The 115,343-nt window shown below is 53.0% G+C and carries 103 protein-coding genes and 1 pseudogene (2 of these 104 only partly in view); 41 read left to right on the forward strand and 63 right to left on the reverse strand.

Annotated elements, in window-relative coordinates; genetic code table 11:
• The 4 genes from EYB48_RS07085 to EYB48_RS07100 form a co-directional block, all read right to left on the reverse strand.
• A protein-coding gene (locus EYB48_RS07085; protein ID WP_162019613.1) for a M3 family metallopeptidase crosses the window boundary here: on the reverse strand, nt 1-1,268 show its 5' portion. Its footprint begins 886 nt before the window's first position; the window shows 1,268 of its 2,154 coding nt (coding positions 1-1,268); the start codon lies at nt 1,266-1,268; the stop codon falls past the left edge of the window.
• Nucleotides 1,269-1,459: 191 nt separating this feature from the next.
• Entirely contained in the window at nt 1,460-1,708 is a 249-nt protein-coding gene (locus EYB48_RS07090; RefSeq protein WP_162019614.1) for a hypothetical protein, read from the reverse strand.
• 167 nt (nt 1,709-1,875) lie between these two features.
• The gene (locus EYB48_RS07095; protein ID WP_162019615.1) at nt 1,876-3,090 is read right to left on the reverse strand and encodes an MFS transporter; all 1,215 of its coding nucleotides are present in this window, start codon (nt 3,088-3,090) and stop codon (nt 1,876-1,878) included.
• Between the two features lie 74 nt (nt 3,091-3,164).
• Nucleotides 3,165-5,021, reverse strand: a complete 1,857-nt coding sequence (locus tag EYB48_RS07100; RefSeq protein WP_162019616.1) for a GAF domain-containing sensor histidine kinase — start codon at nt 5,019-5,021, stop codon at nt 3,165-3,167.
• 329 nt (nt 5,022-5,350) lie between these two features.
• Between EYB48_RS07100 and EYB48_RS07105 the strand changes: the two genes are divergently transcribed.
• The 4 genes from EYB48_RS07105 (at nt 5,351) to EYB48_RS07120 (ending at nt 9,838) form a co-directional block, all read left to right on the forward strand.
• Entirely contained in the window at nt 5,351-6,847 is a 1,497-nt protein-coding gene (locus EYB48_RS07105; protein WP_162019617.1) for a DNA-3-methyladenine glycosylase 2, read from the forward strand.
• A 317-nt stretch (nt 6,848-7,164) separates the two neighbouring features.
• Complete coding sequence (locus EYB48_RS07110; protein ID WP_162019618.1) at nt 7,165-7,680, forward strand: methylated-DNA--[protein]-cysteine S-methyltransferase; 516 nt, start codon at nt 7,165-7,167, stop codon at nt 7,678-7,680.
• Nucleotides 7,681-7,876: 196 nt separating this feature from the next.
• Nucleotides 7,877-8,437 (forward strand): phasin family protein, encoded by a 561-nt coding sequence (locus tag EYB48_RS07115; protein WP_162019619.1) that lies wholly within the window; start codon nt 7,877-7,879, stop codon nt 8,435-8,437.
• Between the two features lie 222 nt (nt 8,438-8,659).
• Nucleotides 8,660-9,838, forward strand: coding sequence for an acetyl-CoA C-acetyltransferase (locus EYB48_RS07120; RefSeq protein WP_162019620.1), 1,179 nt, complete (start codon nt 8,660-8,662; stop codon nt 9,836-9,838).
• Nucleotides 9,839-9,937: 99 nt separating this feature from the next.
• Here EYB48_RS07120 and EYB48_RS07125 read toward each other — a convergent pair whose 3' ends face one another.
• The gene (locus EYB48_RS07125) at nt 9,938-11,470 is read right to left on the reverse strand and encodes a peptide MFS transporter (protein ID WP_202927710.1); all 1,533 of its coding nucleotides are present in this window, start codon (nt 11,468-11,470) and stop codon (nt 9,938-9,940) included.
• Between the two features lie 348 nt (nt 11,471-11,818).
• Nucleotides 11,819-13,828: a methyl-accepting chemotaxis protein gene (locus EYB48_RS07130; RefSeq protein WP_162019621.1), complete on the reverse strand. Its 2,010-nt coding sequence runs from the start codon at nt 13,826-13,828 to the stop codon at nt 11,819-11,821.
• A gap of 351 nt (nt 13,829-14,179) precedes the next feature.
• Here EYB48_RS07130 and EYB48_RS07135 point away from each other — a divergent pair, with 351 nt between their 5' ends.
• The 7 genes from EYB48_RS07135 (at nt 14,180) to EYB48_RS07165 (ending at nt 23,575) form a co-directional block, all read left to right on the forward strand.
• A complete protein-coding gene (locus tag EYB48_RS07135) occupies nt 14,180-15,502 on the forward strand; it encodes a M16 family metallopeptidase (RefSeq protein WP_235934952.1) in 1,323 nt (440 codons plus the stop codon).
• 3 nt (nt 15,503-15,505) lie between these two features.
• Complete coding sequence (locus tag EYB48_RS07140; protein WP_162019622.1) at nt 15,506-16,933, forward strand: M16 family metallopeptidase; 1,428 nt, start codon at nt 15,506-15,508, stop codon at nt 16,931-16,933.
• Nucleotides 16,934-17,096: 163 nt separating this feature from the next.
• Nucleotides 17,097-19,565 carry an alpha/beta hydrolase family protein gene (locus tag EYB48_RS07145; RefSeq protein WP_162019623.1) on the forward strand — a complete coding sequence of 823 codons (2,469 nt, stop codon included), beginning with the start codon at nt 17,097-17,099 and terminating at the stop codon, nt 19,563-19,565.
• Between the two features lie 179 nt (nt 19,566-19,744).
• Nucleotides 19,745-20,197: an ANTAR domain-containing response regulator gene (locus EYB48_RS07150; protein ID WP_162019624.1), complete on the forward strand. Its 453-nt coding sequence runs from the start codon at nt 19,745-19,747 to the stop codon at nt 20,195-20,197.
• Between the two features lie 114 nt (nt 20,198-20,311).
• A complete protein-coding gene (locus tag EYB48_RS07155; protein ID WP_162019625.1) occupies nt 20,312-21,643 on the forward strand; it encodes a sensor histidine kinase in 1,332 nt (443 codons plus the stop codon).
• A gap of 78 nt (nt 21,644-21,721) precedes the next feature.
• Nucleotides 21,722-22,477, forward strand: a complete 756-nt coding sequence (locus tag EYB48_RS07160) for a LytR/AlgR family response regulator transcription factor (RefSeq protein WP_162019626.1) — start codon at nt 21,722-21,724, stop codon at nt 22,475-22,477.
• 234 nt (nt 22,478-22,711) lie between these two features.
• Nucleotides 22,712-23,575 (forward strand): DMT family transporter, encoded by an 864-nt coding sequence (locus EYB48_RS07165; protein ID WP_162019627.1) that lies wholly within the window; start codon nt 22,712-22,714, stop codon nt 23,573-23,575.
• Here EYB48_RS07165 and EYB48_RS07170 read toward each other — a convergent pair.
• Nucleotides 23,558-24,052: an arsinothricin resistance N-acetyltransferase ArsN1 family B gene (locus EYB48_RS07170; RefSeq protein ID WP_162019628.1), complete on the reverse strand. Its 495-nt coding sequence runs from the start codon at nt 24,050-24,052 to the stop codon at nt 23,558-23,560. The genes EYB48_RS07165 and EYB48_RS07170 overlap by 18 nt on opposite strands.
• A 137-nt stretch (nt 24,053-24,189) precedes the next feature.
• On the opposite strand from EYB48_RS07170, the gene EYB48_RS07175 reads away from it, so the two are divergent.
• Nucleotides 24,190-25,830 carry a M28 family peptidase gene (locus tag EYB48_RS07175; RefSeq protein ID WP_162019629.1) on the forward strand — a complete coding sequence of 547 codons (1,641 nt, stop codon included), beginning with the start codon at nt 24,190-24,192 and terminating at the stop codon, nt 25,828-25,830.
• A gap of 157 nt (nt 25,831-25,987) precedes the next feature.
• On the opposite strand, the gene EYB48_RS07180 is transcribed toward EYB48_RS07175, so the two are convergent.
• The 5 genes from EYB48_RS07180 to EYB48_RS07200 all read right to left on the reverse strand — a co-directional run bounded on the left by EYB48_RS07180 (nt 25,988) and on the right by EYB48_RS07200 (nt 32,591).
• Entirely contained in the window at nt 25,988-29,197 is a 3,210-nt protein-coding gene (locus tag EYB48_RS07180) for an efflux RND transporter permease subunit (protein ID WP_162019630.1), read from the reverse strand.
• 2 nt (nt 29,198-29,199) lie between these two features.
• On the reverse strand, nt 29,200-30,411 hold the full coding sequence (locus tag EYB48_RS07185; RefSeq protein ID WP_162019631.1) for an efflux RND transporter periplasmic adaptor subunit: 1,212 nt from the start codon (nt 30,409-30,411) through the stop codon (nt 29,200-29,202).
• 226 nt (nt 30,412-30,637) lie between these two features.
• Entirely contained in the window at nt 30,638-31,132 is a 495-nt protein-coding gene (locus tag EYB48_RS07190) for a low molecular weight protein-tyrosine-phosphatase (RefSeq protein ID WP_162019632.1), read from the reverse strand.
• A 426-nt stretch (nt 31,133-31,558) separates the two neighbouring features.
• A complete protein-coding gene (locus tag EYB48_RS07195) occupies nt 31,559-31,951 on the reverse strand; it encodes an MAPEG family protein (RefSeq protein WP_162019633.1) in 393 nt (130 codons plus the stop codon).
• 259 nt (nt 31,952-32,210) lie between these two features.
• Nucleotides 32,211-32,591 (reverse strand): hypothetical protein, encoded by a 381-nt coding sequence (locus tag EYB48_RS07200; protein WP_162019634.1) that lies wholly within the window; start codon nt 32,589-32,591, stop codon nt 32,211-32,213.
• Between the two features lie 90 nt (nt 32,592-32,681).
• On the opposite strand from EYB48_RS07200, the gene EYB48_RS07205 reads away from it, so the two are divergent.
• The 3 genes from EYB48_RS07205 to EYB48_RS07215 all read left to right on the forward strand — a co-directional run bounded on the left by EYB48_RS07205 (nt 32,682) and on the right by EYB48_RS07215 (nt 34,615).
• The gene (locus EYB48_RS07205; protein ID WP_162019635.1) at nt 32,682-33,047 is read left to right on the forward strand and encodes a hypothetical protein; all 366 of its coding nucleotides are present in this window, start codon (nt 32,682-32,684) and stop codon (nt 33,045-33,047) included.
• Nucleotides 33,048-33,352: 305 nt separating this feature from the next.
• The gene (locus EYB48_RS07210) at nt 33,353-33,736 is read left to right on the forward strand and encodes a hypothetical protein (RefSeq protein WP_162019636.1); all 384 of its coding nucleotides are present in this window, start codon (nt 33,353-33,355) and stop codon (nt 33,734-33,736) included.
• 126 nt (nt 33,737-33,862) lie between these two features.
• Nucleotides 33,863-34,615: a substrate-binding periplasmic protein gene (locus EYB48_RS07215; RefSeq protein ID WP_162019637.1), complete on the forward strand. Its 753-nt coding sequence runs from the start codon at nt 33,863-33,865 to the stop codon at nt 34,613-34,615.
• Nucleotides 34,616-34,634: 19 nt separating this feature from the next.
• Here the strand turns inward: EYB48_RS07215 and EYB48_RS07220 are convergent, their stop codons facing one another.
• From EYB48_RS07220 to EYB48_RS07240, 5 genes are all read right to left on the reverse strand, one after another.
• Nucleotides 34,635-34,868: a hypothetical protein gene (locus EYB48_RS07220; protein ID WP_162019638.1), complete on the reverse strand. Its 234-nt coding sequence runs from the start codon at nt 34,866-34,868 to the stop codon at nt 34,635-34,637.
• Between the two features lie 10 nt (nt 34,869-34,878).
• Nucleotides 34,879-35,544 (reverse strand): hypothetical protein, encoded by a 666-nt coding sequence (locus tag EYB48_RS07225; RefSeq protein ID WP_162019639.1) that lies wholly within the window; start codon nt 35,542-35,544, stop codon nt 34,879-34,881.
• Between the two features lie 6 nt (nt 35,545-35,550).
• Nucleotides 35,551-36,612: a DUF481 domain-containing protein gene (locus EYB48_RS07230; RefSeq protein WP_162019640.1), complete on the reverse strand. Its 1,062-nt coding sequence runs from the start codon at nt 36,610-36,612 to the stop codon at nt 35,551-35,553.
• 152 nt (nt 36,613-36,764) lie between these two features.
• On the reverse strand, nt 36,765-37,013 hold the full coding sequence (locus EYB48_RS07235) for a DUF3297 family protein (RefSeq protein WP_162019641.1): 249 nt from the start codon (nt 37,011-37,013) through the stop codon (nt 36,765-36,767).
• A gap of 44 nt (nt 37,014-37,057) precedes the next feature.
• Nucleotides 37,058-37,864: a tRNA-uridine aminocarboxypropyltransferase gene (locus tag EYB48_RS07240; RefSeq protein WP_162019642.1), complete on the reverse strand. Its 807-nt coding sequence runs from the start codon at nt 37,862-37,864 to the stop codon at nt 37,058-37,060.
• A gap of 295 nt (nt 37,865-38,159) precedes the next feature.
• Here EYB48_RS07240 and EYB48_RS07245 point away from each other — a divergent pair, with 295 nt between their 5' ends.
• A complete protein-coding gene (locus tag EYB48_RS07245) occupies nt 38,160-38,360 on the forward strand; it encodes a hypothetical protein (RefSeq protein WP_162019643.1) in 201 nt (66 codons plus the stop codon).
• 245 nt (nt 38,361-38,605) lie between these two features.
• Here EYB48_RS07245 and EYB48_RS07250 read toward each other — a convergent pair whose 3' ends face one another.
• Nucleotides 38,606-39,226, reverse strand: a complete 621-nt coding sequence (locus EYB48_RS07250; RefSeq protein ID WP_162019644.1) for a glutathione S-transferase — start codon at nt 39,224-39,226, stop codon at nt 38,606-38,608.
• A 434-nt stretch (nt 39,227-39,660) separates the two neighbouring features.
• Here EYB48_RS07250 and EYB48_RS07255 point away from each other — a divergent pair, with 434 nt between their 5' ends.
• Nucleotides 39,661-41,166, forward strand: a complete 1,506-nt coding sequence (locus EYB48_RS07255) for an FAD-binding oxidoreductase (protein WP_162019645.1) — start codon at nt 39,661-39,663, stop codon at nt 41,164-41,166.
• Nucleotides 41,167-41,358: 192 nt separating this feature from the next.
• Here EYB48_RS07255 and EYB48_RS07260 read toward each other — a convergent pair whose 3' ends face one another.
• From EYB48_RS07260 to dnaA, 12 genes and pseudogenes are all read right to left on the reverse strand, one after another.
• On the reverse strand, nt 41,359-42,846 hold the full coding sequence (locus EYB48_RS07260; RefSeq protein ID WP_162019646.1) for a TolC family protein: 1,488 nt from the start codon (nt 42,844-42,846) through the stop codon (nt 41,359-41,361).
• A complete protein-coding gene (locus tag EYB48_RS07265; RefSeq protein WP_162019647.1) occupies nt 42,821-44,776 on the reverse strand; it encodes an FUSC family protein in 1,956 nt (651 codons plus the stop codon). Before EYB48_RS07265 ends, EYB48_RS07260 begins: the two co-directional genes overlap by 26 nt.
• Nucleotides 44,773-45,819 carry a multidrug transporter subunit MdtN gene (gene mdtN / locus EYB48_RS07270; RefSeq protein WP_162019648.1) on the reverse strand — a complete coding sequence of 349 codons (1,047 nt, stop codon included), beginning with the start codon at nt 45,817-45,819 and terminating at the stop codon, nt 44,773-44,775. The genes EYB48_RS07265 and mdtN overlap by 4 nt, the downstream gene beginning before the upstream one ends.
• The gene (locus EYB48_RS07275) at nt 45,816-46,007 is read right to left on the reverse strand and encodes a YtcA family lipoprotein (RefSeq protein ID WP_162019649.1); all 192 of its coding nucleotides are present in this window, start codon (nt 46,005-46,007) and stop codon (nt 45,816-45,818) included. The genes mdtN and EYB48_RS07275 overlap by 4 nt, the downstream gene beginning before the upstream one ends.
• 632 nt (nt 46,008-46,639) lie before the next feature.
• On the reverse strand, nt 46,640-47,923 hold the full coding sequence (locus EYB48_RS07280) for a hypothetical protein (RefSeq protein ID WP_162019650.1): 1,284 nt from the start codon (nt 47,921-47,923) through the stop codon (nt 46,640-46,642).
• A gap of 531 nt (nt 47,924-48,454) precedes the next feature.
• A complete protein-coding gene (locus EYB48_RS07285) occupies nt 48,455-48,988 on the reverse strand; it encodes a hypothetical protein (RefSeq protein WP_235934953.1) in 534 nt (177 codons plus the stop codon).
• 78 nt (nt 48,989-49,066) lie between these two features.
• Nucleotides 49,067-49,348: pseudogene (locus EYB48_RS19525) on the reverse strand (HNH endonuclease); the annotation flags it as partial.
• A 142-nt stretch (nt 49,349-49,490) separates the two neighbouring features.
• On the reverse strand, nt 49,491-49,988 hold the full coding sequence (locus EYB48_RS07290; RefSeq protein ID WP_162019652.1) for an ASCH domain-containing protein: 498 nt from the start codon (nt 49,986-49,988) through the stop codon (nt 49,491-49,493).
• Entirely contained in the window at nt 49,985-52,219 is a 2,235-nt protein-coding gene (locus EYB48_RS07295; RefSeq protein WP_162019653.1) for a GNAT family N-acetyltransferase, read from the reverse strand. The genes EYB48_RS07290 and EYB48_RS07295 overlap by 4 nt, the downstream gene beginning before the upstream one ends.
• 680 nt (nt 52,220-52,899) lie before the next feature.
• Nucleotides 52,900-55,398 carry a DNA topoisomerase (ATP-hydrolyzing) subunit B gene (gene gyrB, locus EYB48_RS07300; RefSeq protein WP_162019654.1) on the reverse strand — a complete coding sequence of 833 codons (2,499 nt, stop codon included), beginning with the start codon at nt 55,396-55,398 and terminating at the stop codon, nt 52,900-52,902.
• A gap of 308 nt (nt 55,399-55,706) precedes the next feature.
• Entirely contained in the window at nt 55,707-56,813 is a 1,107-nt protein-coding gene (dnaN, locus tag EYB48_RS07305) for a DNA polymerase III subunit beta (RefSeq protein ID WP_162019655.1), read from the reverse strand.
• A gap of 293 nt (nt 56,814-57,106) precedes the next feature.
• Nucleotides 57,107-58,501: a chromosomal replication initiator protein DnaA gene (gene dnaA, locus EYB48_RS07310; protein WP_162019656.1), complete on the reverse strand. Its 1,395-nt coding sequence runs from the start codon at nt 58,499-58,501 to the stop codon at nt 57,107-57,109.
• Nucleotides 58,502-59,144: 643 nt separating this feature from the next.
• Here dnaA and rpmH point away from each other — a divergent pair.
• The 5 genes from rpmH (at nt 59,145) to mnmE (ending at nt 63,901) form a co-directional block, all read left to right on the forward strand.
• Nucleotides 59,145-59,279 (forward strand): 50S ribosomal protein L34, encoded by a 135-nt coding sequence (gene rpmH, locus EYB48_RS07315; protein ID WP_061535510.1) that lies wholly within the window; start codon nt 59,145-59,147, stop codon nt 59,277-59,279.
• Nucleotides 59,280-59,334: 55 nt separating this feature from the next.
• The gene (gene rnpA / locus EYB48_RS07320; protein ID WP_162019657.1) at nt 59,335-59,745 is read left to right on the forward strand and encodes a ribonuclease P protein component; all 411 of its coding nucleotides are present in this window, start codon (nt 59,335-59,337) and stop codon (nt 59,743-59,745) included.
• A 1-nt stretch (nt 59,746) separates the two neighbouring features.
• The gene (gene yidD, locus EYB48_RS07325) at nt 59,747-60,055 is read left to right on the forward strand and encodes a membrane protein insertion efficiency factor YidD (RefSeq protein WP_162019658.1); all 309 of its coding nucleotides are present in this window, start codon (nt 59,747-59,749) and stop codon (nt 60,053-60,055) included.
• A gap of 8 nt (nt 60,056-60,063) precedes the next feature.
• Nucleotides 60,064-61,782 (forward strand): membrane protein insertase YidC, encoded by a 1,719-nt coding sequence (gene yidC / locus EYB48_RS07330; RefSeq protein WP_162019659.1) that lies wholly within the window; start codon nt 60,064-60,066, stop codon nt 61,780-61,782.
• A gap of 712 nt (nt 61,783-62,494) precedes the next feature.
• Nucleotides 62,495-63,901 carry a tRNA uridine-5-carboxymethylaminomethyl(34) synthesis GTPase MnmE gene (gene mnmE / locus EYB48_RS07335; RefSeq protein WP_162019660.1) on the forward strand — a complete coding sequence of 469 codons (1,407 nt, stop codon included), beginning with the start codon at nt 62,495-62,497 and terminating at the stop codon, nt 63,899-63,901.
• A gap of 54 nt (nt 63,902-63,955) precedes the next feature.
• Here mnmE and EYB48_RS07340 read toward each other — a convergent pair whose 3' ends face one another.
• Genes EYB48_RS07340 through EYB48_RS07350 form a run of 3 tightly spaced genes read right to left on the reverse strand, consistent with a single transcriptional unit; the run spans nt 63,956 to nt 66,311 of the window.
• Nucleotides 63,956-64,675, reverse strand: a complete 720-nt coding sequence (locus EYB48_RS07340; protein ID WP_162019661.1) for a DUF6058 family natural product biosynthesis protein — start codon at nt 64,673-64,675, stop codon at nt 63,956-63,958.
• On the reverse strand, nt 64,675-65,079 hold the full coding sequence (locus EYB48_RS07345; RefSeq protein ID WP_162019662.1) for an antibiotic biosynthesis monooxygenase family protein: 405 nt from the start codon (nt 65,077-65,079) through the stop codon (nt 64,675-64,677). The genes EYB48_RS07340 and EYB48_RS07345 overlap by 1 nt, the downstream gene beginning before the upstream one ends.
• The gene (locus tag EYB48_RS07350; protein ID WP_162019663.1) at nt 65,076-66,311 is read right to left on the reverse strand and encodes a cytochrome P450; all 1,236 of its coding nucleotides are present in this window, start codon (nt 66,309-66,311) and stop codon (nt 65,076-65,078) included. Before EYB48_RS07350 ends, EYB48_RS07345 begins: the two co-directional genes overlap by 4 nt.
• A gap of 74 nt (nt 66,312-66,385) precedes the next feature.
• On the opposite strand from EYB48_RS07350, the gene EYB48_RS07355 reads away from it, so the two are divergent.
• Nucleotides 66,386-67,099, forward strand: a complete 714-nt coding sequence (locus EYB48_RS07355) for an ArsR/SmtB family transcription factor (RefSeq protein WP_162019664.1) — start codon at nt 66,386-66,388, stop codon at nt 67,097-67,099.
• Here EYB48_RS07355 and EYB48_RS07360 read toward each other — a convergent pair.
• Nucleotides 67,057-67,401, reverse strand: coding sequence for a hypothetical protein (locus tag EYB48_RS07360; RefSeq protein ID WP_162019665.1), 345 nt, complete (start codon nt 67,399-67,401; stop codon nt 67,057-67,059). The two genes, EYB48_RS07355 and EYB48_RS07360, sit on opposite strands and share 43 nt — an antisense overlap.
• Before the next feature lie 150 nt (nt 67,402-67,551).
• Between EYB48_RS07360 and EYB48_RS07365 the strand changes: the two genes are divergently transcribed.
• Entirely contained in the window at nt 67,552-68,334 is a 783-nt protein-coding gene (locus EYB48_RS07365; RefSeq protein ID WP_162019666.1) for a class II glutamine amidotransferase, read from the forward strand.
• Nucleotides 68,331-69,257: a LysR family transcriptional regulator gene (locus tag EYB48_RS07370; protein ID WP_162019667.1), complete on the forward strand. Its 927-nt coding sequence runs from the start codon at nt 68,331-68,333 to the stop codon at nt 69,255-69,257. Before EYB48_RS07365 ends, EYB48_RS07370 begins: the two co-directional genes overlap by 4 nt.
• Nucleotides 69,258-69,343: 86 nt before the next feature.
• Here EYB48_RS07370 and EYB48_RS07375 read toward each other — a convergent pair whose 3' ends face one another.
• The 5 genes from EYB48_RS07375 to EYB48_RS07395 form a co-directional block, all read right to left on the reverse strand.
• A complete protein-coding gene (locus EYB48_RS07375) occupies nt 69,344-70,483 on the reverse strand; it encodes a BMP family ABC transporter substrate-binding protein (RefSeq protein WP_162019902.1) in 1,140 nt (379 codons plus the stop codon).
• Nucleotides 70,484-70,542: 59 nt separating this feature from the next.
• Nucleotides 70,543-71,454, reverse strand: coding sequence for an ABC transporter permease (locus tag EYB48_RS07380; protein ID WP_162019668.1), 912 nt, complete (start codon nt 71,452-71,454; stop codon nt 70,543-70,545).
• 3 nt (nt 71,455-71,457) lie between these two features.
• Nucleotides 71,458-72,483, reverse strand: a complete 1,026-nt coding sequence (locus EYB48_RS07385) for an ABC transporter permease (RefSeq protein ID WP_235934989.1) — start codon at nt 72,481-72,483, stop codon at nt 71,458-71,460.
• A gap of 31 nt (nt 72,484-72,514) precedes the next feature.
• On the reverse strand, nt 72,515-74,095 hold the full coding sequence (locus tag EYB48_RS07390) for an ABC transporter ATP-binding protein (RefSeq protein WP_328823296.1): 1,581 nt from the start codon (nt 74,093-74,095) through the stop codon (nt 72,515-72,517).
• 227 nt (nt 74,096-74,322) lie between these two features.
• Nucleotides 74,323-75,591 carry a glycerate kinase type-2 family protein gene (locus EYB48_RS07395; protein WP_162019671.1) on the reverse strand — a complete coding sequence of 423 codons (1,269 nt, stop codon included), beginning with the start codon at nt 75,589-75,591 and terminating at the stop codon, nt 74,323-74,325.
• Nucleotides 75,592-75,632: 41 nt separating this feature from the next.
• Here EYB48_RS07395 and EYB48_RS07400 point away from each other — a divergent pair, with 41 nt between their 5' ends.
• The 6 genes from EYB48_RS07400 (at nt 75,633) to EYB48_RS07425 (ending at nt 84,007) form a co-directional block, all read left to right on the forward strand.
• Complete coding sequence (locus EYB48_RS07400; protein ID WP_202927713.1) at nt 75,633-76,829, forward strand: serine hydrolase domain-containing protein; 1,197 nt, start codon at nt 75,633-75,635, stop codon at nt 76,827-76,829.
• 9 nt (nt 76,830-76,838) lie between these two features.
• Nucleotides 76,839-78,308: a metallophosphoesterase family protein gene (locus EYB48_RS07405; protein ID WP_235934955.1), complete on the forward strand. Its 1,470-nt coding sequence runs from the start codon at nt 76,839-76,841 to the stop codon at nt 78,306-78,308.
• 442 nt (nt 78,309-78,750) lie between these two features.
• Nucleotides 78,751-79,947: a hypothetical protein gene (locus EYB48_RS07410; protein ID WP_162019672.1), complete on the forward strand. Its 1,197-nt coding sequence runs from the start codon at nt 78,751-78,753 to the stop codon at nt 79,945-79,947.
• Nucleotides 79,948-79,957: 10 nt separating this feature from the next.
• Complete coding sequence (locus EYB48_RS07415) at nt 79,958-80,371, forward strand: type 2 periplasmic-binding domain-containing protein (protein ID WP_235934991.1); 414 nt, start codon at nt 79,958-79,960, stop codon at nt 80,369-80,371.
• A 238-nt stretch (nt 80,372-80,609) separates the two neighbouring features.
• Nucleotides 80,610-82,199, forward strand: coding sequence for a methyl-accepting chemotaxis protein (locus tag EYB48_RS07420; RefSeq protein ID WP_162019673.1), 1,590 nt, complete (start codon nt 80,610-80,612; stop codon nt 82,197-82,199).
• A 62-nt stretch (nt 82,200-82,261) separates the two neighbouring features.
• Nucleotides 82,262-84,007, forward strand: a complete 1,746-nt coding sequence (locus tag EYB48_RS07425) for a methyl-accepting chemotaxis protein (protein ID WP_162019675.1) — start codon at nt 82,262-82,264, stop codon at nt 84,005-84,007.
• A gap of 79 nt (nt 84,008-84,086) precedes the next feature.
• On the opposite strand, the gene EYB48_RS07430 is transcribed toward EYB48_RS07425, so the two are convergent.
• Both EYB48_RS07430 and EYB48_RS07435 read right to left on the reverse strand, forming a co-directional pair.
• Nucleotides 84,087-84,692, reverse strand: a complete 606-nt coding sequence (locus tag EYB48_RS07430; protein ID WP_268895139.1) for an ATP-dependent Clp protease proteolytic subunit — start codon at nt 84,690-84,692, stop codon at nt 84,087-84,089.
• 17 nt (nt 84,693-84,709) lie between these two features.
• A complete protein-coding gene (locus EYB48_RS07435; protein ID WP_162019678.1) occupies nt 84,710-85,906 on the reverse strand; it encodes a M20 aminoacylase family protein in 1,197 nt (398 codons plus the stop codon).
• A gap of 942 nt (nt 85,907-86,848) precedes the next feature.
• Between EYB48_RS07435 and EYB48_RS07440 the strand changes: the two genes are divergently transcribed.
• Entirely contained in the window at nt 86,849-87,430 is a 582-nt protein-coding gene (locus EYB48_RS07440; RefSeq protein ID WP_162019680.1) for a hypothetical protein, read from the forward strand.
• A 63-nt stretch (nt 87,431-87,493) separates the two neighbouring features.
• A complete protein-coding gene (locus EYB48_RS07445) occupies nt 87,494-87,874 on the forward strand; it encodes a hypothetical protein (protein WP_162019682.1) in 381 nt (126 codons plus the stop codon).
• A gap of 627 nt (nt 87,875-88,501) precedes the next feature.
• Here the strand turns inward: EYB48_RS07445 and EYB48_RS07450 are convergent.
• The 5 genes from EYB48_RS07450 to uraH form a co-directional block, all read right to left on the reverse strand.
• Nucleotides 88,502-89,344 (reverse strand): DUF817 domain-containing protein, encoded by an 843-nt coding sequence (locus tag EYB48_RS07450; protein WP_162019683.1) that lies wholly within the window; start codon nt 89,342-89,344, stop codon nt 88,502-88,504.
• Between the two features lie 53 nt (nt 89,345-89,397).
• Nucleotides 89,398-89,892 carry an ureidoglycolate lyase gene (locus tag EYB48_RS07455; protein ID WP_162019685.1) on the reverse strand — a complete coding sequence of 165 codons (495 nt, stop codon included), beginning with the start codon at nt 89,890-89,892 and terminating at the stop codon, nt 89,398-89,400.
• A 72-nt stretch (nt 89,893-89,964) separates the two neighbouring features.
• On the reverse strand, nt 89,965-90,990 hold the full coding sequence (gene alc / locus EYB48_RS07460; RefSeq protein ID WP_162019686.1) for an allantoicase: 1,026 nt from the start codon (nt 90,988-90,990) through the stop codon (nt 89,965-89,967).
• Between the two features lie 10 nt (nt 90,991-91,000).
• The gene (locus EYB48_RS07465; RefSeq protein ID WP_162019688.1) at nt 91,001-92,221 is read right to left on the reverse strand and encodes a urate hydroxylase PuuD; all 1,221 of its coding nucleotides are present in this window, start codon (nt 92,219-92,221) and stop codon (nt 91,001-91,003) included.
• Nucleotides 92,222-92,259: 38 nt separating this feature from the next.
• A complete protein-coding gene (gene uraH / locus EYB48_RS07470; protein WP_162019690.1) occupies nt 92,260-92,625 on the reverse strand; it encodes a hydroxyisourate hydrolase in 366 nt (121 codons plus the stop codon).
• A gap of 251 nt (nt 92,626-92,876) precedes the next feature.
• Here uraH and EYB48_RS07475 point away from each other — a divergent pair, with 251 nt between their 5' ends.
• The 5 genes from EYB48_RS07475 to EYB48_RS07495 all read left to right on the forward strand — a co-directional run bounded on the left by EYB48_RS07475 (nt 92,877) and on the right by EYB48_RS07495 (nt 97,444).
• The gene (locus EYB48_RS07475; protein WP_162019692.1) at nt 92,877-93,602 is read left to right on the forward strand and encodes a GntR family transcriptional regulator; all 726 of its coding nucleotides are present in this window, start codon (nt 92,877-92,879) and stop codon (nt 93,600-93,602) included.
• On the forward strand, nt 93,599-94,558 hold the full coding sequence (gene puuE, locus EYB48_RS07480; protein ID WP_162019693.1) for an allantoinase PuuE: 960 nt from the start codon (nt 93,599-93,601) through the stop codon (nt 94,556-94,558). Before EYB48_RS07475 ends, puuE begins: the two co-directional genes overlap by 4 nt.
• Nucleotides 94,555-95,082, forward strand: a complete 528-nt coding sequence (gene uraD, locus EYB48_RS07485; RefSeq protein ID WP_162019694.1) for a 2-oxo-4-hydroxy-4-carboxy-5-ureidoimidazoline decarboxylase — start codon at nt 94,555-94,557, stop codon at nt 95,080-95,082. Before puuE ends, uraD begins: the two co-directional genes overlap by 4 nt.
• A 271-nt stretch (nt 95,083-95,353) precedes the next feature.
• The gene (locus EYB48_RS07490) at nt 95,354-96,445 is read left to right on the forward strand and encodes a porin (RefSeq protein WP_162019696.1); all 1,092 of its coding nucleotides are present in this window, start codon (nt 95,354-95,356) and stop codon (nt 96,443-96,445) included.
• Between the two features lie 150 nt (nt 96,446-96,595).
• Entirely contained in the window at nt 96,596-97,444 is an 849-nt protein-coding gene (locus EYB48_RS07495) for a hypothetical protein (protein ID WP_162019697.1), read from the forward strand.
• Between the two features lies 1 nt (nt 97,445).
• Here EYB48_RS07495 and EYB48_RS07500 read toward each other — a convergent pair whose 3' ends face one another.
• The 14 genes from EYB48_RS07500 to EYB48_RS07565 form a co-directional block, all read right to left on the reverse strand.
• On the reverse strand, nt 97,446-97,976 hold the full coding sequence (locus tag EYB48_RS07500; RefSeq protein ID WP_162019699.1) for a DUF6985 domain-containing protein: 531 nt from the start codon (nt 97,974-97,976) through the stop codon (nt 97,446-97,448).
• Nucleotides 97,977-98,169: 193 nt separating this feature from the next.
• Nucleotides 98,170-99,207, reverse strand: coding sequence for an adenosine deaminase (locus EYB48_RS07505; protein WP_162019700.1), 1,038 nt, complete (start codon nt 99,205-99,207; stop codon nt 98,170-98,172).
• Nucleotides 99,204-100,082 (reverse strand): xanthine dehydrogenase accessory protein XdhC, encoded by an 879-nt coding sequence (gene xdhC, locus EYB48_RS07510; RefSeq protein ID WP_162019702.1) that lies wholly within the window; start codon nt 100,080-100,082, stop codon nt 99,204-99,206. Before xdhC ends, EYB48_RS07505 begins: the two co-directional genes overlap by 4 nt.
• A gap of 191 nt (nt 100,083-100,273) precedes the next feature.
• Nucleotides 100,274-100,531 carry a BTH_I0359 family protein gene (locus EYB48_RS07515; protein WP_162019704.1) on the reverse strand — a complete coding sequence of 86 codons (258 nt, stop codon included), beginning with the start codon at nt 100,529-100,531 and terminating at the stop codon, nt 100,274-100,276.
• Nucleotides 100,532-100,735: 204 nt separating this feature from the next.
• Entirely contained in the window at nt 100,736-101,128 is a 393-nt protein-coding gene (locus EYB48_RS07520; protein ID WP_162019706.1) for a GTPase, read from the reverse strand.
• Nucleotide 101,129: 1 nt separating this feature from the next.
• Nucleotides 101,130-101,825, reverse strand: coding sequence for a response regulator (locus tag EYB48_RS07525; protein ID WP_162019707.1), 696 nt, complete (start codon nt 101,823-101,825; stop codon nt 101,130-101,132).
• An 89-nt stretch (nt 101,826-101,914) separates the two neighbouring features.
• Nucleotides 101,915-104,260 (reverse strand): sensor histidine kinase, encoded by a 2,346-nt coding sequence (locus tag EYB48_RS07530; protein WP_162019709.1) that lies wholly within the window; start codon nt 104,258-104,260, stop codon nt 101,915-101,917.
• Complete coding sequence (locus EYB48_RS07535; protein ID WP_162019710.1) at nt 104,257-104,844, reverse strand: DUF4390 domain-containing protein; 588 nt, start codon at nt 104,842-104,844, stop codon at nt 104,257-104,259. Before EYB48_RS07535 ends, EYB48_RS07530 begins: the two co-directional genes overlap by 4 nt.
• 54 nt (nt 104,845-104,898) lie before the next feature.
• Nucleotides 104,899-106,296, reverse strand: a complete 1,398-nt coding sequence (gene rsmB, locus EYB48_RS07540; protein ID WP_202927715.1) for a 16S rRNA (cytosine(967)-C(5))-methyltransferase RsmB — start codon at nt 106,294-106,296, stop codon at nt 104,899-104,901.
• 296 nt (nt 106,297-106,592) lie between these two features.
• The gene (locus tag EYB48_RS07545; RefSeq protein ID WP_162019711.1) at nt 106,593-107,453 is read right to left on the reverse strand and encodes an alpha/beta hydrolase; all 861 of its coding nucleotides are present in this window, start codon (nt 107,451-107,453) and stop codon (nt 106,593-106,595) included.
• Between the two features lie 4 nt (nt 107,454-107,457).
• Nucleotides 107,458-107,802, reverse strand: coding sequence for a DUF1840 domain-containing protein (locus EYB48_RS07550; protein ID WP_162019712.1), 345 nt, complete (start codon nt 107,800-107,802; stop codon nt 107,458-107,460).
• A gap of 86 nt (nt 107,803-107,888) precedes the next feature.
• Nucleotides 107,889-108,101, reverse strand: coding sequence for a hypothetical protein (locus EYB48_RS07555; RefSeq protein WP_162019714.1), 213 nt, complete (start codon nt 108,099-108,101; stop codon nt 107,889-107,891).
• Nucleotides 108,102-108,126: 25 nt separating this feature from the next.
• Nucleotides 108,127-108,654 carry a hypothetical protein gene (locus tag EYB48_RS07560; protein ID WP_162019716.1) on the reverse strand — a complete coding sequence of 176 codons (528 nt, stop codon included), beginning with the start codon at nt 108,652-108,654 and terminating at the stop codon, nt 108,127-108,129.
• A gap of 14 nt (nt 108,655-108,668) precedes the next feature.
• Entirely contained in the window at nt 108,669-109,601 is a 933-nt protein-coding gene (locus tag EYB48_RS07565) for a DMT family transporter (protein WP_162019717.1), read from the reverse strand.
• A gap of 222 nt (nt 109,602-109,823) precedes the next feature.
• Between EYB48_RS07565 and EYB48_RS07570 the strand changes: the two genes are divergently transcribed.
• Together EYB48_RS07570 and EYB48_RS07575 are read left to right on the forward strand one after the other, a co-directional pair.
• Nucleotides 109,824-110,198 carry a hypothetical protein gene (locus EYB48_RS07570; protein WP_162019719.1) on the forward strand — a complete coding sequence of 125 codons (375 nt, stop codon included), beginning with the start codon at nt 109,824-109,826 and terminating at the stop codon, nt 110,196-110,198.
• Nucleotides 110,199-110,228: 30 nt separating this feature from the next.
• Entirely contained in the window at nt 110,229-110,711 is a 483-nt protein-coding gene (locus EYB48_RS07575; RefSeq protein ID WP_162019721.1) for a GNAT family N-acetyltransferase, read from the forward strand.
• Here EYB48_RS07575 and EYB48_RS07580 read toward each other — a convergent pair.
• Entirely contained in the window at nt 110,695-110,982 is a 288-nt protein-coding gene (locus EYB48_RS07580) for a DUF1161 domain-containing protein (RefSeq protein WP_162019723.1), read from the reverse strand. The two genes, EYB48_RS07575 and EYB48_RS07580, sit on opposite strands and share 17 nt — an antisense overlap.
• Before the next feature lie 393 nt (nt 110,983-111,375).
• On the opposite strand from EYB48_RS07580, the gene EYB48_RS07585 reads away from it, so the two are divergent.
• On the forward strand, nt 111,376-113,565 hold the full coding sequence (locus tag EYB48_RS07585; RefSeq protein ID WP_162019724.1) for a PAS domain S-box protein: 2,190 nt from the start codon (nt 111,376-111,378) through the stop codon (nt 113,563-113,565).
• Between the two features lie 48 nt (nt 113,566-113,613).
• Here the strand turns inward: EYB48_RS07585 and EYB48_RS07590 are convergent, their stop codons facing one another.
• Together EYB48_RS07590 and EYB48_RS07595 are read right to left on the reverse strand one after the other, a co-directional pair.
• A complete protein-coding gene (locus tag EYB48_RS07590; protein WP_162019725.1) occupies nt 113,614-114,837 on the reverse strand; it encodes a DUF1501 domain-containing protein in 1,224 nt (407 codons plus the stop codon).
• Between the two features lie 16 nt (nt 114,838-114,853).
• On the reverse strand, nt 114,854-115,343 hold the 3' end of the coding sequence (locus EYB48_RS07595; RefSeq protein ID WP_162019726.1) for a DUF1800 domain-containing protein. 1,025 nt of this gene lie beyond the right edge of the window; only the last 490 of its 1,515 coding nucleotides appear in the window; its start codon lies off the right edge, out of view; the stop codon is at nt 114,854-114,856.

Consider the following 115,343-nt stretch of genomic DNA (forward strand, 5'->3'; position numbering starts at 1 on the left):
TTGCGTTCTTTGAAGGTAATGCCATACAGCTTGGTCGCCGCAAAGAACACGCCTTTTTCCAATACCTGGTTCAACTCAAAATAGGGACGTAACTGACCGTCATCAAATGCGTATTTTTCTTTACGCAATTGTTCGGTGTAGTAGGCCCAGTCCCAGGCTGCGAGCTGAAAGCCACCTTGTTTGGCATCGATCAGCTTCTGCAATTCACCGGCCTCTGCCTTGGCATTGGCCACTGCTGCCGGTGCCAGGCCGCTCAGCATCTTGTTGACCGCTGTGCTGGTCTTGGCAGTTTCATCTTCCAGTCCATAATCGGCATAGTGTGCATAGCCCAGCAATTGTGCGCGTTCTGCACGCAGACGTGCCAGTTCGATGGCGATCTTGCGGTTGTCATTTTCACCGCCATGGCTGCCGCGATTGACCGAGGCTTCATGCAGGCGTTGGCGGATTTCGCGCTTTTCCAGACTGGCGATAGCCGGTTGTCCGGTGGTATTCATCAAAGGAATCAGGAATTTACCATCCATGCCCTTGGCCTTGGCGGCGGCAGCAGCGATCTGGATTTCCGCATCCGATAAACCGGCCAGATCTTCTTTATGTTCCAAAACCAGCGCCGAGGAATTGGTTTCCTTTAAGACGTTCTGGCTGAATTGATTACCCAGCGTCGCCAGTTGCGCATTCAGGGCTTTCAGCTTGTCTTTTTGGGTCGCGTCCAGTTTGGCACCGGCACGTACAAAATCGGTGTAGTAACGGTCCAGCAAGCGTGAGGACTCGGCATCCAGTTTCAATTGATCGCGTACTTTGACGATTTGCTCGATACGCGCAAACAGCTTGTCATTCAGCGAAATCAAATCCTGATGCGCAGATAATTTCGGCGCCATCTCGCTGGATAAGGCTTCCAGCACCGGATTGGTATGGGTCGCGGTCAGATTGAAGAAGATCGTGCTGACACGGTTCAGGGTCTGGCCTGAGCGTTCCAATGCCACGATGGTGTTTTCAAAGCTGGGTTTGGCGCGGTTATTCGCAATCGCCGCGATTTCTTTTTCGTGTACACGGATAGCGCTGGCAAAGGCTGGCGCAAAATGTTCGTTGCGGATCTTGTTAAATGCCGGTAATTCATATGCCAGGGTGCTGGCGGCCAACAAAGGATTGTGCGCGGCACGGGCTACGGATGCCGGTTTGCTGCTGGCGGTCTGGGCAGGCGCTGTTTCATCTGCATAGCTGGTCTGGATAGTCAGCGCAGAGCACAACAGCATGAGCAGGGTTTTGTTCATGACTGGATATGAGGAAAAAAAGAATAAGGGAACAGAGCATAGCATCAGACCGCAGATACGGAAAAAAAATCCGCGTTGTTGGATACTGGCTGGTGTGTTTGCGCGGTCAGCGCGGGAAACTGGAGGGCGTAGCTCAGCTCAAGTCCGCTGCCACGTCTATGGGCAGCGGTGAATGGTGACGCAGTGTGTGTTTAGCGGCCCCAGCGCCAGCGCGGTGGCTCACCTTTCAGCCAGCAAACCGCGATCAGAACCAGGCTGGCTGCGCAAATACCAATCAGCGAAACCTGGTTGCCGTAAACCGGTTGTACCAGACCGGTCATGAGCAGTATCGCGAGCAGGTAGACCGCCAGTACCACCCATCCATGCCAGCTGTTGGGGATACCCCAGCTCCAGCCGCAGGTCTTAGCCGGAAACCAGTAGTTGTTGTCTTTTGTTTTCATCGCCTCACCCCGAATGCCTATTTAAAGTGGATAGGATAGCAATTCAGCATAGTACAAAGCGGTTAGCCAGTTCGAAAACAAAGGAGGGTTGCCAGTAGCCAAGCAGGCATAGCCCCAGTACCAGCGCTAGTAGCAGGAGCAACAGCAGGCGGCGGATGGTAGACCACTCAGGCATGGGCCAGGCTTTCGCGCTTAAGTGCAGTTTCATTGATAGGCAGGTTGACCAGCGCAGCAAAGATGCCCAGCATCAGCGCGATCCCCCAGACGATGTTGTAATTGCCGTTCAGTGTGTACAGATAGCCACCCAGCCAGACGCCCAGGAAGCTGCCGACCTGATGCGAAAAAAAGACAAAGCCTGACAACATCGATAAATACCTGACGCCGAAAATACTCGCGACCACGCCATTGGTTAGTGGCACGGTAGATAGCCACAAGAAACCCATGGCGGCGGCAAAAATATACACAGAATAGGCTGACAGCGGTGCCAGTAAAAACAAGGCAATCACGATGCTGCGGCTCAGATAAATCGAGGACAGCAGATAGCGCTTAGGGAATAAGCCACCCAGTTTGCCCGCATAGTAAGAGCCGAAAATATTAAATAAGCCGATCAGCGCCAGTGCCGATACCGCCACATTCGGGTCCATGATGCCACGGTCTTTCAGATAGGCTGGCATATGCACACCGATAAAGACGACCTGAAAACCACACACAAAATAGCCTGCTACCAGCAACTGGAAAGGCCGGTAATACAGCGCTTCGCGTATCGCTTGCCGTATGCTTTGTTGCGGGCCTTCGTTGGCTACCGGCGCCGGATCGCGTAATTGCCAGGCCATAGGAATCATCAGCAACAGCAAGACGGCAGACAGGATAAAGAAGGCACTTTGCCAGCTGGTGTGGTGGATCAGCTGCTGTTCGACTGGCATCATGGCAAACTGACCGAAGGAGCTGGCGGCGGAAGAAATACCAAAGGCCCAGGAACGTTTTTCCAGTGGTGCGGTACGTCCTATGATGCCGCTGACCGCACCAAATGCGGTACAGGCCAGCGCTAAGCCAAGCAAGACGCCGGAGCCTGCAATAAACAGCCATGCCTGATCAATGGTCGCCATCCAGAGCAGTCCGGCCGCATAACAGAGTGCGCCAAATATCACGACCCGGTGTGTGCCAAACTTGTCAATCGCGATGCCTGCCAGTGGCCCAAACGCGCCCCACAGCAGATTTTGTACCGCCAGTGCCATGGAATAGGTCTCACGGGTCCAGCCATGCGCCTGCGAAATCGGTTGCAGCCAAAAGCCAAAGCCATGGCGGATACCCATCGCCAGGGTCAGTACGACGCCGGAAGCGATCAGGATAGTTTTTAGATCGGGAGCTGGTTGCTGCGACATATGCTGCTTTCTGAAAATGCGCTAAGAAAGTCCGGAGTCTAACGTAAAGTCAGTTGGCCTGTGGACTGGCAAAATCACCGTGACGGAGCTGGCGTCGGTGCCTGCAAAGGCAGTAGCAGGCAGAAACGGGTGCCACTGCCGGGTGTACTGCTGACTTCTAAGCTGCCCCCCATGATGGTGGTCATCAGATTGTGAACGATACTGAGCCCCAGCCCGCTGCCACCCTGACCAAGCCTGGTCGTGAAAAAAGGATCAAAGATGCGGCGCAGATCTGCGGCTGGAATACCCGCACCATCGTCGGTGAACAGCAGTTCAACCTGACTGACACTGAGCGTTCTGGCGCGGATAGTCATTTGTCCGGCACTGCGCCCGCTAAAGCCATGCAACATCGCATTATTGATCAGATTGGTCAGTATCTGACCCAAAGGACCGGGATAGCTGTCCAGCACGATGTCTTTGGGTATTTCCAGCGTCAGATGATGTCCCTGTTTGAGTATCGAATTTTGCAGAGTACGGGCGACTTCCTGTGCGGTTTGCGCCAGATGAAATTGCCGCCTTTGCTGACTGGTCTGATCGGCGCTGACTTGTTTGAAGCTGCTGACCAGCTCACTCGCATTGTGCAGATTGCGCATCAATAATTCGCAGGCCTCGGTTAGTCCTTGCGTGAAATGCTGCAGATCTGAACGCTTCAAATGGCTGGACTCCAGCTGCACCTGAAAACGCTGGGTTTCTTCCTGCAAAGTACTGGCTGTCAGCATGCTGTTGCCGATAGGCGTATTGAGTTCATGGGCGACCCCGGCCACCAGTGAGCCCAGAGCCGCCAGCTTATCCTGAGACACCAGGATTTTCTGAGCCTGCGCCAGTTGCTGGTAGGTGTCGGCATTGTCGATAGCAATCGCGGTATAAGCGCTCAGGGTTTTTGCCATATCCAGATGGATGGTCTGAAATGCATTGGTCTCGGTACTCTGTATCGCAATGACACCGCTGATTTTTCCCTTTAAAATCAGCGGCACATAGATATGAGAGGCTGGCACAAACAGAGGCTGGCCCTCAGCGTAAGACTTTTGGTCGGTCAGACGTTTCAAGCCCGCTGCGCCTATGTAGGCTGGATACTCTTTAAAAATATCATTGATGAAAATTTCTTTGCGTTCCCGCACACAGTAAGACGCCAGCAAATCACGGTCATTCACATCGCGGAAGTAAGGCAGCATGGGTTCGCCGCGCAATATATTGCCGGGAAACTCGATGAGTTGTTTGTCAGCATGGTAAATGCCGATCGCAAATACTTCAGCGCCGATCAGAGTATGCAGATGTTGGTAGACCACGCTCATTATGGTGTTGTGATCGAGACTGGAAGTAATCTCTCGTCCGATTTCACTGAGCTTTTGCACCATTTGCTGGGCCTGGCGCAGCTCATCCGTTTGCAAGCGTAATTCATAGGTGCGGTGCATCACATGCTGATTCAATTCCCGCTGCAGTTTTTGATAATCATCTTCGACGATTTTCTGTTGCATCAGACCGCACAGTTGACTTGCCAGCTGCTGTTCAGCACTGTCCCAGGCAGGGTTCGCCGCACGCGCAAACAAGCCGGCACCTATGCGTTTTCCATGCGCAGTCAGTGGCACAACCAGCAGCAGGGGAGAAGCTAAGTCCGCGCAAATCGCGTTCCATTCCGTTGCAAGATGCGCGTTGTCTGCCAGTTCTAACTGCAGCGTGCCGTTTGCTTCTGACAGCAGATGAAAGAGTTCAGGAAAGCCAGCTGCCTCGATAACGGGGCATAGTTCTGCCGCAGCATTTTGCTGAGCGCGGCATATAAAATGGCCACTCGCATTGTCCTTGATCCAGTATGCGCAATATCCGGTCGCAAGTAAGTCTGCTGCTGCGGTCACCAGATGCTGCATGACGACTGGCAGCTCTGCTTCGCTCTGCATGATCTGTTCAAGATTTTGCGTGAGACGCCTCATCCTGTTAACCCATTCGTATTTACTTGTCCGAAAATGGCGAGTACAAAGCTGCCATGACGCGTATAAATGCATAGTAGGAGCTCAGCAGCGTTGCCCGAAGATGATGAACCTTATCGCGGTTACTGAGCAATGTTGAATATTCATATTAGTGCAGAAAGCGCAATTTGTCGCGTTCGACGCAGATATCTGCATAACATCCTTGAACAGGACTGACACTGATCAGCGAGTCAGCGCCGCCAGTATGGTTAGCATTTGCTGCTGCCATTCTGCGTCTTTAATCCACAGACAAGAAAACGATGAGCACTGTACAACATGAATCCACTGGCCTGAGCAGCATTGATACCCGGCAGTGCTACCAGGCGGTATTGGCAAAGGACAGCCGCTTTGATGGCGTGTTTTTTACCGGTGTCACCAGTACCGGGATTTACTGTCGTCCCATCTGCAGTGTGAAACCACCCAAGGCCAGCTCCTGCCAGTTTTATCATAGCGCCGCCGCAGCCGAGGCAGCTGGTTTCCGGCCTTGCCTGCGCTGTCGGCCTGAACTGGCACCGTATGCGATACAGCAGAATCTGGCGTATGCGATCTGGCAAAAAATCGCCGATGGTGCGCTCAATGAGCAGACGCTGGACGCATTTGCGGCAGAGGTGGGTTTGTCCTCGCGTCAGATACGCCGTTTGTTATTACAGCAGTTTGGTGTGACTCCGGTCGAGCTGGCCCAGACCCAGCGTCTGCTGTTCGCCAAAAAACTGCTGCAGGAGACCCTGCTGCCTATGGCAGAAATCGCCTATGCGGCTGGCTTTGGCAGTGTCAGACGTTTCAATGCCTTATTCTCGGAACGCTATCAGCTCGCACCCGGCGCGATCCGGCGCAGCCATTTACCGCCACAGGCTGCCATTACGCTCAGGCTGGCTTACCGTCCACCCTATGCCTGGCCGGCCATGATGAGTTATCTGGCTGGCCGCGCCATGCCCGGGCTGGAAGCGGTGCAGACTGTAGGTGATCAGCAAGTCTATGTGCGCAGCGTCAGGCTGGATGGCCATAGCGGCTGGCTGAAAGTCAGCTGCCAGCCACACAAAGCGCAACTGCAGCTGGAAATTGCACCGGCGCTGAGCCCGGTATTACTGACGCTGATCAGCCGTGTACGCGAGCAATTTGATCTCGATGCGAGTCCACTCAGCATACAGGGCCATCTAGAGTCTGACCTTGCGCTGCAGCCGGCATTGCAGGCCTTTCCCGGCTTAAGGGTGCCGGGTTGTTTTGATACGTTTGAACTGGCCCTAAGGGCCGTATTGGGGCAACAAGTCAGCGTGGCCGGTGCCACCACCATTTCCGGTCGGTTGGTACGCGCTTTGGGAGAACCGGCAGACACGCCATTCAGCGCAGTGACGCATCATTTCCCTACACCGCAGCGCGTGCTGCAAGCCAGTGTCTCTGAGCTGGCCAGCCTCGGCATGCCAGCGAAACGCGCCGCGACTTTGCAGGAAATCGCTGGCTTTGCGCTGGCGCATGGGCTGCATAGAAAACCAGCAGACAGCCTGGCTGGATTCGTCACTGCGATTACGGCTTTACCCGGCATCGGTGCCTGGACCGCGCACTATATCGCGATGCGCGCCATGCGTTTTCCGGATGCGTTTCCGGCTGGGGATCTGGGCTTGCAAAAAGCCGCCGCCCGTCTGGCTGGTCAGCCGGATGGGCGTTATACCGAAGCGCAATTGCAGCAGCAAGCCGCAGCCTGGTCACCCTGGCGTGCTTATGGTGCGCTGTTACTGTGGCATTCCTTGTCGCTGACTTAGGGCCTGTTAACATTTAAATTACGTGTGCGAAAGGGATAAAACTTTGCAGGGCTAGGCGCAGCCCGCGCAGCCCGCGCAGCAGTGTGATCACTGTCAGCGGGATGCAACAACGCCATGCGGCTGTTTTAACCCTTTCCCTCCGGGTTCAGGCCAAAACGCGCGCTGGACTGCGTTGCGTGCCTTGTCAGGGGCACCAGCCCTAACTGCGACACACGCCTTGCCAGCCCACGTTTTGGCTTGAACGCATCTCGCAATTTAAATGTTAACAGGCCCTAGCATTTACCCCTTTTTTTCAATACAAAACGGAGTCACAGCGCATGCACTATTTATACACAGACAGCCCAACCGGCACGCTGTTACTGGCGGCCAGCGCACAAGGCCTGAGTGGCGTGTATTTTCCTGAGCACCGGCATTTCAAAGGCATTGCCGGATGGCAGCCTATGCCTGAGCATCCGCTATTGCTGGCAGCGGCAGAGCAGCTCGCTGCGTATTTTGCAGGCCAGCGTCAGCATTTCGATCTGCCGCTGGATCTGAGCGCAGGTACCGTATTTCAGCAGGCAGTCTGGCGTCAGTTAGCCCGGATTCCGTTTGGTCAGACCCTGAGTTATGGCCAGCTGGCGCAGCATTTGGGCAATCCTGCTGCAGTACGCGCGGTCGGCGCGGCGAATGGCAAAAATCCCTTGTCCATCATCCTGCCCTGCCATCGCGTGATCGCTGCCAATGGCGCGCTTACCGGGTATGCCGGTGGCTTAAAAAATAAGCAGTATTTGCTGAATTTTGAGGCAAATATGCGACAGCTTAAACCCGGTATTTTTAGTGGTTTTCAAGCCTGAAATGGCTGGAAACCCGCATGAACATTAGGTGTTGCTACTATGGAAAATAATATCATTTAACTCATTTTGGTGCGATGCACAAAAAATGCTTGACCTGTGAAATAGCAGGTGTAGAATTCAGGTTGTTGCGGTGCACCATTCAATTTGATTTCATGGACGGCGCTGCCAATTTTGATATCCTTTCCTGGAGAAAACCATGACAACTACACCTGAACAATTTATCGCTGCAACTAAAGCCAACCTCGAAGCGCAATTCGCTTCTTTGACTGCATTGAACAAAAAAGCATTCGAAGGTCTGGAGCAATTAGTCGCATTGAACGTCAATGCAGCTAAAGCCAGCCTGGAAGAAGGCACAGCGACAGCAAAACAACTGATCTCTGCTAAAGACCCACAAGAATTTTTCACACTGAGCAGCGCGCAAGTACAGCCATCCGCAGAAAAAGCACTGGCTTACGGTCGTCATCTGGCCAGCATCACTACAGCAACTCAGCAAGAGTTCACTAAGGCAGTTGAAGCGCACATCGCTGAAACTAACACCAAAGTGATCACACTGATCGATGAAGTGACTAAGAATGCACCAGCTGGCTCCGAGCAAGCTGTGACAGCCCTGAAATCTGTGGTCGGTAACATCAATGCAGGCTACGAGCAGTTGACTAAAACAACGAAGCAAGCTGTACAGACTTTGGAAGAAAATCTGAACAAAGCAACGCAGCAATTCACACAAGCTGCAGAAAAAGCAACTGCTAAGAAGAAGTAATTATTCTTTGCTGGTTTGTTTCAAAAAGCTCCCGTCTCCCCCGGGAGCTTTTTTTACGCCTGTCGCAAAGTCAGCTTGCAGTGACAAATTCGCGCTGATGGGTGTAAGCTAGCAAATAGTTCTTTTTGCAATGCAAAAAATTTGGGAACTCAGCCCGCAATCTGAGCCTGACCAGGTGTGACCCTTATATCGTTTCTTTCTTCCCATTGATAGGAGATCTTTATGCAAGACGTCGTTATTGTGGCTGCTGGCCGTACCGCTGTAGGTAAGTTTGGCGGTACGCTGGCAAAAATTCCTGCTGCCGAACTTGGTGCTATCGTGATCAAAGGCTTGCTGGCGAAAACTGGTCTGAACGGCGCGCTGGTGAATGAAGTCTTGCTGGGCCAGGTACTGACTGCAGGTGTAGGTCAGAATGCAGCACGTCAGGCCGTGATCAAAGCGGGCTTGCCGGATGCTGTGCCTGCCATGACGATCAATAAAGTCTGCGGCAGCGGTCTGAAAGCCACTCACCTGGCGGCGCAGGCAATCAAAGCCGGTGATGCCGACATCATCATCGCTGGCGGCCAGGAAAACATGAGCGCTTCGCCGCATGTGCTGGCTGGTTCGCGCGATGGTTTCCGTATGGGTGATGCCAAACTGGTCGACACCATGATCGTCGATGGTCTGTGGGATGTCTACAACCAGTATCACATGGGTGTGACTGCAGAAAACGTGGCGAAGAAATATGAAATCAGCCGTGAAGAACAGGATCAGTTCGCGCTGGCTTCACAAAACAAGGCTGAAGCCGCACAGAAGGCGGGCAAATTCGTCGACGAAATCATCCCGGTTGAAATCGTGAGCAAAAAAGGCACGGTGGTGTTCGATACCGATGAATTCATCAAACACGGCACCACACTGGAATCTTTATCGGCACTGCGTCCGGCTTTCGATAAAAACGGCAGTGTCACAGCCGGTAATGCTTCTGGCTTAAATGACGGTGCGGCAGCAGTGATCATGATGTCGGCCAGCAAAGCCGCAGAACTGGGCTTGCCGGTACTGGCACGTATCAAAGCCTATTCATCCGCCGGTATTGATCCGACCATCATGGGCATGGGCCCGGTACCAGCCGCCAAACTGTGTCTGCAAAAAGCCGGCTGGACGCATGAAGAAGTCGACCTGATGGAAATCAATGAAGCCTTTGCGGCGCAGGCGATCGGCGTGAACAAGGAAATGGGCTGGGACACCAGCAAGATCAATGTCAACGGCGGCGCAATCGCGATCGGCCATCCTATCGGTGCTTCCGGTTGCCGTATCCTGGTCAGCCTGATCCACGAAATGATACGCCGTGACGCCAAGAAGGGTCTGGCCAGCCTGTGTATCGGTGGTGGTATGGGTGTGGCACTGGCGATCGAGCGTGACTGATACGCTGTCATCTGTCTGTACATAAAAAAACCGCTGTATGTTACAGCGGTTTTTTTTATCACAAGGGCTGATGGCCAGCCTGGCCGGTCAGCCTGTGTATTAATGAATGCCGTGCATTTTCTTCGCCATCCATTTATTCAGCAGCATCAGCACGATACCTGCAGCAATCGGGATGATAGTGAAGATCAGGAAGAAGGTCGACATCGAATAGGTATTCGAAATTTCATCGATGTAGCTACCGGTAGAACCGGCAATCTTATTCGCAATCGCGGTATTGAGGAACCAGATACCGAACATCAGACCCAGCAGGCGCTGTGGTGCCAGCTTACTGATGTAGGACAGGCCGACCGGCGAAATACACAATTCACCCATAGTATGGAAGAAGTAGGCAGCGATCAGGAAAATCATGCTGACCGACGCAGTCTTCGCACCAACCGGAATGCTGGATGCACCATAGGACAAAGCAGCAAAGCCCAGACCCAGCAAAATCAGGCCAGTACCGAATTTGATCGGACCGCTAGGATTCCAGTGTTTTTCCCACATCTTAGTGAACATCGGTGCCAGTATCACCAGGAAGAAAGAGTTCAACACACCGAACCAGGTGGCAGGGATATTTGATTTATCCATAGAGAATTCACGGCCCAGCATCCAGATCACCAGTGCCCAGATCGCGCTGATACAGATTACCAGCAGGATGTTAGACCACAGATAGCGTTTTGCCGTGCCAGCGAATAATTTGATCAGCAACCAGCTCAGGATCGCGGTTGGGATCACCGTCATCAGACTATTGACGATCTTGAAGATCATACCGCTGGTACCAACCAGTTCGCGGTCGGTATAGTCAGCCGCAAAAATGGTCATGGAACCACCAGCCTGCTCAAACGCAAACCAGAAGAAAATCGTGAAGAAAGAAAACACGCAGATCGCTTTGATGCGGTCAACCACCACATGGGTAGGCGGTTCTTCCTGAGCGACGATTTCTTTTTCAGCTTTCTGTGATTTAGACAGACCGATATCGCCAAAGATGCCCTGACCCAGATAGAACTGTATCGCACCCAATATCATGAAGGCGCCAGCCAGACCAAAGCCATACGACCAGGAGATTTTTTCACCGATATAACCGCACAGGGAAATACCAAAGAAAGCACCGGCATTCACACCCATGTAGAACAGGGTATAACCACCGTCACGGCCGCTTTCATTGTCCTTGTTATAGAGCTGACCAACAATCGCGGAAATATTCGGTTTAAACAAACCGGTACCAGCCACCACCAGTGATAAACCCAGGTAGAACATGGTAGGCGTATCAAATAACAGCGAAGCATGACCCGCCGCGATGATAAAACCACCCAGTACTACGGCACGACGGCTGCCGAGGAATTTATCGGCGATATAGCCACCCAGTATCGGTGTCAGGTAGACCAGACCGGTGTACCAGCCATACAGCGCGGTCGCATCTGCGCGGGTCCAGCCCCAGCCGCCTTTTGCGGTTTCCGTGACCAGAAACAGCACCAGCAGCGCACGCATGCCGTAGTAAGAGAAACGTTCCCACATTTCTGTGAAAAACAGGACAAATAAGCTGTCAGGGTGCCCTAAGATGGTGTGCGCCCCAGGGTTTTGAATTGTGTTCAAACTGCTCTCCGGTTTTGGTTTTTTGTTAGACAAGTTCATCAGCAAAATTTTTTTCATTACTGATATCAGAATGATGTGAATTGAGTCAATTCGGCGCGTAGCTTACCACGATGAAAAACTCATAAAGAAAGACATATGCTGCAACGCAGCAAAAACAGTGCCAGCCCGGTCTGAAACAAGCCTTCAAGCAAACTTGCATACTTGCAATGTAAGTGTTTACTATCGATATACTTATTTTGTAGATTGGTGATTAAAAAAACAGCCTGAAATCTCTGGTGAGATTTCAGGCTGTATTCAGGCTGTTGCAAGTGTGCTGCAAAGTTTGTGGCGTGAATGCGAAAGCGGTCTTTAACGCAGGATTTTTTGCGCCGGATGCACAGTTTTTGTGTGGCCTGCATCGGTTTTGAACACCGTCAGCGCTTGCCACAACTTATGCGCCTCGTCCTTGAGCGAATCTGCGGCCGCGGCGGACTCTTCCACCAGTGCCGCATTTTGCTGGGTGGACTGATCCATCAGATTAATTTCGCCGTTAATGCGCGCAATGCCAGCACTTTGTTCAGATGAGGCGGTGGAAATTTCACGCATGATGGACGTCAGTCCTTCCACCGCAGTCAACATGGTGCGCATGGTGGCACCGGCCTGGTCGACTGCCTCCGTGCCGTGATTAACCTTGGTCATGGAGTTTTCAATCAGGGTTTTGATTTCGCGTGAAGCCTGAGCGCTGCGCTGCGCCAGGTTTCTGACCTCGGTGGCGACCACGGCAAAGCCACGGCCTTGTTCACCCGCGCGGGCTGCTTCTACCGCTGCATTCAGGGCCAGAATATTGGTCTGGAATGCAATGGCCTCAATGGCGGTGATGATGTCCGCCATTTTTCTGGATTCAGCGGCGATGTCATTCATGCTGACGACCACTTTGTCGACCTCGGCACTGCCGCGTTGCGCGGTACCCGCTGCTTCCACACTGAGCTGACGTGCGCGTTCCGCGTGGGCGGCATTGTTTTGCACGGTTTCATGCATGTGCTCAACGCTGCTGGCCGTTTCCGCCAGCGATGCCGCCTGGCTTTCTGTGCGTTGTGACAAATCCAGATTGCCTTTGGCGATTTCACCCGAGGCATCCGAGACAAATTCGCTGCTGACCCTGATCTCGGTCACGATGCCACGCAACTGCTCCTGCATCTGATGCAGCGCATACAGCATGCTGTGCTGGTCGCCGCGTTGTAAGCTGACTTGAGTAGTCAGATCGCCTTCGGCCACCCGGCGTGCGATTTCAACTGCAGTGTCAGGCTCGCCACCGAGCGGGCGGATGATGAGCTTATTCACCACATACAGCAACATCGCCGACACCACGGCTACGCTGATCAGACCAATCAGGATGGACAGATTGCGCAGCCTTCTGACTTCGGCCAGGATTTTATCTTCCGGTACGCTGATCGCAAATGACCACGGCGTGCTGCTGGCACCGATACGAACCGGCACGAATATCCTTGTCATGCTGGTATTCAGCGTGCTGTCATACAGCGTGTCTTCCCAGGATTTACCTGCCTGCACGGCAGCGATCAGCCCGGACGGGGCAACTTTGCTGTCCATCGTCTTACCAAGCAGCGCAGGATTGGCATCGCCTATGTACACCGCCTTATTCGACAGCAGGCTGGCTTGCCCGGTTTCATAAGGACGGATTTTACTGATGCTGTCCTGGAAGCCCGCCACCGGCAAATCCACGGTCACAGCACCGGCCAGTTTGCCATTGCTCATTACAGGGACCGTCACGGTCGTCATGAACACATCTTTACCGGCGATCTTATACATATAGGGTTCGAGCAGAACTTCGGTGCCGGATTTTTTGGCCAGCAGATAATAGTCACCCGCGCCTTCTTTCTCGTAATCGGTCAGGGCTTCCACCTGTATGCTGCCGCTGCCACGGTTCCAGTAAGGCAGATAACGCCCAGTCTGGTCATGGCCGGGCTTACCGGCAAATTCAGCATCCTTGCCATCAAATGCATTCGGCTCCCAGATCGTGCCGACACCGGTAAATTCAGGATTGGCCGCCAATACACTCTTGAGCAACTGATCAGCTGCTTCCCGGCTGGGATTGCCTGTCGCTTTCATGCCGCTGAGTCCGGCTGCCAGGTTTCGTGCTGCGTACAGCGCCACATTAATTTTTTCTGCAACCAGATTGGCATTCGAAATCGCGAGCTGGCGCGCATACGCAGCGGAGGCCTGCGATTGCATCTGGCTGGCCTGATAGCTAAGCAGGCTGATGGTGACGGTAAAGCCGATAATGACCATGGCCAGCACGGCCAGCAGCATTTTTGCGCGTAAGCCGAGTGAACTGGCTGAAAATAAGTTTTGTTTCTTCATACTCTGGAAGTCCTTGTTGCCCGATATGGGTGCGTGTAGTGGCACCTGCGTATTTTTTATATTTGAATGTTGGCAGCTTGCCAGAGATATGCAGGTAATGGGGAGCTTAAAGGCAATTTTTGCTGATTGGTAACAATTTATTTAAGGAAATTTAAAACTCAGTGTGGTGTGGCAGGCACAAATTCTTATCCAAACGGAACCCATTTCCCTGTGCGTGCTCTAACAGTCCCTGGGCCACACACTCAGACCGTGCAAAAACAGTGCAAAAGCAAACCTAAAGAATTGTACTACTCCGCGCTTACCGGTCCGGACAATGCACAGGCTGAGTTTTTTTTAAAATTTTGGAGACATATGATGAAGTGGAAAAACCTCGCCCTGGCAGCCAGTCTGCTGTGCGGCCTGGTCAGCCATAGTCAGGCGCTGACAGCAGATCAGGTGAAAAGCTTTACTTTACCAAATGGCATGAAATTCCTGGTATTGGAAAGCCATACGATACCGAATGCGAATATGTACACCTACTGGAAAGTCGGTTCTCGCAATGAGGTGCCAGGCATTACCGGTTTATCCCACTTCTTTGAACACATGATGTTCAATGGCTCGAAAAAATTCGGCCCTAAGCAATTCGACCGCACCATGGAAGCTGCGGGCGGCGCTAACAATGCGTATACCAATAACGATCTGACTGTGTACCAGGACTGGTTCCCGGCGACCGCGTTGCCAGTGATTTTTGATCTGGAAAGCGACCGCATCGCGAATTTGTCCATCGATCCGAAAATGGTCGAAAGCGAGCGCGGCGTGGTGCTGTCGGAACGCAGCACCGGTCTGGAAAACTCGAATCTGCGTTCGCTGTGGGGCGCGGTATATGCGACAGCTTTCCATGCGCATCCCTATGCGATACCGACCATAGGCCATGAATCTGATATCAAGGCCTGGACCCAGGCCGATCTGGAAAACTACTTCAAAACCTATTATTCACCGAATAATGCGGTTGCCGTGATCGTCGGCGCAGTTAAGGCGGATGAAGTCAAACGTCTGGCCGAACAGTATTTTGCCAAAGCACCGCAACGCGCCTTGCCACCGGTGGTACGCACCGTGGAGCCTGAGCAAAAAGGCGAGCGCCGCGTGTTTGTGCGTAAAGAATCCGCGACCACGCCGAATCTGATGGTGTCGTACAAGGTACCGGCTACCAATAATCCTGATTACTACGCCTTGCAAGTGCTGAACAGCATACTGACCGAGGGCAAAACCTCGCGCCTGTATCAGGCGCTGGTCGATAAGCGGCTCGCGACTCAGGTAGGTGCCGATTACGGTAAGGCTTTTGATCCTGGACTGTTTAACTTCTTTGCCGTCGCAGCCAATCAGGTGCCGGCCGCGAAAGTCGAGGAAGCCCTGCTGGCCGAAATCGACAAACTGATACGCGAAGGCGTGAGCGAAGAAGAAGTACAGAAGGTCAAAAACCAGAAGCTGCTGAATTTCTACCGTGCGCAGGAAACCATCAATGGCAAAGCGGCCCAGATCGGTGACTATGAAGTGTATTTCGGTGACTATAAAAAACTGTTCGACGCGCCTGAGGCCTATCGTCGCCTGCGTGCCGCTGATATACAAAGAGTCGCCGCCACCTATTTTAAAAAATCTCAACGCACCGTTGGTGTGCTGGCCGCCAGCGAGGAGTAAGCCATGAATCAAGCCATAAACCAAGCATTCCGTCTGATACAACAAAGCGCCTTAGTCGCGGCCACTGTCACCACCCTGGCAGCATCTGCGCAGGCCGCAGAATTCCAGTTACCGGCATTTGAAACCGCCCGTTTATCGAATGGCTTAACCATCTATATGATGGAAAGGCATGAAGTGCCGCTGGTCGCGGTGCGCGCCGTAGTGCGGGCCGGTGCTACTGTGGACGGTCCAGCCGCTGGTCTGGCTAACCTGACTGGTGATGCCTTGCTGCTGGGTTCGCGTGCTTACAGCAAACAGCAGATCGATCAGAGTTTCGATTTCCGTGGTGCGCGTTTATCCAGCGGTACGTCCGCTGATGGCACGGTGCTGTATGCAGATTTTTCTAAAGACGATATCCAGACCTTGCTGCCCATCATGGCAGACGCCTTGCAAAACCCACTGTTTGACGCCGCTGAATTTGGCAAACTGCGCGCCCGTACCGTGGATGGTCTGAAGCAGGCCAAGGAAAGTCCGCGCAACGTGGTGCAGCCCTATTTCTACAGCATGTTGTTTGGCCAGGGTGCCTATGCCAATCCGGTCTCAGGTACCGTCAGCAGCGTGAGTGCGCTGGAAACCAAAGATGTACAGAGTTTTCATCAGCGTTACTTCCGCCCGGATAATGCCGCACTGGTCGTGGTCGGTGACTTTAAACCCAGCGTCATGCGCGCCCAGCTGGAAAAACTGTTTGGTAACTGGAAATCAGCCGGACCCATGCCAGCCCGTGTGGACACTGGCAAAGTCAGCGCCGATAAGTCACGCGTCTGGCTGGTGAATAAAGCCGATGCAGCCGAAACCACCTTCATGTTTGGCGGTGCCGGTATCGCCAGAAATGATGCGGATTACGTGCCGCTGCAAGTCATCAACACCATCCTGGGCGGGCGTTTCACGTCCTGGCTGAATGATGAATTGCGCGTCAATTCCGGCCTGACCTATGGTGCGAACAGCAGCTTCCAGACCTTGGCGCAGGCCGGCGTATTCGGTGTTTCCAGCTTCACGGCGACGGCCAAAACTGAGGCAGCGCTGGCGCTGGCGCACAAAACTTACCAGCGTTTGTGGGATAAGGGCATCGATGCGGCTACGCTGGAATCAGCCAAAGCCTATGTCAAAGGCCAGTTCCCGCCGCGCTATGAAACCAATCAGCAACTGGCGGGCTTTTTGAGCGATATGTATGTGTCGCAAATTAATCGTAGTCAGATTGATCACTTTATGCGCGATGTCGATGGTCTGACACCGGAAAAAGCGAAACAATTGGTGGACAAACATTTTCCGCGCGATAAACTACAAATGCTGTTAATCGGCAAAGCCGAGGTAATTCGTCCTGTCGCCGCGCAATATGGTGAGGTGACAGAACTGGACATCAAAGCGGATGGATTTAAGCCAGCCGTCAAGTAAAAACTAAGCACTCAGCCCGGTTCAGCCGGGCCCAGGCCTGACAAAACCGCTCTGTTATTGACTTGCAGGGCGGTTTTGTTTCATCTGTCAGACCGGATGTGAACCGTCTTTTTGTGAACTTATGCATTTGAAAAACATAAATCCAGCGCCACTGCGACCCGTGATGAGCGCACTGGCTTTGCTGCTCTGCCTGACACAAGCTGTGCCAACGGTGCAGGCCGCCAATGCCAACGGCGCTGCGCGCACCAGCCAGAACGAGAATGGCTACCACTTACCGGCAGCGGAATTACAGGCGATTGTGGATGCGCCACGGGGGCCGCTGTTCAAGCTGGGACCGCAGCGCAAAACTGCCTTGATGGTGCATTTGCCGGGTCTGCCTGGCATCGCTGATGTGGCGCAGCCTGAACTCAAGCTGGCTGGCCTGCGCATCAATCCGCGTACCCGTGCGGCCAGCCATTTTGATTTTGGCACCAGTTTAAGTCTGCTCGATGTCGCTACCGGTAAAAACCGCGAAGTCAGTGGCCTGCCAGCCAAAGTACGTATCGCAGAAACTCTGTGGTCACCGGATGAACAATGGGTGGCTTTCAGCCGCTGGGTCGATGATGGCGTGGAATTGTGGCTGCTGGATGTGCGCAAGGCGCAGGCACGGCGCCTGATGGCGGATAAGCTCAATGCCGTCACCAGTGCCGGTTTTTCCTGGACCGGCTCAGATGAATTGTTTGTGCGACTGGTGCCGCAATATCAAAAACCGCTACCCCCGCTATCTATCGTGCCTGCAGGCCCAAATATGGTGGAAAGCCGCGCCGGTAAAGGGGCACAGAACCGCACCTATCCCGACATGTTGAAAACGCCAGCGGATTCCGACATGCTGGACTGGCAGTTACAGACCCAGCTCGGCTTTGTCAGCATCAAAGGCGAAGTAAGGCGCATCGGTCCGGTGATGACGCTGACCAAAGCCAATGTCTCGCCCGATGGCAGCCTGATCCTGACCACCCAATTGCGCCGTCCCTATTCCACCATGCTGCCTATGGACAGATTCGGCCAGCTGATCGAATTGTGGGATGACGAGGGACGTAAAGTGCGTAACGTGGCCGAGCGGCCCATGCGTGAGCGCATCCCTTCCGGTAATGATGCAGTGCAGGCCGGACCACGCGATTTTTCCTGGCGCACCGACAAACCGGCCAGCCTGACCTGGCTGGAAGCGCAAGGCGGTGGCGATCCTGAGTCCCATACCAAGGTACATGATGTCTTCATGCAGCAGGCCGCACCATTCGATCACCCGCCGCAAAAGCTGATGGAACTGGGCTGGCGTTTTTCCAGCGTACAGTGGGGCAATGACAATCTGGCGCTGGTCACAGAAAACTGGAGCAAGACGCGCGATACCCGTACCTGGCGCATCCGTCCCGGTGTCCCTGACAGCAAACCTGAGCTGGTGTTCAGCCGCAAGACCGAAGATCAGTATGCCAATCCCGGTAATCCTGTGATGACAACCAATGAGATGGGGCGTCAGGTATTGCGCATCACGGCCGATGGCCGGTCGATATTCCTGACCGGCACCGGCGCCAGTGCGGAAGGCGACCGTCCTTTCCTGGACCGGCTGGATCTGGTCAGCCGCCAGACCACGCGTTTATTCCGTTCGCATCCGCCGTTTTACGAAGAAGTGGTCGGGATACTCAATGACAAAGGCAGTCAGATCATCCTGAGCCGCGAGTCAAATGAAGAACGTCCCAACTATTATGCCGATGATCTGGGTGATCATGCACCGCGCCGCGCGCTGACCAGCTTTGCCCATCCTTATCCACAACTCAAGGGCGTGAAAAAGCAGCAAATTCGTTATGAGCGCGAAGACGGTGTGGAACTGACGGCTAATCTGTATCTGCCTGCCGGTTACGAGCCTAAACGCGACGGCCCGCGTCCTACCCTGATCTGGGCCTATCCGCGTGAATTCAAAACGGCAGAAGCAGCGAGTCAGGTCACCGGTTCGCCGCATCGTTTCAACCGGATTTCCTATAACGGACCGCATGTGATGCTGGCCCGCGGCTATGTGGTGGTTGATGGTCCCGGCATGCCGATTATCGGTGAGGGAAAAAAAGAGCCGAATGACAGTTATCTGGAACAGCTGAAGATGAATGCCGAAGCGGTCATCGACGAGGTAGTTAAGCTGGGGGTGACTGACCGCAACCGCATCGCGATTGGCGGCCACAGTTACGGTGCTTTTATGACTGCCAATCTGCTCGCGCATACCCGCTTGTTCCGCGCCGGGATTGCGCGTTCCGGTGCATACAACCGCACGCTGACACCGTTTGGTTTCCAGTCGGAAGACAGGAATTTCTGGACTGCGAAGAAAACCTATCTGGAGATGTCGCCGTTTAATTTTGCGAATCAGGTCAGGGACCCTATCCTGTTCATTCATGGCGAGCAGGATAATAACAGCGGCACCTTCCCTATGCAGAGTGAACGTATGTTCCAGGCCTTACAGGGCTTAGGTATCGCTTCGCGGCTGGTGATGCTGCCGAATGAAAGTCACAGCTACCGCGCGCGTGAGTCGATATTGCATATGCTGTGGGAGCAGGATCGCTGGCTGGATATGTATGTGAAAAATGCCAAAGGCGAAGCCGGCGGCAAAGACTGAGATACAAAGCGCCGTGCGCGGCTCAGCAAGTAAAAGGGGAGGCACAGGCCTCCCCTTGTTTTTTTGCACCCATGTAAAGTTTTGCATTAAGATGCCTACTGGCTTGCATTACTTTTGCACCACTTAGGTGTGCTGCAGCCGTCTAGTCCTGACACCGATTTCACCAATAAGGCCACGCTATGCTCAAAGCCGTCATTTTAGATGCCAATGCGGTTGCCCGTAATTTACTGACTTCCGTACTCAATAATGGCGGGCATGAAGTGGTGGGCGACGCCAATCTGGCACCTGCCAGTCTGGCACGCGTGATCCGTCTGAAACCGCAAATTGTTTGTATTGATATCGGTGAGACCAATGAAGAAGGGCTGGCGATCATCGATCAGTTACGCCGCGATTTGCCGAAGGCGCTGTTATTTCTGGTCTCGGCCAAAATTGATGCGACTATTCTGCAGGCCGCACAACAGCGTGGTGTCCATGGCTTCATCGTCAAACCATTTAACTCGGTGGCGGTACTGACTTCGATCCGCAATACCATTTTGCGTATCGCCAAACAGCAAAGAGCGGCAGCGCAGCCACCCGCCGATACGCAGGACAGCGCAGCATTGGATAATTCCTCTGCACCGGATGCGGTTTAATCCCTGCAAACCGGAATTTCATCCCCTTAGCCTGTGTTTCGTCGCAGGCTCACGCAGTGGCAGACTCAGCGCATACACTGAACCCTGTTCTGTTAAGCGGTAGCCGGAGTTCCCATGTCAAATGCATCCCAAGTCAAACGTCCTGTAGAGGCAGATTCTCCTTTACCCGCAGAAGTCGCGGTCAGAACCGATACCTGGCTTAACCGGGCGCGTAACTATCCGGTGTTTTCGCGTACCTGGTTTTATTACCGCAGCCTGGCCTGGTCGGTACCGGTCGGGATTATCGCTCTGTTCAGTTGTGTCATTGCGTATTTGTCCGGTGCTACTGTGGCGGATATCGTCGCCAAAGCGATCCCGGCCACGCTGACTTTTACGATGCTGCATTTGCTGGGGCCAGGACTGGCTGTGCTGATACGGCAGCGCCATTTTACTTCGCGCAAAGAGTCGGTCCTGATCGTGCTGGCGCTGCTGACCGGTGCCTTGATCAGCTGGGGTGTTTTGTATGGCAGTAAATACAGCGTCAAACTGGCCGTGTATGGCGACCCCCATCATGTGACAAAAAAAGCCAGCGAAGATAAAGCCAGAAAAAAAACGGCAACGGCTGCGGTGCACAGCGAGCCCAAGGCCAGCACGGCCTCCCAGCCTGACAGCGCAGAAGACAGTGTGGGTCCCGAAATCGATACAATCAGTGAGCAGGTTATAGAAGGTCTGGCCAATGGCTTTGTGGTGATCGGCTTGTTGTATTTGGCCGGTGGCTTTGATCTGTGGCTCTACTTCCGTCAGAAGAAGCGTTTGAAAGAAGTCGAACAGCAGCGTGAGTTGCAGCGCGCGCAGGAAGCCAGGCGTGAAGCCGAATTGCGACTGTCGGTGCTGGTCGCGCAGGTCGAGCCGCATTTTTTGTTCAATACCCTGGCCGGTGTGCGTTCCGCCATCAACACCGAACCGGCGCGCGCAGTCAGTATCGTCGATCATCTGGTCGACTATCTGCGCGCCACGATCCCGCAAATGCGTGATGACGGCGCCTCGGTACAGGGTCGCTTGAAAAAACAGTTCGATGCAGCCCGCGCTTATCTGAGCCTGATGCAGGCCCGCATCCCGCGCCTGAGCTTCAGTGTATATTCCGAAGTGGAGGACGCTGCGCTGCCGCCGCTATTGCTGATTTCTTTGGTCGAAAACGCGATCAAACACGGCGTCGAGCCTAAGATCGGCCCGGCCCATATCGCCATCACCGCCGGTCGTATCGAACAGCATGAGCAATCCTTTTTGCAGATACGGGTGGCAGATGATGGGGTTGGTTTCGGAGGCAGCAGTTCCGGCTCCGGCATTGGTCTGACCAATATCCATCAGCGTCTGCATTCCATGTATGGCGCTGCTGCCAGCCTGGAACTGAAAGCACGTGCAGAGGGCGGCGTACTGGCAGTGATCACGCTGCCTTATGAGCCATAAGCACGACCCGATGGATGTATGTTTTTCTGAATTTTCCTGAATTGATTCTGTATAAAAATACTTAAGACTAGAGACATCATGATCACAGCTATCATCGCCGACGACGAAGACTTACCCCGTAAAGACCTCAGACGCATGCTGCAGGAGCACTGGCCCGAGCTCAATATTGTCGCCGAGTGTGAACATGGTGCCGATGCACTGGAAGCGATTCATACCCATCATCCGGATATCGCGTTTCTCGACATTCGCATGCCTGGCATGACCGGGCTGGATGTCGCCCATGCGACCAAAGGCAAATGCCACGCGGTGTTCACTACTGCCTATGATCAGTATGCGCTCGATGCGTTTGCAGCCGGTGCGATTGATTATCTGCTCAAACCTATCGCCGCACAGCGTCTGAACGAGGCCATCGCCCGGCTTAAGGAACGCATGAAAGCGGCCCAGCCAGCAGCGGATCTGACCCAGCTGATGTCAGAACTGGATAAGCGTATCCGCGGTAACCCGCCTGAACGCATACGCTGGATCAGTGCCAGTGTGGGCGATACCATAAAGATGTTCGCGGTCGATAAAATTCTGTTTTTTACCTCCGATGAAAAATACACCCGGGTTGTGAGTCAGCAGGATGAGGCGCATGTACGCAAGCCGCTTAAAGAACTGATGGAAGGCTTAGATCCTGACGTGTTCTGGCAAATCCATCGCGGCACAGTGGTCCGCGCTGATGCAATTGCCCGTGCCCACCGGGATGAAATGGGGCGCTATTCCGTGGAATTGCATGGCAGTGCGGAGAAGCTGAAGGTGAGTCAGGCATATGCCTGGCGTTTCAAACCCATGTAGCACGGACTGACGAAAAACCGCCCCTGCTGCGTTGTTGGCGTCTTGCCGTACTAAAGTACTGTCTGTGTCGCCACGCCTTGCCGGGACGGCTTTGCGTCAGTCCGGGGAAAACTGCTCTGGCTGCGTTGTGGTGCGTGGTCAATATCCTGTCCGGATTTAGCCAGCATAAACTGGCCAGATTTGTTAAGCTGCTACGCTTTGTCAGGCGCCCTGCCTGAATTCTGAGGAGTTTGCATGCGTAGCAGTGACCTGATTCGTCTTTTAATTCTTGCCGCCATCTGGGGTGCCTCTTTTCTGTTTATGCGTGTGATTGCCCCGGTACTGGGTGCGCTTTGGACCGCCGAATTGCGGGTCGCGATCGCAGGGCTGGCGCTGAGTGGCTGGATGCTGCTGACAGGGAAACCGCAGAACTGGCGTCAGAACTGGAAATCGTTTCTGGTGCTCGGTGCGATCAATTCTGCACTGCCGTTTGCCATGTATGCCTATGCAGCCCAGCATATGCCTGCTGGCTACTCCGCCATTATGAATGCCACCACACCCTTATGGGGCGCAGTGATGGGTGCACTATTCCTGAGCGAAGCCTTCACCGTGCGCAAGCTGGCCGGTTTGCTGGTTGGTGTGCTGGGTGTGGCCTTGCTGGTCAAGCTGGGACCGGTAGTCTGGAGTACAGAGCTGATGCTGGCGCTGCTGGCCTGTTCAGGCGCGACGGTGTGTTATGCACTGGCTGGCGTGTACACCAAAAAATTATCGGTGAATGTGAATCCCTTGCTGATGGCGACCGCTTCCCAGCTGGGTGCGGCTTTCGTGCTGCTGCCTTTTCTGCCACTGGTACCGGTGCAGGGTGAGATCACCACGACTGTGATGGCGCTGGCGGTGGCCTTGGCACTGCTGTGCAGTGCGGTTGCCTATCTGCTCTACTTCCGTCTGATACAGGATATCGGCCCGACTAAGGCACTCACCGTCACCTTCCTGATTCCCTTGTTTGCACTGTTATGGGGTGCGATTTTCCTGGGCGAACACCTGACCTGGAGCATGGCCGCCGGTTGCGCTGGCGTGGTGCTGGCGACCTGGCTGGTGGTATCAGGACCGCGTAAGTAGTTTTTCCCAGTAGCCTACATCATGCCATTGCCCGAATTTCTGACCGACTTCAGAAAAACGGGCAACCTGGTGCATGCCCATTTTTTCATGCAATGCGATGCTGGCCGGATTGGGTAAAGCGATCCCTGCGATCACACTGTGTATGCCCAACTGCTGCAACTGGGCGAATAAGGCCTGATATAAGGCCGAGCCCAGACCCTGACCTGCTGACTCGCGTGCCGCATAGACGGATACTTCGACTGAATGACGGTAAGCCGGTCTGGTGCGCCAGGGCGTGGCATAGGCATAGGCGCTGAGTTTGCCTTGCTGCTCCCACACCAGCCAGGGCAGTCCCGCATCCAGCACGGCCTGTATGCGTTGTGCCATTTGTTCATGACCGACTGCAGTTTCTTCAAAGCTGATGCAGCTTTCCAGTACATACGGGTTATAGATTGCACAGATTGCGGCCGCATCAGCAGCCAGGGCGGGACGTAGCATTGCATACTCCATTCAGGGGTGACCTGCTCAGGCCTTGCAAGGATCAGGCCAGCTAAGCAGTACTGGGCAGAACGGAACCAATTGTCAGTCTGTCCATCCAAGTGGCTCAACCATCAAACAGTCGCTGACTTTCATCCATGTCCAAACTCATCACCACCCTGCAGGCTGCCAGATACGGCAGCCTGTTTTGTCTGTCAATGCTCAGTCTTGCTACGCAGGCGCAGCAGCTGCCGCAAGTACAGGAAGCGCCTTTGCGCGCCCATCTGGCCTTGTTATCTTCTGACCTGTTTGAAGGCCGGGGCACGGGCCAGCGCGGCGGTGATCTGACCGTTGCGTATCTGGAAGCGCAGGCACAGGCGCTGGGCTTGTTACCTGCGAATGGACCATCTTACCGCCAGCCGGTGCGCATCAGCGGCGTCAAAGCGTTGCCCGCAAAAAGCACAGTCCATCTGGAACTGGCTGGAAAAAGCCTGCCTATGCAATTTGCCGATGACTGGGTCTGGTGGACGGGTAATGCCCAGACTCAGCAAAGCTTTGATCATGAATTGCTGTTTGTCGGCTACGGTATCAGCGCACCCGAAGAGCAATGGGATGATTACAAAGGTGTCGACTGCCGTGGCAAAATTCTGGTGATGCTGGTCAATGAGCCGCGCCCTACGGAGGCTGAGCCTAAGCGTTTTGGTGGAGCTGCCCTGACCTATTACGGCCGCTGGAATTACAAGTTTGAGGAGGCCAGACGGCATGGCGCGGCAGGTGTGCTTCTGATCCATACCGATGCCAGTGCCAGTTATGGCTGGTCGGTGGTCAAAAATGGCGGCAGTGCCGAACATTTTCAGTTGCAGGGCGCTGACAGTGGCGTCGGACTGCAAGCCTGGATCACCGATGCGCTGGCGCAGCAGGTATTTGCCGGTGCCGGACTGAAGCTCGATAAATTGCGTGAGGCTGCTGAGAAAAATGATTTCCGGCCTGTGCGTTTGCCATCTGCCAGACTCAAAGGCGAAGCGCGTTCCGCCTTGCGTCAGCTGGAACAATACAATGTCGCCGGTATCGTGCCCGGCACCGATCCGCGCCTGAAGCAGGAAGTGGTGATTTACAGTGCGCACTGGGATCACCTCGGTAAGCAAGAGGGGAATGGAGAGGTGATCTATAACGGCGCAATTGACAATGGCTCAGGCACCGCGGGTTTGCTGGCAATGGCCAAAGCAGCGGTGGCTCAGCCGGCCCGGCGCAGTCAGATGTTCTTATGGGTCGCTGCGGAAGAACAGGGCTTGCTCGGCAGCTCTGCCTATGCGGCACAGCCATTATGGCCTTTGCGTAAAACCGCAGCTGCCTTGAATATCGATGTGATGAATTTTGTCGGTGTCACACGTGACATGGGTCTGGCTGGCAGTGAACGCAGTGAATTGCAACAGCATGCACTCAAGGTCGCGCGCGATATGCAGTTACAGGCCAGCCCGGAAACGCCGGATACCGCCGGTGGCTATTTCCGCAGCGATCATTTCAGCTTCGCGAAAGCCGGTGTGCCTGCGTTTTCAGTCAGCCGTGGCCGTGACTTCATTCATCATCCGCAAGAGTCTTCTGAGAAGGCTCGCGCCTATGGCAAACGCTATCATCAGAGCACGGATAAATATGATCCTGACTGGGATTTGTCGGGCATGGTGCAGCAGGCGCAATTCACCCTGCAACTGGGTTATGAAATCGCGAACAGCGCCAAAATGCCAGCCTGGAAAGCCGGTGATCCATTCGCCCAGCCACGTCAAATTGAGCCTGCTCCCTGAAGCGGAATAAGCAAAAAAAAAGCTGCGGACTTCTGGTCCGCAGCTTATAAAAATGCTGGAGGATACTTAGGAATAGACCCCAGCATGAGGTGAACAGGTACTTACAACAACAGCTTAAACCAGCAGAAGTGATTTACCTTCTGCTGACTATTTCATATCAGGCCGATTTGACCGTCTTGTTTCTAAAAAGTTGCGTCAATTTTAGCAAACCGCGCCAAATCATGCGCACACCAAACAAAGTGAGCACTGCTTCCAGCATGGTCATGCCGATCGCGATCGCAGAATGGAAGCGTTCGCTACGCTGACGGATTTTACGGCTCATGCCATCTTTTGCGATTTCTATACTGTCGTAGAAGGTAGGCACGACTAACAGCGTCAGCAAGGTGGAAGTGATGGTGCCACCGATAATCGCAATCGCCAGTGGACGGTAGAATTCACCCCCCTCACCCAATCCCAATGCGACCGGTAACATACCTGCAATCAGCGCAAAGGTAGTCATCAGGATAGGACGCAGACGTACCCGTCCGGCTTGCATCAGGGCTGCTTCCCGTTCCATGCCTTCGGATTCAAATTTGCGTGCGGCATCCAGCAAGAGAATCGCATTCTTAGCGACCAGACCCATGAGCATAATCACACCGATCAGACTCATCAGATTGATGGTGCTGCCAGTGATCAGTAAGGCCAGTACCACGCCGATCAGTGACAACGGCAGCGATAACATCACACCCAAAGGCGCACTGAAAGAGCCGAACTGCATCACCAGGATCAGGTACATCAGGCCTATGCCGGACAAGACTGCGATACCCATGGCGCCGAACACTTCTTCCTGATCCTGACCGGCACCGCCAACTGACAAGCCATAACCTGTAGGGAAGTTCATGGACTCGGCCAGTTTCTTGGCGTCTGCAATCACTTCTCCATTCGAGCGACCCTGCGCATTGGCGGAAACGGTGATAGTCCGTTTGCCATTCGCATGTTCTATGCTGGAAGGTCCCTTACCCATGGTGATGGTGGCGATCTGATCAAGCGGTACCATCTGGCTGCTGCCCGCTACTGCGATAGGCAGACGTTCGATATTTTCTTTGCTGACGCGGTCATCCGGATGCAAGCGTACCGCAACGTCACGCGTCTCACCGGTAGGATCGACCCAGTCACCGACTTCGATACCGGCAAAGGCGACGCGCAAGGTCTGGGCTGCATCATTGGACGAGATGCCCATAGAATTGGCCAGGCCACGGTTGAGTTCGATTTTCAGCTCTTTCTTTGGGTCCTGCTCAGACAAACCGATATCGACCGCACCCGGTACATCGCGCAGTTTTTCCATATACAGACTGGTGATTTCCAACAGCTTGCGTGAATCCGGGCCGGTAAATTCCATTTGCACCGGCTTTTGCGCGCCATTGTTCAGATCATCCATCACCGTGTATTCAGCACCAACCAGCGTGCGGATTTTCTCGCGCAGTTCAGCGGCGATTTCCTTGGCGCTGCGTTTGCGTTCGGTACTTTTTCCGATGTCCACGTAAATCCGGCCACCTGCCGGTGTGATGTTGCTGTTGGTGTCTTTGGTCTCAGGCAAGCTGCGTGCGATGGCTGCGGCTCTTTCCATTTTCAGCTTCGCGTATTCCAGTGAAGACGAAGCTGGCGTGCGTACCGAGATCATCAGATTGCCGGAATCGGTCGCCGGTAAAAAGCTGGTGCCACCGAATTTAGCCTGCAGTGCCATCGCCGCCACCAGGCTCAATACTGCAATGGCTGCCATAGAACGACGATGATGCAGCGCCCAGGCAATCACATGACCATAGCGGTCGGACTGATGATCAAACCAGTCATTAAAGCGTGCCAGCAGCTTGCTCAAGCCTTTTTTCGGTGCAGTATGATGATCGGCCGGATCACCCCAATAAGCTGACAACATCGGGTCCAGCGTAAAGGAAATCCCCAGACTGACCAGCACCGAGCAAGTTACAGTCAGCGCAAACGGGCGGAACCATTCGCCAGGCATACCCGGCATGAAGGCGACCGGAATAAACACCGCGATGATAGAGAAGGTCGTCGCCGCCACTGCCAGACCGATTTCCGCCGTACCCTGTAAGGCGGCGGTTCTGCGATCGGAACCCATTTGCATATGGCGCACGATGTTTTCCCGCACCACAATCGCATCATCAATTAAGACACCAATCGCCAGCGACAGACCCAACAGCGTCATGAAGTTCAGCGTGAAACCACACAGCCAGACCGCGATAAATGCAGCAATCACGGAGGTTGGCAGACTCAAGGCTGTGATCAGGGTAGAGCGCCAGGAATTCAGGAAGGCATACACCACAAAGATAGTCAGCCCTGCACCCAGAACCAGCGATTCGATCACATTATTCAGGCTGCGTTGTGCATCTTTGCCGCCGTCACGCGTGATGTCGAGCTTGGTTCCCGGATGCGTGGTTTCATATTCCTTATTGGTTTTTTCCAGAAATTCACGCACCGCTTTCGCTACGGAGACAGTACTGGCTTCGCGTGATTTACTGACCTGAATACCGACATTCGGATTACCGCTACGTATGCTCAGGCTGTTCAGATCGGCAAAGTTATCTTCTATGGTGGCGACCTGCGCCAGACGGACTACCTGCTCACCATTGCGTTTAATGACAACTTGCTGAAACTCTTCCGGCGTTTCAATACGACCTACCAGACGTATGCTTTCTTCATCCAGTTTGCCACGGATTTTACCGACTGGCGCATTGGTGTTTTGCATGCGCAAAGCATTCACGACTTCACCAACCGAGACATTGTATTCACGCAGTTTTTCTGCGCGCAGCAAGACTGACAGTTCACGTTTTAAGGAACCATTCACGGTGACGGTCGACACGCCGGGCAAGCCGCGCAGTTTATCTGCCAGACTGTCTTCCGCCAGGCGTGAAATCTCGGCATGGCTGAGCTTGGTGGACGACAGCGCGATATTCACTATCGGTTGCGCAGAAGGGTCCCAGCGCTGGATGATGGGCTCGCGCATTTCGGTCGGCATCTTGAAGCGCACGTTGGAAATCACGTTGCGGACTTCATCGGTGGCTTCGATCATGTTCTTTTTAAATTCAAACATGATGTCAAAACGGGCCATGCCTTCATTTGAGCTGGAATACACTTCCTTGACGCCGGAAATACTCATCATCGACTTTTCCAGACGATTGACGATTTCACGCTCTACCGTGTCCGGTGAGGCGCCCGGATAAGGCATCACCACCGACAGACCCGGCACTTCTACGTCGGGATTCTGATTGACGCGCAGCTTGCTCAAGGCCAGTAAGCCCAGCGCCATCAGCGCGATGATCATCACGATAGTCGCGATGGGGCGTTTAATACTGAAGTCAGATAGAAACATGATTAATGGCTCCCGGCTGCAGTTGTATTCGCAGCGGCTGCAGTATTGCCAGTGTTACCTGCAGGCGTAGCTGCCGCCAGCTCAACTGCCTGTCCGTCTTTGAGCGCTGAGCCAGGGTTACGCATGACGACATCGCCGACAGCTAAGCCATTGCGGATTTCTATGTTACCGGTACGCTGGTCGCGTTTGCCCATAGCCAGATTCACCTTGCTCAGATTTTTACCGGAGACGCGCCAGGCATACGCCGTATCACCCGCTCTGACCACAGCGGATTCCGGCAGCGTCAGCGCATTAATGGTAGTGGCTTCGATATTTCCTTCTGCATACAAGCCAGATACCTTAGGCTGGTTTTTGTCAGCAAATGCGACCAGCACCTCGACCTGACGTGTCACGTCATTGGCGGCGGGATCCAGGCGCGTGACTTTGCCGCGGAATTCCTGCTGATAGCCATTGATACGGAAGCTGACTGCCTGCCCGGTTTGCACCTGAGCGATTTTATCGGTCGAGACTTTACCGGCAAAACGCATACTGGTCGGGTCGATGACTTTGACTAATTCCTTACCTGGTGTCGCGGTATCACCGGCAGAGACTTTACGTTCACTGACCACGCCATCAAACGGTGCGCGTACCACAGTGCGCTGCAATTGCTGACGTGCGCTGGCTGCTCTGGCCTTGGCGGCGGATAATTCGCTGCGCGCCGCATTCACACGTACTTCTGCATCATCTAATGCCTGCAATGAGGTCATGCCGGAAGCGCGTAAAGTCTTCAGCCGCTGCAAAGTACGATCCGACTGATCGAGTGCGAGCGAGGCACTGCGGGCGGAGTCTTCGGCTGAATTCAGATTGTCACGGATAGAGGTTTCATCCAGTTTGACCAGCACATCGCCACGCTTCACGATGTCGCCGTTTTCCTTCAATACCTGCAGCACGATGGCCTGCACCTCGGCGCGCAAATCGGCTTTGCGTTCAGGCTGGATAGAGCCGGTGATGACTGGCCCTGAGGCGAGCGCATTGCTTTCGACTTTCAATATGTCTTCCGGCGCGATGGTCAGTTTGGGTGCCGGTTTTTCATTCTTAGCGCTGGCGGAGGATGCGGCACTTGCTGCTGTAGTTGCTGCCGATGCGGAGGCAGAGCCTTTTTCATTTTCTTTTTTACTGTTACAGGCTGCCAGCGCAGAGGCGATGGCAATAACTAGGAGGGTTTGACGTAACATGATCGCTCGCAGGTAGGGGAATCGGGAAAACCGGGATGCTGAAGTATTCCAAAAGGATGCCGCTAAGACAAGACGAAAAGGTTTAAGTTGCAGTTTCAATAGGATGAAATGCAAGAAACAAGGAATGAGTTGCAGCGAGGGGCGTTTGAGTTGATGCAGGCAGCTTGCAGGGTTTGTTACCTGGCTACGTGGAGAGTGTTAAATCAGAGCGGGAGCTGATGCAGGCTCAGGCCGGCTGTTGGGATTTCATGACATAAGCCAGCAGTCCGGCGCAGGCATCGTCAATATAATCGAGTACGGTTTCAAAACCCTGAGCGCCGCCGTAATAGGGGTCTGGGACTTCCTGGGCTGCAACATGCTCGGCAAATTTCATTAGCAATTCCAGCTTATGCTGGTAACGCGCCGGGCAAGCGGCTTGCAATAAGGACATATTGTGTTGATCCATTGCCAGTAACAGGTCAAATTTTTCAAAATCTTCCGCTTTGACCTGACGCGCACGTTGCCGGGATAGATCAAATCCCCGCTTCATCGCGTAATCGCGTGCACGCGGGTCCGGCGCTTCACCTGAATGATAAGCATGGGTGCCAGCGGAATCAATATGCAACTGATCCGTCATGCCAGCCTGCTCCGCTTTGGCACGGAATACTGCTTCTGCAGTCGGAGAGCGGCAGATATTTCCCATGCAGATAAACAAGATGGCGCGGACAGGTGCTTGATTCATTATTAAATCCAGGCAACTTTCAGAGTGGCAATGTAATGGTGTGGGGTAATTTTACGCTTGAAGCTGGGAAATTCTTTCGATTGAGACGAGATAAATTGTCAACAATATATAAATGTAGGGCTTACGCAAAATTGTCCCGGCAAGGCATGGCGACGCAGGCAGTACGCTGTGTACGACAAGGAGCCATAACGCCGCTGGGGCGGTTTTGCGTAAGTCCTAAAATGTAGGGCTTACGCAAAATGACCTGGGAAGTAAGCCGACCAGGTAAGCGGTCTCGAGAGGGATAGCTGAATAGCGCACTCAGCCTGCGCTGAGCGAAATTGACCGGACGGCCTGCATTTAGGGATCGCCCTCCGTATAGCTGGGGCTGGTTGAAATGGCTGCGTGCTGCGTCAGGATAGTGACGCAGCTAAGCAGCAAAAATGCTTAAGACAGCAGTAAGATCGCCACACTGCATGCGCTGGCTGCGAACCAGATCAGGGAACGCAAAGTCGCCTGATTAGCGAGATATGCCGCGATATACAGTATGCGGCATAAGATGAAACCGCCTGCCAGCATATCGATCTGTGACTGGTCCGCATGTGCCTGTTGAGCCAGTACCACGGCGGCGATAAACAGCGGCAGCGCTTCCCAGCCATTTTGTTGGGCTGCATTGGCACGATGCTGCCAGCCTTGCAGGCGTTCGGTCCAGGCGCGCGGATGGCGGTTGTTGTAACGCAGCTCGCGCTGATCAGCGCGTGCAGACGCTGCTTTCGCTATACCTATTGTGGCTATCGGTAACAGGCAGGCAGCCAGTACGCACCAGTTCGCAAGTGTCATGATTTCTCCTTAATTGAAGCCTCAATCATATAGCGATCACAGCACTTAGCAAACCATGCAGCGTACAGACGCAGCCGATCAAAAAAATTGTTGATGCACACGGCTGTCAACCATACTTCACTAAGCGCCGTTGTATCAGCACGTAGCGAGGGCTACGATACCCAACACTGAATTCTGAACAAGGACGCACTATGAATAAGCTCAATAAGTTGACACTCGCTCTGATCGCTACTGCGTTAACTGCCGGTACAGCGTTTGCTCAGAAACCAGCCGCTGCTGCGGCATCTGCCAAAGCCAGCGCACCGGCAGTGAGCGTCGCAGCCACACCGGCTTCGGTACCAGAAAAATCAGAGAAAGCTGTGAAGACAGTAAAGCCAGTGAGTGCAGAAAAATCCAGTGCCTCTGCTTCAGCAATCAAGACCAATAAAATTGAAACTGATCCGGTCAAAAAAGTTGATCCGGTAAAGCCAAAAAAAGCGGAAGAAGTGAAAGAAGAATTAAAAAAATAAGGAATCATTGATACGAGAAAAACGGCGTCTGTATGACGCCGTTTTTTATTTTTTTTTCGTCGAATAAAAAAATTGAGAGCAGGCAGAAAAATTTTTTTACTTTTTACATTCGTACACAAATTTTGTGTCAACAGACTGCAAACAGGCTGCGTTATTAGCTTACGTAGACAAACTACGCTGACAAACAAATCAACGCTGTATAACACTCATAGGAACAGATCATGAACAAATTTATCGCCGCTATCATCGCTTCCAGTTTCGCAATGGGTACTGCATTTGCACAGACACCTGCAAAACCAGTAGAGGCAGCTAAAGCAGCAGTCGCCACGACTGCGACGAATGCAGCAAGTGCTGCGAGCGCTCAGGCAGCAGCTGCCGCCAGTACAGTGAAGGCGGCAGTCACACCGGCACCTGCGCCGGCACCAAAAGCAGAAATGAAAACTGAAGCGAAGCCAGCAGCGGCCGCTACACCTGCAGCTGAAGCCAAGCCAGCGGTCGAGAAAAAAGCTAAGCATCGCAAGCATGCGAAGAAAGCGAAAACCGAAGCTGCAAGCAGCGATGCAAAACCAGCTGCGACGATGAAATAAACACTTTCCATGCGTAAGGCGACATCTGAGTATCAGATCCGCAGTGAAAAAAAGCACAGACATTTCTCTGTGCTTTTTTCTTTTTTTTAAATCGTTTTTAAAAAAATTTAGTCTTTTTTGTTTTATGAATACTGGAAACTAAGTTTCCTAGTAATGCATTATCAGATTAAATTCAAAGAAAATTAAAAATAAAAAATATTTTCGAAAATTGTGTCAACGCATCATTCACTGACTACGTTTTTAGCTTACGTAGCAACACTACGCAAAACAAATTAACCTGAAAACTTTTTGAACAAGGACTCATCATGACTAAGTTAATCGCCGCTCTGATCGCTACAACTTTCGCAATGGGTACAGCGTTCGCCCAGACACCGGCAGCGCCTGCTTCCGCCTCCGCGAAAGCCAGTGCACCAGCTTCTGCTGCAGCTTCGGTAGCCGCACCTGCGAGTAAAGTAAAAGCACCTGTAGCTGATATCAAAGCCAGTGCTTCCGTTGCGGCAGAAACCAAGCCAGCGACTGAAGCAGCACCTAAAGCTGAACATGCAAAAACCGAGCATGCCAAGACTGAACATATGAAAAAAGAGCACGTTAAAAAAGAACATGCGAAGACGGATGCAAAAGCAGACGTAAAAACTGAAGTCAAACCTGAAGTGAAAGCAGAAGCCGCGAAGGCTGCCTCTGCTAAATAAGCAGGTTTAGTAATCAAGAACGGCGCCCAGTGCGCCGTTTTTTTATGGGCAGACCGAAATTAGCAGAGCAAGTTGTGGTTAAATGTGACACTTCTGGTGTAACCATCCTTGAAGTCAATCTGATCTATGAAAAGAGTCCTGCTCAGCTTAGTTGGCCTGATTTTTTCTATGTCCTCCCATGCCTTAGATCTGCGCGTCGCCGTTTGGGATGGCGCTGCGCCTTTTATGACGAAGACTGAGCAGGGATGGCGCGGGATTTGTGTGGATATCTATAAGGCGATCGAGACACTGGATCCACAATTACGTTTTGTGATCGATGAAGAAACCATGCCTTTGCGCCGGATTGAATATGAATTACACGCTGGCCGCCGCGATCTGATTTGCGGCGCACGCAAGACCCCGGCACGTGAAGCGGCCGGTATGCAGTTTCTGAAAAGCGGTTTTTATACCAGTGGCTATCGGCTGGCCGTGCGCAGCGATGACGATGTACAGGTCAGTAGCTGGGATGATGTGAAAAAGCTAGGTAATCAAGGCGTGGTGTTGATCATGCAGGGACATGGCGAAATCGAACGCCTGCAGCAGTTAGGCATACAGCTCGATAGTGGCACACCGTCTGCCGAACAGAATCTGATTAAGCTGGAGGCCGGGCGGGCGCGTTTTTTCTACCATCGGGATATATTTTTTAAATCCAGCAGTTTTAACCCCAAAGACCATCCAAAAATCCGTTTGCTACCGACAGTGTTTGACCCCAGTCCTGCCTATATAGCCGCAGGTAAAATGCTCAGCAAAGATGTACTCGCCCAAATCGAAACAGCCTTCAACCGCCTGATGCGTTCCGGCGAAATTGCACGCATCGTCAAGCAGAACGGCATGGAATAAACCAGCGCTAACCAGCGCTTTACGCACGCTTAGCAATACTCCACAGTTCGCTGGTACCGATTTTTCTGCGCTGTAGCTGTCCCTCGCTTTCCAGCAAGCTCAGTGCATGCTGGGTTAAGACTAAGCTTTCCGGCAGTCCAGGCCACTTTATCCACCAGTTGTGTATGCCTTCCGCCGTATCACAGGCTTGCGGGTGTGCTTTCAGGTAATCCAGTATGGCTAAGCAAACATCACTGACCAGATTCGTATCCATTCATTTTCCTTCAACGTTCATGCATGTAGATTACACGCGGACAGGGATTATTGGCAGATGGCTTCGGGCACCAGTAAGAGACCGTCACCGACCAGCGCTGGCACGATAGCTCAATCAGCTCCGGCCGGTCGCCCATCCCCATATTGCAGACAGATTGCAGGGCCTTATCCACCGACATACCTTGAAAATACCCATAGCCTGCCACTTTACGCAGCGTATCCACCGCCTTTTGTGGATCAACGCTGCCCGGACGTATCACCACATCGCGTTTGGCCAGGCGCACCACGGTTTCCAGCTCAGCCGGACTGCACTGCCAGCGTTGGCCATCCCGTGCACACTGGGCCACATAATACAGCGGCTGGCCGCCAAGCTGCGTATGCGGACGACAGCGTACTTCCGCGAATTGGACCGGGCTGCGCGCATCAAAGGCGCGTCCATCCGCATCCGCCAATGCCAGACCGTATTGTGCGCCACAAGCGAGCTGTTCTATCTGCAGCCTGTCCTGACGACTTAGCGCCACGCTGATGGTGCTATCCTGCGCTGCAGTGGCCGGTAGCACACAACTCAACAACATCGCAGCGCCGCAGCGTCTGATCTGCTGCGCATATCGTATCAGTCCGGGTAAGGAAAATCCGCAATCACGCATGCTGCTCTCCAGTTGTGAACGGTCGCTCATCGTACTTTACCAATTTGCCCCTATGCTGAGTCTGAGCTGATGGCTCTTCATCCACAAGGATGCAGCACGGTTTGCCTTGATCCCGTACTTCGTCGATAAATACATGCGGCGATTGAGCTGATAACGCAAGCCCAGCTCAGAGTCTGACAGCAAATCAACCGGAAAACCGATAGGTAAAATATTTTCGGTTTTCGCAAAAATCTCTAGATTCCGGATTGGGAGTTTTCGTTTAAATTTGACCGTCCACAACCAGGCATTCACATGAAATTCCGACGCGCTGGTCGAGAAATTCAGACGGTTGAAACTCAGCAGGCTCTCCAGATTGCTGACTTCAGATTCCCAGATATGGCGTCCAAAGCCGACACCGTAATAGTAATAGCTGCTGTTATTCGCGACTTTATCGTTCTGGTAGTAAGCATTGTTACGTACATACCATTTCGGTGTCAGATAATAATCCAGCGCATAACTGCCCTTGCTGTCATTTTCTTTTTCCTGACGATCGGTCCAATAGCGGTTCAGCTCTACATGATATTCATGCCGCCATGGGCGGGTATTCCAGACGCCCTCGGTTTCCAGCTCCAGTCTTTGCGTGCGGCTGGAATTGCGCGCCAGCTCCAGCGAAGTCTCGATATTCCCTTCAAAGCTGGATACCGCTTTTTCCAGTGCTTCCTGATCAAAGGACACCTCGCGTAGCGGCACCAGTTGCTGCGCCACTTCCACCATGCCGCTCTGCGAGCGCGGTGCGATGGTCGTGCGCAGGGTATCGCCATGTGGCAGCGTCAGCGGCAGGCTTTCTTTGCTCGACATCGTCATCACCGCCTCGGCATCGATTTCAATCTCGCCCGCATAATCCGTTTTCAATATCAGCTTATCGACCCCGATTTTCAACAAGCGGCCAGTCAGCTTATCGCCATTTTTGAGCCAGATTTCGGTGCGTGGCTGGCTGGCATCTGCAGCAGTTTGCGCCAGACCAGGCGTGGCATAGCTTAGCAGCATGCTGCACAGACCCAATGGTGCCAGCAGCTTAGGCAAAGGCAGTAATCGAAAAAAACGGGTGGTAGTGTGCATCGGTGCAGCAAAAGAAGTTTGAGCAAGCAGTATTGTGGCTGGAAGTGATGAAAATGACTATGGCTTCTACAGATTTTACGTGGCGCACAAAAAGCACAACGGGCGACCAGCGCCCGTTGTGATGCTAAAAATTCCGTGTTGCGGTGTTGGGATTAGCGGTAAAACGCTTCAACCACACCCTTCACTTTGATCAGCATAGGATTGCCTTTGCGGTCGCGGGTTTTGCCAGCCTGTACGCTGATCCAGCCTTCGCTGATGCAATACTCTTCGACGTCGTTGCGTTCTTTGCCGTTGATTTTGATCCCTATGTCGTGCTGAAACACGTCAGCATTGTAAAAGGGGCTGCGCGGATTGATGGATAAACGATCCGGTAATGGGGGGAGTTGTGTAGTCGTAGTCATAGGGCAGAATTATCTATCAGATGCGCGCTGCGTTCAATGCCTGATTATTCGTTAAGTAAGTTGTTGCTGGCAGCAGCCTCGGCCCTTAAGCTGCGCAGGCGCTGGTGTGGTTCGTCGTCCAGGTCCAGTTTCCACTGCTGTTTGGCGCACAGATAATGTTCGGTAAACACATCCAGATAGGCTTCCAGGGTTTGTGCCGCCAGGGTTTCACCGGCCAGTGCCAGACACAGCGCAGCGACTTCTGAAGTACACAGATGATCTTCGCGGCGCGAGCGGCGCAGCTGGTAGCGCGATACCTGTTCCGGTTCCAGACTCAGCACCGGGAAAGGCAGCAGATACGGACTTTTCTTAAAGATCTTGCGCGCTTCTGACCAGGTCGCATCGAGCAGGATGAACAGCGGGCGTTTGGTGGCAGCGTCAGTCGCACTCACATTGTCAGCCACAGCCTGCTCAGCTGGCAGCAATTGCGTGATGACGCGTTCGGGTGCGACAAATTCGCCCGGAAACACCACATACGGCTGCCATTGCGGATCGGCCAGCAAGGCCAGTAAGGCTGGATCGACTTCGGTGCGCGCCCAGCCAAAGGCCAGGGTATCGGGCACCAGATCAGCGATCAGCCAGCCGGTATTACTGGGCTTTAAAGTCTCGTGCTCTGCCATCAGCAAGCAAAATCCGGCACGGGTAGGCAGCACCGTGCGCCACGCACACAGACAATGGCTGAGGATCAGGCGACAGCCGCCACAGCGCTCGCCATGCGGCCCGCCGCGCGCCAGAAACGGCCGCGTGCTGCGTGCCAGCCGGGCAGTGCGTAAGCGGGAAACAGCATGAGGTGGCAGTGCAGGATTCGTCATTATGGTCGTCACTCAAGGCAGCCAGAGCCGCCGGAAACAGTCTACAGGGCGCGTATCTTGGCATTGTCTGCGCCAGTTTGCAAACCGCTGCGGCGCGCTGCCTGCCACCGCCGGGCGCAGCTAGTGCGCCTTGGTCGCTTTTGGCCTATTCCGGTCAGCCATCACGGTCTGTCGCACGTTAGGCACAGACACTGACCGCAATATCCGGCTGGCATGGAACTAAGTCAGCAAAAGGCAGCCAAAGTCAGTCTACCGCGTGTAATATCAAAACTTTAATCCAACCGAGAGTGAGACCATGAAAAAAATTCTGCACATCCTGAGCCTGGCTGCCATCGCTGCCAGCTTAAGCGCCTGTATCTCCGTCAGCGAACAAAACGTCGAAGCCAGCAAGCAAATCTCCGTCATGGCAGCGCAAGCGACCGCCACCTGCGGTCAGGGCAATGTCGATAAAGTCAGCACCAGCAGCTTCACCTGCAAACAAAACACCGGCCGCTAAGCACAGCGCAGACTCCCAAAAAAACAGCCGGTCATGACACCGGCTGTTTTTTTGCACTGACTTCAAACGCAGAAAGCAAAGTCCGAAACCAAAGTCCGAAAACAAAGTCTGAATCCCTGTGCGGCTGCTGGCAGCATTTCAGCCTGCAGGCCGCATCAACACTCAGTCTGGCTGATTCAACTCATCGATTCAATACGCTGCTTGAACGCGCCAATGTCGGTACTTTTTCGTCCATCACATCCGTTTTATTTCGCAAACTTCGCGTAATACGCCTGCACCGCAGGCAAGGCTGCGATGCGCTGATGATGTGCATTCAGCGCCGGTGCGACTTGCGCCACCAGATCGGTCGGCACATGATCCAGACGACCGGAATTCAAACCACGGATATCCACAAACACCTTCAGATCCGCCACCGTCAGGCGGCCATCGGCAAAGTAGTCGCCGCCTTGCGCCAGCAAACGCTGCTCCAGCCAGCGCAGATAAACCGGGATAGAACCATTCACCAAGGCCAGACGCGCCGCCTTTTGTTCTTCACCCGTCATGCGGAAAGTCGGGCCCATCTTGATGCCAGCTTCTTCCACCACAAAGCTCACCTCGTCGCAGTACAAAGCCTGCAAGGCATCTTGTGGATACAGGCCAGCCAGCTTGCCTGCATAACGTAGCATCGCATCACATTGTGTGAGCTGCACACCATCCACCTCCAGCACTGGCACCTGCCCAAAAGGTGTCGCTTTGCGCACATCGGCAAATTCCGGATAGCTGAAGCGGTGATCTTCAAACGCTACTCCGCCCAGCGCCAATGCCAGTCGCACTGGCTCGCCACGGCCACCATGAAAATCGAAATAGGTCAGTTTAAGTTGAGGCATGTTGTCTCCTGAATGATTGCTAAACATCGATGGTCAGTATCGACCAGTAGGGTCTGAAAAATGTGTCATGCGACTAAACGCGCGGCCATCATAGCACGCGCAAAAAACACGGGTTCAACCCGCCTCCCATGGAAAACACACAGCTCCCGGCCAGCGAAGCGCAATCCAGCGCACCAAGAAAATTCCTGAAGTTAACTTGTAATATTGATTATTTTAAACAACAATATATTGCAAATTATCAATTTTTGACCGAACGCCGACCCTCCTTGCACCGAATGGCGTCCTGGTGTGCCTCCCTTCCCGTCTATATACCGACGGGGCGCTGCGTCACTTTGTAAAAGCAGCTTTGACAAACCGTTGTGCGCTTGTGCTGTCGTATTCCCAAACACGAAGTTTCTGAAATCGATTCTCTTTCCCAGCCTGAGGAGTAGTCAATGAATGCATCATTCCCGCAATCGCGCCGCCGTTTTCTGCAAACATCCACCGCGCTGGCGACCGCCAGTGCGCTGGGGCTGTCCGGCGAAGTCAGCGCCGCGCCTGCCATACACAGCAAGCACAACCTCAAAGCCCTGGCCGCCAGCATGAGCGGGCGTCTGATCCTGCCCGGTGAGCTCGGCTATGCCATGGCCGCTGCGCCCAATAACCAACGCTATGCCGATATTTTGCCTATCGCGGTCGCCATGTGCGCCAACGATAAGGATGTGCAGCTATGCCTGCGCTGGGCGATTGATCATCGTCAGCCCTTTGCAGTGCGCTCCGGCGGCCACAACTATGCGGGCTTCTCCACCACCAAAGGCTTGCTGATCGATGTGAAGGCGATGAATGGCATCAGCTTCAATGCAAAAGAAAATACCTGCACGATCTCTGCCGGGGTCAGCAATCAGGATATGGCCAACTTCTTTAGCGGCGGCTTCCTGGCGGTGCCATCCGGACGCTGCCCGACCGTTGGCGCGGCGGGATTGGTGTTGGGCGGTGGCTGGGGCTTTTCTGCCACCCATGCCGGGCTGACCTGCGACAGCCTGAAATCCTCCAGCATCGTGCTGCCGAATCAGCATCTGGTCGTCGCCGAAGACAAAGGCGAGTATCAGGATTTGTTCTGGGGCCTGCGCGGTGGCGGCGGCGGTAATTTCGGCATCAATACCTCGTTCACCTTCAACCTGGTCGATGTCTCGCACAACGTCACCATCTTCAACATCCTGTGGCCAGCACAACAGCAAATCGAATTATTCAGCGCCCTGCAAGAGCTGCAAAAAAATCACGCCACCCAAATTTCAACCCGCAGCAAAATCGTGCCCAGCCGCGCCGGCACCAACTACACCATGGCCGATTTGCAGGTGACCACCTTAGGCCAGTTCTTCGGCGATAAAGAGGCCGCGCTGAAAGCCTTGGAACCTGTCTTAAAAATGGTCAAACCGATTAAGCAGGACATACGCGAAATGCAGTACTGGCAAGCGCGTGATTATCTGATCACCGACGACCCGAATGGCATGTACGACTTGCGCTCTTCCTACATCGGCGAAGCCATGTCGCCCGCAGGCATAGAAACCATGCTGCGCTGGATGATGAAATGGCCGGGCGGCTCACTGCTGCCAGAAAACATGGGCATCCTGTTTGCGATAGGCGGAAAGGTCCGCGACGTGCCGGTTGAAGCCACCGCCTACCCGCATCGCAACGCCAATTACATCTTCGAAATGGAAGCCGCCTGGGCACCGATAGACAAGCCCGAAGTAGTGCAGAAACAGCAGCGCTGGCTACACGATTATTTCGCCGCCATGAGCCCTTACGTGCTGCAGCAATCCTATATCAACTTCCCCAACCGCGAACAACCCAACTGGCAACACGCCTACTATGGACAAAATCTGGACCGCCTGAAACGCCTCAAGCGCAAATACGATCCGGCCAACCATTTCAAATTCGAGCAAAGCATCCCGCTGGCCTGAGGCATCAGCGGGTAGCGGGTAAACAGCCAGCCGACGGCTCAGCACCGTGGCTTGCTGTGACCTGTTCAACCTGCGTTCTGTTCTGCTGTGTGGACAGCCACGCTGTGTATGATGTTTTCGCTTGCGCAGCCAGGACGATGATTGGTGCGGGCGGCTAAAAGACTGGCGAATGAGGCGCTTCAGTCAGTCGGTTCAGGGTGCAGCGCCCAGGCTGCCGCTGGCAAAGGCGAGCGAGGCTGAGGCTGATAAAGCCGCGCTGTAGCTGTCACTCTGGCTGGTTTTCGCCGCCAGTAACTGGCTCTCGCTTAAACGCAAATCGGTCAGGGTGCCGACCCCGCTGCGATAAGCTTCATAGGCTGCATCGTAAGTGGTTTGTGCCGCATCCACCAGGACTTGTGCCGCCAGACAGGCATGAATACTTTTGATCAGGCTATTCCTGGTCTGGAGAATCTGGCGCACCGCCTCATCACGCAGTTGTTGCGCGCGCAGGCCAGCGTTTTCTGCATCCAGACGTGCTTTGCCCAGTGAGAGCTGGCGCGTGCCACCGTCATACAAAGGCAGGCTGATTCCCAGCATCAAACCAGCGCTGCGGCGCGCGCCTGAGAGTTCCAATGATGGGCTATAGTAACCAGCAGGTGAAATCGCCGTGCTACTGATGCCACCACTGCCTTGTGCCAGCGTGACTGCCGCGACTATCTTAGGTTTGAATTCCGCTTCAGCCAGCCGGATCGCGGCCTGGCTGGCTAACTGAGCCGCGTAACTGCTGGCGATATCGGGGCGCTTCGCCAAGGCTTGTTCTATGTATTGATCCAGTGAGGGGATGAGGTCCAGACTTAATGGGTGTTGCTGCAGCGGTGCCAGCTTGAGCCGCCCGGATGGCGTCACACCGAGTGCGGTGATCAGCGCCTGATAGGCATCTTCCTCAGCAGCCTGCGCCTGCACACAGACCAAATTTGCCTGTGCCTGCCCTTGCCTGGCCTGAGCGACTTCGATCACCGTCCCTATGCCTTTCTTGTAGCGTTGTTCGGCAGCGTCGACGATCAGTTTGGCATTCTCCCGCGAGGTCGCTGCGTTCTGTTGGCGCGCCATAGCCGCAGCATGTGCATAATAGGCCAGCGCGATGCTCAGTATCAGTTGCTGGTGCGCGCTGCTATAGGCCAGTTTGGCCATCGTACTGGCTTGCTGGCTGGCGTCTTGTAAGGCAGCACGGCTGCCAAAATCGTAGAGCAACCAGTCCGCTGTGAGCGCCACGACGCCGCCCTGGCTGGTGTGCTGACTGCCAGCTTGTAATTGGCTGATGCTCAGGTCGCTACGGGTTTGCTGGGCGATGATACCGGCTCTCGCGCTCAGTTTGGGTTGGTAACTGGTTTCAACCAGCGCACTCTGTAGCTCTGCTTTTTTAGCTTCGTTCCAGGCGATGCGTGTCGCCGGATGATGTTCGCGCGCCAGTTCGATTAATTGCGGCAGTGTATAGGCTTGCTGGCTGAGTTCGATGCTGGCTACTGGTTTTAATAAGTCCGGGTTCACTGGCAAACTAAACCCATTGTTGGCCGCTTGGGCATGCGCTGGCCAGGGTAAATCCGGACGTGCCGGGAGTTTTTCATCGGCCAGTATCGCGCAATGTGCTCCTAACAGGCTGATCAATAGCAAAGGCTTAAGCTGGGTACTGAAGAGTTTCATGGCTGAGACAATCTGGGTTGGCGTGCCGCTGAGTAAATTGATGTAATTGCAGATTGACCGTGTTAAGCGTTTCACTGCACAGTGTGGCTGAACTGACTGGCAATAACTCCGCCAGCTGCAACAGCACTTGGCGCAATTGCCGCAAGTGCTGCAATTGATACATAGAGGTGTCGGAGCAGTCCGACGTCATCAGCAGTTGCTGGCACAACAGCTGCAAGCTGTGCAGTAAATGTTGGCGTTGTTGCAGCCATTCCTGTGTGGGACGCACAGTAACCGGCTCCAGTGTGATTAAAGCGTATGCGCGCTGCACCAGATTTAATTGCATGGCGATCTGATTCAGCAAGCCATAACGCTGGTGCTGAGTGAGCTTATTTTGATCAGACTGACATAGCCGGGCGAACAGCGCTTGCGCCTGAAGTATGCCGCTATCGATCTGACGCGCCAGGCTGACCGGCCAGATATGTACAAAGATCAGATACACCACCAATAATCCAAGCACGATACCGATCACCCTGTCGCGTGGAATCACCAGATCAAACGCCGGACCATGCCCTTGCAGCACGCATAAGTAGTAAGCGAAAGCGATTTGTAAACCGGCATAGGCAATCCGTGAACTGCCTGCCGCGACCCAGGCAGCAGCCAGGCTGGACAGAGCGATCAAAACCAGTAAAAACGCCAGCGAATTAATCTGCGGCATGATCAGTAAAATGGTGGCGATGCCGGCCACACTGCCGATCAGGCAACCGATCAGGCGTAAGCGCAGCTTTTGCAGGGTTTCGGCGGTACTCGCCAGCGCCACGATGTAGCAGGTGATCAGGCTGGTGTGTATGCCCGGCCAATCGAGCAAGCTATAAATCAGATAGCAGGACATTGCCGCTGCCGTCGTTTTCAGCGCCAGGCGCGGATAGTCGGGATTACTGAATGCATCGGCCAGCCAAAAGCCTGTCACTGGCTGTGCCGTGACTACGCTAAGCTCTGCTACGTCATCGGCTGACGTGTTTGTGCTGATAAAACGAAATAGCCTGGCCAGTTCACACAGCGTGCGGTTGCGGGCGTCAGCAGCACTGAGTTGAGGAAAATCAGGCAGTGTCTGCCGTGCTTCCAGCGCATTGCCGCAATCGGTGAGAAATTGCGCCAGCTGTGATGTGCTCAAACCGCCGGGTAAGGGTGACCAGGTCCTGCCCAATTGCTCAATCAGAATGAATAGTGGCCCCAGCGTTGCGCAGTAGCATTGCAATTGGGGCAGATCGCTGGCATCGCGCTCTTTGGCACTCAGCTTTAGCCATTGTTGAATTTGGCTTTGATCATCCTGCAAGGCCTCGCGCCAGGCTTCAGACGCATGATCGGCTTGCTGCAGTCGGGCCGCAGCCAGCCGGAAATCATAGGCCAGCGTCTGACGCAGCAACTGACCTGCGCCCGGTGCACAAAGTAAGCTGAGCGACAGGCAAACCCCGGCAGGAATAATCGCCGCCAGCCAGCCGTACAACAAGGCGCGCGTCGCCAGTTCGCCGATAAAAGCCTGACACACCAGATCCAGCGTGTACGCAAAAATTAAGGCCAGGATGCTGGCGACAGGCCGTAATTTACTCGCCAGCGCAGCAAACATAAAAAACAGCGAGAGTGCCGCCATACTGGCCAGACGCAAAACGGGTTCATCGATCACCTGTTGGATAATCAGCAGCAGCAAGCCGACGATGAAGCCCATCAGCAGCACCGCAGCGATACTCTGTACGATGCTGCTGAGGCGATCCGGTTTGACCAGAAAAAATACGATATACACCGATAGTGCAGCCTCGGGAGTTTGATAATACTGCACCAGCAAACAACTCAGTATGCAACAAGCGGTAATGCGCAAGGCATGACTGGCGCGCCCCGGACGACTGCTGACCAGTTCGTGCCACAGGCTGGGTTGCGCGGGTTCAGACTTCATTGGCAAGCCGCACCGCGATTTAATTCAACCAGAGCGCTGGCACCCATTCGTGCCAGATGTTCAGGCGGATGATGCAAATGAATGCGCACCGGAAAACGCTGCGCTACCTTGACCCAGTTCAATGACCGTTCGACGTAGGGTACCGAACGTGGCAAGGCAATGTTTGCGGTATCTTTGACACCCCAGCCTATGCTCTCGACCTGACCTTTAATCGGTATTTTTTTATCGATCATTGAGTACACCGTGACACAATCACCGGCCTTGATATGGCTTAATTCACTCTCTTTGAAATTTGCCATGGCAAACCATTCCTCGGTATTCACCAGCGTGAATAAGCTTTGAAACGGTGCCAGCGTCTCGCCGGGAGCGACCGTTAAACCGACCACCCGGCCAGCAGTCACTGCCTTCACCGTACTGTCTTCCAATGCCCGCAAAGCCATGTTTAAGGCAGCCTGACGCGCACTGACCGCTGCAAGCGAACTATCCACCGTATCTATCGCTTGCCGCGCGGCGGCTTCTTGTTCACGTGCCTGCTGCATACTGATTTCCGCATCGCGTTCCATCGCGATGGCCTGATCCAGCTGCTGTTGCGGCACAAAGCCCTTGGCTGCTAAAGGCCGCAAACGTTCGACTGTGCTGCTGGCTAAGTTCAGATTCGTGCTGCTGCGCTTAATTTGCTTGCTGGCGATGTTGGCATTGCTTTGCTGTACCGCCAATGCACGCTGTTTGGTCGCCAGCGTTGCTTCGGCCAGCGCCAGATCGGCACGTGCCTGTTCCACTGCCAGTTGAAACGGTACCGGGTCGAGCTGAAACAAGATATCACCGGCTTTGACGAGTTGATTTTCGCGCACCGCAATCTTCACGATACGGCCACCAACTGCAGCGGCAACATGCGTGACCTCGGCATCAATACTGGCTTCTTCGCTGACAGGAAAGTGCTCTTTATGGCGCCAGATGTACGCTGCAAAAATGACAGCGCCCAGGATGATGCTCAATGAGATGAGTTTGCCGATCAGGGCTTTTTTTTGAGTAGGTAAATTCATTGTCCAAACCAGATCAGCCAGATCAGCATGGCAGCCAGCACACCAACTGAAAGACAGAGAAAAAGAGGATAGGGGAGTAAATCAGCGAGCTTCAATTTCAGCAGCGCTATTCGAAACACGATGGCGACGATCACGCCCAGCGCCGCACATAACAGCCAGGCCGGAAAATAAGCACCAGCGATGATCAACGATGGCGCCTGCGGCGAAACGCAGGCAGTCAGGGTCAGCAGAAAAAATGTAAGGCTAAAAAACCTGGGCAATCGTGTCATCGTCTTCTGGGCTATCAATAGCGTAAAACCGGGTAAAACCGCTTAAGGCCGCATAAGGCCGCATAAGGCCGCTTAAGTCGGCATAGCGCCCTGGGGTGTCGATTTGAGTGAGTGTGAAGTTTATAATTTTATATGTCTTAGTGTCAAAGTTATGCCAGGTGTTTAGCGGTCGCTTTGGAGAATTCACTAAACATAACAAGTGAATATGACACGGTATTGACCCTCATGACCTGACCCGATCACCAGGAGAAAAAATACTCAATCAGCGGGGCGATTTACCCACACCTACCCGCATGAAATGGACTTCTCCAGCCCATTTTGGCCTGCAGGCCAATATCTATGCGGATGTTGGTTTGGAGATGGGGAGTGTAAAGATAGATATTGAGAAACATTTCCTGTTCATGTTGTTCCTCCGATATGTTAAATCTGCAAATGTGACTCATAGTCGATAGCGGTTGCTCACACTTAGTGCTACTGGCTGCGCAAAGCCGCCTTAGCGCTCTAGGCATAGCAAGCTTTTTGGGCGCCTTGCGTCAAGGCCAACGACGAGTTCAGCCGTTTGGTTCATCCTCTTCGTAAAAGGGCGTGCCCTTCACACCCTGCATGTCAAGGTAGTAGTAGACGAATAGGCACTTGGTCAGATGGTTCAGCCGGTGCGTCTCCCGGAACATGCCAAGGATCTTGCGACTGAAGTCCAGAAACTGAAGCTGGAACGATGTTGCTTGTTCGAGCCCTTCCTTCTTTGGATAGTACGTAATTACCTGAGTTACCTTGTCTGATTCGGCCTTGTAGTGAGCAATCGAGTTGCGCAGGCGATGGTCAATGTCGCTCGCGTCAATGTGATACCAGCAGTTGTCCAACTGGGCCAGCTTCAGGCCCAACGGCCAATCAGCAAACTCCTTAAGGCTCGATGGTGCATTTTTGGCGGGGGAGAACTTGTTATGATCGCCACGCCGATTCAGGTTGTTGAGCCCCGCAACAAGGACGACGGCACGGGACATAATTTCAGCGATGTCCTTGAACAGATCTTTGACTTCGTCGAACTCGTGCGCAGACACGCGGTAGTAAGTGTTGCCGCCGTATGTTTCGTCAAAGTCCAAGAACAACGCCGGACGGAACATCAACTCGAGGTCAATGATCTTTGGATAAATCTCAAGGCAATCAAGCTGAAGATTCCTGAGAAATCCTGTATCGACAATCTCGTCCACAAATGCATTAAGCGCAGCCTTGTCACGCTTAGCAAGTCGCATTTGCAGCTTGGTGATGGTGGTCACAGCGTCAACATTCCTTTTCGGCTCGGCGAAAGGAAAGAACGCCTTCTCGATGGCCATATACAGCGCACGATTGATGTCAAGTTGGGTGTCGCAAGGGATCTTGCCGTCGAGGAACTCCCACACCTTCTCCTTGAACAGTTCGTGCTTTCCCTTCACGTACAGGGTGAACAGCGCCTTGATTTGAGGCGCCATTTCCTGCACATTGTTGAGCCAGTTCAGCCGCATGGCATGAATTTGCATATTCTGATCACCAATGCGCTTCATCGCCATCATGAATGGCGTGTGCCCCATCATGTATTTGCCAAATGAAACGGGGAAGTCGAGATGCAGGTCAACGAAATGATCACCACCCTCGAAGGCGTTGCCGTCCACCATCTCAGCACCACCAACATCGATGTCACTCGTGACTTGCTTATGATCGAGTGTCACTGTGATGTCAATGGGAGCGCCGCACCCTTGGCAGCGAAAGCGTATCGGCTGATGGGTACGATTTGACAATCCAACTCGGCAATGTGTCTTCGCGCTGCAGACGTCACATTTGACGTAGATGTTGTGATTCATATGCCTCCTAATTAACTCTGTAATTTATATGGTGGCGTCACGAGAGAGTCGCCGAGTCGATGTTAAAATTCATAATGGCGACTCGTCCGACGCCTGCTTCCAGCGCAAAGCATAGATTTAGCTTTCAGGACTTCACCATCCTTTAGCCGATTCAAATTCTTGCCATCCATCAGACAAAATGCCCGGTAGAACCGGGCATTTGCATGTTCAGAATCCGTCGGATCCTTTCACTATCTGTTGAAGCAGCTTTCCACTTACTTGGCACAAATTTCACTTCTTGTGGCACGCGACATCTGTACGATCTCAATAAAGATGAAAAGCACGCCCCTTGATTTTTCAGGCTTTTTTCAATTCAGTGAGGCATTCGTAGCCCAATTCTGTCTCACTAAAAACGAAATATTTCTATATTCTCTCAAAGAAACTGAAAATCATCAAAGCTGATTATTTTACTTAGTGGCATTGCATTTTGGTAATTTAATTTTGAGAAATATTTCCCTATGCGCACTGGATTTTTTGGGTCGTGGAATACGATTACTGCTGTGGGTGACCGGGCGAGCGTCCTGCAACTACTTCGTAGACCTGCCATTCGGGAGCAAAGTCACGAAGATTCGTAGCTGCGTCAATCTGTTGCTCAAGTGGAACGAACAAACTCATTTCAAGTAGTTTTAGGTGAAATACATTTCCCTCGCCAACATCCTCAATTGACAGTGATATTCCACTTTCCCATTCCGAGGGCGAGACGCCATTTTTAAAACGTAGAAAAAGACTTACGAAATCACAGGCGATCAGAAACCACCAGCGACTATTCGGATGAGGGCTTCGAGCAAATTTCCGCGCAGCGTCATATCGTGGCAGGTGAGCTTCGTCAGAATTGTAAGCAAGCAGTTCAAGGCCCATCTTCAGTAGAAGCCGACAAACTGCCAGTGGCTCAACGGGCTCGGCAATGATCCGAACTTGAGTAATCTTATTGTTGAAAATGCCCTGCTCGACGCTGTCCGAGAGTGGATCTAACCCCAGGTACCCAGGTAAGTGACTAGACCTTAATGTACCAATAGCCGCCTTCATGAAAGGCGCCTTCTTGTGCTTAGTTGGGATTCCAAGCAGCAGTCGAAACGGAAGAAAGGGGTAACTGCTTAAAGCTTTGGATTCCACTTTGGAGCCAAAATATTGATTGCATGTGGCACAGACTAGACCATTGGACATGCAAGCCCAATCGCTGCCACCCAACGATTCAGGGAGGATATGCTCAATACGAGACTCTTCAACAAGCTGCTTGCAAAAAACACACGTCATTTGGAATACCCCGTCTCTCAATTTTTCTACGGATTTTGAGTTTATGGCGAAATCAATGTGATTGGTATGTGTTGGATTCCTCGCTGAACACCTAGCCGTCCAGCGGAAGCTGGAGACCAGCCTCATTAACATTGAGAGCTTCACGAACAAGTGTTTAAATATTTCTTAGAACAAATTCCTATGGCTAAAGCTATGTTGTCAAAGTCACGATGTGACGAGTTGTATTGCCTATGTTTAGTTTTCCAATTCTCGAGATTAGTTTCCGGTTGTTACGCTAATACGCACCGTGTACATGCTCAAAAAGCCGAGTAGTAAGATCGTACTTTTTGCGAAAGCGCTGGGTCGAATCAGTAAATGTATCGAATAAAGGATGTTCTTCTTTTAGGCGAATAAAGAATTGGGGTGGGTTGAACCCTTCTGCAATGTCGCGAAGTGAATCTAGAGAAAACGGGCGGCTTAAAATTTTCGCATCGTCAAGTTCCAGTACTACCCCCTCTTCTAAGCCGTCAAGGTATTTCAGAAATTCGCCCCGAACTAAGCCAGAGACTGAACCAAATTGTCGCCAGAGTGCATTCGGCGAGGCTTTGTGAATAGCTTTGATTTTCGCACGGCCAATGATTGATCCTACAGGTAATGTTACGTATATCCATACGATAGTTCCTGGCGCAACATTCATAGATCGCCGTCGAAGTTCGATTTTTTTTCGTCCTGCAAAAATATTTTCTGCATGCCGTGGTGCCAGTGATATCAAAATGTGTTCTTGGTTATTCACGTATCAAAACCTTCTGCCAAAATTTTTTGTAATTGCTCGTCTGTAAGCGGGCGTGTCGTGATTAATTGATTGGGTTCTCCACAGCCCATACGCCGTAGAGCCTCTAAAGGAACAGGATTCTTTAGATAAAAAATATTATCAAATACGGTTACAGTTTTCATTTTTGACTTACCAATACTAACTAAATTCTCTGGCGTGAACACGGAATGTTCGAGATCGCTCGCATCGGCATCAATAGGTCTAAGGTATGCTTCTCTGACTCGTGCAATCGCAATTACTGCAGCACGTCCATGATTTCTTGTTGACTCGTAAAAAAGTATCAATGTCCCTTTTTTAAAGTGACGCAATGTCTTTGGGTCACTCAGGTAGTGTCGATCATGGTACAGCGATGCAGTCGAGCGTGGAAGCAAAGAGCCTTGTGGAGAATTTCCCAGTAATTCAGCAGCGAAATTGCTTAAAATTGGTGTTAAGACTGATGGTCTTCCAGGCAAACAAAAAAGCGCAGGTGACAGGAGTGTTTCAAGATCATCCAGCGTTACATGCCTTTGATTTCCATTGGACGTAAATATCTGTATTTGTTGATCAGCACTTCTAAATGTCGGTATCGATACCGGCAATTTTACGCTTCCTATTGCCTCTAAATTAGTTTGGCCTGCCTTCCAGTTTTTTTCTGTTAAAACATCTCCAAGGGCGAGTTTCATTAAACAATGCTGATCTGATGTTCCGGAAAATCCAAAGGCAGCGGATAATTCTCTTACATGCGATTGGTTTGGTGGAAGCTCGAGTTTGATATTCTGTGATCCTTGGTCGGCATTATTTTCTAAAAAATACATTAGAAGAATTCTCGTGGCGCTGAGTGCTTGAGAGTTCGTCTCGTCAATCGCAATTCTGACTGTCATTGCACCAACTCCACCCTTTGCTGCCCAAGTAGCATATCCAATGAGGGTTGTACTATTCCAAACAGCACAGCATTTCGCTATACGGCCATGGGGGTCAATTGGCAGCCAGCCACCTGCAATAGATGAGCCAGAAAGTCCTATTTTTCTAAGAAATGCTCGAATGGTCGATTCATCCTCATTCGTCACTTCAAGTAAATTTAACGTACCATTCTCCCTTGCATCAAACGTAGTATTTACAGCAGTATCTGAATCTTCAAGTTTGAAAGCTGAGGGGGAAACAATCTCTATTCCATATTTGATCTTGATAACCGACGCTGCTGCAAGAATCGCTTTATCGTTGGTAATGAGGCCTGCAAGGTTGTGCTGAATTGCGGTAGCCACGTGACGCAGATCGGAAAAGTCGTTTGCACTCAATAGTCCGCTTACCTTTCTAGTTGGGAAAATGAGTGTGGCTAAATGTTCGAGAATATGTTGAGTTTCATTTCCTTCGTGCAATGGAAATGACGGGTAGATACTGATGTACGCTTCCATCGGATCAGTACGTCCAGGTTGTGCGTTTCTCTGAAGCTCTTCACGAATCTCTGTGCTTATAGCCAGCCGGCAAAAATTGGAACGCTCGGCCTGAAATAAGCTGGCAGCATCTGCATGTCTCAATCTTCGAGGACCAATATCGAATAACACATTTAAATCTAATAGAAATAGTGGCGAAATATTTGACGGGGAATTTACAAGATCAAGAGGGTTTTGAGCATCGAATCCACTTGTTGGGAAAAGCTGTGGGGATGCCAACTCGTGGCAGCGAACGAGAATTTTTCTGTTTCGTGTCGCTCCTCCTTGAGCAACACGCTGAACGTAAAATTCTTGCTTATGCCAAAATTCGTTTGATGTGCTTAAGTCCTCAGCTACACGTGCATAGATTGAAATAAATCCGTGATGAGTTAATAGTGTTTTGAAATGTTCGACTAATTTAGCAGCTAGTCCTTGACGTCGAAATTCCGGAAGTATCAGCATTTGCATTACATGTGCGCGAGGGAATTGTGGGCGAAAAAGTAGATGCCCCACATAATGCATGCCAGAATCAGATTTTGTAATAATGATAAAAAGACGATCGCGTTGCGCAAAATCTTCAAATACACTCGCCGGGAAAAAACCGAGGGCATTTCGATGCTTATCTGCAGCCTGGACGACTTGCGACAAAAAAGGCGATACGTCGCGGTATCTTTCCAGTATTTCAAATGGTGGATCCGACACGTTTCCCAAGCTGGACGCAGAGTGGGAGTCAATGGAAGGCAAATTTGGCGCATTAAACTGATCGGTTGCTTCAATTTTCATAGCAATTTTTATCAAAATTTTCAGTTAAACAATAAAGTGCATCAATTGTATTGGGATTGCATACACTAAATAATAGTTTTATTTGAAATATTTGAAATAAACCTAGCATGTCGCACTAAATTTATGCGATGAAATTTTGGTCAATTTAACGGATGGCCATTTTGTATTCGCTTATCTGCCACGGGTCGCTTGTAGCATTCAATTGCAATGGTGATGAAATTAGGTTTAACTGATTAAATGTACAGTATTTTTGTGTGCAGAGGGGATTTACTCAATATCAGGCAATTTGAGTCGTTTGTGTAAATTTTTTAACATGTGTCCTATAGAAAAATTTCTCATAATTAAAAATCAAAAATTTTATGACTGTCATGGCAATCATTAACTTAGATGATTTTTCGTAATCGCCAATGGCACCGAATTGTGGAGCACACACGTTAAGGATCCGCTGACATTGCTACTTGCTGGCGTAAGCACAAATTGAGGGATAATTGGTACAAATTCCTTAGAAACAACAGTATTTCAAAATACTGCACACATAAATAAAAAAGCCAGTCTTTCGACTGGCTTTTTTATCAGCAATTTCACTTGTATGACATTAGGAAATTTTTATCAACAGTGACACTAAATTGTCACTTGGATGAGACTTTTTGCGCTTTCTATGAGACCCTACAACATCAGCATCAAACGTCAATATTCCCCGCCCTTAACGCATTCCCTTCAATAAACGCGCGGCGTGGTTCTACGTCGTCGCCCATCAGGGTGGTAAAGATTTGGTCGGCGGCGATGGCGTCTTCGATCTGGACTTTGAGCAGGCGGCGTACGGTTGGGTCCATGGTGGTTTCCCACAGCTGTTCCGGATTCATTTCACCCAGACCTTTATAGCGCTGTTTAGAAACGCCGCGTTCGGCTTCGTCGCGCAGCCACAGCATGGCGTTGTGGAAGTCTTGTACCGCGATTTCCTTGGCTTTTTCGCCTTCGCCACGACGGATGAAAGCGCCGTCGCCGATCAGGCCGGTGAAGGTGTTGGCGGCGTGTTCCAGCACTTTGTAGTCATTGCTATCCGCAAAATCAGCGTCGATATGGCTGACTTTGATATTGCCATGATGCAGACGTTCTACGCGCAGGCTGAAGGCGCCGGACAATTCGTCGCTGCGTACTACGGCTTTGACGGATGGGTCGGCAATTGCGGCGGTCATGGCGTCGGCTGAGGCTTGTGCGTTTTCTGCGCTGTCCAGTTTCAGGGTGACGCCGGTCATGATGGCGGTCAGTGCGGCGCGGTCGATCACACGGGTTAAGCGGGTCATGACGGCATTGGCCAGGTTGTACTGACGCACCAGTTCGCCCAGTGCTTCGCCCATGATCGGGTCGGCGCCGGTGCCAGGGATCAGCGCAGCGCCATTCAGGGCTACGGTCATCATGTATTGCGCTTCTTCGGCATCGTCTTTCAGATAGCGTTCATCGCGGCCGGCTTTGACTTTGTACAGTGGTGGCTGGGCGATGTAGATGTGGCCGCGTTCCACCAGTTGTGGCATTTGACGGTAGAACAGGGTCAGCAACAGGGTACGGATGTGGGCGCCGTCAACGTCCGCATCGGTCATAATGATGATGCGGTGGTAGCGCAGTTTTTCGACATTGAATTCGTCCGGGCCGATGCTGGTGCCGAGGGTGGCGATCAGGGTGGTGATCTGTTCGGACGACAGCATTTTTTCGAAACGGGCTTTTTCTACGTTCAGCACTTTACCGCGCAGTGGCAGAATCGCCTGGAATTTACGGTCGCGGCCTTGTTTGGCCGAGCCGCCCGCAGAGTCACCCTCGACGATGTAGAGTTCGCACAGCGCCGGGTCTTTTTCCTGGCAGTCCGCCAGTTTCGACGACAGGCCCAGTCCATCCATCACGCCTTTGCGGCGCGTCAGTTCGCGTGCTTTACGGGCTGCTTCACGCGCGCGTGAGGCTTCCACGATTTTGCCGCAAATGATTTTGGCGTCGTTCGGTTTTTCAGCCAGGAAGTCGGTCAGGGTTTTGGCGACGATTTCTTCTACCGGGCCGCGTACTTCTGACGAGACTAATTTGTCCTTGGTCTGCGAGCTGAATTTTGGTTCAGGTACTTTGACGGATAACACGCAGGTCAGGCCTTCGCGCATGTCGTCGCCAGTGACTTCGACTTTGGCTTTTTTCGCGTATTCGTGTTCTTCGATGTATTTGTTGATGACGCGTGTCATCGCAGCGCGCAGGCCGGTCAGATGGGTGCCGCCGTCGCGCTGGGGAATATTATTGGTGAAGCACAGTACCTGTTCGTTGTAGGCATCATTCCATTGCATGGAGACGTCAACGGTGATGTTGGTGCCCTGGTCGGACATGCGTTCGCCGGTGGCCTGGAATATGGTTGGATGCAGTACGCTTTTAGCTTTGTTGATGTATTCAACGAAGCCACGGGTGCCGCCTTCAAACGCAAACAATTCTTCTTTGCCGGTGCGGTGGTCATTCAGTTTGATGCGTACGCCATTGTTCAGGAAGGACAATTCGCGGATACGCTTGGACAGAATTTCGTAATGGAATTCGACGTGATTGAAGATTTCTTCATCGGCCCAAAAATGCACTTCGGTACCGCGTTTATCGGTCTCGCCGGTGACTTTGATCGGGGAGGTGACGACGCCGTCGACGGTTTCCAGTTCGCGGTTTTGTACCACGCCTTTAGAAAATTCCATCTGATGCACTTTGCCATCGCGACGGATAGTCAGCTTCAGCAATTTGGACAGCGCATTCACGCAGGACACACCCACGCCATGCAGACCGCCGGAGACTTTATAGGAGTTTTGATCGAACTTACCACCGGCATGCAGCTCGGTCATCACGATTTCAGCAGCGCTGCGCTTAGGATCGTTTTTGTCATCCCATTTAATGCCAGTCGGAATACCACGGCCATTATCGGTGATGGAGATCGAGTTATCCGAATGGATGGTGACATTGATTTCTGTACAGTGACCGGCTAAGGATTCGTCAATCGAGTTATCCAGCACTTCGAATACCAGATGGTGCAGGCCAGTGCCGTCCGAGGTATCGCCAATGTACATGCCGGGGCGCTTACGCACGGCTTCCAGGCCTTCCAGAATCTGGATGGAGGACGCGCCGTAAGATTGATTTGGCTGCGCTGGAGTGTTGTCTTGGGTGTTATCGGACATGGCTACCTTCTGTTATTTGGTCTTACTGATATGGTCTTACTTATTCGGTCTTAATGCGTCGGTCTTAATGCGTCGGTCTTACGTCTTAACGATGCTGACTGTTCCGGGTTGCGCTTACGCTTCTGCGGATGTCAGCAGAGCGGGATGAGGATGGGCTGTCGGCTTGCTTGCAGCTTGATATGGCCTTAGCGTTGAACTCAGACCGGTGGTGTGAAATCAGCTTGCGCATGTTGCTGTTGCCGCACTGAAGCACCTCATCCCTCCCCCCGGCCGCCAGCGGCAGAGGGGAAGCAGACTTCGTGTCAGGCTTAAATTCGCATAGGCATGACGACGTACTTGAAGTCCGTGTTGTCTGGAATGGTGATCAGTGCGGACGAATTGGAATCGCCCAGCGAGATGCTGACCTGGTCGCATTTCAGGTTGTTCAATACGTCCAGCAGATAGCTGACATTGAAGCCGATATCGACGTTATCACCGCCGTAATCGATTTCGATTTCTTCCGCTGCTTCTTCCTGATCCGCATTGGTGGACAGGATTTGCATGCTGCCCGGTGTGATCACACAGCGTACACCTTTGAACTTGTCCGAGGTCATGATCGCAGCGCGTTGCAGCGAGCGCAGCAACTGTTCGCGACCCAGCGTAAAGCTGTTTTTATAGCCCTTAGGGATCACGCGGTTGAAGTCAGGGAATTTGCCTTCGACCAGCTTGGAGATCAGTTCGATGTCAGCAAAAGTCAGCTTAACCTGGTTGTTAGCGATGTCCAGCTGTACCGGATCATCTTTGTCTTCCAGCAGGCGCTGCAGTTCGATGATGGTTTTGCGTGGGATGATCACTTCGTGGCGTGGGAATTCCTGTTCCACTTCCACCTGGCAGAAGGCCAGACGGTGACCGTCAGTCGCTACTGCAATCACGTTTTTACCATCGACCACCAGCAGCAAGCCGTTCAGGTAGTAACGGATATCCTGTTGCGCCATGGAGAAATGCACCATGTTGAACAGGTGTTTCAGGGTCTTTTGCGGCAGGCTCACGCTGGCATTGAAATGCTCGGCTTGCGCGACGGTAGGGAATTCTTCTGCCGCCAGGGTTTGCAGCGAAAAGCGCGATTTGCCGGACTGTACGCTCATGCGTTTGTTGTCGAGCTTGAGCACGACATCATTATCGTCTGGCAGTGCGCGCAGAATATCCAGCAATTTACGTGCAGCCACGGTGGTGGCGATGCTGTCGCCACCGGAGCCGATTTCGGCCTTGGTCGTGATCTGCACTTCAATATCGGTCGAGAGGAACGACACTTGCTCACCATCTTTGCGTATGAGGATATTGGCCAAAATCGGCAATGTGTGCCGACGCTCGACAATACCACTCACAATTTGCAAAGGCCGGAGCAGTGTGTCCCGGTGGGTTTTTACCAATTGCATTTGAAATCCTCGCTAATTGTGGTTGTTAGGGTTGAAATAACTGACATCCCTGCTATACATAATTGTCACGTATATCGTCGGTTCTGTCAGATGTTTTGCCATCTGTTGTGCATTTTTGCTTGCTGCCTGCAACAATTTTATTGTTGTAAATCTCGCAAAATTTATACCCGGCAAGATTAGCGGCCTTAGCAGCTTAAACCCTGCTTGTTGCCCCCTGATGACGCGCCGCTGTGTAGCTTTGTCCGGCAGGGCGGCATCGCTGGCTAGCTGGCTAGCTGGCTAGCTGGCGTGCATCAGCCTTTCAGGGTTTGCTCCAGCACGTGTAATTCGTGATTGCATTCCGGATTCTTGGCACGGTCAGCGGTGATTTTACGTACCGCATGCAAGACCGTGGTGTGGTCGCGTCCGCCGAACAGTTCGCCGATTTCCGGCAAGCTCTTCTGAGTGAGTTCTTTCGCGAGGTACATCGCAATCTGACGTGGCCGCGCAATATTGGCCGGACGTTTTTTCGAATACATGTCGGCGACTTTGATATTGAAAAAGTCAGCCACGGTTTTCTGGATGTTTTCCACAGAAATCTGGCGGTTCTGCACCGACAGCAAATCTTTGAGCGCTTCTTTGACCACGTCTATCGTGATGTCTTTGCCGTGGAAGCGTGAGTAGGCCAGAATCTTGCGCAATGCGCCTTCGAGCTCGCGCACATTTGAGCGCAGATGTTTCGCCACAAAGAACGCTACGTCGTCAGAGAAATTGACGCCTTCCGAATGCGCTTTTTTCAGCAAAATCGCGACCCGCATTTCCAGTTCAGGCGGCTCAATCGCTACCGTGAGGCCGGAATCAAAGCGCGAGATCAGGCGGTCATCCATGCCGGTGATCTCTTTTGGATAAGTATCACTGGTGATGATGATTTGTTTTTTCGCGGCGATCAGCGCCTCGAACGCATAGAAAAACTCTTCCTGGGTACGGCTTTTACCGCCAAAGAATTGAATATCATCGATCAGCAACAGATCGAGCGAATGGTAATAGCGTTTAAATTCGTCAAAGCCTTTGCGCTGGTAAGCGGTCACCACATCACGTACATATTGTTCAGCGTGGATGTAGCGTATCTTGGCATTCGGGTTATCGACCAGAATCTGGTTACCAATCGCATGGATCAAATGCGTTTTACCCAGGCCAACACCGCCATATAAGAACAGCGGGTTATACGAGACGCCGGGATTATTCGCGACCTGAATAGCCGCGGCACGTGCCAGCTGGTTGGCCTTACCGGTCACGAAGCTGTCAAAGGTCAGATCAGAATTGATGCGGCTTTGCTCGCGGCGGGGCGAGGTTTCTGGCGCAGTAGCCGGTTCCTGGATAATTTCGACACTCAGCGCGCCCTTGTCCTGATCGCTGCCAGCGCGCGCAGGCGCAGGCGCGGACGATGCCGCGACCGGCTTCTTGCCACCGCGTGGATCAAGCACGAACTGGACTTCGACCGCGTCATCCCAGTACTGATTCGCAAGCTCAGAGATACGATTTGCGAACTGGGCTTTGACCCAGTCCAGCTTGAAACGGTTAGGCGCAGCAATGCGCAGCTTACCGTCCTCGAAATCGAGCGGTACCAGCGGTTTGATCCAGGCACTGTACTGTTGCGGAGGAAGCTCTTGCTCAAGTTGGGAAGAACAGGCTTGCCAGAAATTTTCCATGAATAACTTTACTGTGTTAGGACTTGCGCAAAACTGCCCCAGCGGCGTTATGGCTCCTTGCCGTACAAATGGTCTGTCTGCGTCGCCAAGCCTTGCCGGGACAATTTTGCGTAAGTCCTAGGTATTAAATGCAAATGCGCGGATGCCGCTTTATCGGAGGAATGTGTGGAATGTCAGCCAGTCATACCTGATTGCTGTGCAATCCACGGTGTATAACTCGCCAGTCTTCCACAGCTGACTCAGGGACTTTTACCAGTGAAATCAAGGATATCCGGGTAAAAGTTGTCTTACAGACATAAATCGGTGCCGCGCTAATCCTCTATTTTACCCCCGACTGCGGTAGTTATCCACAGCCTGATGATTAAATTTATTCTTTGCACTGCACCACTGGGGGTAAACCCGTTTTGATTAATTTTTGTGCTAAGTGATTGACACGTAAGCCAAAAATGGTGTCTAATTCAGGGTTCCCTACCCTCTTTTATTGGATGGTGCATTGTTTGTACTAATATGCAGCAAGCCATGAGCAGCGGTTTTGGGGCAGTAAAGGCGAAAGGCCTGACGTTATGCGCGAGCCGAAGTCGTATGCACGACAGCCTTTATCCGTAATTCCGATTTTTTTTATTGCTCAAATAGCGAGACCAACATGAAACGTACTTACCAACCTTCCGTCGTTCGCCGCAAGCGCACCCACGGTTTCCGCGCACGTATGGCAACCCGCGGTGGCCGCGCTGTTCTGAACGCGCGCCGCGCTAAAGGCCGTAAACGCCTGGCAGCCTGAGATCTGGCAGCTTGATTGTAAATAATTGGTCTGCGCCAGCTCCGGCTGATATCGCATGATCAATCATTTAGCTGACCCGGTTCTGGCAAATGCAGGCAATGCAGATTTTGCCCGCGTACGCCGCATCGTTAAAACGGATGAGTTTTCATCCGTTTTTCGTTTGCGGCCCGTGTATAAAACTGCGCACTTTGTGCTTTATGCCAGAACCAATGAACTGACACATGCCCGTTTGGGGGTGGTGGCTGCCAAGCGCTTTGCGCCGCGCGCCGTTACCCGCAACACGATCAAACGCGTCACGCGTGAGATTTTCAGATGCTCTGCTTTGCAATCTGTGGATTGCATCGTGCGTCTGTCGCGGCCTGTGAACGGCAAAGATGGTCCTGCTACCACTGCCCAGCTTAAACGTGAGCTGCGGGCGGAATTGCTACGTCTGTTCGCTGCACCGGCTTGCAAACTGACGGGCTGACATGAAAACGCTGCTGCTCCTGTTGCTACGCTTTTATAAGTACGCAATCAGTCCTATGCTGGGGCAGAACTGTCGCTTTTATCCCAGCTGCTCTGAATACGCAGCCGAAGCCATTCAGCTGCATGGCGCTGCCAAAGGAAGCTGGCTGGCGGGCAAACGCCTGTGCAAATGCCATCCCTGGCATCCGGGCGGTGTCGATCACGTGCCGGCCGCAGGTGAAAAAAAAGCAAACGCCCCCATATCCGTCCAATGCTGTCCTGCCCACGCTGAGCAGACTGACAGCAAGGGTCATTCTTCTCACCTTTCCTGACATACAAAATGGATATCAAACGTACCGTCCTGTGGATTATCTTCTCCATGTCACTGTTGCTGCTTTGGGATAACTGGGCCCGCCATACTGGCAAGGCTTCGATGTTCTTCCCTGGCGCCAATCAACAGACACAACAGAATACGAAAGCCAGTGCCTCTGCCAATGCAGGGACTTTACCGGCTGCGAACGTTGCGGCTGCCGCGGCTTCCAATGCGGTGCCAGGCGCGCCTGAAATCAAGCGTGAAGTGATCACCATCACGACCGACGTATTCAAAGCAGATATCGATACCCAGGGTGGTGAGCTGAAGCGTCTGGAACTGTTGCAGTTCAAGGCAGCCGTGCATCACGATCACTGGTATGAGCCTTTCCTGGAACTGTTCAGCAGCAAAAAAGCAGCGCAGCCCAGCCAGAATATTGTGCTGTTTGATCAAAGTGCAAAACGTACTTATCTGGCGCAATCCGGTCTGATCGGTGGCAATTTCCCTAACCATAAATCTGCCTTTGTGGCTAAGCCAGGTGTGCGCACACTCACGGACGGCGCCAAGCAGGTACAACTGGAGCTGGAATCGGAAGTCGGTGGTGTGAAGCTGACCAAGACCCTGACTTTCAAACGTGGTGACTACATCATCGACGTACGTCATGAAATCACCAATAACACGACAGCGGCGATCACGCCTTCGGTCTACATGCAGTTGCTGCATGACGGCACCAAGCCTGAATCCGGCGGCATGTTCTCCGCGACGGGTGAATTCTATGCACCGGCTGTGTACAGTGAAGCAGAAAAATTCCAGAAACTGGAATTCGAAAAAATCGAGAAAAATACTGCCAGCCATGCGATGAAAGCCGACAGTGGCTGGGTCGCGATGCTGCAGCACTTCTTTGTGTCTGCCGTGATCCCTGCTGACAAAACGCAGCGTGATATCTTCACCAAGAAAATCGATACCAATCTGTATGCAGTCGGTAATATCCTGCCAGTCGGCAGCGTAGCACCGGGCGCGACTGTGGCTAACGACCTGCGTCTGTATTCCGGTCCACAATCGACCGCCAGCCTGGAAAAAATCGCACCTGGCCTGGATCTGGTCAAAGACTACGGCATGCTGGCTTTCATCGCCAAGCCGCTGTTCTGGCTGATGGAACTGATCCACAACGTGATCGGTAACTGGGGCTGGACTATCGTAGTCTTCACCATCGCGATCAAACTGGCGCTGTTCCCTTTGTCTGCTGCCGGTTACCGCAGTATGGCGAAAATGAAAGTCGTCACACCGAAGATGCAGGCCGTGCGTGAGCGTTATAAAAACGATCCGCAAAAAATGAATCAGGCCATGATGGAGCTGTACAAAACAGAGAAAATCAATCCTCTGGGCGGCTGCTTCCCTATCCTGGTTCAGATGCCGATTTTCCTGGCGCTGTACTGGGTATTGCAAGCGAGTGTGGAAATGCGCGGCGCGCCGTGGATGGGTTGGATCACCGATCTGACCGCGCCAGATCCGCTGTTCATTCTGCCTGTGATTTACGCGATTTCCATGTTTATCACGACCAAACTCAATCCTGCACCGGCTGATCCGGTACAGGCGAAGATGATGATGTTCATGCCTTTGATTTTCTCGGTCATGTTCTTCTTCTTCCCGTCGGGTCTGGTGTTGTACTGGGTAGTCAATAACATCCTGTCTATCGGTCAGCAGTGGGTGATCAATAACAAGATGATCCCGCCAGAGCACAAGGCCTAATGCACACAACAAGCCCGCAGATGCGGGCTTGTTTTTTGGTTGGGTTTGTTTGCTTTGTTGTTGGGCCAGGCTTTGTGGGGGCTTTGCCTAAGCTTTGCCTAAGCGTTGCCGGGTGTGGCCCGGCGGCCACTTACTTTTTCTTGCTTCGCCAAGAAAAAGTAAGCAAAAAGAAGGCGACCGCAATGTCACTGCCCCTGCGGGGTTCCCTTTGCTGCGAGCCAAAAAATGGGAAAGCTTCGAAACTCGCTGCGCTCAGACAACGAAGCTTTCTTATTCCATTTTTTAACTCGCATCAAAGGCAGTGCCTGAGCGGATAGTGCCGCACTCCCGCGCGCAACGATCGCCCTTAGGCGGAAGGTGATCCGCTTGAGACGATGCAATTGATGTGGTCTGGAAAATGGATCAGAAATGACCGCTGTCTGAGCGTAGCGAGTTGCGGTCATTTCCCATTTTACTGAGCACATCAATTGTGCTGTAGCGTAGCGTAAGCACCCGAAGGGCGAGTCTTGCGGTCGTCTTTCTTTTGCTTCCTTTTCTTTGACGAAGCAAAGAAAAGGGAGTGGCCGCCGGGCCACCCCCGGCAACGCTTAGTCAAAGCATCCATGAAGCCAAATAACCAAGCCCACAAACTTTGTCGCATTTCCGTCACACAATACACATCGAAAACACAAGCTTACTGGGTGCTAACTCAGAGCACAGATAGAATTTACTTATGATTTATGAACCTATCCCTATCGCCGCTATTGCAACCGCGCCTGGACGCGGTGGTATCGGCGTTGTCCGTATTTCGGGCAAAGACCTGGGCCCGGTGATACGGGCTTTGTTTAACGACACCCAGTTCAAACCGCGCCATGCAACGTATTTGCCGTTCACGCAAGCCGATGGCAGTGTGATCGATCAGGGTATCGCGATTTATTTCAAAGCACCCCATTCCTACACTGGTGAAGACGTGCTGGAGCTGCAAGGCCATGGTGGCCCGGTGGTGATGCAGATGTTACTGAGCCGTTGTCTGGAAGCGGGCCAGGCCGCCGGTTTGCGCCTGGCTGAGCCGGGCGAGTTTACGCAGCGTGCCTTCCTCAACGACAAGCTCGATCTGGCGCAGGCGGAAGCGGTGTCCGATCTGATCGAGGCCTCGACCGAGGCCGCTGCTAAGTCGGCTTCGCAATCCTTATCCGGCGCTTTTTCGCGCGTGATCCATGAACTGGTCGATAAGGTGGTGAATTTACGCATGCTGGTGGAAGCGACGCTGGATTTTCCTGAAGAAGAAATCGATTTCCTGGAAAAATCCAATGCACGCGGTCAGCTCAGCACCATACAGGCAGCTTTGCAAAAAGTATTTGAACAGGCTGCACAGGGCGCTTTGTTGCGCCAGGGTCTGAACGTGGTGCTGGCCGGGCAGCCGAATGTGGGCAAGTCTTCTTTGCTCAATGCGCTGGCCGGGGATGATGTCGCCATCGTCACACCTATCGCCGGAACCACGCGCGATAAAGTCACAGAAACTATTCACATCGAAGGCATCCCGCTCAATATCATCGACACCGCCGGTATCCGGCATGAGCATGATGATGCCGAGCCGGGCGGCATCGTGAATGCGATTGATGCGGTCGAACGCATAGGCATAGAACGCACCTGGGCCGAAGTGGAAAAAGCGGATGTGATCCTGCATTTGCTGGATGCCAGCCGTGGCCCTACCCGCGCCGATGAAGCCATCGTGGCACGCTTTCCGGATGGCGTGCCTGTCATCCGTGTGTGGAACAAAATCGACTTGTCCGGCCATCATGCCAGTGTCGATCCTATGGAAGATGCAACTCACATCTATCTGTCGGCGCAGGACCATGTAGGGATAGATTTATTGCGCCAGGAATTGCTGCGTATTGCAGGCTGGGAGCAAACCGGTGAATCCCTGTATCTGGCACGTGAACGTCATCTGATTGCCCTCAAACACGCACATGAACATCTGCAGCAAGCCGCTGAGTATGCGGCGCAAAACGATCAGTTACTCGATTTATTCGCCGAAGAATTACGCCTGACGCAGGACAGACTCAACAGCATCACCGGTGAATTCACCAGTGATGATTTGCTGGGTGTGATTTTCTCGCGTTTTTGTATCGGTAAATAAGCGTCAGTCCTGAGCATGCATGGCCAGCGGATGCTGGCCGCAGATGCATGACACTCAGTCAGCATGTGCCATTTGTCTGAGCCGCTCTGTTACCTGGGGTTTCAGTGCATCCACCAGGTGGTAGCGGCTGCTCAGTGGATAGTCCAGCGGTGAAAATGGCATCGTCACCTGCTCATAACGCTCCATCGTCGCCAGCAGCGTGCTTAGCTGCTGATGCGTCAGCTGATCCCACGCAGTGTCCCGGATCAGGGAATTCATTTTTTCCTGCAGCACTTCTTTCAGCGCTAACTGCGCAATCGAATCAGGACAGGCAACGCAAATACCGAAAGTGCCGTTTTGAAACGCATTCCAGATCTGGCTGCAACGCTGCTGCATGCCACTTTCTATGCGCTGGTCCTGCACATCAAAGCAATCGCTGAGCCGCCACAGCGTCTGATGTAAGCGCTGTAATTCTGCGCTCAGTTGTTGGCAGAATGCGGCTTTGATTTGCGCCTGCCGCAGATGGCTGGTCTGGCCTGCGCCAGTATCCAACACAAACTTCACCCAGCCCTGGTATTCGGGGCGGAAAAATTCACCGGCCTTGCTGCCTGCAGCCTCCATGCTGCCAAAAACTTTGCTGTGTACGCGGCCTGTGCTATCGACGATATACGAAGGCGCAGGGATCAGGCCTTCCGCTAACAGCGTGCGCAACATGCTTTGATCGATGCCGCAATGGGCGGCGTAGGCGGGTGCGGGCAGAAAATAGTGCTGCAGATAGTCGTCAAGCTGAGTCATCAGACTTCCTTGAAATGGGTGAAGTTGCTCTTGTCGGCGGCACTTTGATTCCCGCCGTGTAAGTTCTTGCTGTCTGCCGGTGCCTGATCCCGCTCCGTCATCCCGTAATCCCGGATGACCGCGGCGATTCTTAAACGGTAGCCGCTAAACAGATGGCTCCGGCCTGCGATCTGGGCGGCGCGGTGCGCATCCAGATCACGCCAGGCGCGCACCGCATCTTCATCGCGCCAGAATGACAAAGATAAAATCTTGCCTGGCTCACGCAGACTCTGAAAGCGTTCTATCGAGATGAAGCCATCCATATTCTGCAAAGTCTCGCCGAGTTCGGCTGCCAGTTGCTGGTAGCCCTTCAGAGCATCCGGACCTTCCGGCTTGATGCTGACTTCAAAGATAACCGCGATCATGCTGTTTCCTTAGTATGAGTCCAAACCGGCAGCCGCCCGTTGGCGGAGTTTTCATAGCTGACCTGCCACTGATCCAGCGCCAGTGACCATGTGCCTGCCAAGCGTGTGGCCGTGGCGGTGATCTGGCAGGCCAATTGCTGGCCAGGGCAGGCATGGCGTCCATAGCCAAAGCTGTACAGTGTGCGCTGAGGCCGCTGCAAACGAAATTCGCAGGCTTGTTCATGGATAGCCGTATCGATATTGGCTGCCGCCAGTAGTAACAATACGACCGCATCTTGCGGCAGATACGTGTTACCGATATGGGTGGCGGTTGTGACATAGCGGCGGGTATTCTGTACCGGCGAGTGCAGGCGGCATACTTCTGCGACCCAGTCATTGATCAGGTCTGGCTGTTGCAGCACTTGCAAAAAGACGGCGGGGTAGTGCGTGCTATACATCAGACTGGCCTGCAACAAGCCACGGCTGGCTTCATACGTCTGTGACAGCAGGCCTATGCAATTAGCGATGATGGCTTCAGCTGGCATTCCGCCTGACTTTCTGGCTTTAAGATGAATTTGTGCCAGCAAACTGTCTGCTGCTAATTCGCTCTCAGCCAACTGCGTGAAGGTGTGCAGCAGAGCTTGCGCCGCCTGATTGGCTGCGGCGATAGCCACGGCATCACCGGGCTTGGACAGCGCATGCACAAAAGCGGCAATGTGGCTTCTGATCTCCGGTATCAGGTATTCAGGGCAGCCAGATAATTCAGCCACCACATACAAAGGCAGATCGCGTACCAGCTGATTCATGGCCGTCGCACTGAGCTTGTATTGCGCCGGATGCGACGCTGGCGGCGTCTGTGTTTCCGCTAAGGCTGCCGCCAGTCTGTGTGCGACCTGTTCAGTCGTTTGCTGCACGCGCTGCCCATCCAGCTGTTGCAGACAGTCTTGCAGGATGCGCTTGCCAGTGGCATGGGTCTGCCCCTCATTCATGCGTATCAGCTGCTGGAAAATCTGCGCTGTGCTGCCGCTACCCAGCGCAGCCGGTACCATTTCAGCGGGCGGACGTACCGCGCAAGCCGGGGAGTTGAATATCTCCATGATGTCGCTTGCATGGGCCGCGATCCACATCCTGAGTTCAGGACAGTAGTGTATGCCCGGCTGCTCCAGCAATTGTCGGTAATAGCCGGGCGCCGCAGGATGCGAGGCAGCGGCGATTGCATGGGGAATCGGTGGATTGAGGAAGTCTGTTTGCATATCTGTGTCTTTCCTGATGAATTTGCCGCAGAATACGCGTGGATTGATGAATACACTTCGTTGGGGGTCAAACTATGGATGTCGTTACGCCAGATCAGCAGTTAGCCAGAATCGCCGCATTGATTGCAGACCCGGCGCGTGCCCGTATGCTTTGCTGTCTGCTGGATGGTCGTGCGCGTACCGCGACCGAGCTGGCTGCAATCGCCGACATCAGCGCCTCCACCACCAGTGTGCATTTAGCGAAATTCACTGAGCAGGGCTGGCTCAGGATGCTGCCACAGGGCAGGCACCGGTATTTTCAATTGGACAGGCCCGACGTCGCACAGGCGCTGGAGTCCTTATTGCGACTGGCAGCGCAAGATCTGCCGCCATTTCAGGCTTCGACACCGCAGCGACTGCGGCTTGCGCGGCGCTGCTATGACCATCTGGCCGGAGAAATTGCCGTTGCTGTTCATGATGCCTGCTTTGCGCAGCATCACTTGATTCGGCAGGAGGACGGACAGGAAGACTATCAGCTCACACCAGGCGGAGAGCAACTGTTCGCGCGCATGGGAATCGAGACTGCGAGTCTGCGTAGCAAAAGGCGGCGTTTCGCATGTGCCTGTATGGATTGGAGTGAGCGCCGCTCCCATCTGGCAGGCGCATTGGGGGCGGCTTTGTTGAGCCATGCAATGCAACAGCGCTGGCTGGAAGCGGATTTAGATAGCAGGGCTTTACAGCTTACCTCTGTGGGCAAGCGCCAGTTTCAGGCATTTTTTGGTATCACCATTGGGCTGCCTTGTTCCTGATCCAGCAGAGACAGCACTGCAGGGCGCAGAGTACGCAGGTAGAGATGATCGGCCAGTAATTGCAGCAAGAAGCTCAGCGTTAACATAGGCAGCGCTCCAAACAGCTCGGAGTCGTACATAAATGCTGCAAAGGCCAGGATGTTGATGACACCGCTGGCAACTGCCCACCAGTGACGGCGCTGGCTGTTGAAAGCTGATTGCTGAGCCGTCTCCAGCAATGCCGGATAGCGTACTGGCGCGACTTCAGCCAGCTCTGGGATTGCTTTGAGTATCGAGTCCTGAAAATAGACCAGGTAAAACATGTCGCCCTCATTTGCGGTGCTTAAATCATTGCCAATATAGCACAGCGAACTCAGCACTTAGCAAGGATTTACGTGTTCTGCGCAGCCCAGAGCGCAATAGCCAGCCGGCTTATGTTAAGGTAGATCGTGTGAACATTTAAACTCTGCATCATGTGTCAATTACTAGGAATGAATTGCAATACCCCGACCGATATCGTCTTCAGCTTTACCGGTTTTGCGACGCGCGGCGGTCTGACCGATGAGCATAAAGATGGCTGGGGCATCGCTTTTTTTGAAGGCAATGGCGTGCGCCTGTTTGTCGATCATCAGCCCGCGATGAGCTCGCCGGTGGCAGAGCTCATCAAACGCTATCCGATCAAATCCGAAAATGTGATTGCACATATCCGCAAAGCGACGCAGGGCGAAGTGATGCTGGAAAACTGCCATCCGTTTGTGCGCGAATGCTGGGGCAAATACTGGGTATTTGCTCATAATGGCGATCTGAAAAATTTTGCGCCCCAGCTCGATGGCAGCTTTCTGCCGGTCGGCAGCACCGACAGCGAAACTGCATTCTGCTATCTGTTACAGCGCATGCGTGAACGCTTTGGTGAGCAAAGCCCGGACTTGCCCGCACTGAGCCGCTTCATGCAAGATATTTGCCGTGAAATCGCGGCCTATGGCACCTTTAATCTGATGCTGTCTAACGGAGAGGCCTTGTTCACCCATTGTTCGACCAAGTTGCACTACATCGTGCGTCAGTATCCTTTCCCTACTGCCAGCCTGTCGGATGAACAAATGAGTGTGGATTTTTCTGAAGTGACCACACCACGCGACAAGGTGGCAGTGATCGTGACCGAACCACTCACTCATAATGAAAGCTGGACCCAGTACCAGCCCGGTGAGCTGAAAGTCTTCGTCGATGGTGATGTCTGGCTGGCAGGAGAGGCCGCATGAACCCGCGTCTGGTCGATCAGCTCGATACCAACTTACTGCGCGTGCTGCATACCTTGCTGACTGAGCGCAGTGTGACCCGCACCGCGATGAAGCTGGGACAGTCACAGCCAGCGATCAGTAATATGCTCAAACGGCTGCGCGATATCACTGGCGATGCGATTCTGGTGCGCGGTAAAAACGGCATGACACCGACTGAGCGTGGTCAGGAATTACTGCAACTGGCGCAGCAGGGGCTGAAGGTGATGGAGAGTATCGCCAGTCCCGCGCCCGCCTTTGTCGCCGCGACTACCCAACGCGTATTTCATCTGGGGGCGCCGGATTATCTGAGCGTGCTGTTGCTGCCGCTGGTGATGGAAAAAGTGCGTGAACTGGCACCAAATGCAGGCCTGGTGATCCATGCGCTGAATGCCGGCTTTGATTATGCGACTGCACTGGAAAACGGCGAACTCGATTGCGTGATCGGCAACTGGCCGGATCTGCCGCCGCAACTACATATCGCTCAATTGTTTGAAGATGAGCTGGTCTGCATGGTGAACCGCAAGCATCCTGTGGTCAGCAAAGGACTGTCGCTGCGCTACTATCTGGATATGCCACATCTGGCACCGACGCCCTATATGGCAGGACACCGCAGCATCATCGACACGGCCCTGGCTGAATTGGGGCATAAGCGCAAAATCCAGATGACGCTGCCTTATTTCGGCATGGTGCCGTATGTCTTGTCACGCACAGATTTGCTCTTCACCACCAGCCGCAGCTTTGCGGTGCAATGTGCGAAAGACTGGCCGATAGAAGTGCTGCCGGTACCGGTTCCTATGCCTAAGATGAAATTCTTTATGCTCTGGCATGAGCGTGTGCATGCGGCAGCGGAAGTGCAGTGGTTACGAAAAATCATTGCCGAATCAGCGCAACAGGTGTGCGCCTAGCCATAAAAAAACGCGACTCACTGGTGAGCCGCGTTTTTATTTAGGTCAGTGTAATTAAGCTGAGCTCAGCTTAGATCAACCTGGTATTAGCCCGGAACCTTACCGTCCACGCCTTCCACATAGAACTTCACTTCATGCAGGAATTTGTCGTCTGCCACGGCATCTTTGCCCAGCACTTCTTTACCGGTATTGTCTTTGATCGGACCTTTCCAGATGGGTGCTGTGCCATCGATCACACCCTGACGACGTTCTGCGATGAGTTTTTTGACTTCATCAGACAGCGTGGCATTGAAAGACTTGAGGTCTATCATGTTTTCTTTCAGACCCCACCAGGTAGTGTCTGATTTCCATTTGCCTTCCAATACTTCGCCTACGCGTTTGTTGTAGTACACGCTCCAGTCTATGGTAGAGGCGGCTACGTGGGCTTTCGGACCGAACTTAGTCATGTCGCTGTCCCAGCCAAATGCGAGCACGCCTTTTTCTTCTGCAGTCTGCACCACTGCTGCGGAATCGGTATTTTGCATCAGCACGTCCACGCCCTGACCGATCAGGGTAGTCGCTGCTTCGCGTTCTTTGCCCGGATCAAACCATTTATTGACCCACACGACTTTGGTGGTGGCATTCGGATTTACAGAGCGTGCGCCCAGTGTGAAGGAGTTAATATTGCGCAGCACTTCAGGAATCGGTACCGAAGCGACCACACCCAGCTTGCCGGATTTGCTCAGCTTACCGGCAGCCACACCGGCCAGATACGCGCCTTCATAAGTACGCACATCGTATTGCGCCAGATTGGCTGCGGTTTTGAAGCCGGTCGCATGTTCGAATTTCACATCCGGGAAATCCTTGGCGACTTTGACCATCGCTTCCATATAGCCGAAGGTGGTGCCGAAGATCAGCTTATTACCCTGGCTGGCCAGATCGCGGATCACGCGTTCTGCATCGGCTGCGCTTTCCGGAACGTTTTCGACGAAAGTGGTTTTTACTTTTTCGCCATACTGTGCCTCGACTTGCTTACGGGCCGCATCATGCGCGTAAGTCCAGCCTGCATCGCCGACCGGGCCCACGTAAATGAAGGCGACTTTCAGTGCTTCTGCGCTGTTGGCAGCGGCGGCACCGGATGCTGCGGAAGCAGCTGGCTGCGCTTCGTCTTTCTTGCCGCAGGCGGCCAGTCCGAGTACGGCAAACGAGATCGCAGCGACCAGGGTTTTTCTACGGGAGATTGTCATCATGGACTTCCTTCAGTGAACAAAACAATAAATGCATTTGAAAATCAACAGCATCGTCATTAAGGACGGAATGGCTTACCCAGCGAGGCTGGCATATTCAGGCGTATCCAGTCAGGATTACGCGAGATCAGGACCAGCACCACGATGGTGGCAACATAAGGCAGCATAGACAGGATTTGCGATGGAATCGCTATCCCTATCGCCTGAAAATGAAATTGCAGGATAGTCACGCTGCCGAACAGTAAAGCACCGAGCAAGACCCGTGCCGGACGCCAGGTGGCGAAGGTAGTCAGCGCCAGAGCGATCCAGCCGCGACCCGCGACTAAACCTTCCACCCACATCGGGGTATAGATAATCGACAGATAAGCACCGGCGATACCGCAGCAGGCGCCGCTGAACAGCAAGGCCAGAAAGCGGATACGCAATACCGGATAACCGAGCGCATGGGCCGATTCCGGCGCTTCGCCAACCGCACGCAACACCAGTCCGGCGCGGCTGCGGTACAAAAACCAGATCAATCCGGCGCACAGCAGCAGGCTGAAATACACCGCCAGATGCTGATCAAATAAGGCTTTACCGACAAAGGGCAATTGATTCAGCACTGGAATGCCGTGGCTGCCTGCAGGCAGTGACTGGCCGACAAAAGACTGACCAATGAAAGCCGATAAGCCGGTGCCGAAAATAGACAAGGCCAGCCCGGTCGCGACCTGATTGGTTGCCAGCGACAAGGCCAGCCACGCAAACAGCGTCGCCATCAGCATGCCTGCGACTGCGCCTGCGGCAAAGCCCAGCCAGGGATTGTGGGTCTGGTGCGCAACTGCGAAACCGACGATGGCCGCGACCAGCATCATGCCTTCTGCACCCAGATTCAGCACACCTGCACGTTCATTGATCAGCAGGCCGAGTGCGGCGATCAGCAAAGGGGTGCCGGAATTGATGGAGGCAGCAATTAAAGAAGCAAAATTTTCCATGACTTATTTTTTCCAGCGCAGACGGTAGTGGATGAGCGTGTCACAGGCCAGCAGCATGAACAGCAGCATGCCCTGGAACAAGCCGGTGATGGCCGATGGCAGACCCAGACGCGATTGCGCCATTTCACCGCCCAGATAAAACAGCGATAACACCAGACCGCCAAAGATGGTACCGATAGGATTGAGGCGGCCGATAAACGCCACGATAATCGCGGCAAAACCATATCCCGGCGAGATCGACGGCAGTACCTGACCGATAGGGCCAGTCACCTCAAACGCACCGGCCAGTCCGGCGAAACCACCGGAAATCAGCAGTGAAGTCCAGAGTGCATTGCGGCTGGAAAAACCGGCATAACGGGCCGCCAGCGGTGCCAGTCCACCCACTGTGAGGCGGTAACCGGCAAAGCTGCGATATACGAATACCGCCATCGCGGCCGTTGCTGCCAGCATCACGATAAAACCGATATGCAGACGGCTGCCGGAAAACAGATGTGGCAGCAGATATTCGCTGGAAAAGACTTTGGATTGCGGGAAGTTCATGCCATTCGGATCTTTCAGCGGGCCATTCACCGCATACATCAGGAATAACTGTGCGATGTAAGTCAGCATCAGTGACACCAGAATTTCATTCGCATGAAAGCGGTCGCGTAACAGCGCTGTGATACTGGCCCAGCAGGCACCACCGGCGACGCCAGCCAGTGAAGCGGTAAGTAACACCAGCCAGGGGCTGGCACCACTGCCCTGATCGAAAAACAGCACGGTGGCACCGGCGGCCAGGCCGCCAGCGATCAATTGTCCTTCCGCGCCGATATTCCACACATTGGCGCGGTAACAGACCGATAAACCGAGTGCACACAGCACCAGCGGTGTGGTTTTCAGCAGCAGTTCCGAGATTGCCGACAGATTACGCAGTGGTTCCAGCAAAAACACTTGCAGACCGGTGACAGGATTTTTTCCTAAAGCGATGAATAGCAAGGCGCCGCATAAGATGGTCAGCACCACCGCCAGCAGCGGTGAGCAATACGCCATCAGGCGCGATGAAGCAGGTCGTAATTCCAGTTTAAACACGTTCAGCCTCCTGTGCCGGCTGCACCGCATTCACGCTATTCCCACCATCTTCACTATTCCATAAACCACTCATCCATAATCCTATCTGTTCGCGGCTGGCTGCTGCGCTGTCAATTGAGGGAGACAGCCGGCCTTTGGCGATCACATGCATGCGATCGCATAAGCTGAATAACTCATCCAGTTCTTCCGAAATCACCAGCACCGCACAACCGGCGGCGCGCAGCTTGCGGATTTCACTGTGTATCTGAGCCGCGGCACCGATGTCCACACCCCAGGTCGGTTGCGCCACGATGAACACTTCCGGTTCACGCGTGATTTCGCGCCCGACGATAAATTTCTGCAGATTGCCACCCGATAAACTGCGAGCCAGCGCGGCCGGCCCGGAAGCTTTGACGCGGAAACGCGCAATGATCGCAGCGGCTGCATCGATGGTGTGGGCAAACTGGATCATGCCGTGCCGCACGAACGGTGCGCGCTGATGCGACAGCAGCATATTGTCGGTCAGGCTCAGTTCAGGTACCGCGCCACGTCCCAGTCTTTCTTCCGGCACCAGGCTTTGCTTTAAGGCGCGCCGCGCCGCCGGTCCGCGATTGCCTACCGCTTTATCCTGCAGCCGTATCATGTCGGCTTTGGCACGCCGGTCTTCGCCCGATAAGGCGGCCAGTAATTCCTGCTGTCCATTGCCGGACACCCCGGCAATACCGACGATTTCACCGGCATGGACAGCAAAGGAAATGTCGTCCAGTGCAGTGGCAAACGCATGGGATTTGGGCAGACTCAGCCCCTGTACCACCAGCTTGGCCGCACCGGTGGTTTGCGGGCCGTGATCGGTATGGCTGACTTCAGTATCACCTATCATCAGGCGCGACAGACTGGCTGCGGTTTCCTGACGCGGATCGCAATGGCCAGTGACTTTACCCATACGCATTACGGTTGCGGAATGGCAGAGTTCGCGGATTTCATCGAGTTTATGACTGATGTACAGAATACTGCAGCCTTCAGATGCGATCTTGCGTAAGGTCACAAACAGCTTCTGTACTGCCTGCGGGGTCAGCACGGAAGTGGGTTCATCCAGGATCAGCAATTGCGGTTTGGTCAGCAAGGCGCGTACGATTTCCACCCTTTGCCGTTCGCCCACGCTCAGGGTATGCACATGACGGTGCGGTTCCAGCTCCAGACCATAATTCTGACCAGTCTGGCGTATTTGCTCCGCCAATTGCGCCATATCGATGCCGGGTTCCAGTCCGAGTGCGATGTTTTCGGTCACGGTCAGCGTATCAAATAGCGAGAAATGCTGAAACACCATGGATACACCGAGTTTGCGTGCGGCCTGCGGCGAACTGATTTGCACGGTTTGTCCATTCCAGCGCATCTGACCGGAATCAGGTTTGACTGCGCCGAAGATGATTTTCATCAGGGTAGATTTGCCCGCACCGTTTTCGCCCAGCACGGCATGAATTTCGCCCGGCGCCACGCGCAGGCAAATGTGGTCATTGGCGACCACGGAGGGATAGCTTTTGCAGATGTCAACGAGTTCCAGCCGGGAACCGGTGATTGCAGCGGTTGAGGTCACATTATCCTTTCCAACCAGGAAAACTGGTACTGGCCACATGCCTGAACCGGCCAGGACATGGGTCCGGCCAGCAGGGTGTCAGCAGAAAATTCAGCAGAAAGCCGGAAAACCGGCATGAAATTCAACAACAACAGCGTTTTCAGGGTAGGGATGTGGCATGCGCTACAACATCATGAAAACTGCATATTGTGTATTCGGGCAGCATTATAAATGCCAGCGGCCTGCTTTCACACAATCAATATCGCCCTGAAATCATTGACATTGGTACGGGTCGGGCCAGTAATGATCAAATCATTAACAGCTTCAAAAAAATGATAGGCATCGTTGTTTTCCAACATCGCCCGGCCAGCAAGATCCAGTTCCTGCGCCCGTTGCAGCGTATCAGGGCCGTAATACGCACCCGCATTGTCTTCGGTACCATCGATGCCATCGGTATCGCAGGCCAGTGCATGGATGCGCGGATGGCCCGCACAGGCCAGTGCAAAACTCAGCAAAAACTGGGCATTGCGGCCACCACGGCCCTGGCCGCGTACTGTGACACTGGTTTCCCCGCCCGATAACAGCACACAGGGCGCCTGAAAGGGCTGACCATGCTGTGCGACCTGGCGTGCCAGCGCCGCATGCATCAGACCGATATCAGCCGCCTCGCCTTCGATTTCATCGGACAGGATATAGGCCGCGATGCCAGCTTCACGGGCTTTGGCTGCAGCCGCCTGCAGCGATTGTTGTGCCGTGCTGATGATGTGATGCGTATGCCCGTGGAAGCGTGGATCGCCGGGCTTGGGGGTTTCAGCCGCGCCGCTGTGCCAGTCTGCTAATACGCTGTCAGGCAGCGCGATCTGATATTTTTGTATGATGGCCAGTGCCTGAGCACAGGTGCCGGGATCGGGCAGGGTGGGGCCACTGGCAATCACGTGCGCCTCATCACCGGGCACGTCGGAAATCAGCAAGGTCACGACACGCGCCGCTCCACACGCCAGCGCCAGGCGACCGCCTTTGATGGCGGACAGGTGTTTGCGCACGCAATTCATTTCACTGATGCTGGCACCGCTGCGCAACAGCGCTTTATTGATCGCCTGTTTTTCTTGCAGCGTGATGCCGGGTGCCGGTAAGGCCAGCAAGGCTGAACCGCCACCGGAAATCAGGCACAGCACCAGATCTTCCGCAGTCAGGCCCTGCACCTGTTGCAAGATGCGTTGTGCGGCTTGCTGTCCGGCCGCATCGGGTACCGGATGGGCGGCTTCGATGACTTCGATCTGCTGACATGGCGCACCATGCCCATAACGTGTCACCACCAGCCCGGACAGCGGTCCCTGCCAGTGCTGCTCTACCGCCAGCGCCATGGCTGCGGCCGCTTTACCGGCACCGATCACGACGGTGCGGCCGTGCGCAGGCGGACTGGGCAAGAATGCAGGCAGACGCTGGCTGGCGCTGGCAGCAGCCACCGCGCAGTTGAACAGGGAATGCAGAAATTGGCGTGGGGACGAAATAGTCATGGCGTAGAGGAGTAAGATGACGGTTTTGCGCAGATCAGCGCATGACTCATCTTAAACCTATGTCTTACGATTTTGCTCAAGTAAATGCAACGATGCAAAAGTATGTGGACCGCCAGATACTGGCGGGTGTCTCCACTGCGGTGCTGAAAGGTCAGGATCTGGTGCATCTGCATTGTGCCGGGTGGGCCGACAAGGAACACGACATCCCGCTACGCGAAGATCATTTGTTCCGGATTTTTTCTAATACCAAGCTGATCACCTCGATGGCGATCCTGCTGCTGGTGGAAGATGGCAAACTGGGACTGGATGATCCGGTCGACCCCTATATTCCGCAGTTAGCTAAGCGCCGCGTCTTGCGGCCGGATGCACGCAGTCTGGACGATACCGAAGCGGCGCACTCAGCGATCACGATACGCCAGTTGCTGAACCATACTTCCGGCCTCGGCTATGGCTTGCTCGATCATGGCAGCCTGCTCTACAAAGCCTATAACGAAAGACGGGTGCTGAACGCATTTCAGACCCTGGCGGAGATGATCACTTTATTGGAAGACTTGCCGCTGAACTTTCATCCCGGCAGTGCCTGGCAATACTCGATCGCAACCGATGTCTTATCGCGCGTAGTCGAAGTGGTCAGTGGCAGGGATTTCGATCAGTTCCTGCGTTTGCGCATCTTTAATCCGCTCGGTATGGACGATACCGGCTTCTATGTGCCGCAAGCTCAGCTCGGCCGTCTGACTGCGTATTACAGCGGCGCCGATCCGCAAAATATCCTGCAGCGTGGTTTGCGCAGGCTGGATAAATCGCCGTATCCGGGTGCCTTCACCCAGCCAGTCGCGCGCTTGTCGGGTGGTGGTGGCCTGGTCTCCAGCATGCACGACATGCTGGCGCTGATGCGCACTTTCCTGCCGGGTGGCGATGCGATCCTGAAGCCGGAAAGCATGGCCTTAATGATGCAGAATCAGTTGCCAGCCGGGACCGGCATCAGCTTTCCGGGCATTGGCAATGTACCGAACAAGGGCTTCGGTCTGGGCGGCGCGGTTACCCTGCAGCCGGATGTGAATGATCCGCCTTCTTCAGCGGGTGAATTTGAATGGGGTGGTATCGCGGGTACGCATTGGTGGATCTCGCCGCGGCATCAGATCGCCGGTGTGCTCATGACGCAGAAACTGATGAGCTTCTGGCATCCGTTTTCATTTGATTTTAAACGGCTGGCTTATCAGGCCGTCGGCGCTAAATAAGGATTGCATATGCAAAAACTGAGTCAGCAAAAACTGAGTAAGCAAAAAAACAGAATGCGCGTGCTGCTGCCAGCACTGACGCCCGCGCTGATGTTGATCTTGAGCGCATGCAGCAGCTTGCAGCAAGCACCTCAGGTAGACAACACGCAAGCCGCTGCCGCTGTGCAAAGTAGCTGGGTAGTGTTGGGTGAACAGGGCCAGCCAATTGCGCGTGCCGTGACCAGCGCGGCCAGTTGTCCCGACATCGTGCAGGATGGTCAGACGAGCGCCATGCAATTACGTGCTGGCGCTGAAACCATCGCGCAGCGTAAAACCGCGAGCAAGCCGGAAGATTCCAAGCCCTCCGCGTTTCCGGTACTGACTTGCGAAGCGCTGCTGAAGCCTGGCGTGCAAAGCGCCAGCATCGCAGGCCAGGCGCTGCCTTTGCCTAAGCCAGTGGCGCAGAAAATTTTAGTGATTGGCGATACCGGTTGTCGTTTGAAAACTGCGGACAATTATTTTCAGTCCTGTAATGACAGCGATAAATGGGCATTCCGTCAGATGGTGACAGCTGCGGCCCGCCTGCAACCGGATCTGGTGGTACATGTGGGGGATTACCATTACCGCGAAAACGCCTGCCCGGAAGGCAATCCTGAATGCGCGGGTAGTCCCTGGGGCTATGGCTGGGATACCTGGCAGGCTGATTTCTTTGCACCGGCTCAGGCTTTGCTGAAAACGGCACCCTGGGTCATGGTGCGTGGCAATCATGAGACTTGCGTACGCGCCGGACAAGGCTGGTGGCGCTTACTCGATCCACGCCCTTTGCAGGCTGGGCGCGATTGCAATCTGGCTGTGAATGACAGTCAGGGCGATTACAGCCCGCCGTATGCGGTGCCGCTGGGTCGTCTGGATGGTCAGCAGGCGCAGCTGATCGTATTCGACTCGTCTAAAGTGCCGTACAAAGTGTTGGCCAAAGACGATCCTGTGTATGCCACCTACATGCAGCAATTCAAGCAAGTGGATCAACTGGCTGAGCAGGCCGACTTTAACTTCTTCATCAACCACCATCCCATCCTGGCGTTTGCGGTGGAGCGCGGCAAGAGCGGGGATTTGAAAATCTGGCCCGGTGCGCTGGCTTTGCAGGATGTGATGCAGCAGACCCATCCGGTACGTCTGTTCCCGGAAAAAGTACAGGCCACGCTGGCGGGCCATGTACATTTATTCGAAGCCTTAACTTTCAGCACCGGGCAGCCGACCCAGTTTGTGTCCGGTAATGGCGGTTCTTCACTGGATTTTCCTTTGCCCATGCCTTTGCAGCCGGGAGCCACGCCGCTGGCCGGCGCCAGTGTGGACTTCTTCACGAATTCCAATGATGTCGGTTACATGCTGATGGAACGCAAGGGACAACGCTGGATTATTCAGGCCTGGAATCTGGCTGGCCGTTTGCTGGCGGAGTGCGACATGCACAATCAGCAGACACAATGCCGTGTCCCATCCTGAGTTAATTTCTGACTGATCCTGAGTGCATGACGCAGCGATTTCGCGTCATGCACTCAACTTCCAACTTTCTACGCTCACTTCCCCACCCCGGCTGTTCTGCTTCCTGGCCCACATGCTTTGGCTGCATGCGTGAGTCAGTGCATGGACTGCGCCAAATGTGGGAAGTCACGCTTTTTTTTAGTGCGCTTCTGTCGGCATTTCGCCACGAAAGTGTCAGAAATGGTGAAATGTTCTGGTGAACTTGCGTGCTATCCATTAACTTGAAATCAAGAAATCTTTTGTTGTATCAATGTAATTTCCATAGAGAAATTTTGGAAGATAAGCGGCTTTTCATTATTGCTTCATATTTCAGTCTTACTATTAAGAAACAATATTTTAGAGTTTCAGTTCTATTGGGAAATATTTTCAGAAGATAAAATGAAATCACTTTCAAGGAGATAGTATGAAGTTGAAACCTGTTGTCGCTATGTTAGCGATGTCTGTAGTGGCCTCTGGCGCCTGGGCAGACGAAAATTCGAATTTCACCCTGAGTGGTTTCGGCACCGCCGCATTGACCCGTAGTAACACTGACGATGCTGAATTTGCACGTCTTGGTCAACTGGCCGGGGTTAAATCCTCTGCAAAAACCGGCGTGGACTCCAACTTTGGTTTGCAGGCGACGTACAAAGCCAATGACTGGATATCTTTGACTGGTCAAGGTCTGGTCAGCAAGCATATCACCGACGAATACGGTGCAGAACTGACCTGGGCATTTGCCAAATTTAAGGCTTCTGACAAGCTGAATATCCGCGTTGGTCGTATGGGCCTGCCGGTCTACATGATTTCTGACTACCTGAATGTCGGTTACTCCAATACCTTCCTGCGTCCGCCGGTTGAAATGTACAGCCAGGTCAATCTGCAAACAGTAGATGGCGTGGATGCGATTTACCAGACAGATTTTGGCGATACCACCCTGACCAGCCAGTTCGCTTTGGGTAAATCTGAATCAAAAGGCACTGGCAATAGCTACACTGCGAAATTCAGTCAGGTAGCGGGTATCAATCTGGTACTGGAAAACGGCCCATTTACTGTGCGTTTCGGCCATATCACGACTAAGTTCAGTGTGGACGATTCTGCTTCACTGAATGCAGTGCTGGGTGGTCTGGAAAAATTCGGTTTCACTTCTGCTGCGAACGATCTGCGCCTGAAAGATAACAAGGCCTCGTTCACTTCGCTGGGTCTGGGTGTGAACTGGAAAAACATCATCGTCCAGTCTGAGTACGGCGTCCGTAAATCGGAAAGCCGCAGTCTGCCGGATACCACATCCTGGTACACCCTGCTGGGCTATCGCTATGGTGCGTTCACGCCTTACTTTGTCCATTCTGAAGTGAAGCAGGATACCCCTCGCACGATGGCAGGTCTGCCAACGACAGGTCCTCTGGCGGGATTGACAGCGGGTGCAAATAACTTTGCTTCCCTGACAGCGGTGCAATCCAGTAACAGCATCGGTCTGCGCTGGGATTTCCATAAGGCTGCGGCTTTGAAAGTGCAGTACGACCGTCTGACTCCTAAAGATGGCGCCGGTACCTTTGTTAATCCTACACCAGGCTTTAAGGGGCCGGTGAATGTGATTGCAGCAGGCATCGACTTCGTATTCTGAGGAGGCAATGATGAAATTTATCTTGAATAAAGCGACTGCTGCTTTAGCTCTGATGGTAGCTGCAGGTCTGGTACAGGCTGGCGAAATCGTGGTGATTGTGAATCCTGCGAATCCAGCGACCTCGATGACAGCGACCCAGGCATCCCAGTTTTTCCTGGGTAAATCGGCCATGTTCACACCGGTTGATCAATCCGAAAGTTCAGCTATCCGCGCCGAATTTTATAAAAAAGTCTGCGATAAAGATCTGGCTGAAGTGAAGGGTATCTGGTCCAAGCTGGTGTTTACAGGTAAAGCCGCCGCACCGAAAGAGTACAGCTCGAACGCTGAGGTGAAAAAAGCAGTTGCAGCGAATCCGACTGGCATCGGTTACATTGATAAGTCTGCTGTCGATTCCACTGTCAAAGTTATTACTACCTTGCAGTAATAGTTGAGTCCTGATCCGGCTGCACTTGGTCTGTGCAGCCGGATGATAAGTACAAGGAAAGTCAAACCAGCTTTGCTTTCCTTTTTGTATTTTCACTTTGCAGCATCTAAGCTAAAGGAGATTGCGGCCTGTTAGGTGTTATGTGTTATATGTTTGGGCATGTCATCGCTCAGTCTGAAAAATTCCTGATTTATCCGTTTTAAGCAATCTTGATGGCCTTACTTTTTTGGGGAACACCATGAAGTTGTTTTACGATTTGCGCATTGCGTCCAAGCTGTATATCGGTTTTTTTTCTCTATTGCTGCTGACAGGTGTGCTCGGCGTTTTTTCAATTTATCAGCTGTCTGCAGTGAATCAGACTACGGTTGATCTGGGTGGTAACTGGATGCCCAGCGTGAACGCGGCAATGGGCATAAAGGAACGTATGTCGCGCCTGAGAACTCAGGAAATGCAGATCGTGTTATCGAGTGGTGATAACAAATCCATAGAAAAGTATAAGAAGCGGTTTGATGATTATGTGGCTGAGTTGCATCAGTATGAAGCAGCATATGAAAAACTGATTACCGTCGATGCCGACCGGAAGCTGCTTCAGGAGTTTAAGCAAAAGTGGAGCCTCTACCTGGTAGAAAACGGCAAGATCATCGACCTGTCCCGGCAAAACGACAAAGACAGTGCGCTCGCTGAGTTAAGGGGCACCTCGTCGACTCTGAATGCAGACATCCTCGCCTTGGCTGATAAGATGGTCAAACTGAATGTAGAAGGAGGGCGGGCTTCTTACGATGACAGTGCGCGTATCTACCAATCATCACGTAACTGGATCTTGGCGGTACTGGCGCTGAACGTGGCGATAGGCATGACGCTGGCTTACTGGATAGCCAGGATAGTCTCTACACCTTTACAACATGCGGTAAAGCTCGCGAAAACTGTCGCTTCGGGTGATCTGACCAGTCGCATAGAAAGCCATACCAAAGACGAGACCGGTCAGTTGCTGCAGGCGTTGAAGGAAATGAATGCCAGTCTGTTGTCGGTGGTGGGTCAGGTCAGGGCGGGCACCGACACTATCGCTATTGCTTCGTCAGAGATCGCTGCAGGCAATATGGATTTATCCTCGCGTACTGAAAGTCAGGCCGGGTCGCTGGAAGAAACGGCTTCTTCGATGGAAGAACTGACCTCTACCGTCAAACACAATCACGACAATGCACGCCAGGCCAGTCAGCTTGCGCATTCCGCCAGTGAAGTTGCGCAGCGTGGTGGCAAAGTGGTGTCCGATGTGGTCACTACTATGGATTCCATCAATACCTCATCCAGACAGATCGTGGACATCATTTCTGTGATAGATGGGATCGCTTTCCAGACCAATATTCTGGCACTCAATGCAGCTGTCGAGGCTGCCCGTGCGGGTGAGCAGGGACGCGGTTTTGCTGTGGTTGCTTCTGAGGTGCGCAGTCTGGCGCAACGCTCAGCCGATGCCGCGCGCCAGATCAAGACGCTCATTACCAGTTCTGTTGAGCAGGTAGAGCAAGGCAACCGCTTGGTCAGTGATGCCGGTAAAACCATGCAGGAAGTGGTCGAAAGCGTGCGGCGCGTGAGCGACATCATCAGTGAAATTACCGCAGCCAGCAGCGAACAGAGTGCAGGCATAGAGCAGGTCAACACAGCTGTGGTGCATATTGATCAGATGACGCAGGAAAATGCAGCGCTGGTCGAACAGGCTGCAGCAGCGGCCAGTTCTTTGCAAGAGCAGGCCGCCAATTTAAGCAAGGTAGTCAGCGTATTCAGGCTGGACCCGACTGAGCGCCAGTTTTCAACTGTGGCGCTCAACCGATAGATATAGCCATGCCGCATCCTGGATGAAACAGGAGCGGTTCAGTATTTTATGTGGAGTTAAATATGATGTTTTTTAAAAATCTAAAAATCAGTGCCAAGTTACTGACAGGCTTCATCGCACTGTTGATATTGACGGCTTTAATCGGCTTTTTTTCTATCTACGAATTAGCGCGTGTGAACCAGTCGGCAACAGATCTGGGAACCAACTGGATGCCCAGCGTTAAAGCAGCGATGGGAGTGAAAGAACGCTTGTCGCGCCTGCGTGCGCAAGAGGCGCAAATGGTATTTGCAGAAAACCCGGAAGAGGTCGCTAAGTACGTCAAACGCTCAAAAGAAGCGATCACTGGCTTGAAAGAAAATGAACAGGAATATAGCCGCCTGATCAGTGAGCCGGAAGAGCGCAAGCAGTATGAAGAATACAGCAAGCTGGCGACAGAATATCTGGCAATCTCTGAAAAAATGATGGGGCTGGCAACTGCCGGGAATGGCGCGGAAGCCGTGGCAGTTTTGCGTGGAGAATCCTCGAAAAGCAATGCCAAATTGCGTGATCAGGTCGACAAATTAGTGGAATTGAATGCCAATGGCGGTATGGCTGCGTATAAGGGAAGTATTGCAGTTTATGAGCGCTCGCGCGTGCTGATACTGATTGCGCTGGCAGTCAGTATCGTGATTGGTCTGACGCTGGCATTCTGGATTGCCGGTATTGTGTCGCGTCCGCTCAGCTACGCAGTGCAAGTGGCGCAAACGGTGGCAGCTGGTGATCTGACCAGTCAGATCGACGTCCGCAGCAGTGATGAAACCGGGCTGTTGCTGAACGCCTTGCGTGAAATGAATGAGAGCCTCAAAAAAGTCGTCACGGAAGTGCGCCATGGTACCGATGAAATCAGTCATGCCGCGTCCGAAATCGCCCATGGCAATATGGATTTGTCTAACCGCACCGAATCCCAGGCCAGCTCCCTGGAAGAAACCGCATCGTCGATGGAAGAGATTACTTCAACCATACAGCACAACGCGGACAATGCGCGTCAGGCCAATCAGTTATCCCATTCCGCATCGGAAGTCGCACAGCGTGGCGGCCAGGTGGTGTCTGAGGTGGTGCATACCATGGGTTCGATCAATGAATCGTCCAAGAAGATTGTCGACATCATTGCGGTGATCGATGGTATCGCGTTTCAGACCAATATCCTGGCGCTGAATGCCGCTGTTGAAGCTGCACGTGCGGGTGAACAGGGTCGTGGCTTTGCGGTGGTCGCTTCCGAAGTCCGTAATCTGGCACAGCGTTCCGCCAATGCCGCCAAGGAAATCAAAGAACTGATCAATGATTCGGTCGAGAAGGTCGAACAGGGTACACGTTTAGTCGATCAGGCCGGCAGCACCATGAGTGAAGTGGTCGACAGTGTGAAGCGGGTCAGTGACATCATCAGCGAAATTACCGCAGCAGGTCTGGAGCAAAGCGCCGGTATCGCGCAGATCAATGATGCGGTATCGAACATGGATACCATGACCCAGCAAAACGCAGCACTGGTTGAGGAAGCGGCTGCATCTGCCGCCGAACTCAGTGAACAAACCAATCGTCTGAGTGCCGTCGTGAGTGTGTTTAAACTGGATGCTTACAGCGCACCGGCAGCCAGCCGTCCTGTAGCCGCAGCTGCCAAGCCAGCATTCAAGTCAGCTTCTAAGCCAAGCGCTAAACCAGCACAGACCAAGTCTTTACCGCGTCCGGCAGCACCGGCACGTAAGCCAGCACAAGCCACACAAGGGGCAACTGCATCGGCCAAACAGGATGAGGATGGCTGGGAAGAATTCTGATCCCGCAGTTTAAGAAAACAAAAAAAAATGGCAGAGTTAACTCTGCCATTTTTTTATGGAGTCTCGTATGGAGGCTCGCTTAGTTCAGTTCGCCCTGACGCACGATAGTGCGCGAAATCAGACCGTATTCTTTGGCCTCTTCAGCGCTCATCCAGTAATCGCGGTCGATATCATTGGTGACGCGTTCCAAAGACTGGCCAGATTCACGTGCGATCAGTGCGGAAATGCGTTCGCGTACTTTGACGATTTCACGTGCCTGTATCGCGATATCAGTGGCCTGACCACCGCAACCACCACTAGGCTGGTGTATCAGGAAGCGGGTATTTGGCAAGCAGACGCGGCGTTCTTTTGGTACCGACAGGAACACGCTGACCGCGGCGCTGCCGACCCAGCCTGTGCCGACCATATTCACCGGTACATCGATGAATTTCACCATATCATGGATCACATCGCCGGATTCCACATGACCACCCGGGGAAGACACTAACATGGTGATAGGATCTTTGGATTCTGCTGCCAGTGCGATCAGGCGTTTGCTGACTTCTGCCGCCAGTTTATCGTTGATGGTGCCAAACACCAGCACGGTGCGGGACTGGAAGGCTTTTTCTTCGAGGAAGCTGCTGCGTTGCGCTTCGTTAGATTCTTTTTCGTCTGCCATGTTATTGCGCTTTCTAGTTGAATTCAGAGGGTGGATATGAGGGTTCAGGCGGTTTTTTTCAAGTAGTTCTCTGCCAGTCTGACCCAATAGGTCGCGCCGACAGGAAGCAATTCATCATTAAAGTCGTAGCTCGGATTATGCAGATTGCATGGGCCTAAGCCATGACCGGCATCGCGGTGTGATCCTTCGCCATTCCCGAGGAAGACATAGCAACCAGGTTTGGCTTGCAGCATAAATGCAAAATCCTCTGCACCCATGGTGGGTTCAGTATGGGCATCGACTTTATCTGCACCCACCACAGCGCGCATCACCTCGGTAGCAAATGCCGTTTCCGCTGCGTGGTTAATCAACGGTGGATAATTGCGCTTAAAACTGAACTCGACTTCTGCGTCAAAGGCGGCGGCCGTATGTTGAGCGATGGTCTGCATGCGTCGTTCGATCAGATCGATCATCTCAGTGCTGAAGGCGCGCACGGTACCGATCAGCGTCGCTTCATCCGGTATCACATTAGTCGCGCTGCCGGAGTGAATCTGCGTCACCGACAACACCGCCGATTCCAGCGGACTGGCATTGCGGCTGACGATGGTTTGCCAGCTTTGCGCAATCTGTATCGCTGTCATGATCGGGTCTATGCCCTTATGCGGTTGCGCTGCATGTGCACCTTTGCCGCGTACCGTCACATAAAATTCATTGGAGGAAGCCATCATAGGCCCAGGCGTGACGGCGAAATGGCCACTCGCAATGCCGGGCCAGTTATGCATGCCGAACACCGCCTCCATAGGATATTGCTCGAACAAGCCATCCTGCATCATGGCGCGCGCACCGCCACCGCCTTCTTCCGCTGGCTGGAAAATCAGATACACGGTGCCGTCAAAGTCGCGATGCTGCGCCAGATATTTGGCCGCACCCAATAACATCGCGGTATGACCGTCATGGCCGCAGGCATGCATTTTCCCTGCATGGCGTGAGGTATGGGCAAAGGTATTCAGCTCTTGCATAGGCAAGGCATCCATGTCGGCACGCAGGCCAATCGCACGCGGGCTGTCACCATTGCGGATGATGCCCAGCACGCCGGTTTTACCCAGCCCGCGGACTACCGGTATGCCCCATTGCGTGAGCTGGTTCGCCACGACTTCAGCAGTCCGGTGTTCTTCGTAGCAGAGTTCCGGATGCGCATGGATGTCGCGCCGTATTTCTTGTATCTCTGATTGAAATTGCAGTATAGGATCGATCAGTTTCATGTTGTCTCCCTCGCAGCGCACCCAGGCTTTGTGAAAATGCACGGTCTGACCGGTCTGCATGTTGCCAGTCATTCGGTCAGCAGATAATGGGGGTGGCTGATTTGATATGGGGTCTACGATACCAGATTCTCTGTCGACCTACATGCCTAGATGCAATAGCAGGCAGGAACCCGGTGCAGTTCGTGTTATGGACTTGGGTGATGACGGGTATACGAATAATAAAGCAGACAGTTATGCTGCACTGCCATATAGTTACACCTGTCTCCTCCAACACCTCCTAAGGTTTGGATTTAGCCCGCAAGCGTCTCGCTCGCGGGCTTTTTTTTTCTCTTTTTTCGAATCCGCTGAGACCATTAAGATATCGCCATTTAAACTCGGTTATCAGTGATTTCTGTGTAAATCGGACAAATTGGCAGCATAATTTCTTTGTGGAAATGAAAAGTCTTTTTATTATGTTGACGCTGTTGAGTACTGAATGTCAGCGGATATTCGATTTGTGAATGTTTGATATGCAAAAAATTCAGTTGGTGAATTTGGTGCGCTGCGATATAGTTACACCTGTCTCCTCCAACACCTCCTAAGGTTTGGATTTTAGCCCGCCACTAGCGGGCTATTTTTTTATCTGTACGCTTTTCAGCGTTGTTCCCCCTTTTCTTCCCCTGGCTTCCCACACATTCTCAAGCTTGCGCAATTCCTGCGCCTTGAGCAAGCCAGCACTGCTTTGCTGCAATTGCTGCAGGTGATCTAGAAATTCTTGACTTTGATGCCTATGCCACAGCCCAAGGAATGAAAAATTCCAGAGGGTAGCAAGAGATGCTAATCTTGAAACAGGTTCACTCGATGATGCATGCCCATGCATGATTCAACGCAGTTGAGCACTCTGTCATCAATGCATACGTACCAAGTAAAAACGAAAGAACTGCTATGTTTTTGAGATACTTAATGCTGATAGCAATAGGCTTTTTTATGTTGAGTGGCTTTGCACATTCAGCAGAGCGTAGGCAGGAAGATCATGAACAACTTAGCGTTGTTGACCTTGAGAGTGGGATTCAGTTGGATCTTTCCTTGATTAAAAATCAAAAAAATCAAGTCTCTTCTCTGCTATTCAAAGTCAAAAATAAAAGGAGTTCAGAGAATCTGAGGCTCAAGTTGCCTATTCCAGATCAAGGAATTTTTCAATTTGATATATATACAAAAGATGGAGAATTAATTTCAAAGCCCTATTATTCTCCACCGATATTAAAGGAGTATATGCTTCCCAATACGGTACGCCCAATTGAGGATCGGGAAGTGGTACTAAAACCAGGTCAAGAGATGCATTTCAGTTTTGCAATTTCTGACTTGTTGGACCAGGCAAAAGTCAATGAGCGTGAATTTAAGGGGAATATTAGTGTAATCGGCATCTTTGAGTGGCGTAATGATGTTCCCAATTACGCCAAATCCAAATCAATCTTTAATAAAGTACAAGGTGCAATGGTTTACGCAGAAAACGTGGATTTTTATAACAGCGCAGGGAAAAAGTGAAAGATAGTTCATGGCTGCTTAGATGATGGCGAGCGTACAAATTTTTGATTCAAGGCAGCGACAATGCAGTTCTTATTTTTCGAAGGAAGAATGTTGAGCATTAAAAAATTAATAGCGTGGTTATTGCTCATGCTTGCGGCCTGTCTTGCCTATTCATTTTTATTTGGCTTTATTGGCTCATTTTTTACTTCTAAACCTACTGATGAATTTGGTGGACTCTATATTTTCATCATCTTGTATTGGTTTTTTCCAAAATTTTTTATCCTTACTGGAATCCCTATCGCTGTTTCACTGGCTATTCCACTTGGCGCTTTAAAAGAGAATAAAGGATGGAAAACTGCAAAAAATTTCTTTCGTATATTCGGCTTGAGTATGGCATTAATCCTTCACGTGTATCTGATATTTTCCATATTGTATTCGAGTGAAATAAGCGTATTAAGGTGATCACTTGTGAGTAAATCGTAGAGCTAAGCCTGGATATTGTTCTGGTAGCTAAGACTGGGCAGGTCATGCCAGCGAAAGTTGAACATAGTTATAGATATTTAAATGAAGATTGGAAAAATGTAGGGATTTTCAGAAGAGAAGAAGAGAGAAAATCAGGGAAGTATGCAATCTATAAACCTTTTGAAAATGTCCGATTAAAGTGAATGCAAATACGCAGAATGACGAAATCAACATGTGAGGGAAGAGGTGGGGAATAGATTTGTACCGATTGATGTATGCCATTGCTCAATCAGCACAGCTACAGCAAGCATGAAGACCCCGCGCATTCATTTCGCGCCACCCACTTAGCGTGCACAAGGCAGCAGCGATGCCTGAGCAATCACCTCCTTGCATTATTCTGGTTTGCGCCTACACGCGCGCCGTGGCCAAGCCAGTTTGTGCACTGCAGCCCATGCGGGAAAACCTCAGGTATAAGTATGGCGAATAGCTGGTATACGAATAATAAAGCAGACAGCTATGCTGCACTGCCATATAGTTACACCTGTCTCCTCCAACACCTCCTAAGGTTTGGATTTTAGCCCGCAGCTAGCGGGCTATTTTTTTATCTGCACGAAAATCCTTGCTGCCTTAATCCGGGATGTGTATGTCCTGCTTGATATGCTTGAGATTGGCAATGATGGTGAAACTCATGATGACCAGCAGGCTCCACGAGCTCCATTTGCTGACATGAACGGCAGACCATGCACCGATCTGATTCGGATAGCGCCAAATACCAAAAAAAGTCCCCAGATTTTCTGCCAGCCAGATGAAAAAACCGATCAGGATGAATGCCAGGAACAGGGGCATGCTACGGGTGGTGTGCCAGGTGCGGAATTGCACGGTAGAGCGTGCATACAAGCCCAGCGCACAGGCTGCCAGATACCAGCGGTAATCGCCTATGTAATGATGGCTGAAAAAATTCACATAGATCAGGAGGGCGATCAGTGTCGCCATCCAATAGCTGGGGTGGTGGCGTATGCGCAGATCAAACAAGCGCCATGCCTGAATGATATAGCTGCCTACGCTGGCATACATGAAACCGCTGAACAAGGGGACGCCCCAGAATTTTGTATAGGCGGCGTCCGGATAAGCCCAGGATTGAATACTGCCTGAGACCTTGAATACTTCCAGTGCAAATCCCGCCACATGAAACAAGGCGACGGCTTTCAGTTCATCCAGCGTTTCCAGCTTACTCCACAGCATACCCAGCTGTATGGCGATGGCGATCAGGAACAACAAATCATATCTTGCTATCCCCAGCCAGCCTGATTTGGGTACCAGTAGCACGGAAGCGAAAAACAGACCGGCAAACAGGCAGGCACGCGCTTCTTTGATGCCGAAATACAGAAACTCCAGGCAGCCGTGCGCCCAGCCCTGCAAATTGGCTGGCGGCGGTTGATGCAGATAGCGGTCTATGGAACTCAGTGGCATAGCGGTGGACAGACGTGGACAGAGGTGGATAGAGGTCGGCAGGCGACCCGCTATTATCCCAGCATCCAGCTGCCATCCAATGTAATTTCATCGCAATTACTGCCCTGACCTATCCTGTCCATCACCAGAAAATCGCTGACGCTGTTTAGCGCGATCAAAGGGTGGTGCCAGACGCCTTTGCCATAATTCACGCCTTGCCAGCCGCGTGCGATAAAGGCGCACATTTGCTGAGGGTCGAATTCTCCTGCAGGCGCAACCACGATCAGATAGGTGTGCTCAGGGTCTGTGCTCAGCGGCACAAAGGCCTGACTGCCGAGCGGATGGCGTTCCATGATCTCTATGGCTAGCGGCAGGCTGCGCGGCTGAGCGCGGAACAGGCTCAGGATGGTTTGTCCGCCTTCGCTCTGGGTATCGGCACAGGCGAGCGCATGATAGCGTTCAGTCGTGCCCTGGTTGATCGGATAGTGGCGCGCACCTTCCAGCATAATGACTTCGCCAAACGGGGCAAAGGCTGCGCGGCTCAGGGGTTCGGGGATGAGTTGTGGCATAGCGGGCTCCGCTTCATTCTGGTAGCGGGCTGCAGCGCAATTGCTACGTTGCTGCCCGCTGTGCAGTTGGTGTTATTCAGCCTTGAGTTGGGCCAGTTTGCCGAGCAGGCGCAAGCGTGACACGCCGCCATCCGGGAAAATATTCAGACGTATGTGGGTGATCACGCCGAGTGACTGCACTTCACTGCTGTAGACATGCTGATGGTCCATTTGCAGTTTTTGCGGTGCCAGCAATTCCGGCCAGAACATAGACTGGGTGATCAGCGAAGTCTCTGTACCACCTTGCATGGCGGCGGCCTGGATAGAGCAGCGGTCCGGGTAGTTACCTTTGAAATGGCAGGTATCGACCTCTATCTGTTCAATCACACCGGGATGCGCGAGTGCGATGATGCACCAGTCATTGCCAGGCTCGCGACGGCGCCGGGTTTCCCAGCCATCGCCCATATTCACGCCACGGCCAGGCATCAGCAAATTAGATGCGAGTCCGAAATGCTGATTATTGCTGGCCACTACATAGCCACCATTTTCCATCGCGATCAGATCATGCAGCGCATTTGGATCTGCCGCCGACCAGTTATTGTCTGGCTGCGCATACACGCGCAGACGCGCGACGCCGCCATCCGGATAGATATTGAGGCGGATGTGGCTGTAAGTCTGCTCCGCATCGATTGCATGATAATGGTGGCTGTTGCCTTGTAAATTCACCGAGGGCAAAACCTCGTGCCACACCGTGCTGGCATCCGGCTCACCATCGGCCACCAGGCAAGCCTGCAGGGAAGCCGCAGGCGGATAATTGCCGGTAAAGTGGCTGGTGTCGATGTCCACGCCTTTGAGTATGCCGGGACGTGCCAGTCGCACCACACACCAGTCATAGCCGTTGACGCGCTTGCGGCGGGATTCCCAGCCATCCATCCATTTGCCGTTGCTATCGTATTTGCCGGGGATGAAGACAGCTGGTTCCGGGTTCAGCATGCGTGCCATTTCGGCGAAAAAATCATCGCTGCAACTCAGGGCGCGTGCGCCCAGGCGCGCATCAGCCAGATTCGGATAGCGACGGGAAAATTCCGGTGCGTTCGGGTCCAGGGTAATAATAGCCATCAGAAGTTCCTTAAGGTTGCGTTGCAGGCCGCTGCTCTGCCCAATGGGCAATCAGCGCGCGTTCTTGTTCAGTGATTTGGGTGAGATTACCGAGTGGCATCAGTTTTTGTTGTACCACCTGTTGGTAAATCAGTTGCGCTTTGGCTTGTATCTGTTCCGGCGTTTCCAACAGCAAGCCTTTGGCCGGGCTATCCATCATGGTCGGCTGGCTGGAATGACATTGCACGCAGCGCGCCTGAATCACGCCCTGCACCTGAGCCAGCGTGACCGGAGCTGTCCCTGTAGCTGCCCCATTTTCTGTCGTGGCCGCAGCCGGTGCGCTGACTGGACGCGGTGCTATCCAGGCTGCAATCGCTGCCAGCAGCGCGATCGCGATCAGCGGATAAGCCAGCTGATTTTTTCCTTTGTGACGCAGGATGAAATACTGACGTACCAGTACGCCGGCCAGCATGATGACGACCAGTACCAGCCAATTGTGCTGAGCGCTGTAAGTCATGCTGTAATGATTCGACAGCATGGCGAATAACACTGGCAAGGTGAAATAGGTATTGTGCACACTGCGCTGTTTGCCACGTTGTCCGTGTACCGGATCGACAGGGTCACCGGCGCGCATGGCAGCTACCACTTTGCGCTGGCCGGGAATAATCCAGAAAAACACATTGGCACTCATGATGCTGGCCATCATGGCTCCAACGATCAGAAATGCAGCGCGCCCCGAAAACAGATGGCAGGCGCTCCAGGCCGCCAGTACCACTAAGGCCACGATCAGTATCGACAGTAATTGCTCTTTTTTCGCCAGCAAACGGCATAGCGCGTCATACACCAGCCAGCCCACGATCAGGAAAGCGAAGGCTGCCGTGATGGCCAGTGCCGGGCTCAGCTGAGCGACCGCAGGATCGATCAGATAGCTGCGCGCATTGAAGATATAGACCAGCAGGAACAGCGAAAAACCGGATAACCAGGTGCTGTAAGATTCCCAGTAAAACCAGTGCAGCTGCTCCGGCAGACGCGGTGGCGCGCCCAGATATTTTTGCGGATTATAAAAACCACCGCCATGCACGGCCCACAATTCACCGCCTACGCCTTTATCTTTCAGCTGCGGATCGAGTGGTGCGGTCAGATGATTATCCAGCCACACAAAATAAAACGAAGAGCCTATCCACGCAATGGCTACGATGACATGCAGCCAGCGCAGCAAGAGATTGGCCCAATCTAACAAATATGCTTCCATGAAACGTCCTTAAGGGTCGGGGCGGGCAGCCTGAGGGCTCAGCTGCCGCGGTAGGTCGAGTAAGACCAGGGTGTGCAGACCAGAGGCACGTGGTAATGCGCGTTAGCGTCGGCAATCGCAAAGCGCAGCGTGACGATGTTCAGAAAAGCCGGTTCCGGCAAGTCCGTGCCCAGCGCGGCGAAATAAGTGCCGATATCAAAGTCCAGCTCATAGGTGCCGCTTTCCATCGTGTCCGCTTCCAGCAGCGGCTGGTCGCAACGTCCGTCGGCATTGGTGAGGCGGCTGCAGATCAGCGTCCTGCCATGCGCATGAGGACGGTATAAGTGCACGCTGATGCCGCGTCCCGGCTTGCCATGGGCGGTATCGAGCACATGCGTGGTCAGCCGTCCGGTGTGTGATCCCATATGCTTCCTTCCTGAAATGTGGTGAGTCACCAGCTTGCCACTGTGCTTAACGGTGATGCTGTAGCAGACTGGGCAAACTTGGAAAAATTGTCGACAATCTTAAACTTTTGAATTTAGGCATGTCAAACAAAACCCTTAAATACAGCGGTTTGGCGCGCATTTGCCACAGAATTTAAAATTTATCCGGTCTGTGTATGTAAAAATTGTCGACAATCGTGATTAAATAAGCGCAAATTCTGATGTTGAAAATTATGTCTGCTACTAAAACTATCTCCAGACTCAGCGTCGTCACCGAAAGCGGCAACGACAAAGAGCAACGCATGTATCGTGATATCTATGACGCCATCATGGATCATCGCCTGCCTGCACGTACTAAGCTCACGGAGCAATCTCTGAGCCAGATTTATGACATGGCCAGACATGGCGTGCGCAAGGTGCTGGGCCAGCTTGCGCATGATGGACTGGTCGATCTGGAGCCCAATCGTGGTGCATTTATTGCGAGTCCGGATGAAAAAGAGGCGCAGGATATGTTTGAGTTGCGTCAGTCGCTGGAGCAGCTGGCGCTGGAAAAAGCCTTGCAGCAAGCGTCGACTGAGGACATCCGGCAATTGCGTCAGATGGTGGAGCGCGAGCGCCTGGCCTATGAGCAGGGTGATCGTCCGCTCTGGATACACTTATCGGCCGACTTTCATATCGAGCTGGCGCGCCTGTCAGGCAATGATTTGCTGGTCGATATGCTGCGCCGCCTGGTCTCACGTACGACCTTGCTGATTTCCAGTCAGGAAGTGCCGGCTACCCGTCCCTGCTCTTTCGACGAGCATTTGCGGGTGGTGGAAGCACTGGAGAAAAAAGATAAAAAAACTGCCCTGTCAGAAATGGCACAACATTTGCATCAATGCGCATGTCGTACCCCGAAAAACGCTGGCAAGGGTTTTGATCTGAAAGCCGCACTGAAACCCCGGAAAATCCAGAAATGAATACTACCGTCACTTACCCACGTGATCTGATCGGTTATGGCCGCGATGTCCCGCATGCTAACTGGCCGGGACAGGCCAGAATCGCCGTTCAGTTTGTTTTGAATTATGAAGAGGGCGGTGAAAACTGTGTGCTGCATGGTGATGCCGCTTCAGAGCAGTTTTTATCGGAAATCGTTGGTGCTGCTGCGTATGAAGCCCGTCATATGTCGATGGAATCGATTTATGAATATGGCTCACGCGCCGGGGTCTGGCGTATTTTGCGTGAATTTGAAAAGCGTCAGTTGCCGCTGACCGTGTTTGGCGTCGCGATGGCCTTGCAGCGCCATCCTGAACTGACCCAGGCGTTTGCTGAACTTGGCCATGAAATTGCCTGCCATGGTTTGCGCTGGATACATTATCAGCACATGGATGTAGCCACCGAGCGCGCCCATATGCAGCAAGCGGTGCAGATACTGCGTGAGCTGACCGGTCAGGCGCCGCTGGGCTGGTACACCGGACGTGATTCGCCGAATACCCGCAGGCTGGTGGTGGAGCATGGCGGTTTTGCTTACGATGCCGATTATTACGGCGATGATTTGCCATTCTGGACCGAAGTTGAAACCAGTCAGGGCGAGCGCAAACCGCATCTGGTGGTGCCTTACACGCTGGACAGCAATGATATGCGCTTTGCCACGCCGCAGGGCTTCAATACCGGAGATCATTTTTTCCAGTATCTGAAAGACAGCTTTGATGTCTTGTACGCAGAGGGCGATCCGGCGGGTGACAATGCGCCCAAAATGCTGTCTGTCGGTATGCATTGCCGTTTGTTAGGCAGACCCGGACGTTTCCGTGCCTTACAACGCTTCCTCGATTATGTGCAGGCGCATGAGCAAGTCTGGATTTGCCGCCGTATCGATATCGCGCAACACTGGATGCAGCAGCATCCGTATTCGTCTGACAAGGGTAATCAAGCATGAATCAAGCTCAAACCATACGCCTGCAAGCGCTGAATCAAGCTGAACCGGCAGAATTTGTGCACATTCTGGGCGGCATTTTTGAACATTCACCCTGGGTCGCGGAAGCGGTACTGCCACAACGTCCATACGCCAGCGTGAAGGATTTGCATGCCGCGATGGCGGCTGCAGTCCGCGCTGCCAGCGAAACCGCGCGTCTGACCCTGATACAGGCCCATCCTGAACTGGCTGGCAAAGCTGCCATTCGTGGCGAGCTGACCGCCGAGTCCACGCGGGAACAAAGTGGTGCCGGCTTGAATCAGTGTAGTCCGGAAGAATTCGCGCAATTGCAGCAACTGAATGCCGATTACAACAAAAAGTTCGGTTTTCCTTTCATTATCGCTGTACGCGGGCATGACAGACAAAGTATCATCCGGCATTTTTCGCAGCGCATACAGGCGTCACGGGACCAGGAAATGCAGGAATGTATAGAGCAGATCGCCAGGATCGCCGCTTTCCGGCTGGCTGACCTGATACCGGCAGACTGAGTCCGGTCTGATACCGGAGCCGGGCTGCACAGAATTTTTTAGGACTTACGCAAAACCGCCCCAGCTGCGTTATGGCTCCTTGTCGTACTGTGCGTACTGCCTGCGTCGCCATGGTGTAGCCAGGGTTTCAGGCAACATGTTGCCTGCTGGCGTAACGGACATCGCTTACCAGCGATGTTTCCTAAAGCACCAAATGGGTTTTTGCCTTGTTGGGACAATTTTGCGTAAGTCCTATTTTTAACTTCTGTTTTCACTCTTTAAAGGAAAACCTATGCAATTTTCAAAAAAATCTCTGGTGTTGGCAATCGGCTCCTGCCTGCTGGCTGGCAGCGCAATGGCCCAATCCAATGTGACAGTACAAGGTCTGGTCGATGTGTATGCCGGCTCGGTCAAATTCAGTGGCGATAACGGTGCGCGCAGCTCGGTCAACAGCGGTGGTATGACTACCTCCTGGCTGGGTTTCAAAGGCGTGGAAGATCTGGGTGGTGGCCTCAAGGCAGAATTCGCGCTGACCAGCTTCTTGCAAGCCGATACCGGCGCATCTGGCCGCTTCTTTGGCGACACTATGTTTTCGCGTGATGCGAATGTGGCTTTGTCCGGTTCTTTTGGCCGCGTTTCTATCGGTCGTGATCTGGCACCTAACTTCCTGCCTACTGTGATTTTCAATCCTTTCGGCGACTCTTTCAGCTTCTCGCCACTGGTACTGCATACCTGGGTTCCTAGCGGTGATTTCGGCAAACGTAGCTGGGCGAACAGCGCTGCTGGTGATTCTGGCTGGAGTAATGAAATCATTTACTCGACGCCTAACATCAATGGTCTGAGCGCGAACTTCCATTACCAGTTCGGTGAAAAAGCCGGTGATACCGGTAGCAAAAATCTGGGTTTCAATGCGATGTATTTCAGCGGTCCGCTGGCCCTGAGTACCTACTACCACCAGGTACAGGTCGGCAATCCTACACCGGGCGCTATCGTCGATGCGACTGCTGCACCAGTGAATTTTGCGGCAATCAATAATCAGAAAAGTTTCTTTGTTGGTGCCAGCTATGACCTGACAGTCGCTAAGCTGTATGCAACCTATTCCAAAAATAAAAACGACACGGCTGTAGCGAAATCTATGGATGACAAAACCTATACGCTGGGCGCAAAAATCCCGGCTGGCGGCGGCGACATCCTGGCCAGTTTTGCCAGCACCAAGCGCAGTGGCGATCTGGTTGGCGCTGAACTCAAACGCGATACCTTCAGCGCTGGCTATGACTACAATCTGTCCAAACGTACTGATGTCTATGCATTGGTGATGAGCGATAAGCTGAGTACGGCGGATCGTGCGAACAGCGTGGCAGCAGGTATCCGTCACAAGTTCTGATCGCGACAGGCAGCCTTGCGTTATGCAACTGCCTACAATTCAGAATGATGGAAAAGGCCGGGATAGTTCCCGGCCTTTTTGTTGTCCTTGGTGCTCAGACCATATGATACAGTGATGGAAAAATCCAACTGATTACCCTGCGCAGCCAGCATGAAGCCCTTCCCGTCTGTCAATTTTGGTATGGCTAAGATACTGACTCATCCTTATTCCCGGCGTCTGCTGCGTAAAGGATGTCAGTTGCTATGCAGTGGCGTGTTGCTGCAGTCTCAGACGGCATTGGCCGCTGAACCATTGCGCCTGACTTTTTGCTACGACTCCGCGATCACCCAACTTTGGCTCACCCATAACGGCAGAGGTGTGTTGAACCAAATGCTTGGGGTCGCGCAGGAGAAACTGAATCTGCGCATACAACTTGACCCTTTACCTTGGAAGCGTTGCCTGCGCGATGTCAGCATGGGTCTGCGCGCAGGTGCGGTCGACGGCAGTTACAGTGAAGAGCGTGCTGCCTATGCGTATTATCCCGGCACGCCACAGGGAAAACCCGATGTCAATCGTCGTCTGCGTTACGGTACTTATGCCTTATATCGTTTGCGCGGTGCCGATGTGGATTGGGATGGCAAGCATTTCTTCAATCTGAACGGGCCTGTGGTGGCGCAGATAGGTTATTCGGTGGTCAGGGATCTTGGCAATCTGGGCGTCGCGACCGATGAAACACCGGGCTCGGTAGATGTGGTTATGCGTAAGCTGCTGGCGGGACGTGCGCAACTGGCTGCGGTATTTGCCGAAGAAGGCGACCGTCTTTTGAGCGCCCCGCCTTATGCGGGCAAGATAGAACGTCTGCCGATTCCACTGATAGAAAAACCGTATTTTCTGTTAGTGAATAAGGAGGTCTATCACACCCATCCTGAACGTATAGAGCAACTATGGACGACACTGGCGCAACTGCGCGAACAGCAGGAAAACAAGACTGCGCCAAAAAAGAAAACCGGCAGGCCCTAGATCAGCCCCGGCTTTGGTACAACACCTTATCCAGCTCTGGCAAGCCATATACATCGGCATAACTCAGGAAGTCATCGAAGGGGCCGACCTTGCTGATCTGCAGGCCATTTTTGAAGACCAGTTGCAAGCCTTCTTCTTCATTCCAGTCGCAGTCACATTCAAACAGCACATATACCGCCTGATCACCAGTCTGGCGGCGGCATACCAGCGCTTCCCAGCCAGGCTGGATGTGCTGCCATACGTCTTGCGGGGCTGCGATCTCTACGCAGTCCAGACCATCTGCTTTAGCCAGTCGTGAGCAATCGAGGTAGTAATGGAAAATCGCATCCTGTGCGGCCTTGAGCGCGGACTGATCCAGGCTCAGGAAATTCTGGATGGCACTCACAAACTCAGCCTGTTGAGGGTCAGTCTCATAGCCCTCCAGCAGGAATTCGCAATCGACCTGATCAAACAGTGGCAGAGCCAGCGGCGGACTGATCAGCCAGTCATTTTCTTCGTCTTTGATGAAGTTGCCAAATGGAGCGATGTGCATAGTGATTTTCCCGGTAGTCTGCAGCAGCCGCGAAGCATAGATGCCCGCGGAACGCCGCATTCTACCAAGCATGAGCGGGCTTGGGGACTATCCTGCGCCTTTTGTTAGGCTGTATTACGCTGTATCAGTCAATTCAGGCGCCAGCGTCTGTGCTGGCTGCCTGTTGTGTTGCCTGTTGTCGTGCTATGCCTGCTTAAATGCTGGCCTGTGCTGCTTGATAGGCATCGAGTTCTGCATACCAGCTTTGCTTCTGTTGTTCGCTCACGAAAGCCGCTTCAAAGCCATTGCGTGCGATCTGTAGCAGCTCAGCGCGGCTCAGATCCAGCGCATCTGCAGTGGCGATGAAATTATCATTCATATAGCCACCAAAGTAAGACGGATCATCGGAATTGATGGTCACACATAAGCCGGCGCGCAGCATACGGGCCAGATTGTGGTCGCGCAAATCCCTGACCACGCACAGCTTCAGATTCGATAAAGGGCAAACCGTCAGCGGCATGCGGCTGGCTGCCAGTTGCTGCATCAGGGCCGGATCTTCTTCTGCGCGTACACCGTGATCGATACGTTCTACCTGCAGCACATCCAAAGCGCCGTGGATGTAGGCGGGCGGGCCTTCTTCCCCGGCATGCGCGACCACGTGCAAGCCCATGGCTTGAGCGATCGTGAACACATGGGCAAATTTTTCGGGTGGATTACCCACTTCCGATGAATCCAGTCCCACCCCTATCCAGACATCGGCATACGCGTCACGCAGCGGCAGTGCAGATTCCAGCGTGGACATGGCATCTTCTTCACTCAGATGGCGCAGGAAGCACAGTATCATGCTGCCGGAAAAACCATGCTGTGCCTTAGCATCGCGTAAGGCTGAGGCGATGCCTGCAAACACTGTCTCGATCGCGATGCCGCGTGCAGTATGGGTTTGCGGATCGAAAAACAATTCGACATGGCGTACATTGTCAGCCAAAGCGCGCTGGATATAGGCCGCGGTCAGATCATAAAAATCCTGCTCCGTCTGCAGTACTGCAGCCCCCGCATAATACAGGTCGAGAAAGGATTGCAGATCGCTGAACTGATAAGCGGCGCGCACTTCGGCGACCGAGGCATAGGGTAGTTTGACGCCATTTTTCTGGGCCAGTGCAAACATCATTTCCGGCTCCAGTGAGCCTTCTATGTGTAAGTGCAGTTCGGCTTTGGGCAAGCCACGGATAAATTGGTGGAGTTCTGTACTCATCGTGCGTCCTGAATCAGCTGAGGGGTGAAGGGCGAGAGTGTAGGGCGCGCGGCCCAGACTTGCAATAACTGTGCAGCAACAGCCACAGCAATCACGCCTGGCTCTTTGCCTTTGATACCGGGCAGTCCAATAGGGCAAACCATGCGTGTTAAATCTTGCTTTGCGATGCCGCGTTCGATTAAACGGTGTTCGAAACGCGCACGTTTAGTTTGCGAACCGATCAGGCCGAACCAGCCTGCATCGCTACGTTTTAAGATGTGCTCTGTCAGCAGCAAATCCAGTCCATGATGGTGAGTCATGACCAGAAAGCTGGCACCTGGCGGAGCCGCTGCAATCAGCGCTTCCGGTGTGTCAGTCGCTTCGCTTATTACCTGCGGTGGCAGGTCAGCCGGGAATAAATGATCGCGTTCATCGACCCAGGTAATCTGGCAGGGCGTGGCTTGCAGGATATTGACCAGCGCCTGACCAACATGGCCGGCACCGAACAGATATAACTGCGGTAAATTGGCACGTTCGCGCTGCATGCTGGCTGTCTGTTGCTGCCACTCGGTGCTGTTCCAGCCATCAGTTCTTTCCAGTTTCAGGCTCAGCGCGCCGCCGCAACACTGGCCCAGGCTGGGTCCCAGTGCCAGATGTAATTCACGGGCCGGCCCCGGTGCGCCAGCCTCGGCCAGCCATAGCCGGGCAGTGGCGATAGCTTTCCATTCCAGATGACCGCCGCCTATGGTGTCGAACTGCGCCGCTGCCGTGACGAGCATGCGGGTACCGCTAATGCGCGGGGTAGAACCCTTGGCACCAGTGATGGTAATCAGCACGGCTTTATCAGCCGGAGTCAGTCTTTGCAAGGCTTGCAGATAATCGGGGGCACTGCGCATCAGGGTTACTCCATCCGGCTGTGGTAAGGCGCTCAGGTTGTAGCGTATGACAAAGTGACAGACACAGTGCGAAACAAGGCCTGGCAGTCACATTGAGCGTTTGTCTCTACAACAGCGAAGAGAAACACGATAGCAGTTTGCTGGAATCTAAGCATATAGCCAGCATGATGCTGGCTATAGCGGTGGGAGTATCAGTGCAGATAGACGTTTTGTGTGACCAGGCCGTGGTATTGACCGAGGAAGTCATCCACCTCTTCCATGCTGGGTTCACCTGCGATCAGTTCGGTCACATCATTGCGGAAGTTCAGTGCCGATGGGCCGCCGATAAACCATTCACGTTTTACGGTTTTATCTGTAATTTCAAAGCCGCCAAAGCGTAGTGCTTCATGATCTGCATCGGCGCCGTATTCGACGACACTGAAGTTGTCGCTGTTATAAATGAGATTCATTATTGGCATCCTTTCTGGCTGTAGAGATTATTTCTCTTGGTTAACCGGACATGGTGCTGATTACGGCGATTTTCAAGCGATAAGGACAGACTGTGGCGCGGAGTGTTGACTCTGCAATTGCAGTGTATAAACAATTCCTGCTCTTCGCCAGTTTTCACAGGGTGTTAGCAACAATGTGCAACAATTTCTCTTAGGCAGGCAAAGTTAAACATCCAGCCTGAGCAGGCTGGCGGGCGCAAACCAGTTGTCATACGGTGGCTGTGCCAGCGTCAGTTGTATGTTGTCCAGATGTGCGCTGCTGGCGACCGCCAGATAGAGGTGGGTGAGTGGCTGCCGCAGCAAGCGGTTCAGCGTGACTTTCATGGTCAGATTGCCGATACAGCAAAAACAGCCGGGTGCAATTCTGTGTACCAGCAAGCGACTGGAACTCTGCAACAACAAGTCACCTGCAGGCAAGCCTTCGAGTACTACGGCGATGCAGGCTGATGGTGAGGCTGATGCAGATGCTGGGTCAGCCTCACAGAGTTTTGCTATTGCCTGTTCACGCTGAGCATAGCTGCCACCGGCAACCAGCGTCAGCGCTAAAGCAGGCGGCATATTATTCGCCGCGTTTGGCGAACTTGACGGACTCCACACCTAATTGTTTGAGTTTGCGATACAGATGGGTACGTTCCAGTCCGGTTTTTTCGGCCACCCGGGTCATGCTGCCGCTTTCGCGATGCAGATGATATTCGAAATAAATACGTTCAAATGCATCACGCGCTTCACGTAAAGGCAAATCGAAAGACAGGCTGGCGAACTGATTCACCGGTGCCGCCGGTGCTGCTGTAGCCGCGTTGAAGCTGCGGTTTTCGAAGCTGTTTGTCGTTGTACTGACTGGCTCTGTATTCATTACGCGCATGGCCGGTGCAGCGGGTCGCACCGGTTCCGGCGTCCGGGTCAAGCCTTGTTGCACCGCTTTGAGTAATTTCTGCAAAGCGATAGGCTTTTCCAGGAAATTCAATGCACCGATGCGTGTCGCTTCAACCGCGGTATCGATGGTGGCATGGCCAGACATCATGATGACCGGCATATTGAGCAAACCGTCACGCTGCCATTCCTTGAGCAAGGTCACACCGTCGGTATCCGGCATCCAGATATCCAGCAGGACTAAATCCGGTTTTGCTTCTTGTCGTGCGGCGCGCGCTTGCTGCGCATTTTCCGCGAGTTGCACCACATGTCCTTCATCTCCAAGTATCTCCGAGAGTAATTCACGGATTCCCATTTCATCATCTACGACCAGAATATTTGCCATAAATTTACCCTATTACTGCCCCTGTGGTTTTTGATTTTTATACCTGCATTTCTCTGTTGGAAATGTCAGGTGAAGACCTGCACGCTTTTTTATACTGCATTTGTATCCGGTGCTAACTTTAACAGCAAAATCGCAACTTTTGCACCGTTTGTATCACTGCGATTTTGAATATCTATGCGGCCGCCATGTTCATCGATAATTTTTTTCACCATAGGCAGCCCTAAACCGGTGCCGCGTGGTTTAGAAGTGGCATAAGGTTCAAACGCACGTGCCAGGATTTTGCTGGAAAATCCTGGCCCATTATCGATGATAGAGAGCTTGACGGCGGACTGCATATCATTCCCTTTGCCTGCATAACGCACCAGTTCCGTAATCACATCGATGCGAGGTGGATAACCGGGATCAGGCTGATCCGTCACGGCATCCTGCGCGTTCTGCAGCAGATTATGTATCACCTGACGTAGCTGAGTCGCATCGCCCATGATCTTAGGCAGTTCAGGTGCGAGTTGCAGACGGATGATATCGCGTCCATCGCCAGCCAGATACAGGTGGACGACTTCATCGATCAGATTTCCCAGATCCAGCTGTGCCAGAACTGCTGGCGGTGTTCTGGCGTAGTCCCGGAAATCATCGACCATACGCTTCATGGAACTGACCTGATTGACGATGGTCGTGGTGCTTTTATTGAGTATTGCGGCGTCGGCTTCGCTCAGTTTATCCTGCAATTTCATTTGCAAACGCTCAGCCGATAACTGGATAGGTGTCAGCGGATTTTTGATCTCATGCGCTAAACGGCGCGCCACTTCACCCCAGGCGATAGAGCGCTGGGCAGAAATAATATTGCTGATGTCATCGAACACGATGACATAGCCTTCACCTGCACCAACCGGCAAATGCGAACCACGCGCCAGCAAGGTAATACTTTGTTTTTGCTGATCAGGCATGGCGTCGGCAGCGGACTCTTGCTCAGGGTCTGCATCCGGACGCGGCACTTCTATCTGCTGTTGCCAGTGCTGTTCCTGCTGATCGCCACCGGCTGCAGTTTGTGCATGTTGTTCCGAGAATGCCTTATCGATGGCATCGGCAAACGCCTGCATGCCGAGGATGTCGGCGAATGGCTTGCCGATTTCGCTTTCCAGCGGACGCTGCAAGATGCGCTCTACCGATTCATTACAAGTCACCAGCTTGCCGGACTGATCGAGCACCATCACACCCGCCGACATATTGGCGAGTACGGATTCCAGATAAGCTTTCGCGTTTTCCAGTTCAGCACGGTTTTTTTCCACTGCGGATCTGGCGTCAAATAACTGGCGCGTCATGGTGTTAAATGACTGAGTCAGGCTGCCCAATTCATCGGAACTGGCGACGATAGGACGCGGTGAGAAATTCCCTTCGGTGACTGCTTTCGTACCTTCCGCCAGTAACAGCAAAGGGCGCGCCAATTCACCGGAAATCAGGAAGGCACTGGTGATCGCTGCAAAAATCGCCAGCAGCAGCGTCAAGGTCAGCGTGAAAATATACATGGTCTTCAGACTGTTGCGGCCTAATGAACGCACCTGATATTCACTGGTCGCATTGCGCAACGCTTCAGCATGGCGCGCTATATTTTCAGGCACTGCTTGTATCAGTTGCAGGAAGTAAGTATCGCGGTTCATGGACAAGGCCATGTCACTGTTCTGCAGCTGGATCACGACCCGGGTACGCAAGGTCTTAGCCGGTTCCTGCGCCAGGATGGGCCGTTTCGCACCATTGGTTTCGTTGTTATCGCTGCTTTCTGTCGTCAGAATTTTTTCGTCTATCGCCGCATACATACGGCTGTTTCTTGCTTGCCGTATCATGTCTGCGGTCGGTAATTCCGGCACCAGACTGGCGACATTCTGGGTCGCACTGGTCACTACGCGGCCACGGCTGTTGACGATGGTGACTTCCTGTACCTGCGCCCGTTCACGCAGGCGTGACAGATGGATACTGAGGGGTGTTTCGGAAGGTGTGGATAATTCGCTGGCCATGTCGCGTGCTTTGGATTGCAGATCCGCCAGCAGGAAATCCATCGCGCTCAGACCCAGATTTTTTCCTGAATCGAGTGCAGATTCGACTTTGACGTCGAACCAGGATTCAATCGAGCGCGACACAAAGGTGACCGATACCATGTAAATCACCGAGCCTGGCAAAATACCGACCAGTGCAAACAGTAACACCAGTCTGGTCATCAGGCGTGAGCCGAATTCACGGCTGCGGAAGCGGCTGAATAAACGCCACAACAAGGCGACAATCAAAGCCAGCAGCGCCAGGGCGACGACCGCATTCGATGCCAGTAACCAGCCATAATACTGTTCAAAGCGCGCGGAATTTTCCGATGCGGTGGTCAGTAAAAACAGCAGGATACTCATCAGAGCCCCGCCTATGATTAAGGCATACCGCAAAAATCTTGTCACTTGTCTTCAGCCTTGAACGTAAAGCGTTTCCAATCCGAGGAGAAGCGCCAGTCGCTGTTATTAATTGAGGTAATCAGGAAAGTTTTAGGCAGATAACTGAGATCGAGTTTCAGTTTGACTGCCACGTTATAGACCGCACCATTGGTCAGTGTGCCCTTGTCCGCCACCACCCAGCGCCGTGGTCGCAGCACCAGCGCCATCGCTTCTTCCAGCGTTGGAAAGCTTTGCTGCAGGCCATTGTTGATGCTGGCCGTATATTGCCGGGTCCAGGGGTTATAGCCTATACGCACGGTTTGCACTGCGCGTATGGTTTTTTCATCGAACCAATACCAGCGTGGCCGGGTCAGTTCCACCTCGGTGGTGAATGAGATAGGAATTTCCTTGGAAATCGCATCGACCAGCCCATGGCTGAGTTCAAATGCAAAACTGGCGGACAGTTTATAACCTTCGTCTGAGGTTTCTATCCGTGCCGAGGTGATTTCCACTTCTGCGGCCTGGGTCTGCGGGCAGATCAGCACAGCCGTCAGCACTAACACGCATGTCAGCAGCAAACGGTTTAACTTATCTTTCAGGCTCAGGAGCATGCAAAGTGAAAAAAAATTGTGGAACTGAATAATAACTTGAAGCGGAGCAGGTCGTCAGTTTTGCATGGGCTTTTGGAACAAGGCATAGAATAATCCGTCGTGTTCGTTGTCAGGATCGGACGGATTGCCCAGACTAGGCAATAACTGACCCGGTGCAGCGAGACGGATCGCGCCATGACGTTCCGCAAATGCAGCGGCCTGCAATTCAGATTCTGCGGGCCAGATCGAACAAGTCACCATCAGCATTTTTCCACCTGGTGCCAGCATGCGCCACAGATTATCCAAAATACGGGTGGATAAGGCTGCCAGTTGGGCAGTATCAGTTTTGCGGCGTAACCAGCGGCTGTCTGGATGACGCCTGACCACGCCGGATGCGGTACACGGCACATCGGCCAGTATGCGGTCGAATGGCTTTCTGTCCCACCAGCCGGAGCGGCTGGCATCACCATCTTTAATGGCGCCGAATAATTTCAGACGGGCAAGATTATTATGGATTTTCTCTATCCGCACCGGATCGACATCCAGCGCCAGTAAATCGATATCTGCCAGTTCCAGCAAGTGTCCTGTTTTTCCGCCGGGTGCTGCACAGGCGTCCAATACCCGCATACCGGGGGCGATGTCGAGTAAGGGGGCGGCCAGCTGCGCTGCGGCATCCTGTACCGAGACCATACCGTCTTCAAAACCGGGTATCAACTGCACCTGCATCGGTTTTTGCAGTTTGATCGCGACCGGGCCGATCTGACTGGCCGCGATACCATGTTCTGCCAACAAGGCCAGATAGGCTTGCGGGCTGGTCTGACGCTGATTGACACGCAGTGTCATCGGTGGCGCGACATTGCCTGCTTTGAGTATGGTTTGCCAGTCTTGTGGCCAGGCGGCTTTAGTCTGATCGACCCACCACTGTGGATAATTCCAGACTGCGGCTGGTTGCTTGCTGACCAGTTTCTGTAACTCATCTTTTTCACGCAGATAACGGCGCAGTACCGCATTCACCATGCCTTTGGCGAACACCATGTGCGAGTTTGAGCTGGCCGCATTGACCGCCTGATCGACCACCACAAAATCTTCGTAAGGTGCTTCTTCGCCTTCATTGCGTACCAATAAGGTCAGTGCGCAGCATAATAAGCCGTACAGCAATGCAGGTTCCGGCGTTTTATTAGTCATGGCTTTGAGCAGCGCATCGACTTTGCCCACCTGACGCATGGTACGGTAAGAAATATCCTGAATCGCTCCGCGTGCCTGAGGCTGCGCATCGGTTTGCGCAAACACTTTGCTAAGTGCCTGCGGCAGCGCTGTGCCTTCCAGTACATAGGCGACCGCCTGTGCTGCACCGGCCAGACTGAATGCCAGCGAATCTGGTTTTATTTCCAGTAACGCTACACTATTATCTGACGGTTTTGCACTCGTCGTGCGGTTGGGTTTGCTCAGGGTTTTTCTTGGTTGATCTTGCATATATGTGTTTTGTAAATACCGGTTTCAGGCCCTAGTGTACCAGTGAGCACAGCGATACCGCTATGCAAGTTTGCTTGCTGGCCCAGAAAATGTGCCGAATGATTTAGAACTGAGGCAAAAAAGGTCTTGCCCTGTTCTGCTGAGTGAAGATTTGCCACACGGCTACGCCCTATGCGTTAGCCGTGTTGAAAGCAAAGGATAGCCGGAATGATAAGCCTGAGCAGTTTTACGCCGACATAGCATGATCGGCTGACCGACACAAATTAGCGCAGTGAATAGCGCAGTTAATAGCGCAGTTAAGCAGGCGTGAAATGATGAAGCTCCAGCCAGCTGCGCAGGTCATCAAACACCGTGCTGGCATCGAGTTCATTGTAAATTTCATGATACATGCCCGCATATTGATGCATGGTCAACAAGGTGGCGGGCAACTGACTCGCAAAGCGCAGACTGCCGGCCGGATCAACCAGGTGATCATCGCCGGCAAATTGTAGCAATACGGGGATATTCAGGCTGGCAGCTTGCGCATGACTGTCTTGCATGGCGTCCAGCATGCAATGTAGCAGCCGTGCACTGATGCCGCCATGAACCAGGGCGTCATTCTCATAGGCACGTACTACCTCAGCATCATGGGTCAGATAACGGGTATGCAGGCCGTTAGGTACCGGCACTCCCGGGAACAGCCGGAGTGCGATCGCAGCCAATAACTGTTGCGCCCGGTTCATCCGTATTGCCAGCGCGGGTGATGACAGGATCAGTGCGCGTATCTGCACCAGATTGCCGGTCGCCAGCCGGGCTGCGAACAGTCCCCCCATGCTGTGGCCGAACAGTAGCGGGTCGCTGCCCAGATGGCTACGGAATTCCTGCAACACAGCCTGCGCGTCCTGCAAAATGCGCTGGCTGTCGGGCACATCGCCGCGCCGTCCGCCGGATTGACCGTGCCCACGATGATCATAGGTTCTGACGCTGAAGCCCAGCCGGTTGAAAAAACGCGCCAGATGCGCATAGCGACCACAGTGTTCACCAATACCATGCAAGATCAGCACGCCCTGATCCTGAGCGCTGCCTGCAGACGGGCCCGGCCAGTCTCTGACGAATAAGGGAATTCCATCAGCGCTGATGTATTCCCATTCCCGGGTTTGTTCGATATGGGCGCTCATGCACTCACACTCCCCACATTACCTCTCGCTGCATTTTATTGGCAGCGTGTAGCATTTCGAGTACCGGGTAGACCCGGGTGGCAAAGCTTACTGGCTCAGGCTTTTCGTGATCATTGTCGTCACCGTTGGCGTTATGGTGGGCATTCACATCGCGGCTGACTTCATCGGAAATCGGATGCGCTTTGCTGTCGGCGACGGCGGCGTCAATTTTTTCTATGGCATGTGGCAGTTCAGCGGGCGTAATCACGCCGCGTTCCACATCTTTGTGCAGGATTTCGAGTATGCGTTTGGCATGCTCTTTGTACATGGTGATCTCGCTTGCTGCTTTTGATTTGAATGTGATCAGCATGGTCAGTTCTCCTTGATTTGGGATGGTAGCTATACGTTTTGCACACACCTTGTAGTTAGGACTTACGCAAAACCGCCCCAGCTGCGTTATGGCTCCTTGTCGTACATGCGTACTGCCTGCGTCGCCAAGGTGTAGCCAGGGTTGCAGGCAACATGTTGCCTGCTGGCGAAACGGACATCGCTTACCAGCGATGTTTCCCACAGCACCAAAGGGGTTTTAGCCTTGCCGGGACAATTTTGCGTCAGTCCTGTAGTGTGCAAAATTGCCAACAGGACATAGATTGCAGGCACTTCTATCATAATCCGAATTCTGTGCCTGAAAGGTTCATTTCGATTTATTCACTTTAAAAGATTGCAAAAAATTGTCTGCCACTTCGTCCTGTAAAGCCTGTTCCGGCCCGATAGCCACGAGTTGATACACCCATTTGCCATCAATGATGAAGCGCGCTGCCATTTTTAAAGGCTGGCCTTGCGGACTGCTGCCGCTGGCGATGATGTGACCGTTAGCCAGTGTTTGTATTTGTTCGGGTTGGGCGCGCAAATTCGCCAGCATGCCTTCGCGCATGGCTTTGGCAATCAGTCCGGCTTGTCCGGGGTCTGCTACCTGCACACTGCCAACGGCAAAGCTGATCTGCCCGGCTTCCGCCGCCAGCATATGCATGCTTAACTGTTGTCCCGCCAACTGGACCATTCTGGACATCGATGCTGGTTTAGCTGGCATTAACACTTGATAAGGCTGCTCGCTGCCTGTTACCTCGCGCCAGTCAAAGCGTGGGCTACACGCGCACAGCAGCAGGCTCAGGGATGCCAGCCAGGCGTATTTTGCGCATTTTGAAAAAACGAAGTTGTACACAGCTTCCACCTCACTCAGGATTGAAAACGTTTTAAGGCTGCCATGATACCTAAGACCAGCAGGGCGATCCCAAGCAGGATGGCGGGTGCGGGCCATTCCTGACGCCAGCAATAGGCGTAGGTCAGTGCAGCCAGTGTTTCAAACACGATTAACTGTCCACTCAGGCCGCGCGGTAATTGCTGACTGGCGTAATTCCACAGCAGGGTGCCGAGCCAGGATGCGAAAAAACCGAGTACCAGCATCAGGCCCAGATAGCGTAAGGGTTCTGGCCCGGTCAGCCGCAATGCAATTGGCTGGCTGGCATCTTGTAACAGGGTATAGAGCAGCATGCCGGCTGCAGCCAGGGGCAGTGTGGCCAGGCCCTGGGCGCTGGCCCAGGTGCTGGCTGAAATCTGCGTATGTTGTTGCAGATAGCGACTGTTTTGCAGCGGGTACCAGGTCCAGGCAGCCAGCGCGATACAGGCCAGTAATGCGCCTTGCCAATAGCTGCGCCATTGTCCGGGATGGAGCTGGGCAAGCTCCGCGCTGTTGACCAGCGCCAGTCCGCCGGCGATCAGTCCCAGTGGCAACACTAAATGACGCCAGGCGATGTGATGGTCCCCTTCAGTCGCAAATAATTTGGCACAGATCGCAATCACGACTGGCAAGGTGCCGATAATCAGCGTGGGTAAGGGCGCTCCAGCCAGTTGTATCGCACTGGCCAACGCAGCGTAATAAATCAGATTACCCACCAGTGCCAGCCGGAATGCGCATAACCAGTCTGTGCGTGTGAGCTGGCGCATCCGACGTCTGTCCAGCCAGGCCGGTAGCAAGGCTATCAGGCCGAAGGCCAGGTAACGACCCAATGATAATTGTATGCCAGTGTAATCCGGCAAGATCAGGGGAGTGACAAATACCAGACCCCACACTATGCCTGCACTCAGTGCGGCTAATATCCCGCTCAGCATGAACGTGCCGCAGCTGGCATAGACCGATAAAAAGCAGAAATAAGGGTAAGCGCTGAACAGAATGGGTTTTGCATGTTTAACCGCATGATAAGGATTGCCTAAGCTTGGCTACACTGGGGTATCATAAACCCGAATCTGCATCCTGGTCACATTTGTACAGGATGGCAAACCTTTTCGCTGGAGCCCGTCCGGGACTTCTGCTTATTTTATTCTGGTGGAGTTATGTCGCTTCGTTCTTCTCTTGCTATTGCTGCAGCACTCTTGTTGTTGACCACAGCTTGTGATCGCCTGGGCCTGGCTGATCCGGCCAAGGAAGCCGCACAAAAAGAATCCGATGCCAAAGCGACTGGCAGCGCCTGTCGCCATGCCGGACGCGCGATTGAAGATTGTTATGCGCTCAATCCAGATGCTGCAAGAGCAGCGGTCTACGCAGGCTGGAAAGAAATGAATGACTATATGCGCGAAAATAAGATAGACAACGTCAAACCGGAAATTGCGCCGAACGAGCCGCCGCTGCCCAAAGCAGAACACAGCGAGGAAGAAAGCTCAGCCTCGGCTTCTGCTTCCGCCTCGGCCTCCGCCAAATCGAAGAAATAATTTTTAGCGATGCAAATCAGGATACGCGCCATGCGCGTTGAAGATGTGCCTGCCGTTTACGCGGTGCAGGCACAAGTCTATGTAGTGGCTATGGTAGAGCCACAATCTCTGTTGCTTGAACGTTTGCAAGTGGCACCGGATAGCGCATGGGTGGCCGAAGACGCGGCAGGTGTCGGTGCTTACCTGGCTGGCTATCCTTCTGTGACCGGAAAAATCTCGGCTTTGGGTGCAGACTTTGCACCGGCTTCTGCGGCAAATGCACTGTATTTGCATGATATGGCAGTGGCGCCACGCATGGCTGGTCAAGGGGTGGCAGCGCGTTTATTCGAGGCGGCAATTCAGCTGGCCAGGCAGCGCAGTTATGCTGCTTTGTGCCTGGTGTCGGTACAAAATACACTTTCCTTCTGGCAGCGTTTTGGTTTTGAGCAAGAAACTATGCTGACGCCGGAGCAGGAGGCTTTGCTAGCTACCTACTCCGGTTCCGCGTATTACTGCCTCAGGCACCTGCCTTAGGCTCTGCGTCGGCCACATCATTCTTTTTCGCGGTTTTTTTGCGGATATAGATCACCTTTTGGCTACCACCTTCGCACACACCCACCACACGATATTTCGTTTCTGTATTTTTACTGATCACCTTGAGGGTGTAATCGTGTACGCCTTTGCCATCAAGCTTGGTATTGATTTTTTCTATGATCGCGTCGCAGGCCAGCTTGGCCGCATGTGCCGGCGCGAATGACAGCAGCATACCGAGTAACAGACCAGTTTTGATCATTGCTTGTTTCATACAGGGTTCTCCTCGTAGGTGATGGATGCTTACTTGCTTGCTGGTAAAAATTTATTGCTGTTTGACTATGGTGTGAATTCGCGACACTCTGCTCAAAAAGTCCGGAATCACTGCAAGGACTGGCTTACAGTTAGCCTGAGTGTCCGCTCTCTCCGGCTATGATGGATCACGGAACTGCCTTAAAACAAGGGGGGAAGCATAAGCGCGATGCTTGCCTGAATACGTTTTGAGCGACTCCATGATGAAATAAATATTTCCAATAGGAATTAATTGCAATTAACATAGATTTCTCTAGTTGCAATGTCCTATCATTTCACAAAATTTATACAAAGTGCAATCAGGAAATATGTTGAGAAGCAACACTACTGATCTGACCTGTCTCGAAATTACATCATGAAACCTGCAGGAGTACGTACCAGTCGCATTGCACGGGCATTTGGATTTTGCCTGGTGCTGGCTATTTTGCTGGCCGCCAGTGCATTTATCTGGACCTTAAGGCTGCAGGAAATCCATAAATGGGAGAAACAGGCGGAAACCTTCAGTCTGGTATTGGCGGAAAACACCAGCCAGCAAATGGACTTCGCCTACACAGCGATTTCCAGTGTGGCCGAACGCATTCAGGATCGCTGGAGTGTCAGTGCCGAGTATCTGACTAAACAGCTGAGTACCGAAGACTTTCATCAGATGCTCGCTGAAAAAGTTGCCTTGTTCCCTGCCATTGAAGTGATTTCAGTATTGGATGTACATGGCGACGTCGTCAGCAGCTCCAGACAATTTCCTGCGCCGAAATACAATTTAGCCGACCGCGATTATTTCGAAGCGCAGCGCGACAGCCCGTCGGTCGGTATTTATTTGAGTAATCCGGTACAGAGTAAAGCGACTGGGGAATGGCTGTTTTTTCTGAGCCATCGCCTGACCGGTAGCGATGGAGAGTTCATAGGTGTCGTGATTGTGGGTTTGTCGCCGAAATTTTATGCGCAAATGTATGAAAAACTCAGCGTCAATGGCGGTGCCTCGATTTCCCTGTTGCGTGAAGATTTGACCTATCTGGCGCGCTGGCCGGAAAACAGTGCAGTAATGGGCCAGCGCAATGTGCATGATGCGAGCATGTATCAACGCGTGCATGAGCAGGAAAAACGTTCCGGCATATTTATCACCGGGCAGGCGCATGGCGCAGAACATGCCAGCGGCACGACACGCATGACGGCGATTAAGACTCTGGATAAGTATCCGCTGATCCTGAATTTTTCTGTGGATGAAGACGTTTATCTGGCGGACTGGCGCAAAATCAGTATGGCAATTGCAATCGTCACAGCAGGCGCGATTGCGGCGGTGATAGCTGCATTCCGTATTTTGATTCAGCTATTCTTGCAGCGTGAGCGTGATATGCAGGACATGACTGCATTAAAGCGTGAAGCGGACGTCATTAATCAGAACCAAACCACCTTGCTGGCGAATCTGACCCAACAACAAACCGCGCTGAAAGTATCCTCAGATCGTCTTACTGCGATATTTGAAAATGCAGCCGACGGTATTGTGATGATAGACGATAAGGGTCAGGTTGAAGCCGTCAATCCTGTCGCTGAAGCGATTTATGGTTACAGTGCGCAGGAAGTGATCGGTAAAAACAGCCAGCTGTTTGCACCGCCAGGTAAGCAGGATTTACTGGAACTCGCCTTATCTCAGCAAAATTTCCAACTTACGGGCAAAGCGCGCCTGGAAACAGAGCGGGTACGTAAGGATGGCACACCTTTTCCGGCTGAGTTGTCTATCAGTGCCTACCAGCTTGCTGGCGAACGCAAGCTGATCATCATCGTGCGCGACATTTCAGAACGGCGCAAGATAGAGCGCATGAAAGCCGAATTTATTTCCACCGTAAGTCATGAGTTGCGTACGCCGCTGACATCGATTAGAGGTGCACTGGGCTTGATCGGTGGCGGGGCGATAGGCTTTGTGCCGGAAAAAATGCGTAGTTTGATACAGATCGCTCAAAAAAATAGTGAAAGCCTGACCCGGCTGATCAATGATCTGCTCGATGTACAGAAAATTGAAGCCGGAAAAATGGATTTTGAATTTGCTTCTTTTCCTTTGCGTCAGTTACTGGACAACGCTATTCAACAGAATCAAAGCATGGCGGCCAGTCTCGGTGTTTCACTGGTACTCGATGAAGGCGCTGAACCCGAATTGACTGTACTGGGGGCGATGTTGTTGCGGGTCGATGCCGGACGCTTCCAGCAAGTCATGGCGAATCTGATTTCCAATGCCTGTAAATATTCACCGGACAGCGGGCAAGTCCGTGTCATGACACAAATGATCGCAGCCAATCGGGTTCGTATCATCGTTGCTGATCAGGGTAATGGCGTCCCTGAAAATTTCCGCGACCGCATATTTGAAAAATTTTCACAGGCGGATTCTTCCGATACCCGCTCTAAGGGCGGTACCGGTCTGGGACTGGCGATCTCGAAAGTAATCGTGCATTACATGGACGGTGACATCGGCTTCTATAATGCCGCGCCTGAACAAGGTGGCGGCGCGCATTTTTATATCGACCTGCCTTTGCAGACTGTAACGGTAAAAGCGTAGCGCAAAGCACACCTGGCGTAAGACAGTCAGGCGTGCTTTGCGCGGAACTCAGAGGATGCCCAGATCCTTGCTTTTCACTCCCGCAAACACAGTGTCCAGCTGTTTGCTGTTTAAGCCATACAGACGCGCAAACAGGCCGCCGAATACCGCCCGGTATTCATTCAAAACCGGATAGTCGCGGTTCTGAAATAATTTACCCGGTGCCGGTATGATTTGCTCACCCGCGATACGACCCTGACCGCGGTCGCGGTTCAAACCACCGCCCAGCACCCAGTACACCGTGCCATGGCCGTGATCGGTACCACGTTTGCCGTTTTCACGGAAGGTGCGGCCAAATTCACTGATGACGACCACCGTGGTGTTTTTCCACTGGCTGCCCATTTCCTCGCGATAGCTTTGCAGACCACGACCCAGCTCTTCAAATTTCCCAGCCAGCGTGCCCTTTGCTCCACCCTGATCTACGTGGGTATCCCAGCCACCGACATCAACGAAACCTAGGGCATATTTTTCGCGCATCAGTTTGGCAATCCGCTGAGCTTCCAACGCAAATCCTTTGGTCGTGATTGCATTCCTGTTGGCTGAATTCATTTCTTCCTGCAGCTCTTTGATCACGTCGGCGCGGGTCTGGAAGCCTGTGTTGACCTGAGCACCGAGTCCGCTGTCGCTATACATTTCGCTGATGATGGCACGCTGGCGCTCATCAACGCTGGTTTTCGACGGGTTCTTCAGGGCCAGGTTGGTGGTACTGGTCGCCCCTTGCAAAATAAGCGGCAACTGATCGGTAAATGCCATGCTGGCGACACCCTGGCTGCCTTGCAAAACGGTCGAGAGCCGGTTCAGAAACCCAGAATGGAAATCGCGGCTGCCTTGTAAGGCTTGTCCCATCTCTATGCTATCCTGGGTCTCAAAGTGGCTGCGCGACAAATCATCGGTTCCGGCAAATGGAATAAAGCTGGCTTCACCTTGTTGGAACATCGGGTACAAACTCTCGCGCAAGGCTGGGTGCAAGCCCCATTCGCTATTGAGCAATAAGGCGCTGTCAGGCTGATTGCCAGGGCGCGCGATCGCGATATTCGGTCTGGCGTCATAATAAAACTGACTACTGTGCGGGATCAGGAAGTGACTCGCATCGTATCCACCGCGCAGAAAAACCAGCAGAAAACGCGCTTGTGAATTCGCGTTGGCGGCTCCCGCCATCACCTGACTGCTCCAGCTCAGGCCACTGGCACCGGACAGCGCAGCGATGGCGCTCAAAAATTGACGGCGTTGCATAGTGGATTCCTTACAATTAACGATGCATCATTTCTGGCGAAGACAGGAAGAACAGATTCCATTCCGTAGGCGAGCCGGCTTTTCCCAGCGCTTCCTGTGTGCGTGGACTGGTGCTCTTTACCCAGTTTTTCATATAAGCGGAATTGGCCAGGTTGGAGGAGGGAATGCTGGCAGGCGCAATGGGTGCCGCGCTGCCTTCCGTTTTTTCCGCTTTAAACAGATTCGGACTGCCATTCGCCAGCAGGCGGGCGATTTCAAAACGGGTACTCATCTGGCCCGGACTGGCCCAGGCACTGGCTGTCATTTGATAGCCATCCGGTGTCTGGCGGCCGTTAAATGGCTGGCCCATGGTATTGAGCCAGTTCAGCAGCGGTGAGGTATTGGTAATGGCGGAACCATCATAGGCCAGCCTGACATAGGACACGACGTAATGCAGCGGGTCTTTGAATTTTTTACCCAGCGAAGCGATAAATTCCGGTGAGTCAAATAAGGTACGCAAGGTGAAG

It is taken from the genome of Cognatundibacterium crateris (assembly GCF_010078235.1).
GTDB classification, from domain to species: domain Bacteria; phylum Pseudomonadota; class Gammaproteobacteria; order Burkholderiales; family Burkholderiaceae_D; genus Undibacterium; species Undibacterium crateris.

What these genes read in the sequence shown, in the direction of transcription:
- EYB48_RS07145 (WP_162019623.1), top strand. Translation starts at nt 17,097, where the DNA reads ATGAGCGCACTGGCTTTGCTGCTCTGCCTGACACAAGCTGTGCCAACG.
- EYB48_RS07225 (WP_162019639.1), bottom strand. Translation starts at nt 35,544, where the DNA reads ATGAGCGACCGTTCACAACTGGAGAGCAGCATGCGTGATTGCGGATTT.
- yidC (WP_162019659.1), top strand. Translation starts at nt 60,064, where the DNA reads ATGGATATCAAACGTACCGTCCTGTGGATTATCTTCTCCATGTCACTG.
- EYB48_RS07380 (WP_162019668.1), bottom strand. Translation starts at nt 71,454, where the DNA reads ATGGAAAATTTTGCTTCTTTAATTGCTGCCTCCATCAATTCCGGCACC.
- EYB48_RS07495 (WP_162019697.1), top strand. Translation starts at nt 96,596, where the DNA reads ATGAAGCCCTTCCCGTCTGTCAATTTTGGTATGGCTAAGATACTGACT.
- EYB48_RS07260 (WP_162019646.1), bottom strand. Translation starts at nt 42,846, where the DNA reads ATGAAACTCTTCAGTACCCAGCTTAAGCCTTTGCTATTGATCAGCCTG.
- rsmB (WP_202927715.1), bottom strand. Translation starts at nt 106,296, where the DNA reads ATGCAAGATCAACCAAGAAAAACCCTGAGCAAACCCAACCGCACGACG.
- EYB48_RS07105 (WP_162019617.1), top strand. Translation starts at nt 5,351, where the DNA reads ATGAGCACTGTACAACATGAATCCACTGGCCTGAGCAGCATTGATACC.
- gyrB (WP_162019654.1), bottom strand. Translation starts at nt 55,398, where the DNA reads ATGTCCGATAACACCCAAGACAACACTCCAGCGCAGCCAAATCAATCT.
- EYB48_RS07160 (WP_162019626.1), top strand. Translation starts at nt 21,722, where the DNA reads ATGATCACAGCTATCATCGCCGACGACGAAGACTTACCCCGTAAAGAC.
- EYB48_RS07500 (WP_162019699.1), bottom strand. Translation starts at nt 97,976, where the DNA reads ATGCACATCGCTCCATTTGGCAACTTCATCAAAGACGAAGAAAATGAC.
- EYB48_RS07435 (WP_162019678.1), bottom strand. Translation starts at nt 85,906, where the DNA reads ATGAAACTGATCGATCCTATACTGCAATTTCAATCAGAGATACAAGAA.
- EYB48_RS07235 (WP_162019641.1), bottom strand. Translation starts at nt 37,013, where the DNA reads ATGACTACGACTACACAACTCCCCCCATTACCGGATCGTTTATCCATC.
- EYB48_RS07215 (WP_162019637.1), top strand. Translation starts at nt 33,863, where the DNA reads ATGAAAAGAGTCCTGCTCAGCTTAGTTGGCCTGATTTTTTCTATGTCC.
- dnaA (WP_162019656.1), bottom strand. Translation starts at nt 58,501, where the DNA reads ATGGAAAATTTCTGGCAAGCCTGTTCTTCCCAACTTGAGCAAGAGCTT.
- EYB48_RS07365 (WP_162019666.1), top strand. Translation starts at nt 67,552, where the DNA reads ATGTGTCAATTACTAGGAATGAATTGCAATACCCCGACCGATATCGTC.
- EYB48_RS07450 (WP_162019683.1), bottom strand. Translation starts at nt 89,344, where the DNA reads ATGCCACTGAGTTCCATAGACCGCTATCTGCATCAACCGCCGCCAGCC.
- EYB48_RS07415 (WP_235934991.1), top strand. Translation starts at nt 79,958, where the DNA reads ATGAAATTTATCTTGAATAAAGCGACTGCTGCTTTAGCTCTGATGGTA.
- EYB48_RS07115 (WP_162019619.1), top strand. Translation starts at nt 7,877, where the DNA reads ATGACAACTACACCTGAACAATTTATCGCTGCAACTAAAGCCAACCTC.
- EYB48_RS07285 (WP_235934953.1), bottom strand. Translation starts at nt 48,988, where the DNA reads ATGAAGGCGGCTATTGGTACATTAAGGTCTAGTCACTTACCTGGGTAC.
- EYB48_RS07095 (WP_162019615.1), bottom strand. Translation starts at nt 3,090, where the DNA reads ATGTCGCAGCAACCAGCTCCCGATCTAAAAACTATCCTGATCGCTTCC.
- EYB48_RS07440 (WP_162019680.1), top strand. Translation starts at nt 86,849, where the DNA reads ATGCTGATAGCAATAGGCTTTTTTATGTTGAGTGGCTTTGCACATTCA.
- EYB48_RS07405 (WP_235934955.1), top strand. Translation starts at nt 76,839, where the DNA reads ATGCAAAAACTGAGTCAGCAAAAACTGAGTAAGCAAAAAAACAGAATG.
- EYB48_RS07515 (WP_162019704.1), bottom strand. Translation starts at nt 100,531, where the DNA reads ATGAATCTCATTTATAACAGCGACAACTTCAGTGTCGTCGAATACGGC.
- EYB48_RS07150 (WP_162019624.1), top strand. Translation starts at nt 19,745, where the DNA reads ATGCTCAAAGCCGTCATTTTAGATGCCAATGCGGTTGCCCGTAATTTA.
- EYB48_RS07575 (WP_162019721.1), top strand. Translation starts at nt 110,229, where the DNA reads ATGCGCGTTGAAGATGTGCCTGCCGTTTACGCGGTGCAGGCACAAGTC.
- alc (WP_162019686.1), bottom strand. Translation starts at nt 90,990, where the DNA reads ATGGCTATTATTACCCTGGACCCGAACGCACCGGAATTTTCCCGTCGC.
- mdtN (WP_162019648.1), bottom strand. Translation starts at nt 45,819, where the DNA reads ATGAATTTACCTACTCAAAAAAAAGCCCTGATCGGCAAACTCATCTCA.
- EYB48_RS07580 (WP_162019723.1), bottom strand. Translation starts at nt 110,982, where the DNA reads ATGAAACAAGCAATGATCAAAACTGGTCTGTTACTCGGTATGCTGCTG.
- puuE (WP_162019693.1), top strand. Translation starts at nt 93,599, where the DNA reads ATGAATACTACCGTCACTTACCCACGTGATCTGATCGGTTATGGCCGC.
- EYB48_RS07190 (WP_162019632.1), bottom strand. Translation starts at nt 31,132, where the DNA reads ATGAATCAAGCACCTGTCCGCGCCATCTTGTTTATCTGCATGGGAAAT.
- yidD (WP_162019658.1), top strand. Translation starts at nt 59,747, where the DNA reads ATGAAAACGCTGCTGCTCCTGTTGCTACGCTTTTATAAGTACGCAATC.
- EYB48_RS07550 (WP_162019712.1), bottom strand. Translation starts at nt 107,802, where the DNA reads ATGCTGATCACATTCAAATCAAAAGCAGCAAGCGAGATCACCATGTAC.
- EYB48_RS07265 (WP_162019647.1), bottom strand. Translation starts at nt 44,776, where the DNA reads ATGAAGTCTGAACCCGCGCAACCCAGCCTGTGGCACGAACTGGTCAGC.
- EYB48_RS07585 (WP_162019724.1), top strand. Translation starts at nt 111,376, where the DNA reads ATGAAACCTGCAGGAGTACGTACCAGTCGCATTGCACGGGCATTTGGA.
- EYB48_RS07375 (WP_162019902.1), bottom strand. Translation starts at nt 70,483, where the DNA reads ATGACAATCTCCCGTAGAAAAACCCTGGTCGCTGCGATCTCGTTTGCC.
- EYB48_RS07185 (WP_162019631.1), bottom strand. Translation starts at nt 30,411, where the DNA reads ATGTTACGTCAAACCCTCCTAGTTATTGCCATCGCCTCTGCGCTGGCA.
- EYB48_RS07140 (WP_162019622.1), top strand. Translation starts at nt 15,506, where the DNA reads ATGAATCAAGCCATAAACCAAGCATTCCGTCTGATACAACAAAGCGCC.
- EYB48_RS07360 (WP_162019665.1), bottom strand. Translation starts at nt 67,401, where the DNA reads ATGTTTTACCTGGTCTATTTTCAGGACTCGATACTCAAAGCAATCCCA.
- EYB48_RS07490 (WP_162019696.1), top strand. Translation starts at nt 95,354, where the DNA reads ATGCAATTTTCAAAAAAATCTCTGGTGTTGGCAATCGGCTCCTGCCTG.
- EYB48_RS07555 (WP_162019714.1), bottom strand. Translation starts at nt 108,101, where the DNA reads ATGATAGAAGTGCCTGCAATCTATGTCCTGTTGGCAATTTTGCACACT.
- xdhC (WP_162019702.1), bottom strand. Translation starts at nt 100,082, where the DNA reads ATGCGCAGTGCCCCCGATTATCTGCAAGCCTTGCAAAGACTGACTCCG.
- EYB48_RS07565 (WP_162019717.1), bottom strand. Translation starts at nt 109,601, where the DNA reads ATGCTGAGCGGGATATTAGCCGCACTGAGTGCAGGCATAGTGTGGGGT.
- EYB48_RS07400 (WP_202927713.1), top strand. Translation starts at nt 75,633, where the DNA reads ATGACTCATCTTAAACCTATGTCTTACGATTTTGCTCAAGTAAATGCA.
- EYB48_RS07195 (WP_162019633.1), bottom strand. Translation starts at nt 31,951, where the DNA reads ATGACACTTGCGAACTGGTGCGTACTGGCTGCCTGCCTGTTACCGATA.
- dnaN (WP_162019655.1), bottom strand. Translation starts at nt 56,813, where the DNA reads ATGCAATTGGTAAAAACCCACCGGGACACACTGCTCCGGCCTTTGCAA.
- EYB48_RS07505 (WP_162019700.1), bottom strand. Translation starts at nt 99,207, where the DNA reads ATGAGTACAGAACTCCACCAATTTATCCGTGGCTTGCCCAAAGCCGAA.
- EYB48_RS07245 (WP_162019643.1), top strand. Translation starts at nt 38,160, where the DNA reads ATGAAAAAAATTCTGCACATCCTGAGCCTGGCTGCCATCGCTGCCAGC.
- EYB48_RS07240 (WP_162019642.1), bottom strand. Translation starts at nt 37,864, where the DNA reads ATGACGAATCCTGCACTGCCACCTCATGCTGTTTCCCGCTTACGCACT.
- EYB48_RS07170 (WP_162019628.1), bottom strand. Translation starts at nt 24,052, where the DNA reads ATGCTACGTCCCGCCCTGGCTGCTGATGCGGCCGCAATCTGTGCAATC.
- EYB48_RS07210 (WP_162019636.1), top strand. Translation starts at nt 33,353, where the DNA reads ATGACTAAGTTAATCGCCGCTCTGATCGCTACAACTTTCGCAATGGGT.
- EYB48_RS07520 (WP_162019706.1), bottom strand. Translation starts at nt 101,128, where the DNA reads ATGCCGCCTGCTTTAGCGCTGACGCTGGTTGCCGGTGGCAGCTATGCT.
- EYB48_RS07590 (WP_162019725.1), bottom strand. Translation starts at nt 114,837, where the DNA reads ATGCAACGCCGTCAATTTTTGAGCGCCATCGCTGCGCTGTCCGGTGCC.
- EYB48_RS07130 (WP_162019621.1), bottom strand. Translation starts at nt 13,828, where the DNA reads ATGAAGAAACAAAACTTATTTTCAGCCAGTTCACTCGGCTTACGCGCA.
- EYB48_RS07340 (WP_162019661.1), bottom strand. Translation starts at nt 64,675, where the DNA reads ATGACTCAGCTTGACGACTATCTGCAGCACTATTTTCTGCCCGCACCC.
- rpmH (WP_061535510.1), top strand. Translation starts at nt 59,145, where the DNA reads ATGAAACGTACTTACCAACCTTCCGTCGTTCGCCGCAAGCGCACCCAC.
- rnpA (WP_162019657.1), top strand. Translation starts at nt 59,335, where the DNA reads ATGATCAATCATTTAGCTGACCCGGTTCTGGCAAATGCAGGCAATGCA.
- EYB48_RS07350 (WP_162019663.1), bottom strand. Translation starts at nt 66,311, where the DNA reads ATGCAAACAGACTTCCTCAATCCACCGATTCCCCATGCAATCGCCGCT.
- EYB48_RS07465 (WP_162019688.1), bottom strand. Translation starts at nt 92,221, where the DNA reads ATGGAAGCATATTTGTTAGATTGGGCCAATCTCTTGCTGCGCTGGCTG.
- EYB48_RS07525 (WP_162019707.1), bottom strand. Translation starts at nt 101,825, where the DNA reads ATGGCAAATATTCTGGTCGTAGATGATGAAATGGGAATCCGTGAATTA.
- EYB48_RS07425 (WP_162019675.1), top strand. Translation starts at nt 82,262, where the DNA reads ATGATGTTTTTTAAAAATCTAAAAATCAGTGCCAAGTTACTGACAGGC.
- EYB48_RS07455 (WP_162019685.1), bottom strand. Translation starts at nt 89,892, where the DNA reads ATGCCACAACTCATCCCCGAACCCCTGAGCCGCGCAGCCTTTGCCCCG.
- EYB48_RS07220 (WP_162019638.1), bottom strand. Translation starts at nt 34,868, where the DNA reads ATGGATACGAATCTGGTCAGTGATGTTTGCTTAGCCATACTGGATTAC.
- EYB48_RS07180 (WP_162019630.1), bottom strand. Translation starts at nt 29,197, where the DNA reads ATGTTTCTATCTGACTTCAGTATTAAACGCCCCATCGCGACTATCGTG.
- EYB48_RS07155 (WP_162019625.1), top strand. Translation starts at nt 20,312, where the DNA reads ATGTCAAATGCATCCCAAGTCAAACGTCCTGTAGAGGCAGATTCTCCT.
- EYB48_RS07120 (WP_162019620.1), top strand. Translation starts at nt 8,660, where the DNA reads ATGCAAGACGTCGTTATTGTGGCTGCTGGCCGTACCGCTGTAGGTAAG.
- uraD (WP_162019694.1), top strand. Translation starts at nt 94,555, where the DNA reads ATGAATCAAGCTCAAACCATACGCCTGCAAGCGCTGAATCAAGCTGAA.
- EYB48_RS07445 (WP_162019682.1), top strand. Translation starts at nt 87,494, where the DNA reads ATGCAGTTCTTATTTTTCGAAGGAAGAATGTTGAGCATTAAAAAATTA.
- EYB48_RS07420 (WP_162019673.1), top strand. Translation starts at nt 80,610, where the DNA reads ATGAAGTTGTTTTACGATTTGCGCATTGCGTCCAAGCTGTATATCGGT.
- EYB48_RS07205 (WP_162019635.1), top strand. Translation starts at nt 32,682, where the DNA reads ATGAACAAATTTATCGCCGCTATCATCGCTTCCAGTTTCGCAATGGGT.
- EYB48_RS07230 (WP_162019640.1), bottom strand. Translation starts at nt 36,612, where the DNA reads ATGCACACTACCACCCGTTTTTTTCGATTACTGCCTTTGCCTAAGCTG.
- EYB48_RS07410 (WP_162019672.1), top strand. Translation starts at nt 78,751, where the DNA reads ATGAAGTTGAAACCTGTTGTCGCTATGTTAGCGATGTCTGTAGTGGCC.
- EYB48_RS07255 (WP_162019645.1), top strand. Translation starts at nt 39,661, where the DNA reads ATGAATGCATCATTCCCGCAATCGCGCCGCCGTTTTCTGCAAACATCC.
- EYB48_RS07135 (WP_235934952.1), top strand. Translation starts at nt 14,180, where the DNA reads ATGATGAAGTGGAAAAACCTCGCCCTGGCAGCCAGTCTGCTGTGCGGC.
- EYB48_RS07165 (WP_162019627.1), top strand. Translation starts at nt 22,712, where the DNA reads ATGCGTAGCAGTGACCTGATTCGTCTTTTAATTCTTGCCGCCATCTGG.
- EYB48_RS07280 (WP_162019650.1), bottom strand. Translation starts at nt 47,923, where the DNA reads ATGAATCACAACATCTACGTCAAATGTGACGTCTGCAGCGCGAAGACA.
- EYB48_RS07535 (WP_162019710.1), bottom strand. Translation starts at nt 104,844, where the DNA reads ATGCTCCTGAGCCTGAAAGATAAGTTAAACCGTTTGCTGCTGACATGC.
- EYB48_RS07395 (WP_162019671.1), bottom strand. Translation starts at nt 75,591, where the DNA reads ATGACTATTTCGTCCCCACGCCAATTTCTGCATTCCCTGTTCAACTGC.
- mnmE (WP_162019660.1), top strand. Translation starts at nt 62,495, where the DNA reads ATGATTTATGAACCTATCCCTATCGCCGCTATTGCAACCGCGCCTGGA.
- EYB48_RS07250 (WP_162019644.1), bottom strand. Translation starts at nt 39,226, where the DNA reads ATGCCTCAACTTAAACTGACCTATTTCGATTTTCATGGTGGCCGTGGC.
- EYB48_RS07345 (WP_162019662.1), bottom strand. Translation starts at nt 65,079, where the DNA reads ATGATCGCGGTTATCTTTGAAGTCAGCATCAAGCCGGAAGGTCCGGAT.
- EYB48_RS07475 (WP_162019692.1), top strand. Translation starts at nt 92,877, where the DNA reads ATGTCTGCTACTAAAACTATCTCCAGACTCAGCGTCGTCACCGAAAGC.
- EYB48_RS07100 (WP_162019616.1), bottom strand. Translation starts at nt 5,021, where the DNA reads ATGCAGAGCGAAGCAGAGCTGCCAGTCGTCATGCAGCATCTGGTGACC.
- EYB48_RS07385 (WP_235934989.1), bottom strand. Translation starts at nt 72,483, where the DNA reads ATGGCGTATTGCTCACCGCTGCTGGCGGTGGTGCTGACCATCTTATGC.
- EYB48_RS07570 (WP_162019719.1), top strand. Translation starts at nt 109,824, where the DNA reads ATGTCGCTTCGTTCTTCTCTTGCTATTGCTGCAGCACTCTTGTTGTTG.
- EYB48_RS07295 (WP_162019653.1), bottom strand. Translation starts at nt 52,219, where the DNA reads ATGAAAATTGAAGCAACCGATCAGTTTAATGCGCCAAATTTGCCTTCC.
- EYB48_RS07090 (WP_162019614.1), bottom strand. Translation starts at nt 1,708, where the DNA reads ATGAAAACAAAAGACAACAACTACTGGTTTCCGGCTAAGACCTGCGGC.
- EYB48_RS07110 (WP_162019618.1), top strand. Translation starts at nt 7,165, where the DNA reads ATGCACTATTTATACACAGACAGCCCAACCGGCACGCTGTTACTGGCG.
- uraH (WP_162019690.1), bottom strand. Translation starts at nt 92,625, where the DNA reads ATGGGATCACACACCGGACGGCTGACCACGCATGTGCTCGATACCGCC.
- EYB48_RS07355 (WP_162019664.1), top strand. Translation starts at nt 66,386, where the DNA reads ATGGATGTCGTTACGCCAGATCAGCAGTTAGCCAGAATCGCCGCATTG.
- EYB48_RS07370 (WP_162019667.1), top strand. Translation starts at nt 68,331, where the DNA reads ATGAACCCGCGTCTGGTCGATCAGCTCGATACCAACTTACTGCGCGTG.
- EYB48_RS07545 (WP_162019711.1), bottom strand. Translation starts at nt 107,453, where the DNA reads ATGAGCGCCCATATCGAACAAACCCGGGAATGGGAATACATCAGCGCT.
- EYB48_RS07175 (WP_162019629.1), top strand. Translation starts at nt 24,190, where the DNA reads ATGTCCAAACTCATCACCACCCTGCAGGCTGCCAGATACGGCAGCCTG.